This window comes from Verrucosispora sp. WMMD703 (assembly GCF_049178935.1).
GTDB classification, from domain to species: Bacteria; Actinomycetota; Actinomycetes; order Mycobacteriales; family Micromonosporaceae; genus Micromonospora; species Micromonospora sediminimaris.
The window spans coordinates 5,138,376-5,250,290 of record NZ_JBMHMM010000004.1 but is presented as its reverse complement, the minus strand read 5'-3'; the positions used below and the strand labels follow the sequence as shown (position 1 = coordinate 5,250,290).

General features: G+C 72.0%; 106 protein-coding genes, 1 tRNA gene, 1 other RNA gene and 1 riboswitch (2 of these 109 running past the window's edge). Of the genes, 48 read left to right on the top strand and 60 right to left on the bottom strand.

The annotated features are described in order from the left end of the window. Window positions 1–729: the 3' portion of an acyl-CoA thioesterase/bile acid-CoA:amino acid N-acyltransferase family protein gene (locus tag ACN26Z_RS24310; protein ID WP_421463526.1), read on the top strand. Its footprint begins 510 nt before the window's first position; only the last 729 of its 1,239 coding nucleotides appear in the window; the start codon falls outside the window, past its left edge; its stop codon occupies window positions 727–729. A gap of 9 nt (window positions 730–738) precedes the next feature. Here ACN26Z_RS24310 and ACN26Z_RS24305 read toward each other — a convergent pair whose 3' ends face one another. The 3 genes from ACN26Z_RS24305 to ACN26Z_RS24295 form a co-directional block, all read right to left on the bottom strand. After that, complete coding sequence (locus ACN26Z_RS24305) at window positions 739–1,428, bottom strand: dihydrofolate reductase family protein (protein WP_282237236.1); 690 nt, start codon at window positions 1,426–1,428, stop codon at window positions 739–741. A 76-nt stretch (window positions 1,429–1,504) separates the two neighbouring features. After that, window positions 1,505–2,755, bottom strand: a complete 1,251-nt coding sequence (locus tag ACN26Z_RS24300) for an RNA polymerase sigma factor (RefSeq protein ID WP_421464712.1) — start codon at window positions 2,753–2,755, stop codon at window positions 1,505–1,507. 23 nt (window positions 2,756–2,778) lie between these two features. Continuing rightward, complete coding sequence (locus tag ACN26Z_RS24295; RefSeq protein WP_282237238.1) at window positions 2,779–3,141, bottom strand: YciI family protein; 363 nt, start codon at window positions 3,139–3,141, stop codon at window positions 2,779–2,781. Window positions 3,142–3,413: 272 nt separating this feature from the next. Here ACN26Z_RS24295 and ACN26Z_RS24290 point away from each other — a divergent pair, with 272 nt between their 5' ends. The 5 genes from ACN26Z_RS24290 to ACN26Z_RS24270 all read left to right on the top strand — a co-directional run bounded on the left by ACN26Z_RS24290 (window position 3,414) and on the right by ACN26Z_RS24270 (window position 6,846). Next, entirely contained in the window at window positions 3,414–3,683 is a 270-nt protein-coding gene (locus ACN26Z_RS24290) for a hypothetical protein (protein ID WP_093401348.1), read from the top strand. Continuing rightward, complete coding sequence (locus tag ACN26Z_RS24285) at window positions 3,683–4,720, top strand: hypothetical protein (protein WP_282237239.1); 1,038 nt, start codon at window positions 3,683–3,685, stop codon at window positions 4,718–4,720. Before ACN26Z_RS24290 ends, ACN26Z_RS24285 begins: the two co-directional genes overlap by 1 nt. A gap of 157 nt (window positions 4,721–4,877) precedes the next feature. After that, complete coding sequence (locus ACN26Z_RS24280) at window positions 4,878–5,237, top strand: GntR family transcriptional regulator (RefSeq protein WP_093401347.1); 360 nt, start codon at window positions 4,878–4,880, stop codon at window positions 5,235–5,237. Next, window positions 5,234–6,154 carry an ABC transporter ATP-binding protein gene (locus tag ACN26Z_RS24275; protein WP_421463525.1) on the top strand — a complete coding sequence of 307 codons (921 nt, stop codon included), beginning with the start codon at window positions 5,234–5,236 and terminating at the stop codon, window positions 6,152–6,154. The genes ACN26Z_RS24280 and ACN26Z_RS24275 overlap by 4 nt, the downstream gene beginning before the upstream one ends. Beyond that, on the top strand, window positions 6,151–6,846 hold the full coding sequence (locus tag ACN26Z_RS24270; protein ID WP_282237241.1) for an ABC transporter permease: 696 nt from the start codon (window positions 6,151–6,153) through the stop codon (window positions 6,844–6,846). Before ACN26Z_RS24275 ends, ACN26Z_RS24270 begins: the two co-directional genes overlap by 4 nt. 123 nt (window positions 6,847–6,969) lie before the next feature. On the opposite strand, the gene ACN26Z_RS24265 is transcribed toward ACN26Z_RS24270, so the two are convergent. Beyond that, window positions 6,970–9,144 carry a carbohydrate-binding module family 20 domain-containing protein gene (locus ACN26Z_RS24265; protein WP_421463524.1) on the bottom strand — a complete coding sequence of 725 codons (2,175 nt, stop codon included), beginning with the start codon at window positions 9,142–9,144 and terminating at the stop codon, window positions 6,970–6,972. Window positions 9,145–9,401: 257 nt separating this feature from the next. Here ACN26Z_RS24265 and ACN26Z_RS24260 point away from each other — a divergent pair, with 257 nt between their 5' ends. Continuing rightward, window positions 9,402–10,331, top strand: coding sequence for an LLM class F420-dependent oxidoreductase (locus ACN26Z_RS24260; protein ID WP_282237243.1), 930 nt, complete (start codon window positions 9,402–9,404; stop codon window positions 10,329–10,331). A 160-nt stretch (window positions 10,332–10,491) separates the two neighbouring features. Here the strand turns inward: ACN26Z_RS24260 and ACN26Z_RS24255 are convergent, their stop codons facing one another. After that, window positions 10,492–10,920, bottom strand: coding sequence for a hypothetical protein (locus ACN26Z_RS24255; RefSeq protein ID WP_421463523.1), 429 nt, complete (start codon window positions 10,918–10,920; stop codon window positions 10,492–10,494). Between the two features lie 59 nt (window positions 10,921–10,979). Here ACN26Z_RS24255 and ACN26Z_RS24250 point away from each other — a divergent pair, with 59 nt between their 5' ends. Both ACN26Z_RS24250 and ACN26Z_RS24245 read left to right on the top strand, forming a co-directional pair. Continuing rightward, window positions 10,980–12,215, top strand: coding sequence for a D-arabinono-1,4-lactone oxidase (locus ACN26Z_RS24250; protein WP_421463522.1), 1,236 nt, complete (start codon window positions 10,980–10,982; stop codon window positions 12,213–12,215). Window positions 12,216–12,282: 67 nt separating this feature from the next. Next, entirely contained in the window at window positions 12,283–12,837 is a 555-nt protein-coding gene (locus ACN26Z_RS24245) for a Uma2 family endonuclease (RefSeq protein WP_282237245.1), read from the top strand. 17 nt (window positions 12,838–12,854) lie between these two features. On the opposite strand, the gene ACN26Z_RS24240 is transcribed toward ACN26Z_RS24245, so the two are convergent. From ACN26Z_RS24240 to ACN26Z_RS24230, 3 genes are read right to left on the bottom strand one after another with little or no spacing between them, the layout of a single operon-like run. Further along, window positions 12,855–13,994, bottom strand: a complete 1,140-nt coding sequence (locus tag ACN26Z_RS24240) for a site-2 protease family protein (RefSeq protein WP_282237246.1) — start codon at window positions 13,992–13,994, stop codon at window positions 12,855–12,857. A gap of 46 nt (window positions 13,995–14,040) precedes the next feature. After that, entirely contained in the window at window positions 14,041–15,324 is a 1,284-nt protein-coding gene (locus ACN26Z_RS24235; RefSeq protein WP_421463521.1) for a hypothetical protein, read from the bottom strand. Beyond that, on the bottom strand, window positions 15,321–16,091 hold the full coding sequence (locus tag ACN26Z_RS24230; RefSeq protein WP_282237248.1) for a hypothetical protein: 771 nt from the start codon (window positions 16,089–16,091) through the stop codon (window positions 15,321–15,323). Before ACN26Z_RS24230 ends, ACN26Z_RS24235 begins: the two co-directional genes overlap by 4 nt. Before the next feature lie 448 nt (window positions 16,092–16,539). Here ACN26Z_RS24230 and ACN26Z_RS24225 point away from each other — a divergent pair, with 448 nt between their 5' ends. Continuing rightward, entirely contained in the window at window positions 16,540–18,654 is a 2,115-nt protein-coding gene (locus tag ACN26Z_RS24225) for a prolyl oligopeptidase family serine peptidase (protein WP_421463520.1), read from the top strand. Between the two features lie 120 nt (window positions 18,655–18,774). On the opposite strand, the gene ACN26Z_RS24220 is transcribed toward ACN26Z_RS24225, so the two are convergent. Together ACN26Z_RS24220 and ACN26Z_RS24215 are read right to left on the bottom strand one after the other, a co-directional pair. Continuing rightward, window positions 18,775–19,632 carry a L,D-transpeptidase family protein gene (locus ACN26Z_RS24220; protein ID WP_421463519.1) on the bottom strand — a complete coding sequence of 286 codons (858 nt, stop codon included), beginning with the start codon at window positions 19,630–19,632 and terminating at the stop codon, window positions 18,775–18,777. A gap of 241 nt (window positions 19,633–19,873) precedes the next feature. Beyond that, window positions 19,874–21,322 (bottom strand): alpha-amylase, encoded by a 1,449-nt coding sequence (locus ACN26Z_RS24215; RefSeq protein WP_421463518.1) that lies wholly within the window; start codon window positions 21,320–21,322, stop codon window positions 19,874–19,876. 254 nt (window positions 21,323–21,576) lie between these two features. Between ACN26Z_RS24215 and ACN26Z_RS24210 the strand changes: the two genes are divergently transcribed. From ACN26Z_RS24210 to ACN26Z_RS24200, 3 genes are all read left to right on the top strand, one after another. Further along, window positions 21,577–23,373 (top strand): hypothetical protein, encoded by a 1,797-nt coding sequence (locus ACN26Z_RS24210; protein ID WP_421463517.1) that lies wholly within the window; start codon window positions 21,577–21,579, stop codon window positions 23,371–23,373. 2 nt (window positions 23,374–23,375) lie between these two features. Further along, complete coding sequence (locus tag ACN26Z_RS24205; protein WP_093401334.1) at window positions 23,376–24,836, top strand: NADH-quinone oxidoreductase subunit NuoF family protein; 1,461 nt, start codon at window positions 23,376–23,378, stop codon at window positions 24,834–24,836. 62 nt (window positions 24,837–24,898) lie between these two features. Further along, window positions 24,899–25,477, top strand: coding sequence for a TlpA family protein disulfide reductase (locus tag ACN26Z_RS24200; protein WP_282237253.1), 579 nt, complete (start codon window positions 24,899–24,901; stop codon window positions 25,475–25,477). A 39-nt stretch (window positions 25,478–25,516) separates the two neighbouring features. Here ACN26Z_RS24200 and serS read toward each other — a convergent pair whose 3' ends face one another. From serS to ACN26Z_RS24175, 5 genes are all read right to left on the bottom strand, one after another. Next, entirely contained in the window at window positions 25,517–26,797 is a 1,281-nt protein-coding gene (serS, locus tag ACN26Z_RS24195; protein ID WP_282237254.1) for a serine--tRNA ligase, read from the bottom strand. Between the two features lie 140 nt (window positions 26,798–26,937). Further along, entirely contained in the window at window positions 26,938–28,017 is a 1,080-nt protein-coding gene (locus tag ACN26Z_RS24190) for a MerR family transcriptional regulator (protein WP_421464711.1), read from the bottom strand. Between the two features lie 45 nt (window positions 28,018–28,062). Next, window positions 28,063–29,250 (bottom strand): saccharopine dehydrogenase family protein, encoded by a 1,188-nt coding sequence (locus tag ACN26Z_RS24185; RefSeq protein ID WP_421463516.1) that lies wholly within the window; start codon window positions 29,248–29,250, stop codon window positions 28,063–28,065. Between the two features lie 43 nt (window positions 29,251–29,293). After that, the gene (locus tag ACN26Z_RS24180; RefSeq protein ID WP_421463515.1) at window positions 29,294–30,448 is read right to left on the bottom strand and encodes an alcohol dehydrogenase catalytic domain-containing protein; all 1,155 of its coding nucleotides are present in this window, start codon (window positions 30,446–30,448) and stop codon (window positions 29,294–29,296) included. Continuing rightward, the gene (locus ACN26Z_RS24175; RefSeq protein WP_421463514.1) at window positions 30,445–30,909 is read right to left on the bottom strand and encodes a hypothetical protein; all 465 of its coding nucleotides are present in this window, start codon (window positions 30,907–30,909) and stop codon (window positions 30,445–30,447) included. Before ACN26Z_RS24175 ends, ACN26Z_RS24180 begins: the two co-directional genes overlap by 4 nt. 144 nt (window positions 30,910–31,053) lie before the next feature. Here ACN26Z_RS24175 and ACN26Z_RS24170 point away from each other — a divergent pair, with 144 nt between their 5' ends. Further along, window positions 31,054–33,858: a LuxR C-terminal-related transcriptional regulator gene (locus tag ACN26Z_RS24170; RefSeq protein WP_421464710.1), complete on the top strand. Its 2,805-nt coding sequence runs from the start codon at window positions 31,054–31,056 to the stop codon at window positions 33,856–33,858. A gap of 24 nt (window positions 33,859–33,882) precedes the next feature. Here the strand turns inward: ACN26Z_RS24170 and ACN26Z_RS24165 are convergent, their stop codons facing one another. From ACN26Z_RS24165 to ACN26Z_RS24150, 4 genes are all read right to left on the bottom strand, one after another. Beyond that, on the bottom strand, window positions 33,883–34,425 hold the full coding sequence (locus ACN26Z_RS24165; RefSeq protein WP_421464709.1) for a DsbA family protein: 543 nt from the start codon (window positions 34,423–34,425) through the stop codon (window positions 33,883–33,885). Between the two features lie 76 nt (window positions 34,426–34,501). Next, window positions 34,502–35,191: a BON domain-containing protein gene (locus ACN26Z_RS24160; RefSeq protein ID WP_396885750.1), complete on the bottom strand. Its 690-nt coding sequence runs from the start codon at window positions 35,189–35,191 to the stop codon at window positions 34,502–34,504. A 233-nt stretch (window positions 35,192–35,424) separates the two neighbouring features. Continuing rightward, window positions 35,425–35,838, bottom strand: a complete 414-nt coding sequence (locus ACN26Z_RS24155) for a hypothetical protein (RefSeq protein WP_421463513.1) — start codon at window positions 35,836–35,838, stop codon at window positions 35,425–35,427. Between the two features lie 177 nt (window positions 35,839–36,015). After that, window positions 36,016–36,165, bottom strand: a complete 150-nt coding sequence (locus tag ACN26Z_RS24150) for a hypothetical protein (protein ID WP_170863263.1) — start codon at window positions 36,163–36,165, stop codon at window positions 36,016–36,018. Window positions 36,166–36,503: 338 nt separating this feature from the next. On the opposite strand from ACN26Z_RS24150, the gene ACN26Z_RS24145 reads away from it, so the two are divergent. Continuing rightward, window positions 36,504–36,869, top strand: a complete 366-nt coding sequence (locus tag ACN26Z_RS24145) for an STAS domain-containing protein (protein WP_093401327.1) — start codon at window positions 36,504–36,506, stop codon at window positions 36,867–36,869. A gap of 28 nt (window positions 36,870–36,897) precedes the next feature. Here the strand turns inward: ACN26Z_RS24145 and surE are convergent, their stop codons facing one another. From surE to ACN26Z_RS24115, 6 genes are all read right to left on the bottom strand, one after another. Then, a complete protein-coding gene (gene surE, locus ACN26Z_RS24140; RefSeq protein WP_421463512.1) occupies window positions 36,898–37,722 on the bottom strand; it encodes a 5'/3'-nucleotidase SurE in 825 nt (274 codons plus the stop codon). Then, entirely contained in the window at window positions 37,719–38,699 is a 981-nt protein-coding gene (locus ACN26Z_RS24135) for a 1-phosphofructokinase family hexose kinase (RefSeq protein WP_396885752.1), read from the bottom strand. Before ACN26Z_RS24135 ends, surE begins: the two co-directional genes overlap by 4 nt. Window positions 38,700–38,914: 215 nt before the next feature. Further along, the gene (locus ACN26Z_RS24130) at window positions 38,915–40,018 is read right to left on the bottom strand and encodes a coiled-coil domain-containing protein (RefSeq protein WP_093401325.1); all 1,104 of its coding nucleotides are present in this window, start codon (window positions 40,016–40,018) and stop codon (window positions 38,915–38,917) included. A 4-nt stretch (window positions 40,019–40,022) separates the two neighbouring features. After that, window positions 40,023–40,154: riboswitch (cyclic di-AMP (ydaO/yuaA leader) on the bottom strand. 152 nt (window positions 40,155–40,306) lie between these two features. Further along, window positions 40,307–41,224, bottom strand: a complete 918-nt coding sequence (locus tag ACN26Z_RS24125; protein ID WP_421463511.1) for a cation diffusion facilitator family transporter — start codon at window positions 41,222–41,224, stop codon at window positions 40,307–40,309. A gap of 91 nt (window positions 41,225–41,315) precedes the next feature. Continuing rightward, the gene (locus tag ACN26Z_RS24120; protein ID WP_421463510.1) at window positions 41,316–43,430 is read right to left on the bottom strand and encodes a HelD family protein; all 2,115 of its coding nucleotides are present in this window, start codon (window positions 43,428–43,430) and stop codon (window positions 41,316–41,318) included. An 88-nt stretch (window positions 43,431–43,518) separates the two neighbouring features. After that, entirely contained in the window at window positions 43,519–44,442 is a 924-nt protein-coding gene (locus ACN26Z_RS24115; protein ID WP_282237265.1) for an alpha/beta fold hydrolase, read from the bottom strand. A 148-nt stretch (window positions 44,443–44,590) separates the two neighbouring features. Between ACN26Z_RS24115 and ACN26Z_RS24110 the strand changes: the two genes are divergently transcribed. Next, window positions 44,591–45,247, top strand: a complete 657-nt coding sequence (locus tag ACN26Z_RS24110; protein ID WP_421463509.1) for a carbonic anhydrase — start codon at window positions 44,591–44,593, stop codon at window positions 45,245–45,247. A 76-nt stretch (window positions 45,248–45,323) separates the two neighbouring features. On the opposite strand, the gene ACN26Z_RS24105 is transcribed toward ACN26Z_RS24110, so the two are convergent. Next, window positions 45,324–45,653, bottom strand: coding sequence for a hypothetical protein (locus tag ACN26Z_RS24105; protein ID WP_093401320.1), 330 nt, complete (start codon window positions 45,651–45,653; stop codon window positions 45,324–45,326). Between the two features lie 305 nt (window positions 45,654–45,958). Here ACN26Z_RS24105 and ACN26Z_RS24100 point away from each other — a divergent pair, with 305 nt between their 5' ends. Then, on the top strand, window positions 45,959–46,450 hold the full coding sequence (locus ACN26Z_RS24100; protein WP_210940138.1) for a DUF3145 domain-containing protein: 492 nt from the start codon (window positions 45,959–45,961) through the stop codon (window positions 46,448–46,450). A gap of 61 nt (window positions 46,451–46,511) precedes the next feature. Next, window positions 46,512–48,245: a glycoside hydrolase family 3 protein gene (locus tag ACN26Z_RS24095; protein ID WP_421463508.1), complete on the top strand. Its 1,734-nt coding sequence runs from the start codon at window positions 46,512–46,514 to the stop codon at window positions 48,243–48,245. A 32-nt stretch (window positions 48,246–48,277) separates the two neighbouring features. On the opposite strand, the gene ACN26Z_RS24090 is transcribed toward ACN26Z_RS24095, so the two are convergent. The 6 genes from ACN26Z_RS24090 to ACN26Z_RS24065 form a co-directional block, all read right to left on the bottom strand. Continuing rightward, window positions 48,278–48,907 carry a lipoprotein gene (locus tag ACN26Z_RS24090; protein WP_282237268.1) on the bottom strand — a complete coding sequence of 210 codons (630 nt, stop codon included), beginning with the start codon at window positions 48,905–48,907 and terminating at the stop codon, window positions 48,278–48,280. A gap of 148 nt (window positions 48,908–49,055) precedes the next feature. Further along, the gene (gene fabF, locus ACN26Z_RS24085; protein WP_282237269.1) at window positions 49,056–50,282 is read right to left on the bottom strand and encodes a beta-ketoacyl-ACP synthase II; all 1,227 of its coding nucleotides are present in this window, start codon (window positions 50,280–50,282) and stop codon (window positions 49,056–49,058) included. A 2-nt stretch (window positions 50,283–50,284) separates the two neighbouring features. After that, complete coding sequence (locus tag ACN26Z_RS24080) at window positions 50,285–50,524, bottom strand: acyl carrier protein (protein ID WP_007072348.1); 240 nt, start codon at window positions 50,522–50,524, stop codon at window positions 50,285–50,287. Window positions 50,525–50,607: 83 nt separating this feature from the next. Further along, entirely contained in the window at window positions 50,608–51,552 is a 945-nt protein-coding gene (locus tag ACN26Z_RS24075; protein WP_093401315.1) for a beta-ketoacyl-ACP synthase III, read from the bottom strand. Further along, the gene (locus tag ACN26Z_RS24070; protein ID WP_282237270.1) at window positions 51,549–52,538 is read right to left on the bottom strand and encodes an ACP S-malonyltransferase; all 990 of its coding nucleotides are present in this window, start codon (window positions 52,536–52,538) and stop codon (window positions 51,549–51,551) included. The genes ACN26Z_RS24075 and ACN26Z_RS24070 overlap by 4 nt, the downstream gene beginning before the upstream one ends. 78 nt (window positions 52,539–52,616) lie before the next feature. Next, a complete protein-coding gene (locus ACN26Z_RS24065; protein WP_373870685.1) occupies window positions 52,617–53,915 on the bottom strand; it encodes a PucR family transcriptional regulator in 1,299 nt (432 codons plus the stop codon). A 117-nt stretch (window positions 53,916–54,032) separates the two neighbouring features. On the opposite strand from ACN26Z_RS24065, the gene ACN26Z_RS24060 reads away from it, so the two are divergent. After that, window positions 54,033–54,398, top strand: a complete 366-nt coding sequence (locus ACN26Z_RS24060; RefSeq protein WP_093401312.1) for a hypothetical protein — start codon at window positions 54,033–54,035, stop codon at window positions 54,396–54,398. A gap of 74 nt (window positions 54,399–54,472) precedes the next feature. Here the strand turns inward: ACN26Z_RS24060 and ACN26Z_RS24055 are convergent, their stop codons facing one another. Beyond that, window positions 54,473–55,120 (bottom strand): hypothetical protein, encoded by a 648-nt coding sequence (locus tag ACN26Z_RS24055; protein ID WP_421463507.1) that lies wholly within the window; start codon window positions 55,118–55,120, stop codon window positions 54,473–54,475. Window positions 55,121–55,396: 276 nt separating this feature from the next. On the opposite strand from ACN26Z_RS24055, the gene ACN26Z_RS24050 reads away from it, so the two are divergent. Beyond that, window positions 55,397–55,957, top strand: a complete 561-nt coding sequence (locus tag ACN26Z_RS24050; protein ID WP_282237273.1) for a copper resistance CopC family protein — start codon at window positions 55,397–55,399, stop codon at window positions 55,955–55,957. Between the two features lie 38 nt (window positions 55,958–55,995). On the opposite strand, the gene gltX is transcribed toward ACN26Z_RS24050, so the two are convergent. Genes gltX through ACN26Z_RS24035 form a run of 3 tightly spaced genes read right to left on the bottom strand, consistent with a single transcriptional unit; the run spans window position 55,996 to window position 60,070 of the window. Continuing rightward, the gene (gene gltX / locus ACN26Z_RS24045) at window positions 55,996–57,405 is read right to left on the bottom strand and encodes a glutamate--tRNA ligase (RefSeq protein ID WP_421463506.1); all 1,410 of its coding nucleotides are present in this window, start codon (window positions 57,403–57,405) and stop codon (window positions 55,996–55,998) included. Window positions 57,406–57,455: 50 nt separating this feature from the next. Next, window positions 57,456–58,727 carry an MFS transporter gene (locus ACN26Z_RS24040; RefSeq protein ID WP_421463505.1) on the bottom strand — a complete coding sequence of 424 codons (1,272 nt, stop codon included), beginning with the start codon at window positions 58,725–58,727 and terminating at the stop codon, window positions 57,456–57,458. After that, window positions 58,724–60,070, bottom strand: coding sequence for a GH1 family beta-glucosidase (locus ACN26Z_RS24035; RefSeq protein ID WP_421463504.1), 1,347 nt, complete (start codon window positions 60,068–60,070; stop codon window positions 58,724–58,726). Before ACN26Z_RS24035 ends, ACN26Z_RS24040 begins: the two co-directional genes overlap by 4 nt. A 191-nt stretch (window positions 60,071–60,261) precedes the next feature. Here ACN26Z_RS24035 and ACN26Z_RS24030 point away from each other — a divergent pair, with 191 nt between their 5' ends. Further along, window positions 60,262–60,708 carry an SRPBCC family protein gene (locus ACN26Z_RS24030; RefSeq protein WP_093401307.1) on the top strand — a complete coding sequence of 149 codons (447 nt, stop codon included), beginning with the start codon at window positions 60,262–60,264 and terminating at the stop codon, window positions 60,706–60,708. 98 nt (window positions 60,709–60,806) lie between these two features. On the opposite strand, the gene ACN26Z_RS24025 is transcribed toward ACN26Z_RS24030, so the two are convergent. The 3 genes from ACN26Z_RS24025 to aceE all read right to left on the bottom strand — a co-directional run bounded on the left by ACN26Z_RS24025 (window position 60,807) and on the right by aceE (window position 66,050). Beyond that, window positions 60,807–61,733, bottom strand: coding sequence for a hypothetical protein (locus tag ACN26Z_RS24025; protein WP_421463503.1), 927 nt, complete (start codon window positions 61,731–61,733; stop codon window positions 60,807–60,809). Then, window positions 61,730–63,019, bottom strand: coding sequence for a choice-of-anchor B family protein (locus tag ACN26Z_RS24020; RefSeq protein ID WP_421463502.1), 1,290 nt, complete (start codon window positions 63,017–63,019; stop codon window positions 61,730–61,732). Before ACN26Z_RS24020 ends, ACN26Z_RS24025 begins: the two co-directional genes overlap by 4 nt. A 286-nt stretch (window positions 63,020–63,305) precedes the next feature. Continuing rightward, window positions 63,306–66,050 (bottom strand): pyruvate dehydrogenase (acetyl-transferring), homodimeric type, encoded by a 2,745-nt coding sequence (aceE, locus tag ACN26Z_RS24015; RefSeq protein ID WP_421463501.1) that lies wholly within the window; start codon window positions 66,048–66,050, stop codon window positions 63,306–63,308. 197 nt (window positions 66,051–66,247) lie between these two features. Between aceE and ACN26Z_RS24010 the strand changes: the two genes are divergently transcribed. The 6 genes from ACN26Z_RS24010 (at window position 66,248) to ACN26Z_RS23985 (ending at window position 71,342) form a co-directional block, all read left to right on the top strand. After that, window positions 66,248–66,652, top strand: coding sequence for a secondary thiamine-phosphate synthase enzyme YjbQ (locus ACN26Z_RS24010; protein ID WP_093401303.1), 405 nt, complete (start codon window positions 66,248–66,250; stop codon window positions 66,650–66,652). A gap of 105 nt (window positions 66,653–66,757) precedes the next feature. After that, window positions 66,758–67,249: a MarR family winged helix-turn-helix transcriptional regulator gene (locus ACN26Z_RS24005; protein ID WP_421463500.1), complete on the top strand. Its 492-nt coding sequence runs from the start codon at window positions 66,758–66,760 to the stop codon at window positions 67,247–67,249. A gap of 37 nt (window positions 67,250–67,286) precedes the next feature. Further along, the gene (locus tag ACN26Z_RS24000; RefSeq protein ID WP_421464708.1) at window positions 67,287–70,118 is read left to right on the top strand and encodes a thiamine pyrophosphate-dependent enzyme; all 2,832 of its coding nucleotides are present in this window, start codon (window positions 67,287–67,289) and stop codon (window positions 70,116–70,118) included. 109 nt (window positions 70,119–70,227) lie between these two features. Next, window positions 70,228–70,665, top strand: coding sequence for a DUF3052 domain-containing protein (locus ACN26Z_RS23995; RefSeq protein ID WP_093401300.1), 438 nt, complete (start codon window positions 70,228–70,230; stop codon window positions 70,663–70,665). 53 nt (window positions 70,666–70,718) lie between these two features. Continuing rightward, complete coding sequence (locus ACN26Z_RS23990; RefSeq protein WP_421463499.1) at window positions 70,719–71,183, top strand: peroxiredoxin; 465 nt, start codon at window positions 70,719–70,721, stop codon at window positions 71,181–71,183. A gap of 84 nt (window positions 71,184–71,267) precedes the next feature. Next, a tRNA-Val gene (locus ACN26Z_RS23985) sits at window positions 71,268–71,342 on the top strand. Between the two features lie 8 nt (window positions 71,343–71,350). Here ACN26Z_RS23985 and ACN26Z_RS23980 read toward each other — a convergent pair. Next, window positions 71,351–72,211 (bottom strand): hypothetical protein, encoded by an 861-nt coding sequence (locus tag ACN26Z_RS23980; protein ID WP_282237296.1) that lies wholly within the window; start codon window positions 72,209–72,211, stop codon window positions 71,351–71,353. Window positions 72,212–72,350: 139 nt separating this feature from the next. Between ACN26Z_RS23980 and ACN26Z_RS23975 the strand changes: the two genes are divergently transcribed. Both ACN26Z_RS23975 and ACN26Z_RS23970 read left to right on the top strand, forming a co-directional pair. Continuing rightward, window positions 72,351–73,148, top strand: a complete 798-nt coding sequence (locus ACN26Z_RS23975; RefSeq protein ID WP_421463498.1) for an alpha/beta fold hydrolase — start codon at window positions 72,351–72,353, stop codon at window positions 73,146–73,148. A gap of 129 nt (window positions 73,149–73,277) precedes the next feature. Continuing rightward, entirely contained in the window at window positions 73,278–74,564 is a 1,287-nt protein-coding gene (locus ACN26Z_RS23970; RefSeq protein WP_421460383.1) for an IS256 family transposase, read from the top strand. A gap of 240 nt (window positions 74,565–74,804) precedes the next feature. Here the strand turns inward: ACN26Z_RS23970 and ACN26Z_RS23965 are convergent, their stop codons facing one another. Continuing rightward, the gene (locus ACN26Z_RS23965; RefSeq protein ID WP_421463497.1) at window positions 74,805–75,743 is read right to left on the bottom strand and encodes a phosphotransferase; all 939 of its coding nucleotides are present in this window, start codon (window positions 75,741–75,743) and stop codon (window positions 74,805–74,807) included. Between the two features lie 137 nt (window positions 75,744–75,880). Here ACN26Z_RS23965 and ACN26Z_RS23960 point away from each other — a divergent pair, with 137 nt between their 5' ends. After that, window positions 75,881–77,026 (top strand): polysaccharide pyruvyl transferase family protein, encoded by a 1,146-nt coding sequence (locus ACN26Z_RS23960; protein ID WP_093401295.1) that lies wholly within the window; start codon window positions 75,881–75,883, stop codon window positions 77,024–77,026. Window positions 77,027–77,043: 17 nt separating this feature from the next. Here ACN26Z_RS23960 and ACN26Z_RS23955 read toward each other — a convergent pair whose 3' ends face one another. From ACN26Z_RS23955 to ACN26Z_RS23940, 4 genes are all read right to left on the bottom strand, one after another. Further along, complete coding sequence (locus ACN26Z_RS23955; RefSeq protein WP_093401294.1) at window positions 77,044–77,250, bottom strand: hypothetical protein; 207 nt, start codon at window positions 77,248–77,250, stop codon at window positions 77,044–77,046. Window positions 77,251–77,308: 58 nt separating this feature from the next. Next, entirely contained in the window at window positions 77,309–77,791 is a 483-nt protein-coding gene (locus tag ACN26Z_RS23950; RefSeq protein WP_282237298.1) for an SRPBCC family protein, read from the bottom strand. Continuing rightward, a complete protein-coding gene (locus ACN26Z_RS23945) occupies window positions 77,788–78,111 on the bottom strand; it encodes an ArsR/SmtB family transcription factor (protein ID WP_421463496.1) in 324 nt (107 codons plus the stop codon). The genes ACN26Z_RS23950 and ACN26Z_RS23945 overlap by 4 nt, the downstream gene beginning before the upstream one ends. Window positions 78,112–78,177: 66 nt before the next feature. Continuing rightward, the gene (locus ACN26Z_RS23940) at window positions 78,178–79,047 is read right to left on the bottom strand and encodes a carbohydrate kinase family protein (protein ID WP_093401291.1); all 870 of its coding nucleotides are present in this window, start codon (window positions 79,045–79,047) and stop codon (window positions 78,178–78,180) included. Between the two features lie 89 nt (window positions 79,048–79,136). Between ACN26Z_RS23940 and ACN26Z_RS23935 the strand changes: the two genes are divergently transcribed. Next, window positions 79,137–82,409, top strand: coding sequence for an SNF2-related protein (locus tag ACN26Z_RS23935; protein ID WP_421463495.1), 3,273 nt, complete (start codon window positions 79,137–79,139; stop codon window positions 82,407–82,409). Continuing rightward, on the top strand, window positions 82,406–83,422 hold the full coding sequence (locus tag ACN26Z_RS23930) for an SWIM zinc finger family protein (protein ID WP_421463494.1): 1,017 nt from the start codon (window positions 82,406–82,408) through the stop codon (window positions 83,420–83,422). The genes ACN26Z_RS23935 and ACN26Z_RS23930 overlap by 4 nt, the downstream gene beginning before the upstream one ends. 19 nt (window positions 83,423–83,441) lie before the next feature. On the opposite strand, the gene ACN26Z_RS23925 is transcribed toward ACN26Z_RS23930, so the two are convergent. Then, entirely contained in the window at window positions 83,442–83,699 is a 258-nt protein-coding gene (locus tag ACN26Z_RS23925; protein ID WP_093401288.1) for a DUF3040 domain-containing protein, read from the bottom strand. A gap of 483 nt (window positions 83,700–84,182) precedes the next feature. Between ACN26Z_RS23925 and ACN26Z_RS23920 the strand changes: the two genes are divergently transcribed. The 3 genes from ACN26Z_RS23920 to ACN26Z_RS23910 are packed head-to-tail and all read left to right on the top strand — an operon-like array spanning window position 84,183 to window position 86,927. Continuing rightward, window positions 84,183–85,586 carry a ferredoxin reductase family protein gene (locus ACN26Z_RS23920; RefSeq protein ID WP_093401584.1) on the top strand — a complete coding sequence of 468 codons (1,404 nt, stop codon included), beginning with the start codon at window positions 84,183–84,185 and terminating at the stop codon, window positions 85,584–85,586. 13 nt (window positions 85,587–85,599) lie between these two features. Beyond that, the gene (locus tag ACN26Z_RS23915) at window positions 85,600–86,157 is read left to right on the top strand and encodes an FMN-binding protein (protein ID WP_421463493.1); all 558 of its coding nucleotides are present in this window, start codon (window positions 85,600–85,602) and stop codon (window positions 86,155–86,157) included. Window positions 86,158–86,204: 47 nt separating this feature from the next. Then, entirely contained in the window at window positions 86,205–86,927 is a 723-nt protein-coding gene (locus ACN26Z_RS23910) for an FAD:protein FMN transferase (RefSeq protein WP_421464707.1), read from the top strand. 368 nt (window positions 86,928–87,295) lie between these two features. On the opposite strand, the gene ACN26Z_RS23905 is transcribed toward ACN26Z_RS23910, so the two are convergent. Beyond that, on the bottom strand, window positions 87,296–87,976 hold the full coding sequence (locus tag ACN26Z_RS23905; protein ID WP_170863261.1) for a bifunctional DNA primase/polymerase: 681 nt from the start codon (window positions 87,974–87,976) through the stop codon (window positions 87,296–87,298). Window positions 87,977–88,217: 241 nt separating this feature from the next. Between ACN26Z_RS23905 and ACN26Z_RS23900 the strand changes: the two genes are divergently transcribed. The 5 genes from ACN26Z_RS23900 to ACN26Z_RS23880 all read left to right on the top strand — a co-directional run bounded on the left by ACN26Z_RS23900 (window position 88,218) and on the right by ACN26Z_RS23880 (window position 93,018). Beyond that, complete coding sequence (locus tag ACN26Z_RS23900) at window positions 88,218–89,447, top strand: helix-turn-helix domain-containing protein (protein ID WP_421463492.1); 1,230 nt, start codon at window positions 88,218–88,220, stop codon at window positions 89,445–89,447. 13 nt (window positions 89,448–89,460) lie between these two features. After that, a complete protein-coding gene (locus ACN26Z_RS23895) occupies window positions 89,461–90,033 on the top strand; it encodes a flavoprotein (protein ID WP_093401284.1) in 573 nt (190 codons plus the stop codon). A gap of 144 nt (window positions 90,034–90,177) precedes the next feature. Next, the gene (locus ACN26Z_RS23890; protein WP_421463491.1) at window positions 90,178–91,080 is read left to right on the top strand and encodes a Nif3-like dinuclear metal center hexameric protein; all 903 of its coding nucleotides are present in this window, start codon (window positions 90,178–90,180) and stop codon (window positions 91,078–91,080) included. Continuing rightward, the gene (locus tag ACN26Z_RS23885; RefSeq protein WP_421463490.1) at window positions 91,070–91,807 is read left to right on the top strand and encodes a zinc ribbon domain-containing protein; all 738 of its coding nucleotides are present in this window, start codon (window positions 91,070–91,072) and stop codon (window positions 91,805–91,807) included. Before ACN26Z_RS23890 ends, ACN26Z_RS23885 begins: the two co-directional genes overlap by 11 nt. 2 nt (window positions 91,808–91,809) lie before the next feature. Beyond that, complete coding sequence (locus ACN26Z_RS23880; RefSeq protein WP_421463489.1) at window positions 91,810–93,018, top strand: bifunctional RNase H/acid phosphatase; 1,209 nt, start codon at window positions 91,810–91,812, stop codon at window positions 93,016–93,018. 86 nt (window positions 93,019–93,104) lie between these two features. Here ACN26Z_RS23880 and ACN26Z_RS23875 read toward each other — a convergent pair whose 3' ends face one another. Beyond that, window positions 93,105–93,866 carry a sulfite exporter TauE/SafE family protein gene (locus ACN26Z_RS23875; protein WP_282237307.1) on the bottom strand — a complete coding sequence of 254 codons (762 nt, stop codon included), beginning with the start codon at window positions 93,864–93,866 and terminating at the stop codon, window positions 93,105–93,107. A 48-nt stretch (window positions 93,867–93,914) separates the two neighbouring features. Further along, entirely contained in the window at window positions 93,915–94,421 is a 507-nt protein-coding gene (locus tag ACN26Z_RS23870; protein WP_421464706.1) for a DinB family protein, read from the bottom strand. A 258-nt stretch (window positions 94,422–94,679) separates the two neighbouring features. Between ACN26Z_RS23870 and rnpB the strand changes: the two genes are divergently transcribed. Both rnpB and ACN26Z_RS23860 read left to right on the top strand, forming a co-directional pair. After that, window positions 94,680–95,089: RNase P RNA component class A (gene rnpB / locus ACN26Z_RS23865), an RNA gene on the top strand. A gap of 130 nt (window positions 95,090–95,219) precedes the next feature. Continuing rightward, entirely contained in the window at window positions 95,220–95,804 is a 585-nt protein-coding gene (locus ACN26Z_RS23860) for a hypothetical protein (RefSeq protein WP_421463488.1), read from the top strand. Window positions 95,805–95,888: 84 nt separating this feature from the next. On the opposite strand, the gene ACN26Z_RS23855 is transcribed toward ACN26Z_RS23860, so the two are convergent. After that, the gene (locus tag ACN26Z_RS23855) at window positions 95,889–96,257 is read right to left on the bottom strand and encodes a hypothetical protein (protein ID WP_421463487.1); all 369 of its coding nucleotides are present in this window, start codon (window positions 96,255–96,257) and stop codon (window positions 95,889–95,891) included. Window positions 96,258–96,431: 174 nt separating this feature from the next. Between ACN26Z_RS23855 and ACN26Z_RS23850 the strand changes: the two genes are divergently transcribed. Beyond that, window positions 96,432–96,917, top strand: a complete 486-nt coding sequence (locus tag ACN26Z_RS23850) for a DinB family protein (RefSeq protein WP_282240737.1) — start codon at window positions 96,432–96,434, stop codon at window positions 96,915–96,917. Between the two features lie 24 nt (window positions 96,918–96,941). Here ACN26Z_RS23850 and ACN26Z_RS23845 read toward each other — a convergent pair whose 3' ends face one another. From ACN26Z_RS23845 to ACN26Z_RS23825, 5 genes are all read right to left on the bottom strand, one after another. Next, on the bottom strand, window positions 96,942–97,412 hold the full coding sequence (locus tag ACN26Z_RS23845; protein ID WP_282237324.1) for a roadblock/LC7 domain-containing protein: 471 nt from the start codon (window positions 97,410–97,412) through the stop codon (window positions 96,942–96,944). After that, window positions 97,409–97,780 (bottom strand): hypothetical protein, encoded by a 372-nt coding sequence (locus ACN26Z_RS23840; RefSeq protein ID WP_282237325.1) that lies wholly within the window; start codon window positions 97,778–97,780, stop codon window positions 97,409–97,411. Before ACN26Z_RS23840 ends, ACN26Z_RS23845 begins: the two co-directional genes overlap by 4 nt. A 276-nt stretch (window positions 97,781–98,056) precedes the next feature. Next, window positions 98,057–98,863 (bottom strand): nucleotidyltransferase domain-containing protein, encoded by an 807-nt coding sequence (locus ACN26Z_RS23835; RefSeq protein ID WP_421463486.1) that lies wholly within the window; start codon window positions 98,861–98,863, stop codon window positions 98,057–98,059. Next, window positions 98,844–99,353, bottom strand: a complete 510-nt coding sequence (locus tag ACN26Z_RS23830; RefSeq protein ID WP_093401271.1) for an NUDIX hydrolase — start codon at window positions 99,351–99,353, stop codon at window positions 98,844–98,846. The genes ACN26Z_RS23835 and ACN26Z_RS23830 overlap by 20 nt, the downstream gene beginning before the upstream one ends. Before the next feature lie 190 nt (window positions 99,354–99,543). Continuing rightward, window positions 99,544–100,797, bottom strand: a complete 1,254-nt coding sequence (locus ACN26Z_RS23825; protein WP_421463485.1) for a hypothetical protein — start codon at window positions 100,795–100,797, stop codon at window positions 99,544–99,546. Window positions 100,798–100,885: 88 nt separating this feature from the next. Here ACN26Z_RS23825 and ACN26Z_RS23820 point away from each other — a divergent pair, with 88 nt between their 5' ends. Both ACN26Z_RS23820 and npdG read left to right on the top strand, forming a co-directional pair. Further along, window positions 100,886–102,319, top strand: a complete 1,434-nt coding sequence (locus ACN26Z_RS23820; protein ID WP_093401269.1) for an RNB domain-containing ribonuclease — start codon at window positions 100,886–100,888, stop codon at window positions 102,317–102,319. A gap of 138 nt (window positions 102,320–102,457) precedes the next feature. Next, on the top strand, window positions 102,458–103,156 hold the full coding sequence (gene npdG / locus ACN26Z_RS23815; RefSeq protein WP_204013856.1) for an NADPH-dependent F420 reductase: 699 nt from the start codon (window positions 102,458–102,460) through the stop codon (window positions 103,154–103,156). 147 nt (window positions 103,157–103,303) lie between these two features. Here the strand turns inward: npdG and ACN26Z_RS23810 are convergent, their stop codons facing one another. Next, window positions 103,304–103,807, bottom strand: coding sequence for a hypothetical protein (locus ACN26Z_RS23810; protein ID WP_139233054.1), 504 nt, complete (start codon window positions 103,805–103,807; stop codon window positions 103,304–103,306). A 40-nt stretch (window positions 103,808–103,847) separates the two neighbouring features. After that, entirely contained in the window at window positions 103,848–104,609 is a 762-nt protein-coding gene (locus ACN26Z_RS23805) for a hypothetical protein (RefSeq protein ID WP_421463484.1), read from the bottom strand. Window positions 104,610–104,707: 98 nt separating this feature from the next. Between ACN26Z_RS23805 and ACN26Z_RS23800 the strand changes: the two genes are divergently transcribed. Continuing rightward, window positions 104,708–106,243 carry a DUF222 domain-containing protein gene (locus ACN26Z_RS23800; RefSeq protein WP_421463483.1) on the top strand — a complete coding sequence of 512 codons (1,536 nt, stop codon included), beginning with the start codon at window positions 104,708–104,710 and terminating at the stop codon, window positions 106,241–106,243. A 330-nt stretch (window positions 106,244–106,573) separates the two neighbouring features. On the opposite strand, the gene panB is transcribed toward ACN26Z_RS23800, so the two are convergent. Together panB and ACN26Z_RS23790 are read right to left on the bottom strand one after the other, a co-directional pair. After that, entirely contained in the window at window positions 106,574–107,419 is an 846-nt protein-coding gene (panB, locus tag ACN26Z_RS23795) for a 3-methyl-2-oxobutanoate hydroxymethyltransferase (RefSeq protein ID WP_282237331.1), read from the bottom strand. A gap of 141 nt (window positions 107,420–107,560) precedes the next feature. Then, on the bottom strand, window positions 107,561–109,321 hold the full coding sequence (locus tag ACN26Z_RS23790; protein WP_421463482.1) for an NAD+ synthase: 1,761 nt from the start codon (window positions 109,319–109,321) through the stop codon (window positions 107,561–107,563). Between the two features lie 203 nt (window positions 109,322–109,524). Between ACN26Z_RS23790 and glnA the strand changes: the two genes are divergently transcribed. Both glnA and ACN26Z_RS23780 read left to right on the top strand, forming a co-directional pair. Beyond that, entirely contained in the window at window positions 109,525–110,874 is a 1,350-nt protein-coding gene (gene glnA / locus ACN26Z_RS23785) for a type I glutamate--ammonia ligase (protein ID WP_093401577.1), read from the top strand. Between the two features lie 160 nt (window positions 110,875–111,034). After that, window positions 111,035–111,460 (top strand): DUF350 domain-containing protein, encoded by a 426-nt coding sequence (locus tag ACN26Z_RS23780; protein WP_093401266.1) that lies wholly within the window; start codon window positions 111,035–111,037, stop codon window positions 111,458–111,460. Between the two features lie 271 nt (window positions 111,461–111,731). On the opposite strand, the gene ACN26Z_RS23775 is transcribed toward ACN26Z_RS23780, so the two are convergent. Continuing rightward, window positions 111,732–111,915 carry the 3' end of a hypothetical protein gene (locus ACN26Z_RS23775; protein ID WP_282237333.1) on the bottom strand. 368 nt of this gene lie beyond the right edge of the window, so the window shows 184 of its 552 coding nt (coding positions 369–552); the start codon falls outside the window, past its right edge; it ends in the stop codon at window positions 111,732–111,734.

The following is a 111,915-nucleotide window of genomic DNA, read 5'->3' as shown; positions in this document are numbered from 1 at the left end:
CCGGCGGCCGACGGGGTTCGCGGGTTGCTCGTCCTTCCGCCGCCGGACGTGCCCCGACGGCGCGGGGTGCTGTGGTTCGGTGGCTCGGAGGGCGGCGTCGGCGGGCTGTACGACGCACCCCTGCTCGCCTCCCGGGGGCACCCGGTGCTGTGCCTGGGCTACTTCGGCGCTTCCGGACTGGCGGACAGCCTGCACGACATACCGCTGGAGTACTTCGTCACCGCCGCCGAACTGCTCGCCCCGTACTCCGGTGGCGAGCCGGCGGTGATCAGCTACTCACGCGGCACCGAGGCCGCGTTGCTGCTGGCGCAACAGCGTCCCGACCTGGTACGCGCCGTCGTCGCCTACGCCCCGAGCAGCGTCGTCCACCTCGGCTACCCGTACACCGGAGCGCCCGCCTGGACCTACCGTGGCCGACCCGTCCCGAGCGGCCCGATACCTGTCGACCGGATCGACGGACCGGTACTGGCCATCGCCGGGGCGGACGACCTGCTCTGGGACGCGCCGAGCTATGCCGCCGACCTGCTGCTGGCCCTCGGTGGCCCACCCCACCGGGTGCTGCTCTACCCGGACGCGGGCCACGGCGTGGGCACCTTCCCGTACCTGCCGTCGAAGACGGTGCACCAGGGGCGCACCGGCGAGCAGACGCACGGCGGCACCCGGGCGGGCGACGCCGCCGCCCGCCGGGACGGGTGGTCCGAGGTGCTCGCCTTCCTCGCCGCCCTCTGACGGCATGCCCTACGGGGTGCCGGTGCCACGGCCGCGGTCGTCGAGGACCAGCGGGGCGCGGCCGCGCACCGTGTACCGGATGTGGGTGACCTGCGGGCTGGAGACCACCCGGTCGGCGCTGAGCTCGATCGCCTCGAAATCGTCGAGGCCCAGGTCGTCGAAGAGCCGTAGCCCGCCGCCGAGAACGACCGGCACCACGTGCAACTCCAACTCGTCGAGCAGCCCGGCCCGCAGCACCTGTCGGACCAGGCTGCCACCGCCGGCCACCGCGACGTTCTTTTCACCGGCTGCGGCCCGCGCCTGTGCCACCGCGCTGGCCAGCCCGTCGGTGACGTAGGTGAAGCTGGTGCCACCCTGGCGGTGCAGGGTCGGGCGGGGCCGGTGGGTCACCACGAAGACCGGAGCACGGAACGGTGGTTCGTCGCCCCACGGCACCTCGCCGCCGTCGGCCATCCGGCGACCCATCACGTACGCGCCGGCTGCGGCGAACGACTCGGCGATGATCTCGGAGTCGGCGTCGTGCCGGCCGCCGGCGAAGCCCTGCCGCTCGCGCCACGCCATCGCCTCGGTGGCCCACCGGGTCACCCGGAAGAACCCGTGGCTCTCCGCCGACCGCAGCCAGTCGCCGTCGCCGTCGTGCTGTGGGCCGGCGTAGTAGCCGTCCAGCGACACCGACAGTTGGGCGGTCACCTTCGTCATGTCCGTTCCTCCCGAATCCGTCGGCACCCGGCGTGGGTGCCGATCCACGTGTGGATCGGAGCCGGACGGCTCGCTTCTACCGGATCCGGTGGTGACCTGGCTCACACGGATGCTGGCTCGGATCGCTCGCGGCGGCGGCGCGGCGCAGCAGGTACCGCCGTTCGGGATCGCTGCCGGCACGGTCCGCCGCCGCCCGCCACTGCGCTGCGGCGGCGGCCCGGTCGTCGGCGAGTTCCAGCAGGTGGGCGCGGACGGCGTGCAGTCGGTGGTGCCCGGTCAGCGGCCCCGACTCCACCTCGGACAGCAGGGCCAGCCCGGCGGCCGGCCCGTGGACCATGCCCACCGCCACCGCCCGGTTCAGAGTGACCACCGGATTGGGTGCGATCCGCTCCAGCAACTCGTAGAGGGCGAGCACCTGGGGCCAGTCGGTGGCCTCGGTGCTCGGCGCTTCGGCGTGCACCGCCGCGATGGCGGCCTGGATCCGGTACGGCCCGGGTGGTGTGGCGGCCAGGCTGCGTTCGACGAGCACGCGCCCTTCGTCGATCGCCGTCCGGTCCCACCGCCCGCGGTCCTGTTCCGCCAGCGGCACCAGCTCGCCGTCGGGGCCGACCCGGGCCGCCGCTCGGGCCTCGGTCAGCACCATCAACGCGAGCAGGCCGGCCGTCTCCCCGTCGCCGGGTAGTTGCTCGTGCAGCCGGCGAGTCAACCGCAGGGCCTGCCCGGTCAGGTCGGCGCGACGTAGCTGGGGGCCGCTGCTGGCGCTGTAGCCCTCGTTGAACATCAGGTACAGCACCTGGCGTACAACGGCCAGCCGGGCCTCCCGTTCCGCCGTCGGCGGCGGTGCGAACCGGGCGCCCGCCTCCCGCAGCCGCTGTTTGGCCCGGGAGATCCGCTGCCCCATGGTCCGCTCCGACACCAGGAAGGCCGCGGCGACCTCGGCGGTGGTGAGCCCACCCACCGCGCGCAGGGTCAGTGCCAGCTGCGCGGGTGCCGGCAGAGCCGGATGGCAGCAGAGCAGGAACAACTCCAGCAGGTCGTCCCGGGGCGCCTCGGCGTCGGGTGGCGGGGTGACCAACGCGTCGCGTGGGGTGAGGTCCAGCGCCGTGCGCTCGCGGCGGGCGCGGGCGGCCTCGCTGCGTACCAGGTCGACGTAGCGGCGGGCGGCGACGGTGTGCAGCCAGCCCGACGGCTGCTCGGGTACGCCGTCGAGTGGCCACCTCTCGACGGCGGCAGCCAGGGCCTCCTGCACGGCGTCCTCGGCCCGGCCGAAGTCGCCGTACCGGCGGACGAGCGCGGCCAGCAGTTGCGGCGCGAGCCGGCGCAACAGGTCGACGGTGGCCGCGTCGAGGCTCAGTGGTCCGCTCCGGTCATCAGCGGCCAGATCTCCAAGCCGCCGCCGGCGGTGCCGAACCGCAGGCCCGGATAGTCACGGGCGATCTCCAACGCCCGCTGTTCGTCGTCGACGTCGACCACGAGGTACGAGCCCACGTACTCCTTGGCCTCCAGGTACGGCCCGTCCGTGACCACCGGAACGTCGGCGCTGATCCGCACCGACCGGGGGCGGGACACCAGCCCCTGTACGTCGACCAACTCGCCCGAGGCCCGCAGCGCCTCGGTGAAGGCGTCGACCTTCCCGATCAGGGTGGCCAGGTCACCGTCCGGAAGGCTGCCCCAGATCTCCTCGTTGCCGTAAATCAACATCAGATACTTCACGTGTCGCCTCCATAATGGTCAATATGTCCGGAAACGGACAAGACGGCGGAGCGTACCCCGACGCACTGTTGTAGCAGGTAGCGAGGCTGCGGATGGCGGGCCACATCCGATCCTCCGGCCGGGGTGGGAACCGCGACGTCCCGCCGGCCGCCAGTACGGATCCCGCCGGGGCGCGCCGCTGCGCCACCCGGCTCCGGCCCGCCGCCGTAGACCAGCCGCACCGACGGTGTTGCACCCGCTGGGCACGGCGACCAAGCCAGGAAGGAGCCGCCATGGCCGCTCCCACCGCCAACGCCTCGATGAATCCCACCACCTACTCGCCGGGCGAGCAGATGCTGCTGACCGTCAACTACGGCGACCCGGACCACCAGCGGTTGACCGTGACGGTCACGGTGGCCGACGCGCAGGGCAACCGTAGCGCCCCCGTCTCGGTGACCGCGGTGATCGATCCGCTCACCGTCACCGTCGCCGACGACTCGGGGCGCACCTGGTCCCGGGTCTCCGACAACGGCGCGGTCGCCGTGTTCCGGGCGGTGGCGTGATGCCGAGGGTGACCGTCACGGTGCGCGACTCCGCCAGCCGGACCGCCAGCGCCAGCGTCGCCTACACCGTGCTGCCGCCGGTGCTGGGCGGGTACTACCTCTCCGGCGGCGCGGACCCGACGGCCGACATGGTCGGCGGCAACTTCCGGTCGCTGACCCAGTACCGCAGCTTCGCCGACGGCTACATCTTCCCCGGCTACCAACGCCCCTGGCTGATCACGCTGGGGCGCGCCGGGGTGCAGCTCAACATGGTGCTCGAACTGAAGCACTACGGCGCGCCCGACACCGGGCCGCAGACCTTCACGGTGGACGGGGTGCGATACACCGTGCCGGCGCCGGCGATGACCATCCAGCAGCGGCCCGGCGCGGTCTGGCCGAAGGCGTACGGCTACGGCCAGGTCCTCGCCGGGCAGTGCGACGGGCTGTTCGCCCGGGCGCTGTCGCAGTACCTGACAATGGGTTTCGGGGTGAACATCCAACTCGCCTCCGAGCTGGACACCGATCACGAGTTCGGCACCACGGAGGCCGGAAAGGCGTACACCTGGGCCGAGTCCGACGCCCGGGCGGTGCAGGCCGTGACGTACATCGTCAACTGGTTTCGGGCCAAGGGACTGCCCCAGGGCAGCACCTTCTCGGTCGGGGTCGGTGGCTTCAACCGGGACTGCTTCCGGCGCACCCACCCGGAGGCGTTGATGACCCGGCTGGACTACCTCCAGTGGAACGTCTACGCGACAAGTGCCAGCCACACCGCACTGGAACGGTTCCGGCGCACCAAGGACTGGGCGGTGGCCGATCTCGGCCCGGTGGCGTTGTCCCGTCCGGTGCTCATCGCCGAGTGGGGCGTACGGGTCATCGAGTTCCCCGACCAGGCGGCCTGGATCGCCACCGTGCCGCCGGCCATCGCCCGGCTCAACGCCGAGCGTGGCCCGCTGATCGCCCGGACGAACTACTTCAACTCCGGCTGGGGCACCCTCAGTCCGAAGGCGACCGGTCTGGCCGCGCTGCGGGCCGCGTACGCCCGCCCTCCGTACGGCTGAAGCTGAACCCCGTAGGGCGGCCCGGTCCGGGGTGACTTCCGGACCGGGCCGCTCTCCGTCCGTCCGCCCCTTGACAGGGGAACCACCCTGGTTGCATGGTTAGTTACATGAGTAATGAACCAGGCAACCAGGGTGGCGTCTGGGGATGGTGGGCGTGATGGAGGACGGCCGGCCGATCTTCCTCCAGATCGCGGAGCTGCTGGAGAACTCGATCCTGGACGGGACCCTCGCGGAGGAGGGTCAGGTGCCGTCGACCAACGAGCTGGCCGCCTTCCACCGGATCAACCCCGCGACCGCCGCCAAGGGGGTCAACAAGCTGGTCGACGACGGAACTCTTTACAAGAAGCGAGGAATCGGCATGTTCGTCTCTCCCGGCGCCCGCGCGAAGCTCCGCGGCCGGCGCCGCGACGAGTTCGCCCGACAGTACGTCCGGCCGCTGCTCACCGAGGCGCGCAAGCTCGGCATCGAACCGGCCGAACTCAAGAACATGATCGACACCTGGGAGGAGGGCCGATGAGCGCGGTCGTCACCGTCACCGATCTAACGAAGCGGTACCAGGGAGTCACCGCCCTGGACGGGGTCAGCTTCTCGCTTGCCGAGCATCGGATCCACGGCCTGCTGGGGCGCAACGGTGCCGGCAAGACCACCCTGATGCAGATCCTCACCGCGCAGAACTTCGCCACCAGCGGTGAGATCAGCGTCTTCGGGCAGCACCCGTACGAGAACGAACAGGTGCTCTCCCGGATCTCCTTCATCAAGGAGAGCCAGACCTACCCGTCGCACCTGCGGGTCACGCACGTCCTGCGGGCGGCCCGCCTGGTGCATCCAGGCTGGGACGAGGCGCTCGCCCAGCGACTGGTCGACGTGTTCCAACTGCCGCGCGGGCGCAACGTCCGCAAGCTCTCCCGCGGCATGCTCTCCGCGCTCGGCATCGTCGTCGGGCTCGCCTCGCGTGCCCCGCTGACCTTCTTCGACGAGCCCTACCTCGGGCTGGACGCCGTCTCCCGGCAGCTCTTCTACGATCACCTGCTGGCCGACTACACCGAACATCCCCGCACCATCGTGCTGTCGACCCACCTCATCGACGAGGTCAGCGACCTGATCGAGCACATCCTGCTGATCGACCGGGGTCGGCTCCTGCTCGACGTCGAGGCGGAGGCGCTGCGCGGCCAGGTGGTCACGGTCTCCGGCCCGGTCGCGGCGGTGGACGAGTTCGCCCGTACCGGCACCGAACTGCACCGGGCGTCGCTCGGCGGCACGGCTCGGGCCACCGTACGCGGCGACTTCGGCCCGGCCGCGCACGACCGTGCCCGGTCGCTGGGCCTCGGCCTCGAAGCGTCCTCGCTCCAGGACATCGTCGTACGCCTGACCACCTCGAACAACGGGCACGCGGCCGGTAGCGCCGCCGCGGCAGACAAGGAGGCTGTCCGATGAACCGCGCCCTGACCGTGGCCCGGCTCCAGTTCGTCGGCTGGCGCAGCGTCGTCGGCTGGCCGTGGGGGATCCTCGCGCTCAGCTTCCTCATCAACCTGGCCCTGTTCAGCGCGATGAACGAAGCCGACGACTTCGAGCCGACCACCGGTGGGCTGATGAGCATCTACGTGGTGATGTTCATCGCCAGCATCAACGCGATCACCCAGGACTTTCCGTTCGCCATCGGGCTGGGCGTCTCCCGCCGCAGCTTCTACCTCGGCAACGTGCTCAACTACCTCGGGCAGGCGGTCAGCTACGCGGCGGTGCTCTATCTGCTGGCCGTGATCGAGGAGGCCACCGACGGGTGGGGCGTCAACCTGCGCTTCTTCGGTATTCCCTTCCTGATGGTGGACAACCCGGTGCTGCGGTTCCTCAGCTTCGCGATCCCGTTCCTGCTGCTCGGCTTCATCGGCATCGCCATCGCGCTGGTCTTCAAGCGCTGGGGCGTCAACGGCCTGCTGATACTGAGCACCGTCGCGTTGGCCGGGATCGGTGGGCTCGTCGTGCTCGCCACCTGGCGGGGCTGGTGGTCGGCGATCGGTGGCTGGTTCGCCGACCAGCCGGGCTGGGCCCTGCTGGTCGGCTGGCCGGCTCTACTCACCCTGCTGCTCGCCGGCCTCAGCTATCTGACCATCCGACGCGCGACGCCCTGACCGTCGACGTGCCGGCGTCCGGAGTGGGTGGACGCCGGCCGCTCGGCGCACCGTGGGACGGGGGCGGCCCCTCCCGGTCGGGGATCGGGAGGGGCCGCACGGTGCGGGCGGTGCCAGGTGCGGTCAGCGCCAGGTGTCGGTGAGCGTCGGCGAACCGGAGGCGGTGGCGGTACGGTTCGCGCCCGACTCCCACACCACCTGCCCGGAGTCGGTCCGCTTGACGTACTTGTAGGCGAGAGTGGTGCCGGCGGGCAGGCGCACCGCACCGGTCCAGACCGGATACTCCGTCGGTGACAGCCGGATCCCTCGGGCCGGATCCCAGCCCCCGAGGGCGGGCAGGTCCCCAACCAGATACACGTGCTGCCCGTACGTGGTGTCGGCGGTGACCCGTACGGAGACCGTGGCGTCGCCCGGTGGGTCGCTCGCGGGCTGGTTCCAGGTGGCGGTCACGGCGGTACCGCCGAGGCCGGTGCGGTTGGGATCGTTCTCCCACTGCGTCGTGCCGTTGCCGACCTTCACCAGCTTCCACTCGAACGCGGTGCCGGCCGGAATGTCCACCGACCCGGTCCAGGTCGGGTAGCTGCCCGACGTGGTGGACAGCTTCACCCCGTTGGCCGGGTTCCAGGAGCCGAGCTGCGGAACCGAACCGACCACGTACACCTCCTGGCCCGGGTCGGTGGAGACGGTCGCGGCGAACCGGGTCGACCCGGCCGGCGGGGACGGGCTCGCGGTCGGCGTCGGCGTGGTGGTCGGCGTCGCGGTAGGCGTCGGGTTCGGGGTGACGCCGTCCAGCCGGGCCTCGACGTGCAGGGCGACCGCCTGGTCGGCCGGGATGGCGGCGGTGAAGCTGCCACCGGTGACGGTGACCGCACCACCCGGGCAGGCCCCGGTCGACCGGTCGTACGCGCCCCGGCCCACGTTGCAGTAGCGGCCGTCCGGCAGCGAGGTGGCGAAACTGCGGCTCCAGGTGCTGCCGGTGGCGTTGAAGGCGGCGTACCCCCGGTCGCCCCGGGCGAACGCCAGCCGACCGTTGCCCTCGGTGGTGACCGACCCGATGCCGGTGCCGGCGACCGCGTTACGGAAGCCCGGCATGCCGGCCACCCCGGGGTCGCGGTGCTCGCAGATCCACGCGTCGCTGGCGCAGTCGGTGGCCAGGGTGGTGCCGTTGGAACTGCTGGGCGGCCCCTGCCCGTGCACCGAGCCGTACGCGTAGCTCGACATCAGCTGGGGCCGGCCGTACGGGTGGGCCATCATGAACGTGTCCGCCAGGTAGTAGCGGGCGCCGCTCTTGTAGGTGAGCGTCGGGTTTTCTCGCTGCGTGTCGTGGTTGTCGATGAACACCACCGCCTGCTGCGCGGTCAGCCCGCCGTAGTTGGGCAGGTTGCCCAGCTGGGCGATGTTGCCGTCGCGGAACGCCGACGACACGGCCCGCTGGTAGTCGAAGTTGGTCACCCCGCCGTACGGGGCGTACGCGGTGTAGGGGATGGTGCCGTCGCCGTACACCTCGTGGAACAGGTCCGGCCGGCCGCCGAAGCCGGGCACGTCCCGCAGCCGGCTGATGATGTCGGCCAGGTGCGCCTCCTGTACGTGCTTGGCGGCGTCCACCCGGAACCCGGCCACCCCGAGGTCGATCACCGCGTTCATGTACTTGGCGACCTTTCGCCGTACCTCGGGGTCGGCGGTGTTGAGGTCGGCCAGGTCGAGCAGTTCGCAGTCCTGCACCTCCTGCTTGTTGCCCCAGTTGCTGATCCGCCGGTAGCAGGGCCCGAAGTCGGCGTAGCCGTAGCTGTCGCCCGAGCCGTCGTCGAACAGGTTCGGGTAGCTGTACTTGCTGTAGACGGTGCCCGCGCTGCCCGGGCCGCTGCCGGCCGAGCCGGTGCCGCTCATGTGGTTGAGCACCATGTCCACATAGATCTTGACGCCCTGGGCGCGACAGCGCTGGACCATGTCGACGAACTCGGCCTTCGTGCCCCGCCGGGTCTGATCGAGCCGGTACGACACCGGCTGGTAGTCCTGCCACCACGGGTAGGTGGCGCCCTCGGCGCTGGGCAGCACCACGTGCTCCTGCGGCGGGGAGACCTGTACGCCGCCCCAGCCGTTGGGGCCGAGGTTGCGCTCGCACTCGTCGGCGACGGAGTTCCACCGCCACTGGAACAGATGGACGATGGCGTCGCCGTTGACGCGTACGTCGGCGGCGCTGGCAGGCCCGGTGCCGGCGGCGACGGAGGTGAGACCGACCGCGACAAGTATCGCGGCCAGGGCCGCGGGGATCGCGGCGCGGGGACGGGGGATACGCACGGTGCCCTCCTCGGGGGACGGTCAGGCAGACGTCGGCGAAAGTCCGTCTTCCTGCAAGGTGTGCAAGAAGTTGCGGTGGTTGCGTGACCGTAACAGTGGCATCGATGGTTGGGAACCTATCTTTCACAACACGATGCAAGGCGAGGCTGTCCCTTGCGGCCAACTGCAAGACCTGCAAGGATTTCCGGCTATCCTTCCGGAAGCGGCCGGCGAGCGTCCCCGAGCGCCACCGCCGGTGGCTTACCTATGCTCGACCCATGGAACTGCGGATCTTCACCGAACCTCAGCAGGGCGCCAGCTACGACGACCTGCTCGCCGTGGCCCGACGTGCCGAGGAGACCGGCTTCGGCGCCTTCTTCCGCTCGGACCACTACCTGAAGATGGGGTCGGTCAGCGGCGAGCCCGGCCCCACCGACGCCTGGACGACGCTGGCCGGGCTGGCCCGGGACACCCGGTCCATCCGGCTCGGCACGCTGATGAGCGCCGCGACGTTCCGGCTGCCCGGCCCGCTCGCGATCACCGTCGCCCAGGTCGACCAGATGAGCGGCGGCCGGGTCGAGCTGGGCATCGGCACCGGCTGGTACGACGCCGAGCACCAGGCGTACGGAATTCCGTTCCCGCCGCTGGGGGAGCGGTTCGACCGGCTGGACGAGCAGCTGGCGGTGATCACCGGTCTCTGGCGCACCCCGCCGGGCGAGACGTTCGACTTCACCGGCCGGCACTACCAGGTCAGCGACTCGCCCGCGCTGCCCAAGCCGGTCCAGCGCCCGCACCCGCCGATCCTGCTCGGTGGCAAGGGCGCGAAGCGTACGCCGCAGCTAGCCGCCCGCTACGCCGACGAGTTCAACCTGCCGTTCGTCTCGATCGACGAGACGGTGGCCCAGTTCGAGCGGGTCCGTGCCGCCTGCGCCGACATCGGCCGCGACCCGGCCCAGCTGACCTGGTCCAACGCGCTGGTGCTCTGCTGCGGCAAGGACGACGCCGAGGTGGCGCGGCGGGCCGCCGCGATCGGCCGCGAACCGGACGAGCTGCGCGTCAACGGCCTCGCCGGCACCCCCGCCGAGGTCATCGACACCATCGGCCGGTACGCGGAGATCGGCAGCCAGCGCCTCTACCTCCAGGTGCTCGACCTGAGCGACCTGGATCACCTGGACCTGGTCGCCACCGAGGTGATGCGGCAGCTCTGACCGTCCCGCCCCGGGCGGCTCCCGCCGCGGGCGGCTCCGATTGCGGCAAGTCGGGGTATCAGCGGCCCTGGAACCCCGGCACGCCGCAATCGGAGTCGATCTCGCCCAGATGCCGCCCGCCTGACCGGTCGAGTCGGGCCGGGCGGGCCGGGGCGGCGCGTCAGACCCGGTGCTCCTCGCGCAGCACGGTGTCGAGTTGGCCGTCCCGGTCGCGGTCCAGGTAGGTGACGTCCGGTAGCCCGTCGCCGTCAAGGTCGAACTGCACCTGGTCCGCGACGCCGTCGCCGTCGAAATCGGTGACCACCTGCACCGAACCGTCCATGTGCCGGGTCACTATCGACCGGGCGCCGGCCTCGACCCGGGGCGGCGGGCCGGGGGCGGGCGGCGGTTCCGGCACCGGCTCCGGGGTGGGGCTGGGCTGCGGATCCGGCTGGCTCGCCCACGGCCCCGCATCGGACCAGGTGACCGGGGAGCCGTCAACGGTGCCGGTGAAACCGGTGGCGGGCTCCACACCGTTGCCGGCCGGGTCGATCTCCTCCTCGGAGGGATACACGTCGCCGCGAGGGGCGGGATCACGGTAGCTGCTCATCGGCGTAGGGTTCCCCGACGGAGCCGGCGGTAACCGCCGGCGTGCAGAGGGGGTCGGGAGTGTCGACGCACCGCAACTGGGCTGGCAACGTCGAGTACGCAGCCCGGGCGTACCGCCGGCCGTCCTCGATCGACGAGCTGCGGGAACTGGTCGCCGGCAGCGACCGGATCCGGGCAGTGGGCAGCGGACACTCGTTCAACCGACTCGGCGACACCACCGGAGACCTGGTCACGCTGGCCGGACTGCCGGCCACCCCGCGACTCGACGAGCAGCGGCGGGTGGTGCATGTGCCGGCCGCGCTGCGCTACGGCGACCTGGCCACCTGGCTGCACGAGCGCGGATACGCGCTGGCCAACCTCGCCTCGCTGCCACACATCTCGGTGGCCGGCGCGGTCACCACCGGCACCCACGGCTCCGGCGAGACCGTCGGCAACCTGGCCACCGCCGTCGCCGGCCTGGAACTGGTCACCGCCGCCGGTGACCTGCTCACCGTGGACCGTACCGACCCTGATTTCACCGGCATGGTGGTCTCCCTCGGCGCGCTGGGCATCGTCACCCGGCTCACCCTGGACGTGGTGCCGACCTTCGAGGTACGCCAGTACGTCCGCCTCGACCTGCCTCGCCAGGCGCTGGACGAGGCGCTCGCCTCGGCGTACAGCGTCAGTGTCTTCACCGACTGGCGCTCCACCCGCGGCACCCAGGTCTGGCGCAAGCAGCTCGCGGACCAGCCCGCGCCCCCGGCGGACTGGCTCGGCACCACGGCGGCCGACCGGCCCTGGCACCCGGTGCCCGGCATGCCGGTGGCCAACTGCACCGAGCAGCTCGGCGTGCCCGGCCCCTGGCACGAGCGGCTACCGCACTTCCGGCTCGGCTTCACGCCGAGCAACGGTGACGAGTTGCAGTCCGAGTACCATCTGCCCCGCGCGGTGGCCGCCGACGCACTCGCCGCGCTGGACGAGGTGGCGCACCTGATCGCCCCGGTCGCGCAGACCAGCGAGCTGCGCACGATCGCCGCCGACGAGCTGTGGCTCAGCCCGCAGTACGACCGCGACAGCCTCGCGGTGCACTTCACCTGGATCGCCGACGCGGCGGCGGTACTGCCGGTCCTCGCCGAGGTCGAGCGGGCACTGGCCCCGTTCGCGCCCCGGCCACACTGGGGCAAGGTCTTCACGATGCCGACCGGGACGATCGCCGCGACCTACAGCCGCTGGACCGACTTCGCCGCGCTGGTCAACCGCCTCGACCCCAACGGAAAATTCCGCACCGAGGAACTCGACCAGCTGTTTCCCCGCTGACCACGACCGGCGTACCGACGCGGCGCGGCCCGGTGGACATGCCCGGACATCGAACTAGGATTAGCCCATGAGCGCTGAGGCTGTCGGCATGCACATGCCCGCCGTCGTGACGCTCGACGACGTGGCGGCGATGAACGCCGCCGATGCGAACGGTCATCGTTACGAGACCAGCCCCGAGGGGGTTCTGTCGGTCATGCCGCCGCCCGACTCGGAGCACGCGACGATCGCGAGCCGACTGTTCGCCTGGCTGATCATGGCGGGCTGGCCCGCGGAACAGGTGCTCCAGGCGGTCGGCGTACGCATCCCCGGGCCGGACGGAAACGGTGGTCGGATTCCGGACCTGAGCGTCTGGCGCAAACCTCCCCGGCGCGGCGTGTGGTCGGCGGTGGCCGACATCGCGCTCGTGATCGAGATCGTGTCGCCCGGCTCCGAGGCGATGGACTCGGTGACGAAGGTGCGCGAGTACGCCCGGGCCGGCATCCCCCGGTACTGGGTCGTGGACCGGGACGGCGCGCAGACTGTCACGTTGCACGAACTCGGCGGCGACGGTCGGTACGTCGAGCAGGCCCGCATGCCGTTGGCCTGGCTGTTGCAGACCGCCCCGGCCGACCACCTCGACTGAGTCAGCGCGGTCGGCGGTCAGCGGCCGGTGGTGAGCTGGTCGCGCATGCTGCTGCGCTGCACGGCGCGGCTGATGTCGCTGGGGGAGACGATGCCGACCAGGCGACCGTCGGTGACCACCAGGGCCCGGCCGTCGGCACAGTCGCTGAGCCGGGGCAGCAGGTCGGTAAGCGGCTCGTCGGGAGAGGCGAGCACCAGGTCGTCGGCGCGACAGGCCACCGCCGCCAGGGTGGTGCTGCCCCGCTCGCCGGACGGCACGCCGCGTACCCGGTCGAGGGTGACCAGCCCGACCGGCCGGCCGTCCTCGGTCAGCGGCAGCGCCGTGTGCCGGTACGCGAAGAGGTAGTTGTCCACGAAGTCGGCCACCGTCAGCTCACCCGAGGCGGTCTGCGGCTGCGGGCTCATCACGTCGGCGACCCGGATGCCGCGCAGCGCGTCGCCCACCCGGGCCTGCCGCTCCTCCATGGTGGCCGCGCCGATCAGGAACCAGCCGATCAACGCCAGCCACAACCCGCCGACACCGGTGCCGGTGAGGAACCGCCACAGGCCGAAGCCGATAAGCGCCAGGCCGAGGATCCAGCCGGCTCGGGCCGCCACCACAGTGGCTCGGGTCCGGTCGCCGGTGGCCTTCCACACCGCCGCCCGCAGCAGCCGCCCGCCGTCCAGCGGTGCCGCCGGCAGAATGTTGAACACGGCCAGCAGCAGGTTGATGCCGCCGAGCCAGGCCATCACGCCCAGCAGCAACCCCTGGACCCCGGCCAGGGCGAGCAGCGTCGCGATGGCACCGAAGAAGACGCCGATGATCAGACTGACCAGTGGGCCGATCCCGGAGATGCGCAGCTCGGCACCGGGGGAGCGGGCCTCGCCGCGCAGCTCGGCGACCCCGCCGAACAGCCACAGGGTGATCCCCTGCACGCCCAGGCCGTTGCGCTTGGCCACCACCGCATGCGACACCTCGTGGGCGAGCAGCCCGAGAAAGAAGACCACCGCGGCGGTCAGCCCGGCCAGCAGGTACGCGACCACCGACCGGTCCGGATACGACTCCGGGAACAGGTTGGCCGACAGCCCCCACCAGATCAGCGCGAAGATGACCAGGACACTCCAGTTGACCCCGACCGGTACGCCCACGATCCTGCCGAGCCGGAAACTCGCCCTCATGTGTCGGTCATACCCCCGCAGCCCGTTCCCATGCCAGGGTCGAACGTCACCGAATCGCTGCCCTGACCAATTTGTGGTGCCGGACGAACATCCGGGTCAGCTCCGTACGGCCGCGCTGCACGACGTCAACAAGGGCGGTCAGGTCAGACCCCTCCGGTACGGGCAGGTCGGTGAACAGATCACGCACGCCGAACGGTTCGCTCAGCCAGCGCTGCAACGCCCGCCGATCATCGGTCGCAGCTAGCCGGTCCGCCATAGCCCACACGTCTTTCACGTACGGCGTGTCGTCGTCTCCGAGCGCGGTGAGCAGACCGGAGTGTCGTACCAGACAGGGGTAGCAACATCCGCAGTGTGGGTCCGGCCGATCTCTGGGCGGGCGACCACAGCTGACAGTGGCGTTGGTAAGCGTCGCGCCCTCGAGCCCTGCCCGCAACGCCCGTTGACATACCTCGCCCTTGGTGAGGTGCAGGTAGGGGTTGATGACGGTTGCCGTACCTCCGACCGTCCCGATGATTTCGTTGAGGAGGCTCAGCGTGCCGGGATGCACTGAGCGGGTCGAGCAGGCAGCCGCCCGAGCGGGGGTCAGCGCCGGGTTCAGGGCCAGCTGACCATTCTCCGGTACGGCGATGTGGGGGACGTCGTGTACCGCCGCCAGGTAGACGGCGGTCGCCATGTACAACAGCCCCCGCGTGCGTGCCGACTTCTCCAGTTCGACATTAGGGGCGCGTACCTGTTGTGACGCCTTGAACTGCTGAATTCCCCGTGAAGCTGCCGTCCGGATCGTCGCCAGTGCGACGTCCTGCTGCCTTCCCCAATGAGGTTCGTAGTAGGAGACGAGCAGGAGGTCACCCGCACCTGCCGTGGAACGCTCAACCGCGTGCGCCGTGGAATCCAGGCCACCGGAGAACAGCGCGACCTCCTGCACCTGCTGGGCCGAAAGCATTCGGCCCTGATGCGGCCACCGAACGGCCCCAGGACGAACGTTGATGGCCCAGTGGTCCGAGGACAAGGCCTCCAGCAGCCGGGACAAGAGCACGAGCGTCCGTTCAGTCCATCGATCTGGCTCCACTACCTCTACCGAGAGCTCGATGTGTCGGGTCCAGCCGTCGTCGGAGCGTGCCCGCGAGGACAGCTTGTCCGCCAGGTAGACAGCACGCGCGATCTGGACCAGGTCCTGAGCCCAGCCTGGTCGGTCGCCCGGAACTTCGGCGAGCTGCTGTAGTCGACGATCAGCAGGTAACAGCAGTTGTGGGTCAAGTCCCGTTGGTCGACCTGGACCTGAGAACCTCGTCTTGCTCGGATACTGGTAAGCGAAACTGGCGGGGCTCATGCTGCCAGCTCCAGACCGGAGTCGCCCAAGCCCAGCGCCTCCGCGACGGTTTCTGCGAGCAGGTCCCGGGCGGTATCGACGAGGTGTGGCTGTTCGGAATCGTGTGCGTTCGCCACCGCACAGGGATCAGGCAGGATCTTGACGATCTGGTCGGCGACGAAGCCGGCCACCGTGTCGGTGGGGTCGAGCGCCAGCACCGGCAGTGCGAGTTTGACGTTCTCGGCGATCAGGATGTGCACGAACTGGCCGACCAGATCTCCGAAGAAGGACTGGTAGAGGGCGCAGAACAGCTCACCGCTGATACCCCCTGGTCGCAGCGGGTCGGCGAGCGGGCCGTCGTGGTCCACCAGCCGCTCGACCACGCGGCGCGCGGCCCGGCGGGTGGCTGCGTCGACAACCAGTCGGCCGTCGCCGCCGACCTCGGCGACGAACCGACGAACGAACTCGTCCGCCGGAGCGAGGTATGGGTGGTCCGCGATGCCCCGGAGCAGGGCCGGGTCCGGCTGGCGCAGGTCGTCCAACACGGTGACGAGACGGTCTCCGCTCGCCCTGGCGGAACTCTGGATGCCGAATCGCTCCGGGTCCTCGCGGAGCGCGTCACGCAGCGCGTCTCGGAACTTCTCCGCCGTTCGCTCAGCCTTTCGGCGGTCGTCCTCGACGAGCGACCCGGGTTGGCTCTGCGGGCGCGGGGTCCAGCTGCTGAGGCTGCGCTTCGCGCTGGTCCAGCCGCCACCGGTCGGGCCGGGTAGTCGAGTCGATGTGCCCAATGCGACCTCCCGGAGGGGGCGGGAAAGCGCGTAGGTGCGAGTCTATGAAGCAGAAAGTGTTCGTTCAAGTGCGGAACGTGTTGCCGCTCTTACGTTGACGCGGGTTGTGCGCTGCGCGGACGTGTGACCGGTGAGGGGCGAAGGCTGAGCCGGGTGGTTGCCGGACGTGGTGGAGGAGTCGGCCCGGATGCCGACCCGTACCACGTGTGGGCGAACGTCGAGTTCGTCGGCACCGATGGGTTCCATCAATGAGGTTGACGCACTCGTACTCACCGCCAGCCAGCCAGACGCTCTACCTCGCGGAGGCTGGATCGAGGCGACCGACGCCTCCCGCACCCGAGTCGGCTGATCAGTCCACAGCGCCGAACGGGTGGCGCCGATCAGCCGAGTCGCCATGTCGACAGCCGGCGGGTCGGGTGCCGACACGGATGTCGGCGATAGTTCGAGGGTGGCGATCTCGACCGACGACAGCGATGACTCGTACCTCTGGTTGGAGGACCTGGACGGCCCGGAGGCTGCGACGTGGGTCCGGGAGCGCAATGCCGAGACCGTCGCGGCCCTGACCGGCGGTCCGGCGTTCGCCGCCCGGCAGGCCGAGGTCCGGCAGGTGCTCGACGCGGACGACCGCATCCCGTACCCGGCCTGGCGCGGCGACGGCTACTACTACGACCTGTGGCGCGACGCGACCCATCCACGCGGGCTGTGGCGGCGTACCACGCTCGATCAGTACCGCCGGCCGGAACCGGAGTGGGATGTCCTGCTCGACCTTGACGCGCTTGCCGAACGGGAGGGCGAGAACTGGGTCTGGGGTGGGGTGGCGACCCTGCCGCCGCAGCACCGGCGCTGCCTGGTCAGCCTCTCCCGGGGCGGTGCGGATGCGGTGGTGGTGCGCGAGTACGACCTGGGTGATCGGGCCTTCGTGGCGGACGGGTTCACCGTGGCGGAGGCCAAGACCGACGTCGGCTGGATCGACGCCGACCACATCTGGATCGGCACCGACCTCGGGCCAGGATCGCTTACCGACTCCGGGTATCCCCGGGTGGTGCGCCGGTGGCGGCGCGGCACCCCGCTGACCGAGGCCGAGATCGTCTTCGAGGCGTCCACCACCGACATCGGGGCGTACGGCTGGCATGACCTGACGCCCGGATTCGAGCGCGACTTCGTCACGCGCACCGTGGATTTCTACCGGTCGGAGAGCTACCTGCTGACCGGGGCGGGGGAGCGGATTCGGATCCCGGTGCCCGAGGACGCCGGCTGGGACGTACACCGGGAATGGTTGCTGGTCCGGCCGCGTACGCCGTGGCAGGTGGGCGAGGTCGGCCACCCGGCGGGTGCGCTGCTGGCGATCCGGTTCGCCGCCTTTCTCGCCGGTGACCGGGATTTCAACGTGCTGTTCGAGCCGGACGACCGGACCTCGCTCGACGGGTACACGTGGACCCGCAACCACCTGATCCTGACCACCCTCACCGATGTCCGCAGCCGGTTGGAACTGCTCACCCCCGGTGAGAGTGGCTGGCGGCGCGAACCGCTACCCGGGGTGCCGGTCGATCAGGAAAGTTGCGTCGTGGAGACGGATCCGGACCGGGACGACGCGTACCTGATCGCCTCGGAGGGTTTCCTCCAGCCGGCCACGCTGCGGCTCGGACGGGTCGGTGGCAGCGTCGAGACGCTCAAGCGGGCACCGGCGTTCTTCGACCCCGACGGCCTGGCGGTACGCCAGTTCTTCGCCACCTCCGCCGACGGCACCCGGGTGCCGTACTTCGTGGTCGGGGATCCGGCCGCGCCCGCCGGGCCGACGCTGCTGCACGGGTACGGCGGCTTCGAGGTGTCCCTGACCCCCGGCTACGACGGCATCGTCGGCCGGGGCTGGCTGGCCCACGGCGGCACCTACGTGGTGGCGAACATCCGCGGCGGCGGCGAGTACGGCCCGCGCTGGCACCGGGCCGCGCTGCGAGCCCATCGAACCCGCGCCTTCGAGGACTTCGCGGCCGTGGCGACCGACCTGGTGAGCCGGGGCATCACCACGCCGGCCATGCTGGGCATCGAGGGTGGCAGCAACGGCGGCCTGCTGATGGGCGCGATGCTCACCCGCTATCCGTCGCTCATTGGCGCCGTCGTCGCGAACGTCCCGCTGCTGGACATGCGTCGCTACCACCGGCTGCTGGCCGGTGCCTCCTGGATGGCCGAGTACGGCGACCCGGACGTCGCGGAGGACTGGGCCTTCCTGCGGGACTACTCGCCGTACCACAACGTGCGCAGTCACGAGCGGTATCCGCCGGTCCTGTTCATCACCTCCACCCGCGACGACCGGGTGCACCCCGGGCACGCCCGGAAGATGGCCGCCCGGCTGCGCGAGCACGGCCACGACGTGTCGTACTACGAGAACGTCGAGGGTGGACACGGCGCGGCGGCTAACAACGAGCAGCGCGCCTTCATCGAGGCGTTGTCACTGGAGTTCCTCTGGAGAAAACTGGCCCCTTCGGCCGAAGCCGTGCCCGCCCAGCGCATCCGGCCGGAGGAATGGACACCCGCCGGCGGCGAAGCTCGCGAGATCGCGTACTGATCCCAGGGAACCTGGAGCAGCCCACCGCGCCACGCTCGTACCGGCTGCCCAGCGTCACATCGCCCCGCAGCGTGACGGACGGTGTCTGCACCGCCCTGCCACCGGCGTCCGATCATCGGCTCAGGCGGTGGCGGGTGGGGCCGGCAGCTCGTCGACGACGACCACCGGCGTGCCCGGACGTAGCTTCTCCAGCAACAGGCGCTGGCCGCTGGCCGTCAACCGGATGCAGCCGTTTGTGGTCTGCTGGCCCAGCTCACCGTCGTGGTACCAGGTGTGGATGCCGATGTGGGCGCCGCGCAGCCCGGCGGGCACCGAGTCCAGGTCGTCGGGGATCGAGCCGAGGGCGTAGATGTCCACCCCGCCGTAGACCGACTCCGGCGGTGGGGTGCGGCCCAGCACGAAGGTCCGGCCGAGTGGGGTTTCCTGGCCGCGTTGGCCGAGACTGATCTGCCAGGAGCGTTGGGCGGTGCCGTCGCGGTACCAGGTGAGCCGGAACGGGGTACGTTCCACCACGATCTGGTCGCGCAGCGCGACGGTGCGGAAACCGCCGGGCGGCAGCCAGGCCAGTTTGCGGTTGGCCGAGGGGAGCAGCACCGCCGTCCAGCCGGACTCGCGGCGGGCGACCGGCACGGTCAGCTCCACCTCGCTGATCGTCGGCATCAGGAACGCCAACGGCCGGCCACCGGGCGCGTCGTACGCGGCGAGCTTGCGGGTCGGGTGCAGGCCCTGGGTCAGCGGTGTGGTGTCGAGGGTGTCCGGGTCGTCGGGGAAGCCGGCGGGGGCCGGGTCGTAGTCGATCTCCGGCAGCCCGTCCGGCGCCGGTGCGGCGGGCAGCACCCGCTCGGCGTCGGCCGACGGCGGCACCTCCGCCGTCGGAGGCGCCTCACTGGTGGGCCCGGCGACGGGAGTCGCCCCGGGCGTCGGCGTCAGCGCCCATCCCGTGTACGCGGCCCCACCCATCAGCACCGCCACGCCCACCGCGAAAGCGACCCCCCGCCGCCCCCGAGACCCCAGAACTCCCAAAACCCCCACCCACCCACCTTACCCCCCAAAACCCCCAAACAACCCCAAAACCCCAACCCCCCCCGCCCCCTGCCCCCGCCCCCCGCCCGTTGATCAAGAAGTTTGCGTCGGGGTTGAGCGGGCGGGGCGACCAAAACTTCTTGATCAACGCGGGCGGTCAAGGGGGGAGGGGGGGAGGGGGTGGGTGGGGTGGGGGTTAGGGGAGGCGGGCGTTTAGGTGGAGGGCTATGGCGTCGTGGGCGGGGACGTTGGCGGCGAACCAGCCGTTGGCGTCGACGGTGACGACCGGGCCGGAGCAGGTGCCGTTGGTGAAGGTGCCGTGGATGACGTCGCAGTAGCGGCCGGCCGGGAGGCCGGTGTAGTAGGAGCGGCCGTTGATCGCCGAGCCCTCGTCGTTGATGGTGATGAAGCCCCGGCCGGTGCGGCTGAAGGCGATGTGGTTGTTGCCGTTGTCGTACCAGTTGCTGACCCCGGCGCCCTCGGTGGCGTTGCGGAAGCCGACCATGTTCGCGATCACCGGCCAGCGGTGCTCGCACTCCCAGCCGGAGTAGCAGACCGTGTCGCGAGTCTTGTTGCTGCCGTCCGAGGGTGGGCCGGCGTCGCGACTGCTGAAGGTGTAGCTCGACATCACCGTCGGGGAGCCGTACGGCCAGGCCAGCATGAACGCGTTGGCCAGCGCGTAGATGCCCCGGTCGCGGTAGGTGAGCACCCCGCCGTCGTCGCGCTGGGTGTCGTGGTTGTCCACGAAGACCGAGGACACGGCGCTGGGCAGGTGACCCCAGCCCTCGCCGAAGTTGCGCAGGTACGCCAGCCGCTCGGAGCGGAACACCCGGGCCAGGTCCTTGCCGTAGCGGAACTCGTGCACGTCACCGTTGCCGGTGTACTCGTTCGGCGTGATCGGCTCGCCCGCGCCGTAGATGACCTCCTGCACGATGTACGCCGACCGGTTGAGCCGGCTGCGGATGTTGGCGATGTCGGCCGCCGGCATGTGCTTGCTGGCGTCCAGGCGGAAACCGTCCACCCCGAGCGACAGCAGGTCGTTGAGGTACGCGGCCAGCCGGGAGCGGACGTAGTCGGACTCCGTCTTCAGGTCGGAGAGGTTGACCAGCTCGCAGTTCTGCACCTCGTAGCGGTCGTTGTAGTTGGCGATGTCGTTGTTGCCGTTGCGCCCGCAGTAGTGGAAGTCCTGCGACTGGTAGATGCCGGGGTAGACGTGGTGCTGGTAGGTCGAGCCGGCCCAGCCGGTCCCGCCGTTGTCCTGGCCGGACATGTGGTTGATGACCGCGTCGACGATCACCTTCACGCCGGCCGCGTGGCAGGTGTCGACCATGGACTTGAACTGCGCGCGGGTGCCCTTGCGGGACTCGATCCGGTAGCTGACCGGTTGGTAGGCCACCCACCACTGGTTGCCGCGTACGTGCTCCTGCGGTGGTGACACCTGGACGTAGCCGTAGCCCTTCGGGCCGAGGGTGCTGCTGCACTCGCTGGCGACCGAGGGCCAGTTCCACTCGAAGAGGTTGGCGATGACCTTCTTGCCACCACTCGGGGCGGCGGCGGCCGGGGGTGCGGTCACCACGCCAGGGGCGAGGAGGCCGGCGATCACGGCGAGGGCGACGATCGCGGGGCGGAGTCGACGTCGATGCATCGGGTGCTCCAGGGGTGCCGGGGGACGGGGAGGTGGTGCGGTTGCCCGGATCTTGCAATCAGGGCTGAAAATTTCGGAAAGGTTACAAGCTGATTTCAACGCCTGTCAATGTGCTGGTGTGGACGGCCGGCGGCAGGGCCGTTATACGCGCCGGGTGGCGGGGCGGTTCGACAACTCGGCGAGATTTTTTCTTACGACACTGATCCGACCGGAGCCGCGCTGCGTACTGGAGTGGGGAACAGGGTCGGCCGGCGGTGCGCCGCCGCGAGACGATCGAGGAGCAGATGGTCCGGGCTACGCAGAACGAGAAGGCAGCTGCCGTACGTACCAGCAGCAGCAGTCGAGGGATCCGCGTCCGGTCCCGCGGCCAGATCATGGCGCTCTCCGCGTCCGGGCTCGCCGCCTTGTGGGCGTTGACGATGCTCACCGGCGCGGGCCAGCAGATGTACGCGATGGGCTTCTTCTTCACCGAGTTCTTCGCCGGCGTGATCGCGCTTGTCGCGCTGAGCCTCACGGTGATGATGGGGCTGCTCGCCACCGACCGGTTGGTGCTGCTCATCCGGCACCGGGTGCTGTTGCAGTCCGCGCACCGGGCCACCGGCATCCTCGGCGTGGCCGGGCTGGCCTTCCACGTCATCACGAAGATCGCCAGTGGTCGGGCGGGGGTGACCGACGCCGCCGTGCCGTTCGTCGGTGGTCGGGGCCTCTACATCGGGCTGGGCACCATCGCCGCGCTGCTCATGGTGGGTGTGCTCTGGACCGGAATCATCCGGGCGCGGTTCGCCGACGTCGGACCGAAGTGGGTGTGGCGTGCGCTGCACTCCATGGCGTACGTCTCCTGGCCGTTCGCCATCTTCCACGGCCTGCTCGCCGGCCGTCCGCCCGCCACCTGGGTGGGCCTGAGCTACTTCGCCTGCGTGCTGCTGGTCGTGATCGCCCTGATGGTCCGGCTCTCGGTCACCCTGCAACGGCGCAGCCGCGAGCAACAGCAGGCCGCCGTTCTGAACGAGGTCATGAGCGGGGCCAAGTCCACCGAGGAGACCCGGGGCAAGTCCCTGCTCGGCACGCTGACCGGCCGCCGCGACGAAGCCGACGACGGTCGCGAGAAGCGGGTCCGTCGCGACACCAGCTGGGCCGACAGCACCTCCGGGACCTGGGCCAGCCCCACCATCCGGCGCAACGACCCGGAACGGTTCACCGTGCCGGTGGTTCCCGAGCCGGGCACGCTGCGCGAACCGGTGCGGTCCGGTCGGGACCGTCGCGACGAGGAGTTCGAGCCGGTCGTCCGGCGCGCCTCGCGCCGCGAGGAGGAGGAACTGGAGCGGGTGGTGCGCCGCGAGACCGAGGTGCTGGAGCCGGTGGCGCGCCGCCGTCGCGATGCCGAGCCCCGGCGGTCCTCCCGCCGCGACGAGGAGTTGGAGACCACCGGGCGGCGTGCGGCGCGGGTCGACGAGGACCTGGAGCCGGTCGCCCGCCGGTCGCGGCGCGACGAGGAACCGACCGGCCGCCGGTCGCGGCGCGAGGAGGAGCGCGAGCCGGTGGGCCGTCGGGCGTCCCGTCGCGACGAGGACCTGATGGAGTACGAGGAGCCGGTGCGTCGCCGCCGTCGTGACTCCGACGACGAGGAGGAGTACGGCCGTTCCCGCCGGTCCCGGACCGACAGCCGGTACTCGGCTCCGCCGCAGCGCGTGGAGGACGAACCGGAGGAGCCCTGGGACAGCCCTCGCCGGTGGGAGTCGGCCGCCCCGATCTCGGCCGACCCGATCTCCGGTGCGCCCATCTCCGGCTCGCCGATCTCCGCCGCGCCGCGCAGCGGCGGGGGGCGGCACAGCGCCGAGGACGACCTGCCGGCGGCGGAGACCGACTACTGGCGCCCGCCGGCCCGGTACGCCCCGGACGACGTGGCCGACGACGACACTCCGACCCTGGTCGACCTGGCCTCCCGACGTGCCCGCCGGGCCTCGTCGACCGAGAGCCGACGTCGCCGCCGGGCCGACCCGGACTCGGTGGACGGCGCCTACTGGGCCGGACTGCGGGGTGAGGCCAAGTGACGATGCGGACCACCGTTCCCCCGGTGGCTGCCGTGGGTGAGCCGCGGCTCACTGCGGGGTTCGCCGAGTTCGGCCGGCTCGACCTGCGTGCCCACGAGCTGGTGCACGGGCCGATCAGCCCGATGGAGCCCTCCAACCTGCTGCGTCTGGCCGAGGGCATCCAGCTCAAGGGCAAGGGCGGGGCCGGCTTCCCGTTCGCCCGGAAGCTGCGGGCGGTGCTGGAGTCCTGTGAACGCCAGGATCTGCCGCCCGTGGTGGTGGTCAACGCCACCGAGGGTGAGCCGGCCAGTTGGAAGGACAAGGTCCTGCTCACCCGGGCACCGCACCTGATTCTCGACGGTGCCGCGCTGGCCGCGTTCGCGCTGGACGCCGAGGAGATCGTGCTCTGCGTGGCCGATGACCTGGTGGGCCGGGACTCCCTCATGGAGGCCCTGGACGAGCGCCGGATGCCGGCGCCGACAAGCGTCGTGACGGTGCCGCACCGGTTCATCAGTGGTGAGGGCGGCGCGCTTGTGAACGGGATCAACGGGCTGCCGCACATCCCGCCCGGCACCAAGAAGCGGTCCAGCGACTCCGGCGTGGGCGGGATGCCGACCCTGCTGTCGAACGCCGAGACGTACGCCCAGATGGCGATTGCCGCCCGACTCGGCCCGTACGAGTACGCGGCGCTCGGCACCGACGACGAACCCGGCACGGTGCTGCTCAGCATCACCGGCGCGGCGAAGCGCCACGCGGTGGTGGAGTGCGCGGCCGGTACCCCGCTGGCCGAGATCCTCGAACTGTGCGAGGTGCCGGACGGTCCCGGCATCCTCATGGGCGGCTACCACGGCAAGTGGATCACCCGGGAGGCGGCGGAGCGGGCCGAGGTCTCCCGCAAGGGGCTCGCCGCGGTCGGCGGCACGCTCGGCGCTGGCATCATCGTCCCGCTGGCCAACGACACCTGCCCGCTCGGCGAGGCGGCGCAGGTGGTCCGTTACCTGGCCGGCGAGTCGGCCGGGCAGTGCGGCCCGTGCAAGCGGGGTCTGCCCGACCTGGCCCGCGCCGTCGACCTGGCGGTTTCCGGCAGCGCGCCGGTGGAGGTCGTCCGGGCCGCCGCCGGCGACGTCAAGGGCCGCGGCGCGTGCAGCCACCCCGACGGTACGTCCCGCTTCGCGCTCTCGGCGATGGAGGTCTTCGCCGACGACCTGAAGAAGCACACCACCGGCGAGGGCTGCGGACGGCGGGTCAAGGGCATGATGGGTCTACCCGGCGCTCCCGACCCCGACCCACAGAAGCTGGTCCTGGACTGGTCCCGTTGCGACGGTCACGGCCTCTGCGCCCACGTGGTGCCGGACTTCATCCGGCTGGACCAGAACGGATACCCCGCCTTCCCGCCCACCCCCGTGCCGACCTGGTTGCGGGAGGGCGCGGTGAAGGCGGTCAAGGTCTGCCCGGCGCTGGCGCTGCGGCTGACCGAAGCCTGAGCCGGTCGACCGGGTGGCACGGCTGCCCGGGTCGACGGGCGAGCGAACCGAAGGAGACGCCGATGGGGTCGGTTCCACGAACCGGACGGGTCACCGGGGCGGTCACCGCCGCTCTGCTCGCCGCCGTGCTGGCCACCGCCGGATGCGGCACCGGTCCGGACGCCGAGGCGGCCCCGCAGGCCGGTGGTCCGGCGTCCGCCACCGCCTCGTCCCCGTCGACCGGGCCGGCCGGCCCGGTGCCGGACACCCTGCGGTTCACCGGCACCACCCTGGACGGCGCGGCCTTCGACGCCGCCACCCTGGCGGGCCGGCCGGTGGTGCTCTGGTTCTGGGCGCCCTGGTGCGCCACCTGCGCCAGCCAGGCGTGGACGATCGCCGAGATCGAGCCCGGCTTCCGGGAGACCGTGCCGATCATCGGCGTCGCGGGGCTCGGTGAACGCAAGGCGATGACCGACTTCGTCACCGAGTTCGAACTGGGCCCGATGCCGCAGATCGAGGATCGCGAAGGGGTGATCTGGCGGCGCTTCGAGGTTGTCGAGCAGAGCACCTTCGTCATCATCGACCGGGACGGCCGGGTGATCCACCAGGGTTGGCTGGACGGCGAGGACCTCACCCGCCGCGTCACCGCGCTGGCCACCTGACGCCCCTGCCCCCTCGCCGAGGCACTGGGGTGGGGGCGGTCAGTGCGGGGTTAGGCGGTCGGTGGCCAGGCGGGGGCGGAGGACTTCGGGGACCAGGACCGAGCCGTCGGGCTGCTGGAACTGCTCCAGGATGGCGGGGAGAAGGCGGCTGGTGGCCAGGGCCGAGCCGTTGAGGGTGTGCACGAAGCGGGTCTGCTTGCCGCCCGGCTCGCGGTAGCGGATCGCCGCCCGGCGGGCCTGGTAGTCACCGCCCCAGGAGACCGACGAGACCTCCTTGTACTTGCCGGTGCTGGGCATCCACACCTCGATGTCGAGGGTCTTCCGCATCGACGCGCTGGAGTCGCCGGCCGCGAGCAGGCTGCGCTGGTAGTGCAGACCCAGCCCCTCGACCAGGCTCTCCGCGTGGCTGACCATCTGTTCCAGCGCCGCGTCGGCCTGCTCGGGCAGGGTGAACTGGAAGATCTCCACCTTGTTGAACTGGTGCCCCCGCACCGTGCCCCGCTCGTCGGAGTGCGAGCCGGCCGCCTCGCGCCGGTAGCACGGGGTGTAGGCGAAGACCTTGAGCGGCAGCTTCGCGGTCTCCAGGATCTCGTCCTGGTACGCACCGAGGATCGCCGTCTCCGCCGTCGGCAGCAGGAACTGCCCACGCGGCGCGGACTGCTTGTCCAGGTGGTAGACGTCGTCGTAGAACTTGGGGAACTGACCGGCGGCGAAACCTGCGCTGTCCAGCAGCAGATGCGGCGGCAGGAGGAACTCGTACCCGGCCTCGATGTTCCGCTCGATCAGCCAGTTGATCAGCGCCCACTCCAGCCGGGCACCCAGCCCGGTGTACATCCAGAAGCCGGAGCCGCCGAGCTTGACGCCGCGTTCGTGGTCGACCAGACCCAGCATCCGGCTCAGCTCGACGTGGTCGCGGACCTTCTCGATGGCCGGTGGCGCACCGAAGGTCTTCACCACCCGGTTGGCCTCCTTGCCGCCGGGCACCACGTCCTCGGCGGGCAGGTTCGGCAGCTCGCTCATGGTGGTACGCAGCCGCGCCTGCACCTCGTCGAGTTCCGCCTCCAGCTCGGCGACCTGCTTCCGACCGTCGTCAGAGGTGACCTGCGGCTCGACACCGGCTCGCTTCGCCTGCGCGTACGCCCGGGCCTCGGCCTTGCGGCGCTGGCGTTCCCCGTCGATCTCACTGATCAGCCGGCGACGCTCCCGGTCGAGCTGCTGGATCTCCTCCAGCACCCGGTCGACCTCGGCGGCGTCCAGCCGCTTCGCCAGCGCGGCCGCCACCGCGTCGCGATCCTTCCGGATCAACTCCATGTCGAGCATGCTGCTCCGTACGCCTCCGTCCGGGCTCGGGTGGACCTCCAGATGCTACCGTCGCGCCCGAATCGCCCCGCCTCCCGCACCCGACCCACCACGGACCGGCGGTTTCCGACGTCCGGTCCGAGCCGGACAGGTCGCCGCAGTCAGAGCCGGATCGGCATCAGGATGGAGAAGGCGGCCGGATCGTCGGGCCGGCGAATGGCCAGCGGGGTGACCGGGCCGTCCAGTTCCAGCACCAGCCGCGGACCGCCCGCCGCGTGCAGCGCGTCGAGCAGGTACCCCCCGTTGACGCCGACCCGCAGCTCGGCGTCGGCCCGACCGGCCGGGTCGTCGGTCAGTTCGTCCGGGCCGAGCAGGCGTAGCGTCTCCCGGCCGCCCAGCCCCAGCACGGTCACCGGCAGCGGGCCGCCCAGATGTTCCCGGGTCACCGTCGGTGTTCCGGACCGTAGCGCGGCGACCAGCCACGGCGCGTCCACCGGCACCCGGCGGGCGGGCCCGCCGGTCGCCGCCGGCAGCAGGGCGTGATAGTCGGGGAAGTCGTACGGCAGGGTCGTCACCCGCAACCGACGCCCGGCGACGTCGGCAACGACCTGCCTCCCGACCAGGGTCAGCCGCACCTCGTCGGTGGCCGCGGCGCCGGACAGCCGGCGCAGTCGGTCGACCGCGGCCACGGGCAGCAGCGCACGCACCGCCGGACCGCGGACCGCCGCGCCGGCCGTCGCCACCGCCAGCCGGTGCCGGTCGGTCGCCACCAGCCGTATCCCCTCGTCGGTCACGTCGAGCAGCACGCCGGCCAGTCCCGGCAGCGCCGGATCGGTGCCGACCGCGAACCGGACGGCGTCCACGGCGGCGGCCAGCGCACGCCCGGTCAGGACGAGCCGGGTGGCCGGCGGGGGTTGGTCGTCGGCGAGCAGGCGACGGATCCGGGCGACCTCGTGCCGCGCCTCGGCCAGTCCGTCGGCCAGCCGCCCCAGGTGCGCGTCGAGCAGCCGGTGCACCACCGGGGGTTCCGCGCGTACCGCCCGGGCGATCTCGGCGACCGGCAGGCCGATCCGGCGTAGCCCGGCCACCAGCCGGGCCGGTGCCACCTGGTCGTCGGCGTACCAGCGGTAGCCGGTGACCGGATCGACCCGGGCCGGGACCAGCACCCCGGCGGCGTCGTAGAAGCGCAGCGCGCTCACCGTAAGCCCACTGGCCCGAGCCAGCTCACCGATGCTGCGCAGGTCACCGTCCACGGTCCGATCCTGCCCCCTCGACCTGGTCGAGGGTCAAGCGGCCGACTCGTCCTTCAGCACCCGGAAGGTGATGCCGGCGGCGGTGAGACGGTGCAGCAGCGCGTCGCCCATCGCGGTGACCGGCGTGACCTGACCGGCGGTGGCCGGCAGGTCGTCGTAGGCCAGACAGAGCGCCGACTCGGCGAGCATCTTCGCGGTCTCGTCGTAGCCGGGGTCGCCCCCGGCCACCTCCGTCACCACGCGTCGCCCGCCGCCGACGCCGACGAAACGGACAGTGAACCACGACTTCGCCCGCTGCTCGGCGCTCGGTCCCTGACCGGAGGCGAGCCGGCCGAGCAGCCAGCGTCGGGTCGGCGGCAGCTTCACCAGCCCGACCACGGCTCCGAGTCCCGCACCGGCGGCCAGCACCGTCGGCAGCCGCCGCACGGCCGCGAAGTGCCGGTAGCGGAAATCCGGACCGTACTCGGGGCGGGCCACGGCCGAGCGGCGGACCACCTGCGGGTCGATGGTCGGCAGCGGTACCGCCCAGACCGGCAGGTCCCTGGAGCGGGCCAGTCGGCCCGACACGGCCCGCACCCGGCGGTCGGTCGGGCGTGGCTCGGCGGCGCGGCGTTCGCGGGCCGCCCGCGACGCCTCACCGGTACGCGAGAAGGCGGTCAGTACCGAGTGGTACGTGCCGGCGGAGAACCGTCCGCCCGCCCGCACGTACCCGTCCACGGTGACGGCGGTGTCGGCGGGCAGTTGTTTGACCGTGAACCAGACGCCGAGGTCGTGCGGGACCGAGTCGAAGCCGCAGGCGTGCACCAGCCGCGCGCCGGTGCGCACCGCCTCGGCGTGGTGGCGCAGATACATCCGGTCGACGAACTCCGGTTCGCCGGTGATGTCGAGGTAGTCGGTGCCGGCGGCGGCGCAGGCGGCCACCAGCGGTTCACCGTGATGGACGTACGGGCCGACGGTGCTGGCCACCACCCGGGCGTCGGCGGCCACCGCGCGCAACGAGGCCGGGTCGGTGACGTCGGCGGTGAGCAGCGGCAGTCCGGCCAGCGCCGGGTCGATCGCGGCCAACTGCTCCCGGACCGCGGCCAGCTTGTCGGGGTTGCGGCCGGCGATCGCCCAGCGCAACCCCGGCGGCGCGTGCCGGGCCAGGTAGCGGGCGGTGAGACCACCGGTGAACCCGGTCGCCCCGAACAGCACCACGTCGTACGACCGTTGGGCAGCCATCCCGCGATCATGCCACCGCCACCGCCGATCCGCCCGTTGCCGGTCAGTGCGGGGTGAACACGGCGCGTAGACACTCCTCGGGCCGGTCCCGGAACAGGGCGTACCCCTCGGCGGCCCGCTCCAGTGGGAAATGGTGCGAGGCCAGGTGCTCGGTACGCAGCTCGTCGCGAGCCATCCGATCCAGCAGCATCGGGATGTGCCGCTGGCCGTGCTGGCGTCCCCCGCGCACGGTCAGTCCCTTGTGCACGACGATGCCGGCCGGGAACGCGTCGACGTGGCGGACGCCGCCGTTGAGGACGAAGACGCTGCCGCCCTTGCGGCAGGCGTACACCGCCTCCCGGACCGCCTCCGGCACCCGGGCACGGCCGGCGAACCGGTCGGCGAGCGAGCGGTGTTCCCCCGCCGGACCACCGACCGCCTCGACGCACACGTCCGGCCCCCGCCCACCGCTGAACTCCCGCAGCTGCGCCGCGACGTCGGTGTCCCGCCGGTCGATGGTCTCGGCGCCGACGTGCTGCCGTGCCATCAGCAGCCGCCCGGGGTGCCGGTCGACGACGACCACCCGCTCGGCGCCGAGCAGCCAGGCTGCCCGGGCGGCCAGCTGACCGACCGCGCCGGCTCCCCACACCGCCACCACGTCACCGGGGCGCACCTCGCCACCCTCCGCACCCAGCCAGCCGGCCGGTGCGGCGTCCGAGGCGAACAGGGCCCGGTCGTCGCCGACGGACTCCGGCACCGGAAACGCCCCGACATCGGCGTACGGCACCCGGACGTACTCGGCGTGACTGCCGGCGAAACCACCTGCGGCCCGGGGTTGGCCGAAGCAGCCCGCCACCGGGTGACCCCACTCCGCCTCACTCGCGGTCGGGTCGCTGCTGCCGTTGTCGCAGCACGACGGTAGCCCTCGCCGGCAGTACCAGCAGGCACCGCAGGCCACCGACGCGCAGACCACCACCCGGTCGCCGATCCGGTGCCGGCGTACGCCGGGGCCGACCTCGACCACGTCGCCGAGGAACTCGTGGCCGAGCACGTCACCGGCGGCCAGGCCCGGCGCCTGCCCGGTGAGCAGCGGCAGGTCGGCACCGCAGGTGGCGCTACGCCGCACCCGGACGATCACGTCGTGGTCGTTACGCAGCTCCGGATCGGGCACCTGGCGGACGGCCAACTCGCCACCGGTGGTCCAGCACAGCGCTCTCACCGTGGCGGCCCGTCCGCTCGCGGCGGGAAGCTGTGGGTCGGCGCCACCGGCCCGCGCTCGCCGGGTGCCCGGTCGACGCGCAGCACCTCGCCGGTCTCGGCGAGCTGTTTGACCTGCCACAACGCCTGCCGTACCAGCAGGCCGGGATCGTCGCCGAGCAGGTGCGCGGCGAGCCCGGGCCAGGCCGCGTGCGGCCGTGGCCGGGCCGCCAGTTCGGTACCCCGGCCACCCGGCGCGCGTGCCACCGCGACCTCGACGGCACCGTCAAGGCGGCGGAGCGGCGTCGGCCAGGCCCCGGTGGGCAGCACCTGCTCCGGCGGCCGGTCGACCGTCACCACCTGCCAACCTCCCGGGTGTCGAGCGCGCCGGGTCCGCCGCCGGATGACGGCGGTACGCGAGGCCCTGGCCGCCGCCACGCCGAGGGCGCCGGCCACCGCGACAACAGTCCCGACCTGTCCCACTCGTACCTCCGATTCCGCTTCCGCACCGTGTGGTCCGTCCCAACGAACGGCCTCGGCGGGTGACCCGGTGGGATCCGCGACGCGTCCGCCCAGCTCAGGGCCAGCGTTGCCGCTGGCGGGGTGAACCCGGTTCCCCCGGAAGGGGTGAACCGTCGCGGGTCGGGTAACCGCCCGCCGCAGGGCCGGGGGAGGAAGCACGCGTCCGTGGGGGTGGGCCGGATGCCGGATGACCGCAGCACCGTCCGGGCCGACGCAGGGGTCCGCCCACCGGGCGGCCCACCCCTGCTGGCCTCCCGGCTGGCACCCGCCGTGCCGGGCGAGACGATGGTGCTCCGGCCCCGGCTGGCCCGGTTGCTCGACGAGGCGGTGACCCGCCCGGTCACCCTGCTCCGGGCACCGGCCGGTTGGGGTAAGACGACGCTGCTGGCCACCTGGCGACGGACGCGGCAGGAGGCTGAACCGGAGGCCCCGGTTCCGGCCTGGGTGTCGGTCGAGGCGGGGGACGACCCGGACCGCCTCTGGTCGTACCTCGGTGCCGCGTTGCGCTCCGTCGCGGATCCGGCGGAGACGCCGATGCCCGACCGGGCGCCACGTCCGGACGAGTTGGAGATCATGGCCGCCGCCCTAGCCGTCCGGGAACGGCCGGTGGTGCTGGTCGTGGACGACCTGCACCTGATCACCGAACCGGCGGCGCTGGCCGGTCTGGAGTTCCTGCTCCGCCACAGCGAGCAGCGGCTACGGCTGGTGGCGGCCGGACGGACCGGTCCGCCGTTGGCGGTGCACCGGCTGCGGCTGGCCGGGGAGTTGACCGAGATCGGCCCGGACGACCTGGCTTTCACCGGCGACGAGATCGCCGATCTGCTCACCGCGCACGGGGTGGTGGTGCCGGCCGCCGCGGTGGCCCGGCTGCGGCAGCGGACCGGGGGGTGGGCGGCCGTGCTGCGAATCGCCGCCCTCGCCCTGCGGGACCAACCGGACCCGGAGCGCTGGATCAGCGAACTCGGCGCCGACCAGCCGGAGATCGCCGGCTACCTGCGGGCGGAGCCGCTGGCCGGGCTGGAGCCGACGGACCGTGAGCTGCTGCGCCGCGCGGCGATCGTCGACGCCGTCTGCGCCGGCCTCGCCGCCGCACTCAGCGGCGACGCGGACGCCGAGGAACGCCTGCGCACGCTCGCCGACGACAGCGGTCTGCTCCACCATGACGGCAGCCGGCCGGTGTGGTACCGGTGCCATCCGCTGCTGACCGACCTGCTGCACCGCGAGCTGGTCCGGCTGCCCGCAGCGGAGCTGCGCGACCTGCACCTGCGGGCGGCCGGATGGTACGCCGGCAACGGCCGACCCGCCGACGCGTTGCGCCACGCGCTCGCCGCCGGTGACTGGACCGCCGCCACCGATCTGTTCGTGATCCGCTGGCCGGAACTGGTGCCCTACGAGCGGCCGGCCGGCGTCGGGCCGGTGCCCGCGTCACCCCCGCCGGAGGCGGTGGAACGTGACCCGGAACTCGCGCTGGCCTGCGCCGCCGAACGGGCCCTCGACGGCGACACCGGGGCGGCCGAGGCTTACCTGCGGCTGGCCGGCGGGCACCTCCGGCGGCTGCCGCAACCGCGCCGGGCCCGGTTCGGTCGGCTGGTCGCCGCGGTCGAACTCACCCTGGCCCGACTCGCCGGTGACCCGCCGCCCGTACGCGCCGCCGCCGCCCGCCTGCTCGCCACCGACGGTGGACACCCGACCGGCGACCCGCGAGCCGACCATGCCATCGAGGACGCCGACGTACGGGCCGTGGCCGGCACCGCGCTCGCCCTGCTCGCGTTGGACGACGGCGACCTGACCGGGGCGGCGACCGGCTTCGCCGAAGCGCTGGCGGCCGCCCGGGAGGCGGCACGTCCGCGCACCGAACTGGTCTGCGCCAGCCGATGGTCCCTGGTGGCGGCGCTGCGTGGACAGCTGCGCGCCGCCGAGGAACTGGCCCGGGTGGCGTTGGCCCTGCCGGCCTGCCAGGGCTGGGCGGCGTTGCTCGACTGCGGGTACGCGCACCTGGCGCTGGCCGTGGTGGCGCTGCACCGGAACCAGCCGGCGGAGGCCGAGGCGCACCTGGGGCTGGCCGCGCCGGCCGGCGCGGAACCGGTGCCCGGCGCGGTGGCCGGTTGGTGCCGCGCGTACCTGCGCCTCGACGAGGGCGAGCCGAGTGTCGGTCACCGGCTGCTGGTGGAGGCCCGCACCGGGTGGGGGGCGCGCGGCGGTGAGCTGGGCACGTTGCTGCGCGCCGCCGAACTGGACCTGCACAGCGCGCGGGGCGACGTACAGACGGCCCGGGAACTGGCCGGTGAGCCGCCGGCCGAGCCGATGACCGGTGCGGCGGCGGCGCTGGCCGTCGCGGCGGCCCGGACCGAACTGCGGGCCGGTGACCCCCGTGCCGCCGACCGTCTGCTACCGGACTGGACCGCCGCACCTGCGGCCGACTGGCCGCTGCCGGTACGCCTCGACGCCGCGCTGCTGGCCACGGTGCTGGCCGTCCGGTCCGGTGACGACCGTCGGGCGGGCCGGTTGCTGGAACAGGCGCTCGACCTGGCCGCGCCGGAGGATTACCGTCGCCCGTTCCGACAGGCCGAGCCGGGACTGCGGGAACTGCTCACCGCCCACCTCGACTCCGGTACCGCCCACTGGTCGCTGGTGAGTGACCTGGTACGCGCCGTCGACGCGCCGGCCGGACAGACGGGCGGCCCAGGTGCCGCCGACGCGGCGGTGCCGTCGCTGGACGAGCCGCTCACCGAGCGGGAGCTGACGATCCTGCGGTACCTGCAGAGCATCCTGTCCAACGTGGAGATCGCCGCCGAACTGTCGGTCTCCGTCAACACGGTCAAGACCCACGTCCGCAACATCTACCGCAAGCTCGATGCAACCCGCCGTCGCGACGCCGTCCGCCGCGCCCGCCAACTCCGCCTCATCTGACTGTGAGGCCGGCCTCGTGAAAGGTCAGGCGGCGGCGTCGACGACGGTCAGGAGGCTGGCTGGGGTGAAGTCGCCGTCGTGGCGGATGTCGTTGACGAAGAGGGTGGGGGTGGCGTCCACGCCACTGCGGATGGCGCCGACGAAATCGTGCCGGATCCGGTCGCCATGGGCGTGCCGTCCGATCTCTGCCTCCACCTCGTCGACCGGCAGGCCGAGCTGTTCGACACCGAGCGTCAGGTGCACCGGATCCAGCTGGTCCTGGTGCTCGTAGAGCCAGTCGTGCATCTCCCAGAACCGACCCCGCCGTCCGGCGGCCTCGGCGGCCTCGGCGGCCCGCTCGGCGTACGGGTGCATGTTGGTGATCGGGAAGTGGCGGTAGACGTGGCGGACGGTGTCGGCGCGCTGCCGCAGCACCTCCGTGAGATTGGCGTGGGCGAGGGCGCAGAAGGGGCACTGGAAGTCGCCGTACTCGACGATCGTCACCGGTGCGTTCAGCGGACCACGGACGTGGTCGTGTTCGGTGACGGGTGTGCGGAGTCGCGCAGTGACCTGTAGGGGCGTGGTCAGCTGATCGGTCATACCCCCCAGCCTCGGGCCGGGCCGGGTGAGCGCGACTCACCCGACCCGGGTGGTTCCGGGCGACTCAGCGGAGCACCGGGGCGACCGCGATGTGGTTCTGCACCTCCCGGATGCCGGGGGCGGACCAGACGACCCGTTCCACCTCGGCGCGTTCGGGCATCGAGTGCACAAGTCCGCCGAGCAGCACCGTGTCGCCGTGTACGCGTACCGTCACCTGTTCCGCGTCGGTGGCGCGGTTGCGGGCCAGCGCGTCGACGATGCGCCGGGCCAGCAGGGCGCCGTCGGGGCGTACCGACGGCCGGACGCTCATGCCGTTGCTGACCCCGCGTACGCCCTTCAGTTGGCCGACGGCCTGCTCGGCGGCGCGGCGCTGGTACTCCCACTCGACCTCGCCGTGCAGGGTGACCCAGCCCTGGGAGACCGTCACGTCGAGCGCGTCGACCGGCACGAACGCCTGCCACTGGAGGGCGTGCTGGACCGCGGCGGCGATCTCCGGGTCGGTGCGTTCCGCGCCGGTCACCAGGCGCACCGCGAGGTCGTTGGCCACCGCCCGCACCTGCGTGACCCGGTGCGCGGCGCGCTCGGCCGCCCACTTCTTGGCGTAGCTGTCCACATGCCCGGTCAGCGTCACCACGCCCTCGGTGACGGCCACCCCGATCTCGTGCGGCCGGACCCGGGGCTCCCAGTCGAGTTCGTCCAGCACCGCGGACCGGATGTCCTGGTCGGTGCGGTTGATCGTCGAGATGCTGGCCATCGGTCGCTCCCTTCTCACCACGGTGGCGCGGGCCGGCGGACCGGCACGCCAGGTCCGCCGCGACCGAGCCTGGTGACCGTCCGGATGAATCGGCCTCACCCGGATCGGACGAGGTCGGCCGCCCCGACCTGGGCTGCTCAGAAGGTTCCGACCGGCGAAGGGCTGATGCATGACAGCACGACGGGCCCCGCCCGACCGCCTCGGTCGGTGGGGCCCGTCGTCACACAGAACCGTCAGCTGACGGGATTTGTCGGGTCGGCGGGGGAATCGGGTCGGTCCACGTCGACGAACTCGATGTCCTCCAGGGCCCGGTCCCGGCTCCCCGCGGCGCGTGCCGCGGTGCCGGCGGCCCAGCCGACCGCGGCGCCGACCAGGGCGGCGCCGATCAGCAACGTCCAGGGCAGCGCCGGGCGGCGTCCGGCAAGCGCGTCGAAGGCGCGGCTGGCGCGGTGACGGGCCTCCTCGGCGGCCGACTCGACCAGGTCGCCGGCGTCGCCGGCGAAACCGGCGGAGCTGTGGCGGGCGGTGCGGGCGGTGTCGCGGAGGCTGTCGCCGGCGTTGTTCACCGCCGAGACGAGGTGTTGCCACGCCTGGTCCGCGACCCGCTCCGGCTTGCTGCGGCGCTCCAGCAGATGTGTTCCGAACATTGTGGTTCCCTCCTCGACAGTGCCGGAGCCGGTGCACGCATCAGCTGTCGGCGGCGTTGTCCGGCCGGTGACGGTTCGCATCGGAGGCTGTGCCCACCCCGACCCGGACGCAAACCACCGAAACGCTCGTCTCGACCGGAAGGGCAGGTGCGCCCCCCCCCGGGTTCGTCGCATTGGTCAGCGGACGGCGACCGCCACCGCCGCGGCGCGGGCGAAGTCGTCGTCATCGTCATCGTCGTCGTCACCATCGCCGCCGCCGAAACCGCAGGCCAGTACGAGGGCGAGCAGGGCACTGACACCGGCGAGCGCGGCGAGTCTGCGGAGCATGATGTGGTCCTCCCGTCATAGGGGTCACTCGTGATGCTAGGCACACCGTGCCACTCCCGCGCACCCAGCGCAGGTCAGGCCGGTTGTCCGTGGGGCACGCCGGGGTGCTGGAAAACGACGGGGATGGCGTCGGCCCGCTACCCTGGTTCGGCGGCGTCGGCAGAGGCCGAACGCTGAGTGATAAGGCCAATAAAGTTCGGATATGGGTGATTTGTTGTGCCCGCATCCGTGAATTGCTCATCCCGAGGGGTGGCGACCGAGGCGGTTGAAGGAATACTGTCGGTCGCGGCCCGCGTACTGATGAGGCGCCCGTCGTACGGGCGAGTGGAGGTGCTCGCGTGAGCCTGTCGATCCTGCAGACGGTTCGGCCCGGTGGTGTCATCGAGATCGCCCCTCGGGGTGAGATCGACGTCGACACCGCGTACGAGGTGAAAGAGGCCATCGCCGAGGTGCTGGCCAAGGGGCGGCCGGCCCGGATCGAGCTCAACATGCGGCTGGTCACCTTCATCGACTCGGTGGGCATCAGCGCGATGGTCGCCGGATTCCAGACCGCCGAGGTCAGCGGGGTGAAGCTGATCGTCACCGAGCCGAGCCGGTTCGTGCACCGGCAGCTCTGGGTGACCGGCCTGCTCGGCCTCTTCGGCGCGCCGGAGCCCTACTACGCCGGGGCGGCCACGGCTCCCGAGGTGCTCCCCGGGGCCTGACCGCACCGACTACCGCAGGGGCACCTGATCACTCCCGGTCGAGGCCGGACAGGTCCACGTCGGCCACCTCGGTGACTGCCCGGACCGCGGTCACCGACGCGTAGCCGTCGGCGAGCAGAGCCAGATCCGTGCCGGGCTGTACCGCCTGTCCCGGCTCCTCCAGCGAGGTACGCACGAAGCCGTGCCCGGATTCGGCGACGGTCATCTGCACCTGGCCGAAGGTCGCCAGGGTGGCCTGGCGTACCCCACGCAGTCGAGCCAGCGGTAGATCGGGCGCATTGACGTTGAGCACGCTCTCCGTCGGCGCGGCGGTCAGCCGGGGCAGCAGATCCAGGGCGACGCGGGCGGCGGTGGCCCAGTTCCGTTCGGCGTCGCGAACCCGGGCGGCAGCCGCCACCGCGGCACCTCCGCTGGCTGCCGTCGCCTCACCCGCCGAGAGCACGTCCAGCGACACCGCCATCGCCCGGCAGCCGTTGGCCGCAGCGGTGAAGGCGGCCCCGACGGTGCCGGAGTGCAGCACCGCGCGGCCGGCGTTGGCGCCGCGGTTGATGCCCGACAGCAGCACCGACGGCGGCGGTCCGAAGGCACCGTGTACGGCGATGAGCGCGATGAACCCGGGCGAGCCACCGACGCCGAACGCCGGCACGCCGTCGAGTTCCGGTAACGGATGGTCGTGGACCACCACGTGCCCGTCCTGCTCCATGGCGCTCATCGCGGCGCTGGTGCCGCTCGCCTCCTCCAGTGGGGCAGCCACCACCACGTCCAGGCCCCGGTCGACGGCCGCCCGAGCCAGCGCCTGGATGCCCGGCGCGGCGATCCCGTCGTCGTTGGTGATCAACACCCGCAGCGTCATCGGCCACCCGCCCGTTGTGCCAGTTCGTCGGGGGTGGTCCGCTCCTGGGGACGGCTGCCCGCCGGTTCCAACCGGACCCGGTCGACGAGGCCGTTGATCGAGTCGAGGCGGCCGGTGCCGAGGCCGTGTCGGGTGACGTTGAGCGCGCCGGCCGCCGCGCCGGTACGGATCGCCGTGCGGACGTCGCCGCCCCGGGCCACCACGGCGGCCACCCCGGCGGTCATCGAGTCGCCCGCCCCGCGCGGGTCGGCGGCCTCCAGCCGCGGCATCCGCACCTCGAACACCTCGCCGTCGACAAGCGCCAACGCGGGCTTGTCGGCCCGGCTGACCACCACGTTCTCGGCGCCGGAGGCGTGCAGGTCGTACATCGCGCGGGTGAGCGCCTCCTCGTCGTCGCCGTCGGCCCGCCCGTCGGCGATCAGCTCCTCGTGGCTGACCTTGAGAAAGAAGACACCGCTTTCCAGGACGGCGGCGAGGTGCTCGCCGCAGAGATCCACCACCACCCGGCCACCGTTGGCACCGAGATCGGCCGCGAAGCGCCGGTAGAGGTCGGCGGGGACCAGGGACGGATGGTTGGGCCCGCTCAACACGCTCACCGGCGCGCGCAGGCCCTCGCCGAGTGCGAGGTTGTAGAGCTCGTCCAACTCGTGCCGGCTCAACGGCTGGCCGATGACGTCGACGATCTCCTGGCGGGTCCCCTCGCGGCGGTCGTGCACGTACCCGCCGGTGCCGCCGGAGTCGCGGGCCACCACCTTGAGGTCGACTCCCTCGCTTACCAGCAACGGTTGCAGTACCTGCCCGACCTCGCCGCCGAGCGCCGCGCAGAGCACCACGTCGACGCCGAGGGACAGCACCATCCTGGCCTGCCACACCCCCTGCCCGCCCGGGTGCAGGTGCAACTCGGGTGCGTCGCTCGGCTGGTCGATGGTCACGGTCAGCAGCGGTGTCGGTGCGAAGATCATGACGCGGCCGGTCATGACCGCTCCCCGTTGTCCGTACCGCCGCCGGGCCTGGCGATTCGCTCGTTCATGGCGTTCCTCCCGTTAGCGGACAAATACCGCTTCCTGGTACGACGGTAACCAAGGAGGCGCGTCGATGCGCGCCGAAGGGACGGTGCCCCGCCGGCCAACGGTGAAACGCAGCGCCGGGTGAACCGCTCGTGAAGAGCAGTTCACCCGGCGCGACGAGGAAGTCAGTACACCGACAGGTGGACGTGGTTGGTGTGGTCGCTGGACGGGTCACCCCGGGCGCCGCTGTACGACTTCCAGCCGCTGCTGGGCAGCCAGATCTGCCTGTACCAGATCACGTAGAGCACCGCGAGCCGGTCGGCGTTCTTGACGAAGTACGCCGCCAGGTTGTTGCCGTAGGTCCGGTCGCCTCCGGTCGCGTCCCCGCCGAAGCCGTTCTTCTGGGCGGCGAAGTCGCAGGCCCGACCCTTCGGGTGCTCGCCCGAGCCGCCGGAGCGGTAGCAGGAGACGTACCGGGTGAAGCCAGCCGACTTGGCCTGCTTCAGCGCATGCAGGGTGCGTGGGGTGATGCAGCCGTTGGCCGGGGTGGGGTCGTTGACGCTGCACGACTCCGAGGGCCACGACCCGTCGGAGTTGCGGGGAGCGGGCTTGGCGGTGGGACTCGACCCGCTGCTCCGCGACGGTGACCGGGCGGCCCGCTCGGCGGCCCTGGCCCGTTCGGCCGCCTCGTCCCGCTCGATGGCCACGGTCAACGCCCGCTCGGCCTGGTCCTTGCGCTTGGCCATCACGGCCACCTGCTTGCGCTGCTCCTGGATCTCCACGTCCAGGGCCTGCTTGGTGGCGCTGACCTCGTCCCGGGCCACCTGGAGCTCACGCAGCGCGCGATCCTCGTTGGCAGCCACCGCGTCCAGCGCTGCCGCCCGGTCCATGAAGCCGGCCGGTGAACCGCTGTTGAGCAGAGCCGACGCGGCGCCCAGCCGCCCGGTGCGGTACGCCTGTGCGGCGATCTCGGCGACCTTGGTGCCCCGCTCGGCGACCTGACTCTCGGTCGTCTTGAGCTGCTCGGCAAGCTTCTTCTGGCGCTTGACCGAGCGGTCGAGTGCGGTCTTGGCGTCGAGGTAGCCCTTGCTGGCGGCCTCCAGTTGGGCCCGCAGCGCCGGGGTGCCACCCTCGTCGTCCACGTCGCCCGGGGCAGCCGCCCGCAATGGCGGCGATGCCGCGGCGGCGGGGGTGAAGGGGGCCAGCGCGACGCCGAGAGTGAGGGCGAGCGCGGCGGCGATCAGGGCCGCCGTACGGGCGGCCGGTCTTACCGTTGCCACTGCTGGCATGCACGTTTCCTTCCGTCAGCCGCCGACCGGGTTAGCTGACGGGTTCGGGACGGAAGATCCCTACCGCTGACGCGGATACACCCCAGGAACCTGGTTCCCCGGTTCGCCCTGGCGGGCGATTAGGCGGCGGCCGCCGCCGGCACCTGTGGGTGCCGCCTGGCGGAGGCCGGGTCCGAGCCTACCGGTGCCCATGTGACCGGTGCAGCTGCTGTTACTGCTGGTGTTCAGTTGTTGACTAGTAGAACAGACCAAAAGCGGACAATGACCCCTTTTCTCTGATTCTTCCGGTCACCACTGCGCCGCCCCGCAGTGCCCGGGATCCGACCGCGGCTCGATCTGGAGGGTCGCGTGCTCGATCTGGAAGTCCTCGTGCAGCGCCGAGCGGGCCGCCGCCAGCACGGCGCCGACGTCGGCGCCCGGTCTGACGGTGAGGTGCGCCGAGGCGACCTCCATGCCGGAGGTCAACGTCCAGACGTGCAGGTCGTGGACGCCGGCCACGCCCGGCACCGCGGCCAGCCGGTCATACACCGCGGTGACCTGAAGGTGTTCCGGAGCGGCCTGGACCAGGATGCGTACCGCGGCCCGGCCCAGGCGCCACGTCCGGGGCAGGATGAACGTGGCGATCGCGGTGGCCACCAGAGGGTCGGCCCACCACCAGTCGGTCACGGCGATCAGCAGGGCGGCCGCGATCACGCCAAGCGAACCGAGCAGGTCCGCCAGCACCTCCAGATACGCCCCGCGCAGGTTGATGCTCTCCCGCGCCCCCGGACGCAGGAGGGCGAACGCGGCGACGTTGGCGAGCAGGCCGAGTGCGGCCACCACCAGGACCGGGCCGGCGAGCACCTCGGGCGGATCGCCGATTCGGCGTACCGCCTCGACCAGCACGTACACCGCGACGCCGGAGAGCAGTACGGCGTTGGCCAGGGCCGCGAGCACCTCCAGTCGGTAGAGCCCGAAGGTGCGTTGCGGGTCCGTGTCGGCCCGACGGGTGGCAGCCACGGCCGCGAGGGCCATCCCGATGCCCAACACGTCGGTGAACATGTGCCCGGCGTCGGAGAGCAGGGCCAGCGAACCGGTCCGCAGAGCGGTGCCTGCCTCGATCACCATCAGCGCGCTGAGCAGGGCGAACGCTGCCCACAGCCGGCCGGAGTGGCGGTGGGCGGCGTTCGACACCGCAGCGTGGTGGTGGTCATGGCCGGCGCCCACCCAGACACCTTGCGTCGTCCGCCGGACCGGGGACGGAGCTATGCCAACATCGCTATGTATGCAATCGTCGGGCGGGTCGCGGTGCTCGGGTTCACCCGGCCGGGTCGACGGTGGTCAACCGCTGGGTGGCCCGGGACAGGGCGACGTAGAGGGTACGGACACCGGAGCCCGGCTCCGCCCGGATCTCCGCCGGGGCGACCAGCACCACACCGTCGTACTCCATGCCCTTGGCCTCCAGGCTGGTCACCACCTGCAACCGCTGCCCGCCCAGCGCCCCCAGCCAGGCCGCGACCTGGTCCCGTCGGGGCACCGGAGTGATCACGCCGACGGTCCCCTCGACCTCGCCGAGCAGGGCGCTGGCGGCTGTCACGACTGTGGTCTCCAGCTCGGGCGCCGGCACCTCGAGCTGGAGTGGATCGATCCCGGTGGAACGGACCGCGGTGGGCAACGCGAGATCCGGGTACGCCCGCCGGATCTCGGCCGCCGCCACCGCGAAGATCTCCGCCGAGTTGCGGTAGTTCGTGGTGAGCGTGAAGCGGTGCCGGCGGCGGCGCCCCAGCGCCTGGTCGCGGGCCCGGGCCAACTCCTGTGGATCTCCCGTCCACGCGGTCTGCGCCGGATCACCCACCACCGTCCAGGACGCCAGCCGCCCGCGCCGGCCCACCATCCGCCACTGCATCGGTGAGACGTCCTGGGACTCGTCGACCACCAGGTGGGCGTAGTCGCGGTAGTCCTCAGGGCGTTCCCGGGCGGCCTGCCGGGCAGCCCGCTGCCGGTCGGCAGCGGTGCTCAGCTCACGTACCCCGCCGGCCAGCTGGAACGGGTCCCGTTTCGGGCGGGCGGGACGCATCGGCTTGCCGAGCAGCGCGTCCAACTCGTCCAGCAGCGCGACGTCGGCCACGGTCGGCCCGTCCGTGGCCAGCTCCCGGTACGCCGCACCGAGCAGCCGGATCTCGGCACCGGAGAGCAGGCCCCCGCCGTACCGGCGCAGCCGCTGCGGTTCGGCCAACCAGGCGAGCACGTGCCGCGGATGCAGCCGGGGCCACCACGCCTTGAGGAACTCGCGGAAGTCCGTCCGGTCGATCAGCTCGTCCTCGAAGGCACGCTGTTCGGGCAACCCGGCGATGCCCAGCCGGCGAGCCTGCGCCCAGAGCGCGGCGAGCACGCCGTCGAAGCCGGCCCGACGCACCTCGTTGCGGCGGGCGCCGCGGGGCAGCGCGCGGTCCCGGATGGCGTCCAGCTCGGCCCGCTCCAACCGCAGCAACGTGCCCCGGTACAGCAGGCGCAGCTCGGTCGGGGAGTCGGGGACCGCGTCCCGGGCCGCCCGTTCCAGCACCCGGCGCATTCGCAGCGAGCCCTTGATCGCCGCCACCTCGGGCGGGTCGGTGCGGGTGGCCACCACCCCGGGAAACAGGGTGCCCAGCGAGCGCAGGGTGGCGGTGTCCTCGCCCAGCGACGGCAGCACCGAGGCGATGTACTCGACGAAGACCGAGGAGGGACCGATCACCAGGATGCCGCCTCCGGCGTACCGGCTGCGGTCGGCGTAGAGCAGGTACGCCGCGCGATGCAGCGCCACCGCCGTCTTGCCGGTGCCCGGGCCGCCGGAGACGAGGGTCACTCCCGAGCCGGGGGAGCGGATCGCCTCGTCCTGCTCGCGCTGGATGGTGGCCACGATGTCCCGCATGCCCCGGCCGGTGGTCCGGGACAGGGTGGCCAGCAGCGCGCCGTCGCCGACCACCGGCATGTCCGTCGGGGCCGCGTCCGGGTCCAGCAGGTCGTCCTCGATCCGGGTGACCCGCTCCCCGCTGGACTGGATCGTCCGACGCCGGACGACGCCCAGCGGCTCGGCCGGGGTCGCCCGGTAGAAGGCGGCGGCAGCCGGGGCCCGCCAGTCCACCACAAGCGTGGTGGCGTCCTCGTCGCGGATACCGAGTCGCCCGACATACAGGGTCTGCCCGTCACGCAGGTCGAGTCGGCCGAAGACCAACCCCTCGTACTCGGCGTCGAGCACATGGCGTCGCTGCGCGGCGTGGAAGACCATCGCGTCGCGTTCGACAAGCGCACCGAAGTTGCCGACCCGGGCCAGCCGGTAGCCCTCCCGTTCCGCGCGCACTGCCGATCGGCGCAGCTCGGCCAGTCGCGCGTACACCCGGTCGAGATGCCGTTGCTCGGCGGCGATCTCCTGATCCAGGGTGCTCTGATCCACCGCTCGCTCTCCTCGTGACGCCGCCTGGCCAACCGCACGAGATTACGCCCCGCCGCCGAGCTGGGCGGAACGGCATTGGGCGGGACGGTCAGGCGTGGACGCGCCGCTGGGTCGGTAGGTCGTCCAGGACCCGGCGCAACACGCCGGCCAGGGCGGCGTTGACCTCCTCGGGACGCTCCATCATCAACATGTGTCCGGCACCGGGGCAGACGGTCAGCTCGGTGGCGGGCAGCGCGGCGGCGATGGACTGCGCACACGGCGGCGGGGTGAGCCGGTCCCGGTCGCCGACCAGCGCCGCCGCCGGCAGGTGAGCCAGCGCGGTGAGCGTGGCCAGCCGGTGCTGGGTGCCGATGGAGGCGCGGAACCCGCCGATCGACCGCAGCGAGGCGCGGGCCACCGCCGAGGTGACCAGCCGGATGTCCGTGGCGTCGCAGCTGTCCCCGAACAGCATCCACCGGATGCTCGGTCGGAGCGCGCGCAACAGGGCGCGAGGCGGTCGCCAGGCGCCGCAGCGGGCGAGAACCCCGGCGCCGGTGGTCTCGGCCAGCCGGATGATCCGGGCGATCCGGGGAGAAAGGCCGTAGACGGTGTGGGTGTGCCCTTCGGCGGTGGTGGAGACGAAGACCAGACCGGCGGTGCGTCGGGAGAAGTGGTCCGGGTGGCGGTGCGCGTACTCCATGATCGTCATGCCGCCCATCGAGTGGCCGACCAGCACCACCGGGCCGGTGGGCGCCACCGCGTCCAGCACCGCGGCCAGGTCGTCGCCCAGTTGGGCCAGGGTCGCCGTGGGCAGCGCCATGCAGCTGGACCGACCGTGCCCACGCGCGTCGTAGGTGACCACCCGGACCGAGCCGAACGTCTCGCGGAGGGCGTCCAGTTGCCGGTGCCAACTGCGCCCGTCCAGGGTCCAGCCGTGCAGCAGCACGGCTGTCACCTCGGCGTCGACCGGCCCGGCAATCTCGACGTGCAGGCGTACGTCGTCGCCCAGCCGTACCTCGGTCGGCTCCGGCATCGCCACCTCCCCACGGCGCACGGATGCGTAACACCGGGGATACCCGGTGGTAACACCGGCTACCCGTCATGACAACACGCCAACCGGGCTGTTGAGAAGATCTCGTCGATCGGCTCCGCCCGGGCAACGGCCCGGCCAGGCTGAGGACATGGCAATCACGGGGGGAGTACCCGCCGGTTCCGCGCTGGCCGGCCAGGCCCGCGGGGGCACGCCGCGCGCGGCCCTGGCCGAACTGCTCGCCGGCAACCGGCGCTTCGTCAGCGGCCAACCGGTGCACGGCCACGACGTGACCGCGGCGGCCGCGACCGCCTCCGGCGACCAGCAGCCGTACGCCGTGGTGCTGGGCTGCATCGACTCGCGGGTGCCGTTGGAGGCGATCTTCGACCAGACCTTCGGCTCGATCTGTGTCATCCGCACCGGGGCGCACGTGCTGGACCGGGCGGTGCTGGGCTCGATCGAGTACGTGGTCGAGGTGTTGGGCGTAGCGCTGGTGATGGTGTTGGGCCACGAGCGGTGCGGCGCGGTGCAGGCGACCGCCGAGTCGCTGCGTGCCGGCCGGCGTCCCGCCGGCGCGCTGGCCCATCTGGTCGACCGGATCACGCCGGCTGTCACCGAGGTGGGGTTGGACGAACCGAACCTGCTGCCCCTCGCGGTCCGCCGGCACGTGGTCCGTACCGTGGCCGCGCTGCGCGCCGACCCGAGGCTGGCGCCGCCGGTGGCCGCCGGCCGGGTCGCCGTCACCGGAGCCGTCTACGATCTCGCCACCGGTGAGGTCGCCCTGCTGGATCCGCCGGACCGGGCGTGAGACGGCGAACGCCCGCCGGGGGCGACCCGACGGGCGTTCACAGGTGGTACGCAGCGGGCGCGGCGCCCTCGGCCGATCAGGCCTCGAAGACGCCGGCCTCGACCAGGCGCTTCTCGGTGGCGTCCCAGCCGTCACCCGGGTGGGCGGCGTTGAGACCGTTGAGCTCGGCCCGGATCTTGGCGGCGTGGCCGGCGGCAGCCAGCACCCGGATCTCCTCGATGAAGGCCTCGGAGTCGGTGCGCAGGTGCGCCGTCCTGCCGTTGGTGAGGTTCCGCACGTAGGCGTGCTTGCCGCCGTTGAGCGGGATCACGTACTTGAACTCGCCCAGCACGCTGAGGGCGCCACCCTGGCCAGCCTGGCCGGCCCGGACTGACGCGCGCGCGGTCTTAGAGGTGTTGCTCGCCACGGAGGTACTCCTTGCAAGACGTACGGAGGACGGAACGTCCGGGGGCTGTTGCGGGGGCCGTCAGAGGCGAGACCCGCGGAGGCTTACGCGGCACAGGCCGCCGATGGAACTGTACACGACCCACGATGCCGGCTGGTCATCGCGGCGTCACGAGGTGGAACCGCGGTCACCTGTCCGGGTATTCCGAGCGGCGGATTTTCCGATTCCCTGGCGTACCATCCGTCACACCAGTCATCATGTGTTCCACAAGCCCGGATCGGGCGAGGTCGTAGGGGAAGACGCACCTCGCACTCCGGGAGGTCACCGTGCCAACGCGTGGCGTCGTATACGTCCACTCGACCCCGCTCGCCGTGTGCTCGCACGTCGAGTGGGCGATCGCGCGCGTCCTCGCCGCGCCGGTCAACCTGCAGTGGACGGCTCAGCCCGTCGATCCCGGCGCCCGCCGGGCCGAGTGCGGGTGGTCCGGTAGCCCGGGAACGGGCGCCGAGTTGGCCGCTGCCCTCCGGCAGTGGCCCATGATCCGTTTCGAGGTCACCGAGGAGCCCAGTCCCGGGGTCGACGGCGAGCGCTTCATGCACGTGCCAGGCCGGGGCCTGTTCCGGGCGACCGTGGGGGCGGCCGGTGACATCCAGCTCGGCGAGGACCGGCTGCGCAGCATCATGGCCGGCGCGCGGGCGCCGGAGGCCCTGGCACACGCCCTCGACAAGGCGCTCGGCACCGCGTGGGACGCCGAACTGGAGCCGTACCGCCACGCCGGGGACGGTGCGCCGGTGACCCTGCTCACCCGGGTCGGATAGGCAGGTCCGGCCGTCCACCCGGGCCCCGGTCGAGTTGCCCGGTACGCGGTGAACTGGTGGGATGGTCCGCGTGTCGACTACCCCTCGGCGCGTCGCCACCGCGCTCGTCCTGGTGACCGCGCTGCTCGTCGCCGGCTGTTCCGAGGCCGGCCAACGCCCCTCGGCGGGCCCCGCCTCGACCCCGGTCACGGAGCCCGCGCCGCCGTCGAGTGTGCCGCCCGAGGACCCGGCCACCCGGGCCGCCGCCCTCGTCGCCGAACTTGCCGACGAGGACCTGGTCGGCCAGGTGCTGATGCCGTACGCGTACGGCGACCACGCGACGAAGGTGTCTTCCGGTTCGGCGGCCGGTAACCGGGCGCTGGCCGGGGTGGACACGCCCGCCGAAATGGTCGAGAAGTACCGCCTGGGTGGGCTGATCCTGGTGGGCTTCAGCGCGGACGACCCCACCCAGGGCAACCAGGAGACGACAAACGTCGACAACCCGAAGCAGGTCCGCAGGCTCACCACCGGGCTGCGCGAGGCCGCCCGGCGGCTGCCCGCCGGCGCGGCGCCCTTCCTGATCGGCACCGACCAGGAGTACGGGGTGGTCACTCGGATCACCGATGGGGTCACCATGCTGCCCAGCGCGCTCGGTGCCGGTGCCGCCGGTGACCCGGACCTGACCGAGGCCGCCTGGCGTGCCGCCGGCACCGAACTGACCGCCATGGGCATCAACGTCGACTTCGCGCCGGTGGCCGACGTGCTGGTGAAGCGCAGCACCGTCATCGGGTCCCGCTCGTTCGGCTCGGATCCGCAGCGGGCGGCCGACCAGGTCGGCGGCGCGGTACGCGGGTTGCAGACCGCCGGGGTGGCAGCCACTCTCAAGCACTTCCCGGGGCACGGCCACAGCGCCGTCGACTCGCACAAGGACCTGCCCCGGCTCCCGCAGTCCCGGGCCAAGCTGGCGGCCGAGGCGTGGCCGCCCTTCTCCGCCGGCATCGAGGCCGGCGCGCTGGCCGTGATGTCCGCCCACCTCGACGTGCGCTCGGTCGACCCGGGCGTGGCCGCCACCTTCTCGTACAAGCTGCTCACCGAGGTGCTGCGCGGGGAACTCGGCTTCCAGGGCGTGGTGATCACCGACGGGATGAACATGCCGCCGGCCCGTCGTTTCCCGCCCGGTGAGGCGGCGGTGCGGGCGCTGAAGGCCGGCAACGACCTGATCCTGATGCCGCCGCACGTCGGCCAGGCGTACGAGGGGCTGCTGACCGCGTTGCGCGACGGCACACTGCCCCGCAGCCGGCTGGTCGAGGCGGCCACCCGCGTGCTGACCATGAAATTCACCCTGGGCGACGCACCCGCACCGGAGTTGTCCACGCTGGGCGCGACGGCACATCGCGAGGCGGCCGACGCGCTGGCGGCCGGCGCGGTGACCGTGCTGCGCGGCCGGTGCGACACCACCGGCGTCCGTGGTCCGGTGACCGTCACCTCGTCGGGCGGGCGGGCGCACACCCGGGCGGCGTTGACCGAGGCGCTGACCTCGGCCGGCGTGCAGGTGGTGCCCAGCGGTGGCACTGTCGTGCATCTGGTCGGCTACGGCGACGGCGCGAAGGACCTGCGGAGCGACGCGGCCGTCACCGTGGCCATGGACACCCCGTACGTGCTGGCCGAAGCGAAGTCGGCCACGCTGCTGGCCACCTACTCGTCAAGCCGGGCCTCGATGACCGCGCTGGCCGACGTGCTTGCCGGCGAGACCCGTCCGACGGGCCGTTCCCCGGTCAAGGTGCCCGGGCTGCCCGCCACCACCTGCGCGGACTGACCCCGCCGGGCCGGGGGCCGCGCCCCTTCGGGTCAGGGTGCCGCGACGAGGGTGTCGCGGGCCAGCCGGTACGCGGGCAGCACGTCGAGCGGCTCACCGAGGCTGGTGCTGCTCGCCTCGACCAGGACCGTCCGGTCGGCCACCGTCACGGCCAACGCCCACTCCCGCACGTCGGAGTCGGTCAGCGCCCGTCGGCTGAGCCAGGTTGCCTCCACCACGTCGAGGTCGCCGGCGCGGGTCTCGCGGTACTGCTGGCCGCTCGACTCCGGTTCGGCGGTGACGAACGCCTCCAACGCCTGCCGGGCCGGGGTGCCTGCGCCGTCGGCCGTCCAGACCCGCAGGAAGCCCGGTACCACCGCACGGCCGTCCACCTCGCAGCGCACGGTCGAACCGCCGCGTCGGGTCAGCGCCTCGGCGACCGCGTCACCCAGCTCGTCGGTGGGGTCCGGTGTCTCGATCGGCTCCGCCTCCCAGCCCTCGGCCAGCTCGAAGGTGACCGGCAGCGGGCAGGGCGCACCAGCGCCGACCGTGCCGGCGGGTGCGGCGGCGGCCACCTCGTCGTGCCACGGCTCTCCGGTCGCGCCGCCGGCACCCTCCCCGGTGCCGCCGCACCCGGCGAGCAGCCCGACGGTCAGCGCCGCCGCGATCGTCCGTCGTCCCACGTACCCAACCCCCGTCAGTGATCGACAAGGGAGCCAGCAAAGCGGTGTCCCGAGTGGAAGTCAAGTCGCCGGGGCGACCACTGCTCGCCGGTCCGGGAGTGCCGGGAAACACCGCGGTCGTGGCGGGTTTCCCGACACCCGCGTCGGCTCAGGGCCGGGTGAAGACCAGCGCCACGTTGTGACCGCCGAAGCCGAACGAGTTGTTCAGCGCGGCGGGCACGTCCATGTGCCGGGCCTTGTTGGCCGCCACCTCCAGGGTGAGGCCGTCGTCCGGGTCGTCCAGGTTGATCGTCGGCGGCACCACGCTGTCGCGGATGGTCAGGATGGTGGCGATCGACTCCAGTGCGCCGGCCGCGCCGAGCAGGTGACCGGACATGGACTTGGTGGCGGTGAGCACCGGATGGTCGCCCAGCGCTGCCCGCAACGCGGTGATCTCCGCCAGGTCGCCCACCGGGGTCGAGGTGGCGTGCGCGTTGACGTGGACGATGTCGGACTTGGCCACGTCCGCGTCGGAGATCGCCTTGGCGATCGCCCGGATCGCGCCGGCACCCTCCGGGTGCGGCTGGACGATGTCGAAGCCGTCGGAGGTGATGCCCGCGCCGGCGAGCCTCGCGTACACCCGGGCATTTCGGGCGGCGGCGTGATCGGCGCGCTCCAGCACGATGACGCCGGCCCCCTCGCCGAGTACGAAGCCGTCGCGGCCCTTGTCCCACGGGCGGGAGGCCCGCTCCGGCTCGTCGTTGCGGGTCGACATCGCCCGCATCGAGGAGAAGCCGGCGATCGGCAGCGGGTGGATGACCGCCTCGGTGCCACCGGCCACCACCACGTCGGCGCGGCCGGCACGGATCATGTCCAGACCGAGCGCGATCGCCTCCGCGCCGGTGGCGCAGGCGCTGGCCACGGAGTGCACGCCCGCGCGGGCACCCAGCTCCAGGCCGACCCAGGCGGCCGGACCGTTCGGCATCAGCATCGGGATGGTGTGCGGGGAGACCCGCCGCGGACCGGACGCCTCCAGGACGTCGTCCTGGGCGAGCAGGGTCAGCGCCCCGCCGATGCCCGAGCCGACGCTCACGCCGAGCCGCTCCGGGTCGAGCCCGGAGTCGGCCAGGCCGGAATCCGACCAGGCCTGGTGGGCGGCGATGAGCGCGATCGCCTCGGAACGGTCCAACCGGCGCAGCTTCACCCGGTCCAGCAGGCCAGCCGGATCGACCGCGAGCTGGGCGGCGATCCGGACCGGCAGTTGCGCGGCCCACTCCTGGGCGAGCGAACTCACCCCGGAGCGGCCGGCGAGCATGGCGTCCCAGGTCGACGCGACGTCCCCGCCCAGCGGGGTGGTCGCGCCGAGCCCGGTGACGACGACGTCGATGCGACTCATGATCAGGACTGCGCCTCGATGTAGCTCACGGCGTCCCCGACGGTCTTGAGGTTCTGCACCTCGTTGTCAGGGATCTTGACGCCGAACTTCTCCTCGGCGGCGACCACGACCTCCACCATGGAGAGCGAGTCGACGTCCAGGTCGTCGGTGAAGGACTTCCCCTCGGCCACGTCGTCCGGGTTCACCCCGGCAACCTCTTCGAGGATCTCGGCGAGGCCGGCGGTGATCTCGTCACGGGTCATTGCGGTGGGTTCCTCTCATCGGGTTCTCTCGACGGGGCGGCGACGCCACCCGTCGCTCCTCGGCGCTGCGCGCCGTGGGGGTATCAGGGGCAGCGGACGACCTGACCGGCGTAGGTCAGGCCGCCGCCGAAGCCGAACAGCAGCACCGGGGCGCCGGAGGGCACCTCGCGACGCTCCACCAGCTTGGACAGGGCCAGCGGAATGCTGGCCGCGGAGGTGTTGCCGGACTCGACGATGTCCTTCGCGATGATCGCCTGTGGGATGTTCAACCGCTTCGCGATGCCGTCGATGATCCGGGCGTTGGCCTGGTGCGGGACGAAGGCGGCCAGCTCCGACGGGTCGACACCGGCGCGTTCGCACGCCTGTAGGGCGAGCGGTGCCAGCGCCGTGGTGGCCCAGCGGAACACCGTCTGACCCTCCTGGGCGACGTACGGCCGCCAACCCTCGATGCGTACCGCGTCGCCGCGCTCCGGCACCGAGCCCCAGACCACCGGACCGACGCCCGCCGGCTCGTCCTCGGCGGCAGCGGTGACCACGGCCGCGCCCGCGCCGTCGCCGAAGATGATGCAGGTGGAGCGGTCGGTCCAGTCGGTGAAGTCGGACAGCTTCTCCGCGCCGATCACCAGGGCGTTGCGGGACGCGCCGGCGCGGATCGCGTGGTCGACCGTGCCCAGCGCGTACGCGAAGCCGGAGCAGGCGGTGTTCACGTCGAACGCCCCCGGGACGTTGATCCCCAGCTTGGCGGCCACCCGGCAGGCCACGTTCGGGCTGCGGTCGATCGAGGTGCAGGTGGCGACCACCACCAGGTCGATGTCGGCAGCGGTCAGGCCGGAGTTCGCCAGCGCCTTGTCGGCTGCGGCTGCGGCCATGTCGGCGACCGTCTCGTCACCGGCGATCCGGCGGGTCGCGATGCCTACCCGGTCGCGGATCCACTCGTCGCTGGTTTCCACCAGTTGAGCGATCTCGTCGTTGGTCACCACCCGGGACGGCTGGTAGTGCCCGAGGGACAGGATCCGGCTGCCCGTCATGACGAGGCCTCCCCAGCATGGTCGCGAGACGTGAGCGAAGTGTTTTCGTTTACCGGACCGCCGGCCGTCGTGCCGTGCCGGGCGATGAGCTCCCGGGCGGCGGGCAGGTCGTCCGGGGTCTTCAAGGTGACGATCTCCGGTGCACCGGCACCGGCAAGCTCGCGCTTGACCAGGCCGGCGAGCGTGCCGGCGGGCGGCAGCTCGATCACGCCGGTCACGCCGAGGGCGGCGAGGGTGGCCATGCAGAGGTCCCAGCGGACCGGGGCGGTGACCTGGCGGACCAGCCGTTCGAGCAACTCCCGGCCGTTGTCGACCGCCGTCCCGTCGAGGTTGGACAGCAGGATGCGGTCCGGATCGCTCGGGGTGATCCCGGCGGCGACGGTGGCCAGCGCCGCTTCCGCCGGAGCCATGTACGGGGTGTGGAACGCGCCGGCCACCTGCAACCGGACGACCCGGACCCGTTCCGGGGGCTCGGCGGCCAGCTTCTCCAGCCCGTCGAGCGCGCCGGCGGCGACGACCTGGCCCTTGCCGTTGCGGTTGGCGGCTGACAGTCCGTGCGCATTTATCGCGGCGGTCACCTCGTCCGGGTCGCCGCCGAGCATGGCGGCCATGCCGGTCGGTTCCAGCGCGCAGGCGGCGGCCATCTCCCGGCCGCGTACGCCGGCGAGGGTGATCGCGTCCGTCGCCGGTAGCGCCCCGGCCAGCGCCGCCGCGCCGAGTTCACCGACACTGTGCCCGGCGGTCACCGCTACCTGGCGCATCGGCAGCTGCTCGGCGGCGAGCAGCGCGGCGGCGACCAGCAGCGGCTGGGTGCGCGCGGTGTCCCGGATCTCGTCGGCGTCGGCGGTGGTGCCCAGGCGCACCAGGTCGACGCCGGCCAGCTCGGACCACGAGCGCAGTCGAGCCTCGGCGTCGGGGAGGTCGAGCCAGGGGGTCAGAAAGCCGGGTTTCTGGGAACCCTGGCCGGGGCAGAGTACGGCGAGCACGTCTATGACTCTCCTGGATACCCATGGGTTGCGCTGTGCCGGCTGGCACCAAACCGCACTAGGTCAGTTGGAGGGATCCTACAAAGACTGACGCTGGTCATCACCATGCTGTGATCTTTTACTGACTGGTGGGGCCAATGTCTGGGTAGGTACCACCGGATCCAGCCGGCCAACCGTCAGCGCGACCCGCAGCGCGAAGGCGTCCCGGGGCGCCAGGGGGCTGAAGCCGGTCACCTCGGAGATCCGCCGCAGCCGGTAACGCACCGTGTTCGGGTGCACGTACAGCGCCCGGGCGGCGCTCTCCAGCGTGCCACCGGCGGCGAAGAAGGCGTCCAACGTCTCCAGCAGCTCACCGCCCGCGCGGACCAGCACCGCGTACACGTCATGGCGCAGCCGCCGACGGGCCTCGGCGTCGCCCGCCAGGGCCCGCTCGGGCAGCAGGTCACCGGCGTGCACCGGACGTGGTGCCGCCGGCCACGCCGGGGCGGCCCGGTAACCGGCCAACGCCGCCCGGGCCGACTCGGTCGCCTCGTCCAGGCTCGGCACCGCCGGACCGACCACCACCGGTCCCTCGCCGAAGGCGGTGAGCAGCTTGCCGGTCGCCGCGACCGGGTCGGCCGCCCCGCCGAGCACGATCACCAGGCGGTCGCCGTGCACGCCGCCGATCACCTCGACCCCGATCCGTCGGGCCTGTCGGTAGACGGTGTGCAGGACCGCGGCGACCTCGCCGCCGGGGGAGGGGCCGACCGCCACCGCCACCGGTGGCGCGTCCGTCCAGCCGAGCGCGGCGGCGCGGCTGGCCAGCACGTCCGGTGAGTCGCCGCGCAGCAGCGCGTCCACCAGCAGGGCCTGCAACCGGGCATCCCAGGAACCGCGCGATTCGGCGGCCCGGGCGTAGACCCGGGCGGCGGCGAAGGCGATCTCCCGGGAGTACCGCAGCACCGCCTCCCGCAGCTGCGGCTCCTCACCGGGGGCGGCGAGGTCGCTGACCTGCTCCTCCACCACGTCGATGGTCACCTTGATCAGGGCGACGGTCTGCTGGAGGGTGATCGAGCGGGCCAGGGCCTGCGGCGCGGTGGCGAACACCTCGTCGGAAACCTCCTGGGTGCCCTCGGCGGCCCCGCCGCCGGAGCGCAACCACTGGACCAGGGAGCGGGCGCCGGCCTGGGCCACCAGCATCACCCAGGAGCGCTGGTCGGCCGGCAGTTCCCGGAACCAGGGCAGGGTCTCGTCCATCCGGACCACGCTCGCGGTGGCCAGCGCGCCGGCCGCCCGCTCGATCCGGCGCAGCGTGGCTGACAGGTCCGTGCTGCCCGACTCGCTCACCCGCCTAGCCTGACATGCGCTGACCTGGACCTTGACGGCAGGCGTCGACACCGGTGCCGCCGACGGCCGAACCGGTACGCGCTGCGCGGCGGGTCAGAACCGGCCAGTACGGTGACAGGGCACGTCGGGTGGGCGCCGGCGGGTGAGGGCGAGCGTGAGGAGACGCCGATGGCGTACGGGGAGGCCGACCACGGCTGTGCCCAGGGGGAGCCGTGCCGACCGGGCCCGCACGAGCAGCCGGCCCTCGCCAAGCCCCACCGCAGGCCGCCCGGTCTGGCGCATCCGGTCGAGCCGGGCGCCGGTCGAATGGCGGAGCGCCCTGAGGACGATCCCGCGTCCGCCCGGCAGCGCGGCGGCGAGCCACCGGTGCCCCGTCAGCGCACCGTCGAGCCGTCCACGGCAGGGCAGACCGACCCGACGGCCAGCGGGTGCCGCAGTGACCTGCCCGGCTGGGCCGGGGCGCACCGGCACGGTCCGGTCCGCCCGGCCCAACGCAGCCTGCGGCGGGAACGCCCGCCGGGTCGTTGGTGCTGAGCGGCGGTACAGCCCAGCCAGCCAGGCTGCTGCGGGGCGTGCGCGGGCCGGACGATCGAGCGCCGGAGGTGGCGTCAGTGGGTACGGCGGCGGATCAGTAGCGCGATCCCGGCGAGCCCGAGGGTGATCACCAGCACCACCGCGACGTTCAGCAGGAGCAGGCGGCGCAACTCGCTGAACGCCTCGTTGATGTCCTGCGCGGGGTTGAGCGCGTCCTCCGGGATGATGCGTTCACCACCGCCGGCACCCCCGCTGACCGCCTCGTAGGTCCGTTCCAGCGGCACACCGGCGGTGCGCAGCGTCTCGGACATGCTGACCCGTCCGAGGTACCAGGCCGCGCTGACCTTGCGGTCGGGCTGCTTCGCCGGGCGGTAGACGCGCGGCCCGCCGACCGCCTTCGGGTAGAGGTCGTAGGTCTGCTTCGGAGCGTCACCGGCCAGCACCAGGACCGTGTACTTCGGACCGAGGTCGTCCTTCTTCGGACCGCCGGACTGGCGGACCAGGCCCTTGTGATTGACCTGCTCGATGACGGCGACGACATGCGTGGGGTGGGTGTCGGCGCGCAGGCGCAACGGCTCGGCCAGCCCGTGCCCGGTGATGTCCACGCCAGCCGGTGGCGTCTTCGGCGCCGCCCCAGCCACCTCGGCAGAGGTGAGCGACAGGAGCAACGCCGCCATCGCACCCGCCGTCGCCCGGGCCAGTCGCCTCATCCGTCGGACCATGCCGCCTCCTCGCCCCGTTCGATGGGTGGCCGTGCTGCAGGGGTCACACACGTTGGAAGGCCGACGGTGGTGACCGTGCCCACAGGACAGGTACCCACTCAAAGACTCCGCGGAACGCCGATCGGTTGCAGCTGATGGAACACTAATTGGAACTATCTGCGATTGCGACCCGACCAACGACCAGCCGCGAAGCAGCGGGCGGATTTTACCTTTGCGGAGGCCATGATGGGGGGCAGGATAGCGCGTCTGACGCGTTTCGGGGCAGCGGTGTTCGGCGTGGCGTTCGGCGTGTCGTTGCTGATGCCGGCGGTGCCGGCTGCCGCACACAACCAGTTGACCGGCAGCAGCCCTCGCGACGGTGCCCGGGTGGCCGAGGCGCCGGAGCGCGTCGAGCTGCGCTTTCTGGCCCGGCTCGACGAGGACACGACGAAGGTCACGGTCACCGGGCCGGACAATGTCGACGCGGCCGGTGGAGAGCCGCGTTTCTCCGGCAACCGGGTCAGCGTGCCGTTCACTCCCGGCGCGGCGGGGCTGTACGTCGTCGGCTACCGGCTGGTGTCCGGCGACGGTCACCCGATCACCGGCGAGGTGCGGTTCACGCTGACCACCGGCACGCCCGCCGACCCGACCCCGGAACCGACCGCCGCCGATCCGACGGCGACCGGTACGGCCGCGAGTACTCCGGCACCTGTCACTCCTGAGGCAGCCACGCCCATGCCCATGTCGGACGAGTCCTCCGGCGGCGGATGGTGGTGGGCGGCCGTCGCGGTGCTGCTGTTGCTGGCCGTCCTGGCCACTGCCCGGCTGATCCGCCGCCGCGCCGCCCGCCGTGGCTGAACGCTGACAGCCCGGCCGCTCGGCCAGGGCCGGTGCAGTCAGACCAGGCGGACCCGGGCCGCGCGCATCCGGGTCAGCGCGCGCTCGCGCCCGAGCACCTCCAACGACTCGAACAGCGGCAAGCCGACGGTCCGGCCGGTGACCGCGACGCGTACCGGTGCCTGGGCCTTGCCGAGCTTGAGGCCGCGCTCCGCGCCGACCGCCTCCAGCGTTGTCTTGAGCGTCTCCGCGTCCCACGAGTCGACAGCCTCGAAGGCGGCGATGGCGGCGTCGAGCAAGTCCGCCGACCCCTCCTTCATCGCCTTCGTCCAGGCCGCTTCGTCGATCAGCGGGGAGTCGACGAAGAAGAAGTCGACGTTCGGCACGATCTCGCTGAGCACCGCGATCCGGGTCTGCGCCAACGGGGCGACCGCCGCGAACACGGCCGCGTCGAACTCGGCCGGCTGCCAGGGCGGCGGCGCGATGGTGCCGGTGCCGGTCAGCCAGGGCTGGCACGCCTCGATGAACTCGGCCACGGGCAGCGCCCGGATGTACTCGCCGTTGAACGCGCGCAGCTTCTTCTCGTCGAAGAACGCGGGGGACGGGTTGACCTCCGCCAGCCGGAACTCGTCCTCGATGACCGACCAGGGCACGATCTCCCGGTCTCCGGAGGGCGCCCAGCCGAGCAGCATCAGATAGTTGCGCATGGCCTCGGCGAGGTACCCCTCGTCGCGGTACGCCTCCAGGGCGACCTTGTCGCGGCGCTTGGAGAGCTTCTGCCGCTTCTCGTTGACCACCACCGGCACGTGCGCCCAGATCGGCGGCTTCACCCCGAGCGCGTCCCAGAGCAACTGCTGTTTCGGGGTGTTCGGCAGGTGTTCCTCGGCTCGGATCACATGCGTGATCCCCATGGTCATGTCGTCCACCACGTTGGCCAGCAGGAAGACCGGCGAGCCGTCCCCCCGGGCGATGACGAAGTCCTCGATGAGCTTGTTCTCGAAGGTCGGCTCGCCCCGGATCAGGTCAATCACCACCGTGGCACCCTCGTCTGGGGTGCGGAAGCGCAGCGCCCGGCCATCACCGGGGGGCAGCGCCCGGTCGCGGCAGTAGCCGTCGTAACCGGTGTACTGGTTGCCGGTGCGGGCCTGCACCGCCTCCCGGGTGCAGTCGCAGTAGTACGCTCGGCCCGCCTCGTACAGCCGCCGCGCGGCGGCCCGGTGCTCACCGGCGTACGAGGACTGGAAGTAGGGCCCCTCGTAGCTGCCCCGCTCGATACCGATCCAGTCCAGCGCGGAGAGGATGCCCTCGGTCCACTCCGGCTTGTTGCGGGCCGCGTCGGTGTCCTCGATGCGCAGCACGAACACCCCGCCCTGCTGCCTGGCGTAGATCCAGTTCTGAAGTGCTGAGCGGGCACCGCCGACGTGGAACATACCGGTCGGGGAAGGGGCGAAGCGCACACGTACCGTCACGACCTCCAGCCTACGGCGACATGCGACCGCACTCGGCCAAGGGGTACGCCTCAGGGCACCGAGCGGATCTTCAGGACCAGGACGCTACCGAGCAGGGTCACCGCGGCGGTGGTCGCGTAGAGCGCCGGATATCCGCCCAGGTGCACCACGATCGGGGCGGAGACGGCCGGACCGAGCACCTGGGGCGCGGAGTTGGCAATGTTGATCACGCCGAGATCCTTGGCCCGGTCGGTGGCCCTCGGCAGCACCTGGGTGATCAGCGCGGCGTCCACCGACAGGTACACGCCGTAGCCGGCGCCGAGGACCAGCGCGGCGATCACCGCCACCGGCCAGGTGGGGGCGGCGGCCAACAGCAGCGCCGCCGCGGCCATCACCACGCCCGCGGCGATCACGAAGACCTTCCGCCGGCCGGAGCGGTCCGAGAGCCGACCGGCGATGACGGTGGTGGTCATCAGACCGGCGGTGTAGAGCAGGATCAGCACCAGCAACCCGCCCTCGGGGTCGGCGACCCGGACCTCGTCGGTGAGGAAGTAGAGCAGGTAGAGCGTGCCGAAGGCGTTGCCGAGCTGGACCAGGAACCGGGTGATCCACGCCCAGCCGAAGTCCGGGTACCGGCGCGGTGAGACCCACATCCCGGCGAGCAGACCGCGCAGCGCCGGCCGGTGCGTGCGGGGTAGCGGATCGTCGGTGGTGCGCAGGGCGAACGGCAGGGCGAGCAGCAGGACGGCGGCGGCGACGGCCAGGTAGCCGGCGGTGTTGCCGGTGACCAGGACGGTGACCAGCACGACGCCGAGGACCAGCCCCAGCGCCTGCGGGATGCCGACCCAGCCGGAGACGCCGCCCCGCTGGGCGACCGGAACCCGGTCCGGCACCGCGGCGGTCAGGCTGGCCAGCATCGCGTTGAAGCAGACCTGGGCGGCCACCCAGCCGACGGTCACCCCGAGCACGGTACGGGCCTGAGCCAGCAAGGCCAGCGCCAGCGCGCCGAGCACCGCCCCGCCGAGGGTCCAGACGTGCCGACGGCCGAACTCCCACCGGCCCAGTCGCAGGCAGGTGCGGTCCGACAGGGCGCCGGCGAGCGGGTTGGCGAGCACCGCCGCGAGGGCGCCGAAGCCGGTGACCACGGCCAGCATGGTCTCCTTCTCCGTCGGTGCGATCTGCCCGATCTGCTGCGGTAGCAGCACCTGGATCGGGGTGAAGAAGGCCATCCAGACGCCGAGGTTGGCGGCGAACAGCAACGCGATCCATCCGCGCCGGACCGGCACGGTCGGCTCGGCGAGCGCGGCCGGCAGCGAGGCCGGCGTGGGGTCGACGGTGGTCACCGAGGTTCCCGCCGGGCGGTCGCGACGACCTCGCGCAGCCAGGCGTACGAGGACTTGGGCGTGCGCTGCCCGGTGCGGAAGTCCACGTGCACCAGGCCGAATCGCTTGGTGAAGCCCTCGGCCCACTCCCAGTTGTCCAGCAGCGACCAGACGAAGTAGCCGGTCACGTCGACCCCGTCGTCGATGGCGGCGCGGACGGCCCGCAGGTGACCGTCCAGGTAGGCGATCCGGTCCGGGTCGGGCACCTGTCCGTCGGCGTCGGGCGCGTCGTCGTAGGCGCAGCCACTCTCGGTGACCTGGATCGGCGGCAGCGCCCTGCCGTAGCGGTCACGCAGCCAGCCGAGCAGCTCACGCAGCCCCTCCGGGACCACCGGCCAGTCGAAGGCGGTACGCGGGTATCCGGTGAGCGGCACCAGCTCGAAAGGCAGCGGCGATCCCTCCTCCGGGGCGCGTACCGCGGTGGGGTTGTAGTAGTTGACGCCGAGCACGTCGATCGGCGCGGCGATCACGTCCAGGTCGCCGTCGCGGACCGCAGCGGTGTCGAAGTTCAGTTCCGCCGGGTACCCGCGACCGAGCAGCGGGTCGGTGAAGAGCTGGTTGTGCAGGGCGTCGTAGGCCGCCCCTGCGGCGGCGTCGGCCTGGCTGCCCCCGACGACGCGCACCGGCGAGTAGTTGTTGGCGATGGCCACCGGGCTGGTGCTGCGGGCACGCAACGCGGCGACCGCGAGCCCGTGACCGAGCAACTGGTGATGGGCGACCGGGAAGGCGTCGAAGAGCAGCATCCGGCCGGGGGCGTGGACGCCGGTGGCGTGCCCGAGGCTCATGTGGATGAAGGGTTCGTTGAGGGTGATCCAGAGCCGGACCCGGTCGCCGAGGCGCGTGGCCACCACGTCCGCGTACTCGGCGAAGCGGTGCGCGGTGTCCCGGTTCAGCCAGCCCCCGGCGTCCTCCAACGGCTGGGGCAGGTCCCAGTGGAAGAGAGTGGCGACCGGATCGATGCCGTGCGCGAGCAGCTCGTCGACCAGCCGCTCGTAGAAGTCCAGCCCCGCGGGGTTGACCTGGCCGGTGCCGCTGGGCAGCACCCGGGGCCAGGCGATCGAGAAGCGGTACGCGCTCACCCCCAGCCCGGCCATCAGGGCGACGTCCTCGGCGTACCGGTGGTAGTGGTCGCAGGCCACGTCGCCACTGCTGCCGTCGATGATCCGGCCGGGGGTGTGGGCGAAGGTGTCCCAGATGGACGGTCCCCGTCCGTCGGTGTCGGCGGCGCCTTCGATCTGGTACGCGGAGGTGGAGACGCCCCAGCGGAAGCCGGTGGGGAACTCGGGCATCGGTGCGGTCGACATACGCCCTCCCGGTCGCTCGAACGCGAAACGTGCTCGGAACTCTAGGGGGCGGCGAGGCGGTGCGCCATAGGCTCCCGAGCGGCCGAGAGCAATACCTTTCGGCGTGTCTTTTACGAACCCGTCCATATACGTCCGTTTTTGCGCATAGAGTGCCGAATATTGTGGGATGTCCTCACTGGAGGAAGACGGAAATGATCCTCGTGGAACGCAGCGCGCACGTGGCGGCGCCGGTGGAAGCGGTCTGGGACGTGGTGCAGCGGGCCGAGCAGTTGCCGGCCTGGCTGGCCGGGGTCCGTGCGGCCGAGGTCCTCTCGGGGGAGGGCTTCGGTCGGCGGCAGCTGGTCCAGGCCGGACGCGGCGCCGCGCATGAGGCCGAGGTGATCGCCTATCAGGAGCCGACCCTGATCGGCTGGCGCGAACGCGCCAAGGGCGCCGGTGCCCGAGCGGAGGCGCGCACCGAGATATACGTCCAGCTCACACCCGACGAACAGGAGGGCGGCACGGTCGTGCGGCTCATCGTCGTTCGCTGGCCGGCCGGCCCGGTCAAGGCCGCCCTGCTTCGGCTCGGCCTGCGTCGGGTCGGCGCCGACCTGGAGGACTCGCTGGCCCGGCTGACCGATCTGGCCGCCGTCGGCTGACGGGCCGCGTCCCGGCGTCACCCGCGAAGGTGGCGGCCCCGGTGTCCCCTCCAGGGGCACCCGGGCCGCCACCGCTCGTCGGTACCCGGCGCGACAGGTCACACGACCACGGTGAAGGCGGCGACGCGTACCTCGTCGAGGTGCCGGAACTCGAAGAACAGCCGGTAGGTGCCGGCCGACGGCACGGTGACGCCGAACGCCACCACCGAGCTGGGCTGGCTGGCCGCCGCCGGATGCACGTGCAGGTACGCCAGATCGCCCTGGCGCAACGCCACCAGGTGGCCGTACGCGCCCAGATGCCGTTGCAGGTCATTGACTGGCTGCCCGTCGTGCCCCAGCCACACGAGCACCTGGTTGGACTCGCCCGCCCGCAGCCCACCGTCGAGGGTGACCGTGTAGCCGTCCACCAGGATCGTCTCCTCGGGCGGAGCCAGCGGACCTGAGGCGTACCGGCCGGGAACCGGCACGTCGATGCCGAGCGTGACGCCCGCCGGTGCCCCCTGCGGCCAGAAGTCCGCGATGGCCCGGAGCGGGCCGGGCGCGGTAGGTGTGACAGTGACCCGCCAGGTGCCGTCGGCCGACATCTCCGGGTGCACGTGCTGATAGCCGGAGAGATCCCGACCGACCAGGATCAGGTGCATCCGGCGCTCATGGTTCTCCTTGAAGGTGGTGAGCGCCGCGCCGGCCGCGTCGGTGATCCGGAAGGCCAGTTCACCCGGCCGGCCGGCGGTCAGGCTCGGGGTGTCCAGGGCCAGGGTCCAGCCGTCGCGGGACACCTCCAGCCCGCCCGGGCCGTGACCGAGGTGCGCGGTGGACGCCGCCTGCGGTGTCGGACCGGAGGTCGGCGCACCCGCGCGACCGGCGAAGAAGCCGACGGTCAGGGTCAGGCCGAGCACAAGCGTGGCGGCGGCGTACCGCCACGCGGTGCCGCCCGGCGGCACCGGGTCGGGGCGGGGGCGCCCCGGCTGGGACGCCCCCTCGACCTGGCCGGCGGCCGTGCCCGGCCGATGGTCGGTGGCGGTCATGACAAGCGCGGCTGGAGTACGAACAGCCCCTGCTCGATGCCGCTGACCACCACGATGCCGCTCGGGTAGTACGGGTAGGTGCTCCACGCCCCGTTCATCGAGGCGCTGTTGCTCGACGGGTAGATGTCGAAGTACCCGGCCTCGGTGGCCTGACCGCCTGCCACGTTACGCAGGTCCAGGATGCGCAACCCGGCCCGGTAGTTGGCCTGGTAGCTGTAGCTGCCCTTGACGTACTGGTTGTGATCGGTGGCCTGGACCCCGGACGGGGCGCTGTAGGTGCCGATGTGCCGGGGCGCGTCGAGGTCGGCCAGGTCCCAGATGTAGGTCTGGGTCCGCACCCCGCGCCGGGTCTCGTCCAACTCGTCGTCGAGCAGGAAGTAACGCTGGTTGTCGGTGAACCAGCCCTGGTGGGTGTACGCCCGCCCGCTGTAGCCGATGCGGGACAGCTGCCGAGGAGCCGACTTGGTGGTCACGTCGACCACGGTCACCGTGTCCTCGTTGGAGCTGACGCAGATCTCCCGCCCGGTGTAGGTGGTGTCCGGACCGCGGTAGACCACGCACTGGGTGTCGTGGGTGTAACCGTCGTTGCTGACACAGCCGGCGTACACCGGCGACTTCGGGGTGCGGATGTCGACCATGTGCAGGCCGCCGCTACAGGTGTTCGTGCCGACCGCGTACGCGTACCCGGTCTGCTCGTTGATGGCGATGTTGTGCGAGTTGCCGAACCGGCTGTAGTGCGTGTTGGCCGTCCAGGTCTGCGGCGTGGTGACGCCACGCAACCGGGTCAGGTCGAACACCTGCATGCCGTGCCCGGAGACGTCCGCCACCACGTACGCGTGGTCCCGGTAGACCTTGATGTCCCGCCAGATCGCGGTGCGGTTCTGGTACGCGGGCAGGTTGCCCAGGTAGACCGGGGCGGTCGGGTTGGACACGTCCACGAACGAGGTGCCGTTGCGGCGACCGACCAGGGCGTACTCCTTGCCGGTCTGCGGGTCGGTCCAGCCCCAGATGTCGTTGGCCTGGCTGCCGCCGATGCTGGACAGCGGCATGAACGACAGCAGGTCCACATTGCGGCAGGGATAGCCCGCCGCCTGGCCGTTGGTGCAGGTCGCGGCGGCGGCCGCGACGAGTTGCTGAGTGGGTTCGCGCTGGGCCATGAACTCCTGCGCCGACGCACGCCCGGCCGGGGTGGCCGGGTCGTGGGCCACCGAGGGCGAACTCGCCGGGAGCATCGACACCACCAGGGCGCCGACGGCCAGGGCCAGACCGATCCGAACAGGTCGCATGTGCACTCCCTCCCGTCGCGCGCCAATGCGGCGGTGACGTCCCGGCCGGCGGTGGACGGGCGCGACGGGGTGAGTTCACCGGCCGGCCTGGTGTCCCTGGGGCAAGCTGAAACACCTATCGGCAATTGTGGATGCGTTGTGTTACACGAAAAAGATGCTCGTCGATACCGGAAGGGTCATACCTGCGGACTGGCCCGGTGGGCCCCACCGAGCCACGGCGCGGGCACCGCACGCGAAAGGGCCCGGCGCGGTGTGACACCGCGCCGGGCCCCTCGGGATGGAACTGTCAGCTGTCGCCGCCGGTTTCGCCGACCGGGGCGGCGTTCACGTCGTCGATGGCGTACTTCTTGGCCGCCTCGGCCGGCACGTGGGCCGGCACCGCCCCACGCAGCGCGAGCTGCCGCAGCGTCGCGACCGCCACCGACTCGGCGTCGACGTGGAAGTGCCGCCGCAGCGCGTGCCGGGTGTCGGAGAGCCCGAAGCCGTCGGTGCCCAGCGAGGTCCAGTCGCCCGGTACCCAGCGGGAGATCAGGTCCGGCACCGCGCGCATCCAGTCGCTGACCGCGACCTTCGGGCCGTCGGCGTCGGCCAGCTTGCGCTGGATGTACGGCACCCGCTGCTCGGCGCCCGGGTGCAGGAGGTTGTACTCCTCGCACTCCACCGCGTCGCGGCGCAGCTCCGTCCACGAGGTGACCGACCAGACGTCGGCGGCCACCCCCCAGTCCTGCGCCAGCAGCTGCTGCGCCTTGAGCGCCCACTGCATGCCGGTGCCGGAGGCCAGCAGGTTCGCCCGGGGGGCGTCCCCGTCCAGCGACGGCGCGGGGGAGTAGCGGTGGATGCCCTTGACGATGCCCTCGACGTCCACGCCGTCGGGCTCCGCCGGCTGGTGGATCGGCTCGTTGTAGACGGTGAGGTAGTAGAAGACGTTCTCCGGCTCCGCGCCGTACATCCGGTGCAGGCCGCTCTCCATGATGTGCGCGATCTCGAACGCGAACGCCGGATCGTACGCGACCACCGCCGGGTTGGTGGCGGCCAGCAGCAGGGAGTGACCGTCCTCGTGCTGGAGCCCCTCACCGTTGAGCGTGGTGCGTCCGGCGGTGGCGCCGAGCACGAAGCCCCGGGTCATCTGGTCCGCCGCGGCCCAGAAGCCGTCGCCGGTGCGCTGGAACCCGAACATCGAGTAGAAGATGTACATCGGGATCATCGGCTCGTCGTGGGTGGCGTACGACGTGCCAGCCGCGGTGAACGAGGCCACCGAGCCGGCCTCGTTGATCCCCTCGTGCAGGATCTGCCCGGCGGTCGACTCCTTGTACGACAGGAACAGCTCCCGGTCGACCGAGGTGTACCGCTGGCCGTGCGGCGAGTAGATCTTGGCGGTCGGGAAGATGGAGTCCAGACCGAAGGTGCGCGCCTCGTCGGGGATGATCGGCACCCAACGCTTGCCGAACTCCTTGTCCTTCATCAGGTCCTTGAGCAACCGGACGAAGGCCATCGTGGTGGCCACCTTCTGCTTGCCCGAACCGCGCTTGACGTCGGCGAAGCGCTCCGCGGCGGGGATGGCCAGCTGCTTGGCGCTGGTCCGGCGGGTCGGCAGGTAACCGCCGAGCTGCTTGCGCCGCTCGTGCAGGTACTGCATCTCGTCGGACTTGTCGTCCGGCCGCAGGTACGGCGGCAGGTACGGGTTCTCCTCCAGCGCCGAGTCCGGGACGTCCAGGTAGAGCCGGTCGCGGAAGGTCTTCAGGTCCTCCAGCGTCAGCTTCTTCATCTGGTGCGTGGCGTTGCGGCCCTCGAAGTGCGAGCCGAGCGTCCAGCCCTTGATCGTCTTGGCCAGGATCACTGTCGGCTGGCCGGTGTGCTCGGTCGCCGCCTTGTACGCCGCGTAGAGCTTGCGGTAGTCGTGCCCGCCCCGCTTGAGATTCCAGATCTCGTCGTCGGTAAGCCCCTCGACCATCTTGCGGGTGCGCGGGTCACGGCCGAAGAAGTGCTCCCGCACGTACGCCCCGGACTCCGCCTTGTAGGTCTGGTAGTCACCGTCGGGCGTGGTGTTCATCAGGTTGACCAGCGCGCCGTCGGTGTCGGCGGCGAGCAGCGGATCCCACTCCCGCCCCCAGACCACCTTGATGACGTTCCAGCCGGCACCCCGGAAGAACGCCTCCAGCTCCTGCATGACCTTGCCGTTGCCGCGTACCGGCCCGTCCAGGCGCTGGAGGTTGCAGTTGATCACGAAGGTGAGGTTGTCCAGCTCCTCGCGGGCGGCCACCCCGATCGCGCCAAGCGTCTCCGGCTCGTCCATCTCGCCGTCGCCGAGGAAGGCCCAGACGTGCTGGTCGGAGGTGTCCTTGATACCCCGGTGCTGCAGGTAACGGTTGAACCGGGCCTGGTAGATGGCGTTCAGGCCGCCCAGACCCATGGAGACCGTGGGGAACTCCCAGAAGTCCGGCATCAGCCGGGGGTGCGGGTACGAGGGGAGACCGCCGCCGGGGTGGGAAAGCTCCTGCCGGAAGCCGTCGAGCTGGTTCTCGCTGAGCCGGCCCTCTAGGTACGCCCGCGCGTACATGCCGGGGGAGGCGTGCCCCTGGTAGAAGATGTGGTCGCCGCCACCCGGGTGGTCCTTGCCCCGGAAAAAGTGGTTGAAGCCGACCTCGTAGAGCGACGCCGAGCTGGCGTAGGTCGAGATGTGGCCACCGACGCCGATCTCCGGCCGCTGCGCGCGGTGCACCAGCATCGCCGCGTTCCACCGCACGTACGCCCGAATCCGGCGCTCGACGTGCTCGTCACCGGGGAACCACGGTTCGCGCTCCGGCGGAATGGTGTTGATGTAGTCGGTGGTGGTCAGCGACGGCACGCCGACCTGACGCTCCCGGGCGCGCTCCAGCAGCCGCAGCATCACGTAGCGGGCTCGCTTGGTGCCACGGTCGTCGATGACACCGTCGAGCGACTCGACCCACTCGCTGGTTTCTTCGGGGTCGATGTCCGGAAGCTGGCTCGGCAGGCCGGCCGTGATCACCGGGCGCTTGCGTTCCGTAGCCACAGGCGTTCCCTCGGTTGTGTGTGGGATAGGTCTCTAGCGCCATCCTGCCCCGTCGTGGCACTCGGCGTCACGTCCACCCGGCCGAAGGGCGACGCTCGACACAGGTACCCACCAGTAACTTTGCCGGTCGGTGGCGGTCGCGGCGGGCGCACCGGTGGGTACCGGCGGGCCGTCGCCGGGTGGGGGAGAATGCGGGTGTGCGCAGTGAGCTGATCACCGTCCGGACCGGGTCCCGGCCGACCGTCCGGGACATCACGGCCGAGGCCGAACAGTTCGTCGCCGGCTCGGGCGACGGCCTGTTGCACGTCTTCGTGCCACACGCCACCGCCGGCGTGGCCATCATCGAGACCGGGGCAGGATCGGACGACGACCTGCTGACCGCGCTGGATGCCGTGCTGCCCACGGACGGGCGCTGGCGGCACCGGCACGGCTCGCCGGGGCACGGCCGCGATCACGTGCTGCCCGCCTTCGTCGCCCCGTACGCGACGCTGCCCGTGCTCGATGGGCGGCTGGCCCTGGGCACCTGGCAGTCGATCTGCCTGGTCGACACCAACGGCGACAATCCCACCCGGCAGGTCCGTTTCTCCTTCCTGTCCGGCTGATTTCCGTCCCCGCTCAGGGCCGAGCGGAACTGACCCGACGAACCTCTCGGTAGCCCGACGCCGTCAGTCAGACGAGGTCGCAGGCCGCCGCCCTAGGATGTGACCATGTCACGGCCGATCATCGCCCCGGCCGGCCCGGAACCGGCCGACCGCGCCCGGCTGGCCGGTGACGCGGTACGCCGGATCATGCACGTCGCCGCCGCCCTGCGGCACCACCAGGATCTCGACATCGCCACGCTGGGCCTGACTCCGGCCGTGGCCCGCGCCCTGTACCAGCTCGACCCGGACCGTCCGCTGCCCGCCCGCGAGCTCGCCGACCAGCTGCGCTGCGACCGGTCCAACGTCACCGCGCTGGTCGACAAGCTGGAGCAGGCCGGGCTGGTCGAGCGCTGGGTCGACCCGGCAGACCGGCGGCAGAAGACGTTGGTGGTGACCGATGCCGGCCGGCGGATGCGCGAGCGGGTCCATCTCGTACTCTCCGACTCCCGACTGCTGACCCGGCTCGACAACGAGGAACTCGCCGCACTTCGTGATCTGGTGTGGAAGGTTTCCGACGGCGGCTGCCCGGAGGACTGCGGCCCGACCGGGCAGCCGTGAGAGGCACTCGGCTGTGCGAGGCGTGCCCCGGTCGGTAATGCTGTCGGACGTGACCACCCCGCAGGATCTCGACGACCGGTTCCGGGAGTCCCTGGCCGCCCTCGCCGCGCCGCCGCACCGGAGCGACCCGGCACGGCCGGTGGCCGAGGGCAGCGCACTGACCGGTGCCCAACTGCTGGACCTCTTCGACGCCCAGGTCACCAGCCGGCAACTCGACCTGGCCGGCCGCTGGCTGCGTAGCTTCGGCGAGGGCTACTACACCATCGGCTCCGCCGGTCACGAGGGCAACGCCGCGGTGGCGGCGGCGCTGCGGCCCACGGACCCGGCCCTGTTGCACTACCGCTCCGGCGCCTTCTACTGCGTCCGCGCCGCCCAGGCGGACCCGTCCGCGCCGGCTGTGCCGCCGTCCGCGCCGGCTCTACCGTCCGCGTCGGCCGTGCCGTCGGGGGAGCCGGCCGCCGAGACCGCTCCGGCGGCCCGGGCCGGCCAGGCGACGGACGCTGCGGAGGCCGGCCATCCCACCGAGGCCGGCCCTTCCGGTCGGTCCGGCGCGCCGCCCGTTCCGGACCTGCCGGAGACCAGCGAAGAGGGAGCCGCCCCCGGCACGCCGGGCGAGCCGGCCAGCGGTCCGGTCACGGAGGGAACCGACTCGCCGAGCGGCGCGGGTTTGCCCGACGGCGTGGGCTCGCCCGGCGGCACGCCCGGCGCGGCGGCGATCGACCGGAGGGACGGTGACGCTGCCGACTCCGGCGTGAACCCGGTGGGGCAGGCGACCGCCGCCGGGGACCAACCGGCGGCCGTGCCACTGGCCGACTCCCGACCGGTCACCGTGACCGTGCCGGCCCCCGGGCCGAGCGACGGAGTCGGGCCCGACGGGATCCGGATGACGGGGGTCAAGCGGCCGTTGCCCCGGGCGTACGCCGACGCTGCCCGGGACGTCCTGCGCGGCATGGTGGCCTCCAGCCAGGAGCCGATCGCCGGTGGCCGGCACAAGGTGTTCGGCCGCGCCGACCTCGCGGTGGTCCCGACGACCTCGACCGTAGCCTCGCACCTGCCCCGCGCGGTCGGGATGGGTCTTGCCGTGGAGCGGCTGCGTCGGCTGGACGCCCGAGGCGAAGCCAACCGAGCCGGCCTGGAACCCGAACCGACGCCCTGGGCAGCCGACGCCATCGTGGTCTGTTCGTTCGGGGACGCCTCGATCAACCACGCCAGCGCCACGGCCGCATTCAACACCGCCGGCTGGTACGACCACACCGGCCTGCGCATCCCGGTGCTCTTCGTCTGCGAGGACAACGGGCTGGGCATCAGTGTCCGGTCGCCGCAGGGATGGGTGGCGACAGCCCTGCGGTCCAAGCCCGGCATCCGGTACTTCGCCGCCGACGGTGCCGACCTGGTCGGCACCTACGAGGTGGCGGTCGAGGCGGCGGCCTGGGTACGCCGGCACCGCCGCCCGGCCGTGCTGCACCTGACCACGGTCCGGCTGATGGGCCATGCCGGTGCGGACGCCGAGAGCGCGTACCGCCCCGCCTCGGAGATCACCGCCGACGTGGCCCGCGATCCGGTGGTCGCCACTGCCCGGCGGCTTGTCGAAGCGGGCCTGGCCGACGGCCCGGAACTGCTGGACCGCTACGACGAGATCGGCTGGCAGGTCCGCCGGATCGCCGAGGAGGTGCTCGACGAGCCGAAGCTGGCCGACGCCGCCGAGGTGATCGCTCCGCTGGCACCGCGCCGCCCGGTGCGGGTCGCCCTGGCGGTCGCCGACGCGGGCGCCCGCGCCGCCGGGCCTGACGCCGTGACCCGGGCCGAGGCGTTCGGCGGCAAGCCGCCGGAACTGGCCGGGCCGCTCACCCTCGCGCAGAGCATCAACGCGGCGCTCACCGACGGGCTGCTCAGCCATCCGCAGATGGCGGTCTTCGGTGAGGACGTCGCCGCCAAGGGCGGGGTCTACGGGGTGACCAAGGGACTGCGTGACCGGTTCGGTGTCGCCCGGGTGTTCGACACGCTGCTCGACGAGACCTCGATCCTCGGCCTCGGCCTCGGCGCGGGGTTGGCCGGAATGCTGCCGGTGCCGGAGATCCAGTACCTGGCGTACCTGCACAACGCCGAGGACCAGCTGCGCGGCGAGGCGGCGACGATGCGCTTCTTCTCGCAGGGAGCACTGCGCAATCCGATGGTGGTGCGGGTGGCCGGGCTGGCGTACCAGGAGGGCTTCGGCGGGCACTTCCACAACGACAACTCGGTGGCCGTACTGCGGGACGTGCCGGGCCTGGTGATCGCCGTGCCGGCACGGCCGGACGACGCGGCGGCGATGATGCGGACCTGCCTGGCGAGCGCGACGGTGGACGGCAGCGTCTGCGTGTTCCTGGAGCCGATCGCGCTCTACCACACCCGCGACCTCTACGCCGACGGTGATGGTGAGTGGCTGGCCGATTACGCCGATCCCGGCGCCTGGGCCGGCGGCCACGTGCCGGTGGGACGGGCCCGCGTGTACGGAGTCGGTTCGGCCGAGGACGTAACCATCATCACCTTCGGTAACGGCGTACGAATGTCGTTGCGGGCGGCGTCGGCGCTGGCCGACGAGGGGATCGGCACCCGGGTCGTGGACCTGCGCTGGCTTGCGCCACTGCCGGTGGCCGACCTCATCCGGGAGGCCGCCGCGACCGGCCGGGTGCTGGTGGTGGACGAGACACGCCGGTCCGGTGGGGTCGGTGAGGGGGTGATCGCCGCGCTGGTGGACGCCGGATATGTCGGCGCGGCACGCCGGGTGGCCGCAGTTGACTCTTTTGTGCCGCTGGGTCCGGCCGCCCGACAGGTCCTGGTGTCCGAGGAGGCCATCACCCAGGGTGCCCGTACGCTGCTGGCACGGTAAATTTCGTTCCACCCGGTGCGCCACTTGCGCAGGAGGGCACAACTGTGTGGACTTTGCCTGACGGCGTCGAGCAGACGCCGGCTCGGACGAGATGAGGAGGCACGCGACAGTGAGCGCGACCGCTGGTCAGGCTGCTGACGGGGTACGCAGCCTGGCGGACCGGTTCGGCATCGAGCCGGGGATGGTCGTCATGGAGATGGGCTACGACGACGACGTCGACTCCGATCTCCGAGACGCCCTGACCGACCGTTGTGGAGATCTGGTAGACGAGGACACCGACGAGGTGGTCGACGCGGTGCTGGTCTGGTACCGGGACGGCGACGGTGATCTCTTCGAGCTGCTCGTCGACGCCCTCGGCCCGCTGGCCGACAACGGGGTCGTGTGGCTGCTGACGCCCAAGGCCGGCCGCGACGGCCACGTCGAACCGAGTGAGATCGCCGAGTCGGCACCCACCGCCGGTCTTCAGCAGACTTCCACGGTCAACGCCGGCAAGGACTGGAGCGGTGCCCGACTCGTGCTACGTCGCGGCGCCAAGGGCAAGAAGTAACCCCACCCACGGCGAGTGACCGAGGCCGTCCCGAACCGATCCGAGGAGTTCGCATGCCTGTCGAGGTTGGCGTCGAGGCGCCCGACTTCGAGTTGAAGGACCAGAACAACCAGCAGGTCCGGCTCTCCGACTTCCGGGGCCGGCGCACCGTCCTGCTGGTCTTCTACCCGCTGGCGTTCACCGGGGTCTGCCAGGGTGAGCTGACCGAGGTGCGGGACAACCTCGACGAGTACGTGAACGACGAGGTCCAGGTGCTGACCGTCAGCGTCGATTCGGTGTACGCCCACAAGATCTGGGCGGAACGGGAGGGCTACCAATTCCCGCTGCTGTCCGACTTCTGGCCGCACGGCGCCGTCGCTCAGGCGTACGGCGTCTTCAACGACGTCGCCGGCATCGCCAACCGGGGCACCTTCGTCATCGACCGGTCCGGCGTGGTCCGCTTCGCCGAGATGAACATGCCCGGTGAGGCCCGCGACCAGCAGGGCTGGCGCAAGGCCCTGGCGGAGGCCGCGGCCTGACCCGGCCGCCGGTCGCGAGGCGTCCGCCGGGGCCGGCGGGTGGCAGGGTAAGCTTGCCAACCGCCGGCCCGCCGTACGGCGTCCGGGCGCGTAGCTCAGCGGGAGAGCACTCGCCTTACAAGCGAGGGGTCGCAGGTTCGAAACCTGCCGCGCCCACCACGCACCACCTACTCGTCTCGTCCGTTCAGGTTGAGCATCGCCGGCAGCAGGGTCAGCCCGAACAGGATCAGCATCACGCCCGACCCGAGGTCGAGTACGCCGATCAGGCTGCCCACCGAGTTGTGGGTGGTGAAGGGTGACTCTCCCAGGAAGGACATGCTCGACGCGGTGTGCAGGCAGGCTGCGGCAACGGCACTGGGACCGTAGCCGACCTCGTTGCCGTCGAGGTAGCGGTAGGAGCCGAAGGAGACGGCCGCCGTCAGGCAGAGCATGGAGTTGGCCAACACCATCGACGCCGCGAGGTAGATGTAGACCCGCAGTTCCGCGAGGTTCTCTCCGGTCGAGTCGACCCGGGTCCGGTGGAAGCCCGTGGTGAGGAACCGGCGGGCGTAGCCGCGTACGGTCAGATACCAGGTCAGCGCCTCGAAGAAGATCGCGATGACGATGGCGGCGGCGACAAGTGCGGCGCCGAGAGTGAGCCAGCGGGAGCCGGGTGGCCGGGGTAGGAAGAAGGCGGGACCGGCTGTGCCGAAGACGGTAAGCGCGACCAGCCCGGGCGCGGTGAAACAGACCGTGGCCCAGATCCGCAACGCGACGGCTGCCGCCCGCCACCGCCGGGACCGTCGCTGCCAACGTAGGTATCGCCGCCGGATCCGGTGATCTTTCGCGCCGAACGGGAAGAAGGTGCCGCCGCACTCGACCAGCAGGCGTAGCTTGGCCGCGTCGTCGGCGGGTGGCATCCGGTCGTACGCGAGTCGGTAGTCCCGGCCCCGTTCGCTGATCCAGCGGGTCGCGTTCGTGATGGCGGTCAGCTTCAGCAGCCCATGCAGGATGATCGTGATGTTGAGCAGGTCGACGACAACGGCCACCGCACCTCACCTCACCCGGGGCGGGTACCTACTGCGGGCATCGAGACTCGCTGATCGTATCGGTGTCGTGCTCCCGGCACCGGCGGCTCGGCATCCGGCGGGCGGCAGCGGTCCCGCGTCGGAGCAGGGAAGGAACAGCATGAGCTACGCGCAGCTCGACGGCGTTCGATTCTGGTACGAGACGGAGGGCGAAGGTCGCCCGCTGGTGCTGCTGCATGGCGGGTTCGGCACGGCGGAGACCTTCGCCGCGATCCGACCGGCGTTGGCGCGGCGTCGCCTGGTGGTCAGCGTCGATCTGCCGGGCCACGGCCGCACCGCCGACCCCGGCCGCCCGCTGCGGTACGAGTCGATGGCCGACGACGTGGCTGCGCTGATCGTTCACCTTGGTCTGGCCGAGGCCGAGGTGCTCGGCTTCTCCCTCGGCGGTGGAGTCGCCCTGCGGTTGGCGGTGCAGCACCGGCAACTGCTCCGCCGCCTGGTGGTGGTCTCCGCGCCATGTCGGCGGCAGGGCTGGTTTCCCGAGGTACTCGCCGGCATGCCCGAGCCCGACGAGGCGGCCGCCGAGCGGATGCGCGGCACCCCGCCCGAGCAGCTCTACCGGCGCGTCGCGCCCCGCCCGCAGGACTGGCCACGACTCTGGGTCCGGACCGGTGAACTGCTGCGCCGCGACTACGACTGGTCATCGGAGGTCGCGGCGATCACCACGCCGACGATGCTGGTCTTCGCCGACGCCGACTCGGTTCGCCCGGCGCACATGGTGGAGTTCTTCGGCCTGCTCGGTGGCGGCCATCGGGACGCCGGGTGGGACGGCACCGGTCGTCCGGCCGCGCGGCTGGCCGTCCTCCCGGGGCTCACGCACTACGACATCGTCGACTCACCGGCCCTGCCCACGGTGGTCCTGCCCTTCCTCACCCACGTGTCCACCCCGCCCACCTGAAACCCGGCCCCGCCACCCCCAAGGAGGTCGCCGGAGTGTCGCGGGGCTCCTCCGCCGCTGGGTCTGTGGATCTAAAGGTGTTTCCGGCCTGACCTGCCGGGCGTTGTGCCTGGTGAGGAGGGTGCCGTGATGACCGCGACACTGAACGACCAGACCGGACGGAAGAAGCGGCCCGAGCCGTCGGCGGAGGCGAAAGCCGCCGCTGAGCTGGTTCGGGCCGCGAAGGAGCAGGGCTTGTCGTTGACGGGTCCGGACGGGCTGTTGAAGCAGTTGACCAAGACGGTCCTGGAGACCGCGTTGAACGAGGAGATGACGGAGCATCTCGGTTATGCCAAACACGAACCCGACGGCGCCGGCTCGGGCAACATCCGCAACGGCACTCGGTCGAAGACGGTGTTGACCGACGCGTCGGGACCGGTGCAGATCGACGTGCCGCGGGACCGGGCGGGCACGTTCACCCCGCAGATCGTGCGCAAGCGGCAGCGTCGCCTGTCGGGCGTCGATGAGGTGGTGTTGTCGTTGTATGCCAAGGGTTTGACCACCGGGGAGATCTCGGCGCACTTCACCGAGATTTACGGGGCTTCGGTGTCCAAGGAGACGATCTCGCGGATCACCGACAAGGTGATCGAGGAGATGACCGACTGGTCCCACCGGCCCCTGGACGAGATCTACGCGGCGGTGTTCATCGACGCCATCGTGGTGAAGGTGCGGGATGGGCAGGTGGCGAACAGGCCGTTCTATGCCGCGATCGGGGTCACCCTCGACGGGGACAAGGACATCCTCGGGTTGTGGGCCGGCTCGGGTGGTGAGGGCGCGAAGTTCTGGATGAGCGTGCTCACCGACCTGCGCAACCGGGGCGTGAAGGACGTGTTCTTCCTGGTCTGCGACGGGTTGAAGGGCCTGCCCGATGTCGTCACGAACGTGTGGCCGCAGACGATCGTGCAGACGTGCGTGATCCACCTGATCCGCAACACCTTCCGGCTCACCTCGCGGCGCTACTGGGATGAGCTGAAGCGCGATATCAAGCCGATCTACACCGCCGTCAACGCCACCGCCGCGAGGGCCGCGTTCGACGACCTGGCCGAGAAATGGGGCGGCCGGTATCCGGCGGTGATCCGGCTGTGGGACAACGCGTGGGCGGAGTTCATCCCGTTCCTCGACTACGACCTGGAGATCCGCACCGTCATCTGCTCGACCAACGCGATCGAATCGTTGAACGCCCGCTACCGGCGGGCGGTCAAGGCCCGCGGCCACTTCCCCAACGAGCAGGCCGCGTTGAAGTGTCTGTACCTGGTGACCCGATCCCTGGACCCCACCGGGGCAGGCAGAACCCGATGGACGATGCGCTGGAAACCCGCCCTGAACGCCTTCGCCATCACCTTCAGCGACCGCTTCCCAGCCGCTGAAACCTACTAACCAAGATCGCCGGAAACACCCTTAGCGAGACAGGCCCCCGCCGCTGGGAGGGGAGCAACGTCGGGATTGTCGCGGGGCCACCGCTGCTCCGGGGCAGCAGTTTCGGGGATGTTGCTGGGTCGTCGCGGCTGGAGGCAGCAGTTTCGGGGATCTTGCTGCCTCCAGCGATCAGGCGCGGCGGCGGTGCGGTGGGGCGGTGTGGTGCGGCGGTGCGGTGCGGGGCGGCGCGGGCGGGGCGGGTCAGGTGGCGACGCGTTCGGCCAGCCAGGTGAGCAGGACTTCGGCCTGGGCCTGCTGGAACGCCCGGAGGGTGGGGATGCCCGGCGGCGCTGGCAGGCGCGCCCGGTCGGTGAAGAAGCCGGCTAGGCCGGCGTAGAGACCGGTCACCGCGTCCGGGTCGGCTGCGGCGGTGAGCGGAAGCCGACGGATCAGCGCCTCGGTGTCGTGCCCGCCCTGGAGGCGTACGTCGAGCAGCAGCATCGCGGTGTCCAGCCAGTTCGGGCCGCGCGCCGCCCAGGGCCAGTCGACCACTGTGACGCGGCCGGCCGGGTCGACGAGCAGGTTGTCCGCGCGGATATCCACGTGGCACAGGGTGTCGCCAGCCAGCGAGGCGAGGCCGTGGTCCGCCCAGGAGCAGAGGTCGTGGAGATGCGTCCGGGCCCAGGCGTTCAACTCCGGCGGCGGGTCGTCGACTATTCGCCGCCAGCCGGCGAATTCGTCGGCCAGCCGCTCGGCGATGGCCGGCACCTCCGCCACCGGGCTGGGCGTGAGCGCCGTCGACATCCGTTCCAGGGCGTCAAGCACCGCGTCGAGTTCCTCGGCGCGCCACGGGGTGACCGGGTGCCGCCCGTCGACGTCGGTGAGCACCAGTGCCACCCAGTGACCGTCGTCGTGGCAGCCGAGCATGCGGGGCGTCGGGGCGTATGCGGGCAGTGCGGCAGTGATCCGCGCCTCGGCCCGGTGCATGTCCGGGGTGTCCGGGTTCTGGGCCGGGCTGGCCGCCTTGACGAAGGCGCGCCGCCCGCTGGCGGTGCGTACCCGGTCGGCGGTGCCGGGGGAGTATCCGCCCGGCTGCGACACCGCTTCGATCACCCGGTCGCCGAGGATCTCCTCCACGGCGGATCGGACATCAGGGGGCAACTGGGCCCACCGTAGCCGATTCCGTGTCTGCGCCTGCATGTCGTGCACGCTGCCGGTCGGGCACCCGTACCGGCAACCCGTTTCCCGCCCGCCTGGGCACCCGGCCCACCGGCGAGGACTGTTCACCAGCGCAGCGGGGAAACGTCCGAGCGGACGCACCTGGGGAGGAGCGACGGATGACGCGTGCCGGACTGACCATCGGCGTGCTCGGCTCATACGGCGGGCGCAACCTGGGCGACGAGGCGATCCTCACCGGTCTGCTGACCGATCTGCGGCAGCAGGAGCCACACGCCCGGATCATCGTGTTCTCGCGGAATCCCGCACACACCGCGGTCGCCCATCCGGATGTGGAGGCGGTGCCGTGGGAGGGGGTCAGCCGGACCGACTCCGCTCTCGTACTGTCTCAACTCGACCTGCTCATCCTGGGCGGCGGCGGCATCCTCTACGACAAGGAGGCCCGCCGCTACCTGCGGGTGGTCCGGGTGGCGCAGGAGCGGGGTCTGCCCCTACTGACGTACGCCGTCGGCGTCGGGCCGCTCAACGAGATGGTGGACACCGGCATGGTCCGGGAGACGTTGGCCGGTGCCGTCCAGGTGACCGTACGCGACCAGGAGTCGCGGATGGTGCTGGAGGAGGCCGGCCTGCTCAATCCGATCACCGTGACCGGCGATCCGGCGTTCCTGCTGGAACCGGAGGACTTTCCCGCGCAGTTCCTCCGGGAGGAGGGCGTGCCGGCCGGCAAACGGCTGGTCGGCATGAGCGTGCGGGAGCCGGGCCGGGCAGCGGAGCGGCTGGACGTGGACGGATACCACCGGCTGCTGGCACAGATCGGTGACTTCCTGGTGCACCGGATCGACGCGCACGTGCTGTTCGTGCCGATGGAACGCGACGACATCCGGCACTCGCACGGGGTGCTGTCGCACATGATCGCCGCAGAGCGGGGGCGGATCCTGCACGGCACCTACTCACCGCAGCAGATCCTCGGGTTGATGCGTCACTTCGACCTGGCGGTCGGTATGCGCCTGCACTTCCTGATCTTCGCGGCGATGATGGGTACGCCGTTTCTGCCCCTGCCCTACGCCGGCAAGGTCTTTGACCTCGCCCAGCGACTGGGGGTGCCGGCGTTGCGGGGTGTGGAGCGTGAGGTGGAGGGCCCCCTGTTGGCCGAGGTGGACCAGTTGTGGGATGAGCGCGAGCAGCGGGCCGAGGTCACCGCCCAGCGGGTGGCGCGGGTGTGTGACGAGGCCAGAGGCACCTCCCAGGTCACCCGGGCGGTGCTGGAGAGCCTGCGTAACCGGTCGCTGGTCGAGGTCGGCGCCTGACCGGTGGCGGGGCCGGGTCAGACCGCCGGCCCCCGCCAGCAGTAGCGCCACTGCTGGCGGTCGGTGTCGACGGACTCCAACTCGTAGATCTCCGCTGCCGCCAGCCCTTGTGGCCCCAGGTGGTGGTGGGTCAGTGGGGGCCGGCCGTTCGGGTCCAGTTCGACGGTGACGTGCTCGCCGTCGGCCGTGCCGCCCACCAGTGGGATCTCAACCGTGGATGCCATGCGCCCATCCTGCCCCGGCCGTCGGTGACCCGCAGGGCGAAGCGGGATGATCCTGCCGTCAGCCGGACGCGTCGCACAGGGCGGCGTAGCGGTCAAGGTAGAGCGGCCATCCTCCGTCGTCGGCGACGCCGTCCCGGACGGACTCCCAGCCGGGGCCGTGCCGGTCGAGGTTGCGGTGTTCCAGTTCCACCCGGGTGCGGTGCGGGGTTTCGGCGACGAACCGCACCTCAACCTCGCTGGTGTTGTCGGGCTCGGTCTCGACCTGCCACTTGGGGTTGATGTCCCAGCTGAACACGACCCGATCCGGTGGGTCGTAGGCGAGCACCCGAGCCCAGCGGCACTCGGTGCCGTCGACGCCACGGTCGTAGATGTGGCCACCGACTCTCGGCTCGAACACGGTCTCGGCGATCGCGACGCCGAGCAGGTTGTGTTCCCGTGGCTTGAAGTCGCCGAAGCGTTCGGTGAACGTGGTGAACGCCCGTTCGATCGGCGCGTTCACGATGATCTGGCGGCGCACCACCACATCCGCTGCCTGGGTCATGAGTCCTCCTCGGTGGTCTGGTCGACGACGTCCTGGTAGCTGTCCAGCGCGCGGCGCCAGAACGTGTCGAGTTGGTCGCGTAGGGCGGCCACGCCGGCCGGGTTGAGCCGGTAGACCCGTCGGGTGCCGGCCTGCTGGTCGACGACCAGTCCGGCTTCCTTGAGCACCTTCAGGTGCTGGGAGACCGCGGGCCGGCTGATCGGTAGTTCCCGGGCGAGTTCGCCGACGGCACGTGGCTGTTCCGCCAGGCACGCGACGATGGCGCGACGGGTGGGGTCGCCGAGGGCGTCCCAGCCCTCGTCAGGTCGGTAAGTGGCCACGAACGGTAAGCTACGACTTACCAAAGCGCCTGTCAAGCACCACCCGGCAGCGGTACGCCCGATCGGTCAGTCGCGGGGGAGCAGCCCCGGCGGGTACTCCATGCCGTCGTGGGTGCAGGCCGCGGCGGCGACCCGGGACGCGTACCCGGCCGCCTCCAGCCAGGTCGCGCCGCGGGACCGGGCCGCGATGATCCCTGCCGCGAAGGCGTCCCCGGCGCCGTTGGTGTCGATCACCGGGCCGGGCGGGACGGCCGCCGGAACGCGATGGACGTCCCGGCCCAGGTACAGATCGGCACCGTCCGCGCCCCGGGTCACCAGCACCGGGCGCGGTGCCAGCGTGCCGGCCACGGCCGCCGCCCGGTCCCCGAGCGCCGCACCGCTGACCAGCACCAACTCGGCGACGTCGGCGAAGCGGCGGTGGTACGGGTTGTGCCCGTCCCAGTCGTGCAGGTCGGTCGAGGCGCCCACCCCCTCGCTGAGCACGTCACCGAGGTCGGGCAGCAACTCCCGCACCCATCCCATGATCGACAGATGCACGTGGGTGGCGTCCTCGATCAGCTCCGCCACCCGGGGCGCCGCGAACGGTGGCGGACCGTCCGAGGCCCGGGGGTCGTACAGCGACATCCGCCGCCCGCCGGGGTCGACCAGGTTCACCGACCGTCGGGTGCCGGCCGGGTCGTCGGCCAGGACCGCCCGCACGCCGGTACGGGCCAGCGCGGCTCGCACGACGGCACCGGCCGGATCCACGCCCACCGTGTCGACCACCGTCACCCGCAGCCCGAGCGCGTGCGCGGCGAGGACCACCCCGGCGCCGGTGTTGCCGACCCGCAACTCGATCGGATCGACGGTGACCGAGTCGACCACCGGCAACGGCAGCCGGGGCACCCGCACTCGCACATCGACGCCGAGGCCGCCGATCACCAGGAGGTCGCACATGGCGCCGACGCTAGCCGGTCGGCGCCGCCTATCCTGGCCCCGGGTCGCCGCCGGTGTGGCGCGAACCCGCCCGGTTCGAGGGGGAGTGCGTGCTGGTCGTCCATGGGATGTGGCTGCCCGGCCGGGGGCTGGCGGTCTGGGCCGAGGACAGCACCCTGCCACCGGCGGCCCCGCGCCGTCCCGGCCGGGCACCGCGAGCCCGCCCACACCCGTTCGCCGCCGGGCACGCCGAACTGGTCGCACTGCTGGCCGACGTCGCCGAACCGGACGACCTCGGCACCGCGCTGCTGCGCCTGCCCACCCGCGCCGGCTCGCCGCTGGATTCACCGGAACTGGTCCGCACCACCGTCGTGGCACCGGTCCGTGGTCCGGTCACCCTCGCCGGGTGGCAGGTTCCGGTGCTGGCGTACGCCCCGGACGCCGCGCTGTCGCTGCTGCGTACCGTCGAGAAGCTGGCCGCCGCACCCGGCGCGAGCCTGCGACACCTGGCCGAACTGGCCGATTTCGCCACCGACCTGGCCACCCGTGGCCGGGTCCTGCCCAGCCTCGCCGATCCGTTCGCGGCCACCGATCCGTTCTCGGCCACCGGGGCATCCGACGCCTGGGCGGTGTGGCGACCGCTGCTGACCGGCACGGACGCCGCCTGGGCCCGGTCGCTGGCGCTGGCCCTGCCCCCCGCCGCCCGGGCCGTGGTCGAGGCGGACCTGCCCGGGCTGGCGTCCGACGGCCGACCCGGGCCCGGCAGAGCGACCCGACCGGGTGCCGACCGTCGGCGAACGACGTCGACAGGTGGCCCTGCGGACGACCCGGGCCGACCGTCCGCGACTCAGCTGTCCGGGCGGGGGTCCGCGACCCGGGCGTCGGGCCGCGCCGACGCGTCGGCCGAGGTGCCCGGGCTGCTGGTCGCCGACGCGCTCGACGCGCTCACCGACGCGGCCGTGCGCGCCGCGCTGCCGCCGATGACGCTGTCCCGGGGGGTGCGACCGAACGGTGCCGTGACGGCCTGGCTGGGCGCGTTGACCGGACCGCAGCGCGGGTTCACCGCCGAGCCGGCGGCGCTGCGCACGCTCCGCTCCGAGCTGGACCAGTGGCAGCGCGACGCCGCCGGTGGCACGGTGCGGGCCAGCTTCCGGCTGGTCGAGCCGTCGGCCGACGAACTGACCGAACCGGTGACTGTGGTGCCGGCCGACCCCGATGCCGTGGTCGCCACCACCGGCCGCTGGCGGGTCGAGTTCGGACTGCGCGCCAACGACGAGCCGGGCCGGCACGTCGACGCCGGACAGGTGTGGCGCGGCGACGGCGAGACCGTGGCCGGTGACCATCCGCAGGAGATCCTGCTGGCCGAACTCGGCCGGGCCAGCCGACTGTGGCCGGAACTGGACGTGGCTCTGCGTACGGCCCGGCCGGAGGCGCTGGAGCTGGACACCGAGGGCGCGCACCGGTTCCTGCGCGAGGGCGCTCCGACGCTGCACGCGGCGGGCTTCACGGTGCTGCTGCCGTCGTGGTGGCGACGGCCCGCATCGCGGCTGGGCGCCCGGCTGCGGGCCAGCTCCCGCAGCGCGCCCGGCACGGTCACCGGCCCGGCCGACCGGGTGGGACTGGACGCCCTGGTCGACTACCGCTGGGAGCTGGCTCTCGGCGACGAGCCGTTGACCTCCGACGAGTTGACCCGGCTGGCGGAACTGAAGACCCCGCTGGTACGGCTGCGGGGGCGCTGGGTCGAGCTGGACCCGAAGCGACTCGCCGCCGGCCTGCGCCTGCTGCGGGCCAGCGGTGAGCTGACCGTGGCCGACCTGCTGCGGCTCGGTCTGTCCGATGCCGAGCAACCGGACGCGTTGCCGGTGCTCGAGGTGAGCGCCGACGGCGCGCTCGGTGACCTGCTCGCCGGGGCCGTGGACCGCCGGCTCGCCCCGCTGGACGAGCCGCCGTCGTTCCACGGCACGTTGCGGCCGTACCAGCGGCGAGGGCTGGCCTGGCTGGCGTTTCTCCAGTCGCTGGGGCTCGGTGGGGTGCTCGCCGACGACATGGGGCTGGGCAAGACGGTGCAGCTGCTGGCGCTGCTGGCCGCCGACCCGCCGCAGGCCGGTCCGACCCTGCTGATCTGCCCGATGTCGCTGGTGGGCAACTGGCAGCGGGAGGCCGCCCGGTTCACCCCGGACAAACGCGTACACGTGCATCACGGCGCGCAGCGGACTCGCGGCGCGGAGTTCACCGCCACCGTGCACGCCGCGGACCTGGTCCTCACCACGTATTCGGTGGCTGCCCGGGATGCCGCGGAGTTGGCCGGCGTCGACTGGCACCGGGTGGTCGTCGACGAGGCGCAGGCCATCAAGAACGCCGCCACCCGGCAGGCCGAGGCGGTACGCGCACTGCCCGCCCGGCACCGCATCGCGGTCACCGGCACCCCGGTGGAAAACCGGCTGGCGGACCTCTGGTCCATCATGCAGTTCGCCAACCCGGGCCTGCTCGGCCCGGCGGCGACGTTCCGCAAGCGGTTCGCCGAACCGATCGAACGGCACGGGGACACCGAGGCCGCCGAACGGCTGCGCCGAATCACCGGTCCGTTCGTGCTGCGCCGGCTCAAGACCGACTCGTCGATCATCACCGACCTGCCCGAGAAACTGGAGATGGAGGTCGTCTGCAACCTCACCGCCGAGCAGGCGGCGCTGTACCGGGTGGTCGTCGACGACATGCTCGCCCGGATCGCATCCAGCGACGGCATCGAGCGGCGCGGGCTGGTGCTGGCCACCATGACCCGGCTCAAGCAGGTCTGCAACCACCCCGCGCAGCTGCTCCGCGACGGCTCACCCCTGGACGGACGGTCGGGCAAGCTGGCCCGGCTGGAGGAGATCCTCGACGAGGTCCTCGCGGCGGGGGAGAAGGCCCTGCTGTTCACCCAGTACGCGGAGTTCGGCGGGATGCTGCGCGGGCACCTGTCGGCCCGGTTCGGCCGGGAGGTGCTCTTCCTGCACGGCGGGGTCGGTAAGGCCGACCGGGATGCGATGGTGACCCGCTTCCAGTCCGACGGCGGACCGGCGCTGTTCGTCCTCTCGCTCAAGGCCGGCGGCACCGGACTGACGCTTACCGCCGCCAATCACGTGGTGCACGTCGACCGGTGGTGGAACCCGGCGGTCGAGGACCAGGCCACCGACCGGGCGTTCCGGATCGGACAGCGGCGCCGGGTGCAGGTCCGTAAGTTCGTCTGCGCCGGCACGGTGGAGGAGAAGGTCGCTGCGTTGATCGCCGACAAGCGTGGCCTGGCCGCCTCGGTGGTCGGCACCGGCGAGCAGTGGGTGACCGAGCTGTCCACCGCTCAGCTACGGGAGTTGTTCACGCTGGAGGCGGGGGCGGTGGTCGAGTGAGGGCCGACGACGGCGGCAGGTTCGCCGACTACGGCCCGCCGCGCCGGGTCGACGGCGGTCTGCGGGCCCGCAGCACCCGGGGCGCGATCGGCGTCTCCTGGTGGTCCCGCCGATTTCTGGAGGTGCTGGAGTCGTTCGCGCTCGGCACCCGGCTGACCCGGGGCCGGTCGTACGCCCGCGCCGGGCAGGTGCTCCGCCTCGACGTCGCGCCAGGCGTGGTCACCGCGGTGGTGCAGGGCTCCCGGGCCCGGCCGTACCAGGTAAGCGTCGCACTGCCGCCCTTTCCGGCCCGGCTGTGGGCCCGGATCGAGGCGGAACTCGCCGCCCAGGCGTTCTTCAGCGCCCGGCTGCTCGCCGGCGACCTGCCGGCCGAGCTGGAGGAGCTGTTCGTCGCGGCCGAGGCGCCGCTGTTCCCGGCGGCGATCAGCGAACTGGACCAGCGGTGTTCGTGCCCGGACGTCGCAGTGCCCTGCAAACACCTCGCGGCGACGTTCTATCTGCTCGCCGAGGCGTTCGACGCGGACCCGTTCACCCTGCTGCACTGGCGTGGGCGCAGCCGAGCGAACCTGCTCGCGCGGCTACGGCAGCTGCGCGCCGGCGCATCGGCCACCGACGCCTCGACGAGCCGGCGGCCCGGCGGCGGCGAAGCGGCGGGGCGCGCCGACGAACCGGCGCGGCGGGACGTTCCGGCACCGACGAACCCGACCGGCCACAGTGCTACCTCGGCCCCGTCGGGCACCAGGGCGGCGGACACCGGCTGGCCCGGCGACCACGAGGTGACCATGCCCGCGGCCGGGGCCGTCCGGGCCCTGGCCGACCTGCCCGTCACGCCGCTGGCCGAGGCGGTCGACCGGTTCTGGTTGCCGCCCGTGCCGCTGCCGGACCGCCCGCCGAGCCTGACCGCCCGACCGGACCTGCTGCTGCGGCAACTGGGCGCGCCCGCGCCGGCCATCGGCGGGCCCGGACTCGTCGAACGTCTGCGCCACGCCTACCGCCAGCTCGGTGAGCAGTGAGCCACCACGACCCGCCCGGTCACAGCCAACGTTGACGGAACCGCCACATCAGCGCCGCGTTGGTCAACAGCACCACCGCGAAGATCGCCCCGGCCAGCCGGCCGGCGAGTACGGTGGTCGCCGGCAGCGCCGCCCAGAGCACGACGGTCAACAGCAGCAGCCAGCGGCCGTGACGGCCCCGGGCCCGATGGTCGAGCCGGGCGAAGAACGCCGGATCACTCTCCCGTAGGTGGCGGGTGATCTGCTCAAATCTGCGTTGATCCTCTTTGCTGAGCATGTGCCTTCCCCTCACGCGTTCAGCAACGGTGCGACGGAATACCCGCTGCGGAGAGGGCTCACGCGCTCTTCCTGTTGCTACTTTGGCGCCCACGGCTCGGGAGCGCGGCCGGGCGAGAGCTGAGCGACCCCTTATCCCAGCCTTAAATTTCTCCTGCGCGGCGGTGCGGTGCGGCGCGGGTTCCGGTTGGGGGATTGTCGCCCGCCGGGCAACGGCGGGCGAGCGAAGGCCCTGCTTGTGACGTGCGTACCCGATTGGCCGGTAACCGCCCGACGCCGGCTCGCGATGAGCGCCGCCTTAAGTGCCCCGGCCTGGGGCCGTCGACCGGCCTTGTCGTGTGTCGGCCCGGTGACTACCTTCCCGGGGCAAACCCTCAGCAGCAGGCGTCGCACCACGGCAGACCGGTCACGTCCAGGGTCCGACGCCCGGCAGGAATCGGAAACGGTGCATGGCCGATCAGCTCGACGAGTGCGGCGGCCGGGCGTGACGACCTACCCCCGCCCGTACGTCAGTCCCCGGCCGGCCCGGCCGGGGTCGGGCGCGTCCGCCCCACCGGCGGCCGTGCCACGGCGCGGCGCCAATGGCCGGCGGCTGCTGGTCGTGCTGTTCCTGGGCGGTCTGGTGGCCAGCGTGCTGCCATGGTGGCGGGACACCCCGGCCGGCTCGTTGACCGGCGCCACCGCGATGACCACCGCCGCCGGGCAGATCACCGGGCTGGTCGCCGGCTACCTGCTGCTGGTCCAGGTGCTGATGATGAGCCGCCTGCCGGTGCTCGAACGGTGGGCCGGCGGCGAGCGGATCGCCCGCTGGCACCGCGACGTCGCCGCCACGCTGCTGGTCGCGGTGCTCGCCCACACGGCGCTGATCCTGGTCGGCTACGCCGGGCTGGAAGGTCGCTCGCTGCTCGGCCAGGCCGGCGTGATGCTGCGCGAGTACCAGGACATGGTCTCCGCGTTCGCTGCTGCCGGCCTGCTGGTGCTGGTCGGGTTGGTAAGCGTACGGGCGGTACGCCGGGTGCTGCCGTACGAGCTGTGGCACGCCACCCACCTGGCCGCGTACGCCGTGCTGCTGCTCGGCTTCGCCCACCAGTTCAGCAACGGCAGCCAGCTGTTCCGGCCCGGCCCGGCGCGTACCGGATGGATCGCCCTGTACGTGCTGGTGGTCGCCGCGTGGCTGTGGGGTCGGGTGATCAACCCGCTGCGGTTCAACCTGCGGCACCGGCTACGGGTCAGTGACGTGGTCACCGAAAGCCCCGACGCCGTCTCGCTCTACCTGACCGGGTCGGGCCTCGACCGGCTGGAGCTGCTGGGTGGGCAGTTCTTCCGCTGGCGTTTCCTGACCCGGGGCTGCTGGTGGCAGTCGCACCCGTTCTCGGTCTCCGCCGCCGCGAACGACCGCTGGCTGCGGCTGACCGTCAAGGTGGTCGGTCGGCACACCCAGGATCTGCGCAACCTCGATCCAGGCGTACGGGTCTGGGCGGTCGGCCCGTCAGGCACCTGCACGGCGGCCCACCGCACCCGCGAGCGCGCGCTGCTGATCGCCGCCGGCAGCGGCATCACCCCGCTGCGGGCGATGCTGGAGGAACTGCCGCCCGGTGCCGCGCTGATCTACCGGGCCCGTACCCCGGCCGACGTGTTGTTGCAGGAAGAGTTGGACTGGCTGGTCCGTAACCGCGGTCTGCGAGTCTGGTACGTCGTCGGCTCCCGCAACGACCCGGTCCCACGGCAGGTGATGACCCCGGACGGGCTGCGCCAGCTGGTGCCGGACGTGGCTCGTCGCGACGTCTACCTGTGTGGCCCACCCGGGCTGGTCGAGCAGTATCGCCAGGTGCTTCGCCAGGCCGGCGTCCGCCGCCGTCAGATTCACCTCGCCACCTTCGAACTCTGAGAGGGCCCACCGCATGCGTCGCGCGCTCCTCGCGATCACCGGCCTGGCCGCCAGTACCACCGCGCTGGTGGTGTTCAAGGCCGCACCGGGCACCGGTCAACCCGCCCAGGAGGCACCCACCGCCGCCGAGGGGCCGGCACCAGCAGCCGGCTCGGACGAGACGACGCTGCGGGTCAGCACCGCGCCGGAATCGACGCGCAGCGCCTCCGGCGCGAGCCGGTCCGGTTCGAGCGGCGCACCGGGTACCCCCGCCGCGTCCCGGACCGGCACCGCCGCCGCGCCGCCCACCGCCAGCACGCTCGTCGGGCCGGTGGTGAGCAACGAGTTCGGCGACGTGCAGGTCCGCATCACGGTGGTCGGCGACCGGATCGTCAACGCGGCGGCGCAGCGGCTGCCGCGCGGAACGGCCCAGTCCGACCAGCGCAGCGACCAGGTCGACAGCCGGTACAGCGGCGCGGTGGGGATGGTGGTGGAACGGCAGAGCGCCGACCTGGACACCATCTCGGGCGCGACCGCGACCAGCGACGCCTACCAGCGGTCCTTGCAGGCCGCGATCGACCAGAGTCGGTGAGGGTGGACACCTTGATCCGACCCGGGCTGCGTCGGGTCGAACACGTGATGGGTACCCCGGTCAGTCTCGACATCGCCGACGACCGGTCCACGGTCGAGCTGGCCGCGCTGGCCGACGGGGTGTTCGCCTGGCTGCGCGAGGTGGACGCGAGGTTCAGCACGTACCGGCCGGACAGCGAGGTGTGCCGCTTCGACCGGGGCGAGCTGCTGCTATCCGAGGCGTCGGCCGACCTGCGCCGGGTGCTGGAACGCTGCGCCGACCTGTGGGGCGCCACCGACGGCTTCTTCGACGCGTACGCCACCGGGCGGCTGGACCCGTCCGGGTACGTCAAGGGCTGGGCGGTCCAGGTGGCCTCGGACCGGTTGCGCGCGGCGGGTGTCGACAACCACTGCCTGAACGCCGGTGGTGACGTCCGGGTGCGGGGCCGCTCCTCGACCGGGCTGCCGTGGCGGATCGGTGTGCGGCACCCGTGGAACCCGTCGGCGGTCTGTCTGGCGCTCACTGGGACAGACCTGGCGGTCGCCACCTCGGGTGTCTACGAACGTGGCCCTCACGTGCAGGATCCCCGGCGGGGCGCGCCGGCTAGGGGGCTGCGCTCGGTGACCGTGGTCGGGCACGACCTCGGACTGGCTGACGCGTACGCCACCGCGGCGGTGGCCATGGGCGTGGCCGGGATCGGATGGCTGGATCGGCTGCCCGCGCACCAGCACGTGGTGGTCACCGACGACGCGCGCTGCCTGCACTCCACCAACCTGCCCCTGTCGGCCTAGCCCGACCGACCTCCCCGCCCCGCAGCACCCGGGGGTGTAACCCGTTCCGGTCAGGGCCAGCGGGCTGGGCGGTGGGTGATAGCTGGGCGGGACCCGGTCGGCCGGGGACGGCCGGGCCGGGCGCCCGGGGGACGGGTGGCCGCCCATCGGCGGCCGGGTCGGTGTCGCCGGGGCGGCTCTGCTCCGCCCGGATGGTGTCTGGTGTCGCCGGTGGACATCGCATCCCCGCTCCCGGCGCAGGCGCGCCGTCGAAGGATCCAACGAGCGCCGGTCGGTTCGGGTCTCGCTGCCGGTGCCAGGGAGCGCGGCGAAGGTCGCGCCGGAGCCGGTCTGGCGGAGGCCGGCGACGCGTCGCACCGCGCGCCCGGTCAGCGGCTGCGGCGAGGCAGCGGCAGATGGCCGGGTACCAGTGCCGGGGTCAGCGTCACGCCGGTCGCACGCAGCGCCTCCACCAGCGTGTTCTGCACCAGGTAGGCATCCGGCAGCTGCCAGCGGGCCTGCTCCGGTGCGACTGCCCAGCGGACCTGGCCCTCGGGCAGCCGGGTCGGTGGCGCCGGAACCCAGGAGCCGCGACCGTGCAGCACCACGTCGAAACACTGCTCCAGTTCCGGTCGCAGTGGGTCGCCCGGCCGGACCAGGAACATCCAGCGCCCCGTCGGGGTGACCAGCACCGGTCCGCGTACCCCCGGACCGACCGGGTGGACGCGCACCGCATCCAGGACCAGCCGGCCCAGGTGTGCGGGAACCTCCAGCACGTCGAAGGAGCGGCCGGTGGGCAGCAGTACGCCGTGTGGCCGGGACCGCCACCAGGTGGCCACTCGCGCCGGATCGGTGCTTGCCGCGTGCTCCCAGTCCTCCAGGGCGGGATGGCAGCCGACGGTCGGGCAGCCGGCCCGACCGCAGACGAAGCGGCTCCGCGCCAGGCAGGCGCCCGGGGTGATCGCCCAGCCGTGCAGGGCGTAGCGCACGGCGATCCGGCGCAGCCGTACCCGTTCCAACGGCGACAGACGCGCCACGTGCGGTGCGACATTCCCCCACATTGGTGCCATCTCCCCTCGCCGCGCCTGACCGGCGTCAGCTCCTACGTCGAGACCCGTCACTGCCGTAGCCCGTCATCGTTTTGTTTGACAAAGTGGCCGATGCAACTTGCACGAAAGTTACGAGGCTCGGCCAGAAGGCTGACGCACCTCCTGTGCGACCAGCGGAAACCAGGGATCCGGACGGATCGCCGCGCCCACGGAACGGCCCCCGGCCCCCGGCCAGGGCTCCAGCAAAGGGAGGACTGGGGAGATGGACGAGCTACCCATCGGGCGGCGGGTGGCCTACTGGCGCGGCCGGCGAAAAATGTCGCAGCAGGTTTTCGCCGACCGGTTGGGCAAGTCGAAGAGCTGGGTCGACAAGATCGAGCGGGGCGTGCGGCGGCTGGACAAGTTCTCCGTGCTCTACGAGATCGCCGACATCCTCCAGATGGACGTGCAGCTGCTGCTCGGCAAGGATCCGGAACGCCGCACCGACGCGCTCAACTGCATCGACCAGTTCGAGGTCGAGGAGATCCGGGCCGCGCTGGAGCGGTACGACTCGATCAGCGCGTACTTCGACGCGGCGCCGAGCCCACCGCCGCTGGCCGACATGGGCAAGGCGGTCACCCACGCCTGGCTGACCTACCAGTACGGCCGCTACGGGATGCTCACCCGGGCCCTGCCGAAGCTGCTCCGCGACGCCCAGGCGGCCGACGCCGCGTACGGTGGTGACCAGGCCCAGCGTGCCGCCCACCTGCTCGGGCAGGTCTACCAGCTCGCCTCCTCGGTGCTGCGCAAACTCGGCGAGTGCGATCTCTCCTGGCTTGCCGCCGACCGTTCCATCGCCGTCGCGCAACGCGCCGACGACCAACTGCTCGCCGGGGTCGCCACCACCCGGGTCTGCAACGCGCTGGTGGCGATGGGCCGGCCCCGGCCGGCGCTTGAGCTGAACGTGCGGATCGCCAACCAACTCGCCCCGGGCGGCGGCAACGACAGTCGTCCCGAGCGCCTCTCCGTCTACGGGATGCTGCTGCTCCAGGGTGCGATGGCCGCCTCCCGCATCGGTGACAGCGCCACCGTGGAGGATCTGCTCGACGGAGCCCACGCGGCGGCCGTCGAGCTCGGCGGCGACCACAACCACTACTGGACCTCGTTCGGGCCGACAAATGTGGAGCTGCACCGGGCGGCGGCCGCCGTCGAGCTGGGCGACGGCGGGCGGGCCGTCGAGGTGCACCGCCAGAAGATCCAGCCCGCGCCGTTCGATGCGATGCTGCCCGAACGCCGGGCACATCACCTGCTCGACCTGGCCCGGGGCTTCGCGCTGATCGGCGACGTGGCCAACGCCGGGGAGATGCTGCTACGCGGCGACCGTCTGGCACCGTCCGAGATCCGCTGCCGCCCGATCGCCCACGAGGTGATGTCGGACGTCCTTCGTCGCACACGTGGTGCGCCGCCTTCTCCGATCGCAGAGTTGGCTGAGCACATGGGAGTAGGAGTATGACCTCGGAGCCGGCATGACCGGTTCGCACCGCCACGACGGGCACCGCCAGGTGCTCTACATCATCGCCTGTGGCTCGCCACTGGCCCGAGACGTGGGCCGGCTCGTCGACCTGGCCCAGCAGGACGGCTGGGACGTCTGCGTGATCACCACGCCCGACGGTGCCAAGTTCGTCGATCGCACCGCACTGGCCCGTCAGACCGGTCACCCGGTACGCACGCACTACAAGAACCCGGGCGACCCGGACGTGCTGCCCACCGCCGATGCCATGATCGTCTGCCCGGCCACGGTCAACACCGTGAACAAGTGGGTGGCCGGCATCGCGGACACCCTCGCCCTGGGGCTGCTGGTGGAGGCCCAGGGCCGGGGGATACCGCTGGTGGCCGTGCCGTACACCAACGCGGCGATGGCCGCCCACCCCGCCTTCCGGGCGGGCCTCGCCCGGCTCTCCGAATGGGGGGTGGGGGTGCTCTTCGGTGATGACGTCTACCCCCTGCATCCGCCGGGGACGGGGGAGCGGCACCAGCACGCCTTCCCGTGGGCGCTACCGCTGACCGCCGTGCGGGACCGCCTCTGCCGGACCGGTTGACCGGCAGCCCCACAGTTGACGACGCCGGTCGGGCCCGGGTGACAGCTCGCTACCGGCCACCACAGAGTTCACGGCCCGGCCGCGGCGAGGTCCGCGGCCGGGTGACGTCCGGTAGACGTGCTGACGCCGGTAAGCTCACCGGCCGTGAGCACAACCGCAGCCTTGCCGACCGTCGCCGACGTGGTGGCCGAGGTGGCGCGGCACTACCCGCCGGCCTGGGCCGAGGAGTGGGATCGGGTCGGCCTGGTGCTCGGTGAGCCGTCCGCCCCCGTACGCCGGGTCCTCTGCGTCGTGGACGTGGTTCCCGAGACGGTCGCGGAGGCGCTCGACGCGGGCGTCGACATGATCATCGCCCATCATCCGCTGCTGCTGCGCGGGGTGTCGTCGGTGGCGCCGACGACCTACAAGGGCCGCATCGTCCACCAGCTGATCAAGGCCGATGTCGCGCTGTACGTCGCACACACAAACGCCGACGTGGCCGTGCCGGGCGTGTCCGACGCGCTCGCCGCCCGGTTCGGTCTGCTCGACCTGCGTCCGCTGAAACCGGCGGGCCCGGGCACCCCCGCCGAGGGGGAGGGGCGCGGCGCCGGCCGGATCGGCCGCCTGCCGCAGCCGCTGACCCTGGCCGAGCTGGCCCGCCGGGCCGCCGCCGTACTACCGGCCACCGCCGCCGGGGTACGCGCCGCGGGCGATCCGGAGCGCCTGGTGCGTACCCTGGCGGTCTGCGGTGGTGCCGGGGACAGCTTCCTGGCCGACGCCACCGCCGCCGGGGTGGATGCCTACCTCACCTCGGACCTGCGCCACCACCCGGCCGGCGAGCACCTCGCCACCGGAGGGCCGGCGTTGCTCGACGCCACCCACTGGGCCACCGAACGGCCGTGGTTGGACGACCTCGCGGCGCTGCTACGGGCCGCGCCCGGCGTCGAGACCCTGGTGTCCGACCTGGACACCGACCCGTGGACCGTGCACGCCGCCTCACCGCACCCGGACGAACGCGCGCCGGACGAACCCGCAGCGGACGACAAGGAGCCCGACCGTGAAGGCTGACCCCCAGGTCCAGCGCCGCCTGCTCGATCTCCAGGCGATCGACACCGCCCTCGCCCAGCTCGCCCACCGGCGTCGGTCGTTGCCCGAACGGGCCGAGCTGGAGGCCCTCGCCCGGGAGTTGTCCGCCCTGGAGGACGAGCGGGTCCGCGCCCAGGTCGCCGTCAACGACCTGGACCGCGACATCGCCCGGCTGGAAAAGGACGTGGACCAGGTCCGGGCGCGCAAGACCAAGGACGAGGACCGGCTGGCCGCCGGCACCGGCCCGGCCCGTGAGTTGGAGGCGCTCCAGCACGAGCTGGCCTCCCTCAACCGCCGGCAGAGCGACCTGGAGGACGCCGAGCTGGAGCTGATGGAGCAGCGGGAGACCGCCCAGTCGGTGCTGGACGGGGTGGAACAGCGACTGACCGAGGTGCGGGAACGGCGGGCCGCCACCGAGCAGCGGCGCGACGACAGCCTCGCCGAGATCGGTCGCGAGGAGGAGTTCAAGCGCTCCGCCCGCCAGCCCCTCGCGAACGACCTGCCCGCCGACCTGGTGCAGCTCTACGACCGGATCCGCACCGACACCGGCCTCGGCGCCGCGCTGCTGACCGCCGGTCGCTGCGGCGGATGCCGGCTGGAGCTCTCCGGCGCCGACCTGGCCCGGATCCGCAAGGCCGAACCCGACGACGTGGTCCGCTGCGAAGAGTGCCGCCGGATCATGGTCCGCACCAACGAGTCCGGGCTGTAACCGTGGCCGCGCGTACGGTCCTCGTCGAGGCCGACGGCGGATCCCGGGGCAACCCCGGGCCGGCCGGGTACGGTGCGGTGCTCCGCGACCCGGCCACCGGCGAGGTGCTGGCCGAGCGGAGCGAGGCGATCGGCACCGCCACCAACAACGTCGCCGAGTACCGGGGACTGATCGCCGGCCTGGCCGCCGCCGCCGAACTCGGTGCCGACGAGGTCGAGGTCCGGATGGACTCCAAGCTGGTCGTCGAGCAGATGTGCGGCCGCTGGCAGATCAAGCACCCCGGTCTGCGCCCGTTGGCCGCCGAGGCCGCCCAACTGGTCGGCCGGTTCACCGCCGTACGGTTCAGCTGGATCCCCCGGGACCGCAACACCCACGCCGACGCCCTCGCCAACGCCGCGATGGACGCCGCAGCCGCGTCCGGCGTCGCCACGCCGACCGTCGAGCCACCCCGCGTGGTCGAGCCGCAGCGTCGCCTCGGTGGCCCGGAGCCGGCCGGCGGCGGCGCAGCCGAGGTCGCTGCCCGGGCCGAGTCACCGGGTGCCGACCTGACCAGCGCGCCGGTGTCCTGGGAGCCCCGGCCCAGCTTCACCGCCACCCGGCTCGTCCTGGTCCGGCACGGCGAGACCGAGTACACCGAGCAGGGCCGCTACTCCGGTCGCGGTGACATCCCGCTCAGCAGCAAGGGCCAGGCCCAGGTGCGGGCCACGGCCGCGCGGGTGGCCGCGCTCGCGCCGAACACCGTCGCGGTGGTCAGCTCACCGCTGTCTCGGTGCATCGCAACCGCCGAGGCGATCGCCGCCGCCGTCGGCGACCTGCCGGTACGCCGCGACGACGAACTCATCGAATGCGACTTCGGCGCCTGGGAGGGACGCACCTTCGCCGAGGTCCGCGAGGGCTGGGCCGGCGAACTCGACGCCTGGCTCGCCTCCACCCGGGTCGCCCCGCCGGACGGCGAGTCGTTCGCCGCGGTCGCTGAACGGTGCGACCGGGCGGTGCGACGGCTGCTCGACGCGTACCCCGGTCAGACCGTCGTGGTGGTCTCGCACGTCTCGCCGATCAAGCTGATGTTGCGCGACGCGCTCGCCGCCACCGACTCCTTCCTGCACCGCCTCTATCTCGACGCGGCCGGCGTCTCGGTGCTGGACCGCTGGCCCGACGGCGGCGTCGCCGTCCGCTCGGTGAACGAAACCGCCCACCTCGCTGACCTCTGACCCGCCACCCGGCCCCGTCTCGCCGCTCTCGCACTCTGGTCGCCTGACCTCCGATTCGCGGAGCCACCGTGGGCACCATCGGCGGTTCAGAAGAGGGCGCGCCAGAGCAGGTAGCCGCCGATGACGGTGCCGAAGCTGACGATGATCGTCTTCAGCACCACCGAGGGGAGCCGGCGGACCAGGCGGGCACCGAGGTACCCGCCGACAAGCGTGGCTGGGGCTACCACCGCGACCCCGGCCCAGTTCACCGGACCGGCGATGGCGAAGACGACCACCGTGGTCAGACCGATCACGGCGGACAGCAGATTCTTGATCGCGCTCACCCGGGCCAGCGTCGCGTCCAGCACCAGGGCCAGCCCGGCGACCAGCATCACCCCGACGGCGGCACCGAAGTAACCCCCGTACACCGCGGCCAGCGCCACCACCACCTGAACCGTCACGGCCCGGCGGCGGGGCGTCAGGTCACGCGGGTGGCCGACCAGGCGGCGCAGCGGATCCTGGAACGCCAGCAGCGCGGTCGCCCCCAGCACCAGGAAGGGCACGACCAGCTCGAACGCCCGCGCGGGGGTGACCAGCAGCAGCCCGGCACCGGCCAACGCGCCGACCACCGTGGTGGGCACCAACGCGGCCAGCAACCGCGACCGAGGTAGATCCACCCGGCTGCCCGCCACAGCGGCGAGATATCCGGGAGCGACCGACAGCGAGTTGGTGACGTTCGCCGGCACCGGCGGCAACCCGATCGCGAGCAACGCCGGAAACGTGATAAGCGAACCACCGCCGGCCACCGCGTTGACCGTACCCGCGGCGAGTCCGGCGGCGAGCAGTAACGCGGCTTCGGCGAGTTCCATGATCCGCAGGCTAGCGGTCCGGAACCTGCGCCGGTTGCCCCTCCCCGGCTACTCGCCGACCGGGCCGCCGGCCAGCTCGCTCACGATGTCGAGGTGACCGAGGTGGCGCGCGTACTCCTGCACCAGGTGAAACATGATCCGCTCCAGCGACGCCGGATCCGCGCCCTCCCACCGCGGCCCCGGCACCCCGCGGGCGGCCAGGTCGGTGCCCTCGACCACCGCCCGGGTGTGAGCGCCCTGAGCCCGCAGCGCGGCCGTCAGCTCCGCGAAGCTCTCCTCCGGCGCGACGTACCACCTGTCGTCTCGCTGGTCGCCCCACGGGTCCGCGACGTCGCGCCCCTGGAATCCCCACTCGATCCAGCGAAGCTCCACGTGGCGCAGGTGCTTGAGCAACTCCAGCGGGGTCCAGCCGGACGGCAGCCGGCTGCCCCGCCGCTCCTCCTCGGTCAGCCCGGCGGCCTTCGCCAGCACGCCCTCCCGGAAATAATCGAGGTAGCGCAGGAACACCTCGGCCCGCCCGTCGGCCGGCGCGGTCGGTTCAGGGAACGGCGGCATCGTCACCGCGCCATTATCCGCCCGCCTGCCCTACGCCCCCTGCCCCCACGGCGCTGCCGCCTCCGAGCCACCTCCGAGTGCCCCCGGTGATCGCGATCCGTGACAGCGAATGCGGTCGACACGCCGGCCCGGAACCACCTCCACTGCCACGGATCGCCACTTGTCCGCATGACCCGCGTGAGCCTCGTGCCCGCCGGCACCTGACACAGGGGCGCAATAGTCGCGGACCCGGTGTCGTTAGGATGGGTACGCGACGGACGAGTCGACCGGGCGGTCGCGTCGGTGGGCTGCGGCCCGCCGCCGAGGAACGTCCGGACTCCACAGGGCAGGGTGGTTGCTAACGGCAACCCGGGGTGACCCGCGGGACAGTGCCACAGAAAACAGACCGCCGGCCCCATCGGGGACGGTAAGGGTGAAACGGTGGGGTAAGAGCCCACCAGCATCCCGGGTGACCGGGATGGCTCGGTAAACCCCACCCGGAGCAAGGCCAAGAAAGGGCTGCCATCGCAGGATGACGCCCGCGCAGACGCTTGAGGGCGGCCCGCCCGATGTCTGCGGGTAGGCCGCACGAGCCTGTCGGCAACGGCAGGCCGAGATGGATGGCCGCCGCCGGCACGCACGCAGGTGCGCGCCGCGCACAGAATCCGGCGTACAGGTCGACTCGTCCGTCGCCCACCAGGTCGCAGTCTTGATCGAGGCGGCGACCTGGTTCTGTGTTCGGTCATCGATTGGCGTTGCGCTCCACAGGGGGTGTACGACCAGCGGCGCGCTGCCAGGGAACGCCCTAGGCTGGCAGCCATGCCGGCGGAGCGTGAAGTGATCGACCTGGATGAGCACGACCGGCAGTCGAAGACGACGGGCAGCGTGGTTTCCGACGGCCTCCTGACCAGACGGAAGTTGGGTGTCGGGCTCATCGCTGCCTTCGTGGTCGGCGGGGTGCTTGGTGGCTTGGGCGTGAGCGAGCTGCGGGACTCGCGGGAGGAACGGGAGCGACGCGCTTCGGTCGCGCTCGTGGCGGTCCCCGTGTCGATCACTGGCGAGGGTTCGGACGTCTCGGGTGTTCTTCAGATGGATGGGCAGCTGGCGGTGACCAACGCTGGGCAGGCGCCGATCACTGTTCGTACGGCGGCCGGGCAGGGACCGGGTGCCCAGGTCCGTGACACCGGCGAGTCTCAGGTGCTGGGCCCGGGTGATACCGGCCTGATCGATGTCGAACTGCGCTTCGAATGCGCGACCGCGTTCGAGAGCAGCATCCTGCCGATGCGATTCTCGGTCGAGACCGATGATCGCCAGGTCAGAGAGATCGACTATCCCGTGGCCCTGGTGGGCAGTGTCTGGCACGCCAGGGCTGAGCAGCCGTGCGCGCGCACATCCGTGGGCTGAAGAGGGCGCGGCTGATCCGTGACGGCATCCCGCGACCCGGAGCCAACCGGGACGCTGCGGGCGGTGGGACCGGTGCCGGGCAACTCACGTGCCGGGTGGAAACCATTGTCGAGACGATGCGGGCAGCAGCAAGCCGACAACGGCAGCGAAGGCCAGCATCCGCAACACCGACAGTGGGTGGATGTCGGGGAGTTCCACAAGGCCGTACGCGATATTGAAGGCGGCGAAGCCGGCTGTCAGGATCTGGGCACGCCCGACCTGGCGCCACAAGCCGTACGCGAAGGCCAAGGAGAGAAGGATCAGTCCCACGGCGAAGATGGTCGTCCTCGGCGCGGTGGCCCCGGGCGCGGTGCTCGTCTTGACCTGGGCGGCCTGGATGACCATGCCCAGCATAAAAATGATCGCGGCGGCGACGACCGGGACGGGAGCCCGCCGTCGATCCTGATCGATCATCGGCACATGGTAGGTGTGGTCTGCTCGGGTCGACCAGATGTGATCGACGGATCGAGCGGCGCAGGCGACGGCCGGCGGACGGGGCGCCGGTGGCGGGTCGCGGGGCAGCGGGGACGGGTGGGCTGCCGCTAGGGTCCGGGTATGGAGGCTCCGCCCGACCACGTGCTCACGGCGATGATGGCGAGCACCGGCGACGAACGCGTCGTGCTCGATGCGTTTCTCGATTTTCATCGCGCGGTGGTGCTGGGGAAGCTGCGGGGCATCTCCGACGCTGAGGCTGCCCGGCGACTGGTGCCGTCGGCGACCACCCTCGCCGGCCTGGTGAAGCACCTGACGCTTGTGGAGCGGAACTGGTTCCGCTGTCTGCTCGCGCCCGGCCCGGGGGACGTCTATCTCACCTCGGAGGAGGACGCGACGGCCAGCTTCGCGTTGGCCGAGGGTGACACCGTCGAGCGGTTGTCGGCGGCGTACGAGGCGGAGTGTGCCAGGTCGCGGGAGGTGGCGGCCCGCTTCGACCTCGACCATGTGGTGCCCCACCCGCAGCTCGGGGAGGTTTCGTTGCGCTGGATCATGGTGCACCTGATCGAGGAGACGGCCCGGCACGCCGGCCACGCCGACATTCTCCGCGAACTGACCGACGGCTCGACGGGCGCCACCTGACCGACGTTCACCGCGGCTCGCGGATCAGGCGGGTTCGAGGAGTTTGGCGAGACGTTCGGCCACCGGTGGGGCGTGCAGGTGCAGGCGGGCCACGTTTATCGCGTCGGCACCGACCACCGAGAGCAGCGCGTGTGAGCCGACGGCGTACACGGAGAAGTAGCCGGCCTGGTTGCGGACGGTGGACTGACGGAATTCGCCCTGGCCGAGGCGGAGGCTGACCTGCCGGCCGAGGCCGAAGGTCGCCGCCGCCATCGCGGCCAGGTCGTCCGGGTCCAGAGTGTCGGGCACGTCGTGCGCGATGAGCAGGCCGTCGACTCCGCCGAGGACACTTCCCTGCACCCCGGGGATCTGGAGGCGCAGCTCGTGCAGTTCGGTGCCGATCGCCGGGTACGGCAGCGACGGGTCACCCGCCAGCGACGGTGGGAGCCGCACCGGTGGCGGAAGGTCCGGCTGCTTGGCGGTACGACGGGGGAGGAGGGTGTCGCCGCTGCTCACAGTTCCAGCTGCTCCTCGATGGTGCGCAGCTGGTGCCGGGCGAGCGCCAGGTTGGACCGGGCCTTGCTGAGCATCAGGTAGAGGAACAACCCCTTGCCGTTGGGACCGTTCAGCGGCCGGATGATGTGGTACTGGCCGCCGAGGGTGATGAGCATGTCCTCGATGTCGTCGTTGAGCTTGAGCATCTCGATGGTGCGCATCTTGGCGCGTACCACGTCGGTGTTGCCAGCGGCGGCGACGGTGAGGTCGATCTCCGGAGTACCACCGGCGACGCCGAGGGTCATCCCGCTGGTGTAGTCGACGAGCGCGGCGCCGATGGCCCCGTCGATCGTCATGGCGTCCTTCAGGGCGGTGTCGAGGTTTGCCACGTGCCTCTCCAGGTTCTGCTGACGAGCTGTAGGTGCGCACCGGTACGCGGTCGTGCCGGGGTGAACAAATCTCGGATGAGACTGGCACATGCCACCTCCCATCCGCATCTTGTGCAGCGCGAACGGGCTGAGCGGGCCACGTTGGGTGACCACCGGGACGGCCGAGAATCGCCGCAGCGGCTGATGCCACACGAACGAATTCGTCTGCTACCTGCGGGGATGCTTCCCGATCCAGTTGAGGAGCCGGGCCGCGCACTGCACGAGACGACGGTCCGTTCAGGCGGGTGCGTCGGCGAGGTCGGCGAGCACACGTCGCTGGAAGGCGCGAGCGGCCGCCCCGGTCGGTGGCGGACCGCCGTCGCGAGCGGCGATCGACCGCTCGACAAGTTCGGTGGTGTCGGCGTCGACAAGCGGTCCGGCCTCCTCCAACAGCCGCCGGCCGGCAGCCACCTTGGGCAGCCACGTCCCGGTGCGCAGGCGTACCAAGGAACGGCAGGCACCGAGCACGGCGTCCTCCGCTCCGGGGGCGGGCACCTCCCCGGCGGGTATCGATCGCGCCAACCACCAGCGCAGCGCGTCCAGGACCAGTCGACGCAGATCGTCGGGGGCCAAATCGGCGAAGGCATCGGCGGCGGGCGGACCGAGCAGCGCCCGCCCGCTCTGGTGCAGGATGCTGCGGTCGAGGCCGTACCAGAAAAGGCCGTCCGCGCTCGGGCGCTCCGCCGGGCCGTACGACACCCGGAAGTCCATCCGGGCGCCGGTGTTCAGCTCGACCTCGAAACCCGGCTCCGGTGTGCCGGACCGCGCCACCTTCTGCTGGTACACGACAAGTTCCAGGCCGCGCGCCGGGCAGGGCAGCGCCTCGTGCCGCAGCCGGGCCACCAACTCCCCGGCGACCCCGTGGTCGAGCGGTCCGGCGCAGATCAGCGCCACGTCCACGTCGCTGCGTCCGGGTTGGTACGCGGCCAGACCCACCGAGCCCGCCGCGTACGCCCCGCCCAACTCGGCACCGAGCACCTCGCCGGCGACCGCGACCAGGTCGGTCAGGTACCGCCGCAGCGGTTCAGGAGTACTCCAGCTCACCGGGCTCGCCCCACTGCGTTCCGGCGGGCAGGAAGAAGGCGGAGGTCTCCCCGCCGAGGGCGTGCCGGATGACCAGCCGCGCGTGCTCGTCGAGGTCGGGCAGCCGTCCCGGCGGGAACCACCGCACGTCCAGCGACTCGTCGTCGTTGACGCGTGCCTCGCCGCCCAGGAACCGGCAGTGGAAACCGAGATTCAGGTACTCGCAACGGTCGCCGTTCGGGTACGTGTGCGGGTGCGACACGGCACTGCTCAGTCGCAGCGGTTCGACCGCCAGGCCGGTCTCCTCCAGCACCTCGCGCACGACCGCGGTGGCGGGCTGCTCACCCGGCTCGACGAAGCCGCTCACCACCGACCAGCGACCGTCGTCGGCCCGTTGGGCGAGCAGTAGCTCACTCGCGTCGTTGCGGACGATCGCGCTTACGCTGGGTAGCCAGAGTAGGTCGTGGCCGACGTGCTTGCGCATCCGCAGGATGTAGTCCGGTACGCCCATCCGGTGACCTTAGCCAATCCGCGGATCCACCCCCGCACCCGGGCTGGCGGCGACGATTTTCGCAGTTCAGGCCCGCAGGCCAGGGAGCACGTCTACTGTGGAAGGGCCCGGTGACTTGCTGTGTTCCGGTGGCGGTCGGTCGTTTCCCGGTGCACAGTGATGCCATGAGCGACAGCGGACGCGGACGTTACTACTGGTGTACGCGACACCACCGGGTCGAGTCCGGTGCCGACGTGTGCCCCGCGCGGCACGTTCTCGGCCCGTACGACTCGGCCGCCGACGCGGAGAACGCCCTGCAACAGGTGCGGGAACGCAACGAGGCGTGGGAGGCCGAGGATGCTCGCTGGACCGGGGAGGACAGGTAGACGGCGCGGGACGCCTCCCGCGCCGAGGCTCTGCGTGCGTCGCGAGGGCGGCAGCACGTCCCCATGAAGGGAACCGAGATGGCCGAAGCGCAACAGGCCACCCGCCCGGCCGCGAAGCGTACGCCCGCGAGGAAGACCGCCGCGACGGAACGCACCGCGGGCCTCGCCCGTACCCCGTCGACCCGCCGCGCGTCCGGCACCGCGCCGGCTGCCCGTAAGGCGACCGGCGGCGCAGCGCCTGCCGGCAGGTCGGCCACGCTGGCGCGGAAGACCGCCGCAGCCAAGAAGGCGGCCCCCGCGAAGAAGACGGTGTCGGCGAAGGCCGCGCCGAGCAAGGCACCCGCCGCGAGGACCAGCTCGGCGTCGACGCGGACGGCCACCGGCCCGCGCACGACCACATCCGCAGCGAAGCGGGCGGCCGCGAAGAAGGCGACCTCCACACGGAGCACGGCGGCCAAGGCACCCGCGAAGAAGGCGGCCCCGGCCCGCAAGACGGCACCCGCGAAGAAGGCCACGTCCGCGCGGGCCACGGCGACGAAGGCGCCCGCGAAGAAGGCCACCTCCGCGCGGAAAGCGGCCCCGACGCGCAAGACCGCGCCCGCGAAGAAAGCGACCTCCGCGCGGAAGGCGGCCCCGGCCCGCAAGACCGCGCCCGCGAAGAAGGCGACGGGTACGCGGAGCACGTCGGCCGCGCGCAAGGCACCGGCGAAGACCGCGACGTCGACGGTGAAGAAGGCGGCAGCGCGGAAGACGGCGGCGAAGGCTCCGGCGAGAAAGGCCGCGGCGAAGAAGGCACCCGCGAAGACGGTGGCCGCCAAGAAGGCACCGGCTCGGAAGAGTACGACGGTGGCCACCCGGACAGCGGCGAAGAAGACGTCCGCGTCGAGGGCTCCCGCGTCGACGTCGGCAGCGAAGAAGGCCCCTGCGAAGAGGACTTCCGCGAAGAAGGCGCCTGCGGCGAAGAGAGCGCCCGCGAAGAAGGCATCCACGTCGAGGGCGGCAGCGAAGAAGACGCCTGCGAAGACCGCCGCCGCCCGGAGCACCGGGCGTGCCGCGTCCGGCGGGCGGACCGGCGCCACGCGCAGGACGGCCCGCTGACCCGGCGTACGCTGACGACCCGTCGCTCGGCGGAGGGCGCGGTGCGTCCGGCGCTGTCAGGATGGGCGCATGGTCATCCGACGTGTGCTGGCACCGCGCATCGACTTCGGGGCGCTGCGCCGAGAACTGGGTCTGCCCGAGACCTACCCGGAGGCGGCGCAGCGGGAGGCCGACGAGGCAGCCGCCGCACCGCCCCGGCCGGCCGTCGACTGCACGGACGTCCCGCTGGTCACGATCGACCCGCCCGGCTCGCGGGATCTGGACCAGGCGATGCACCTCAGCCGCCGCGCCGACGGCGGCTACCGGGTGCGGTACGCGATAGCCGACGTCGCCGCCCATGTGCGTCCAGGCAGTGTGCTGGAGGACGAGACCTGGCGTCGAGGGCAGACGGTCTACCTTCCCGACGGCAACGTGCCGCTGCACCCGTACTCGCTCGGCGAAGGCGCGGCAAGCCTGCTGCCGGACGTCGACCGGGCAGCCGTGCTGTGGACCATCGACCTGGACGCCGACGGTGACACCAGCGCGGTGGTGGTGCAGCGCGCCCTGGTCCGCAGCCGGGCCCAGTTGGCGTACCCGCAGGTGCAGGCCGACGCCGACGCGGGTCGGCTCCCCGAACCGATCGCCCTGCTGCCCGAGATCGGTGCGCTGCTCACCGCCCGAGGACTGCGCCGGGGCGCGGTCAACCTGCCGATTCCCGAACAGGACGTGGAGGCCGACGGCGACGGTTGGCGACTCGTGCTGCGGGCGCCGGTACCGATGGAGGAGCACAACGCGCAGATCTCCCTGCTCACCGGGATGGCCGCCGCCGACCTGATGCTGGCTGGTGGGATCGGCCTGCTGCGGACGATGCCCGCGCCGAAGCCCGAGGCGGTGCAGCGGCTGCGGGCCGCCGCCGCCCCGCTGGGCGTGCACTGGCCGGACGACGTCGGCGTGGGTGAACTGCTGCTCCGGTTGGACCCGGCCCAGCCTCGGGCCGCCGCGTTCATCGACCAGGCCGCGGAGCTGATGCGTGCGGCCGCGTACACCCCGTTCGACGGCGAGCCGCCCGAGCAGCCGGCGCACGGCGGGGTCGCGGCCGCGTACGCCCATGTCACGGCGCCGCTGCGACGACTCGCCGATCGGTACGCCACGGAGATCTGCCTGGCGCTGCACGACGGCCGTGAGGTACCCGACTGGGCCCGCGCGGCGCTGCCCCGGCTGCCGTCGGTGATGGCGGCCACGGACCGCACCGCGTCCGCGGCGAGCCGAGGCGCGATCGACCTGGCCGAGGCGGTGCTGCTGGCCAACCGGGTCGGCGAGACCTTCGACGCCGCCGTGCTCGACGTCGACGCGCCGGCCAACGGCAAGGCCCGTGAGGGCCGCCCACCCGGCGGGACGGTAGCCCTCGACGACCCGCCGGTACGCGCCCGCTGTCTCGGCGAGCTGCCACTGGGCACCCGGGTCCGGGTCCGGCTGGTCGCCGCCGATCCGGCCACCCGTTCGGTCGCCTTCGAACTCGCCTGACGGGTCGGCGTCCGACCTGCGGTCGGTGCCGCATGGTCTTTTCGCGGCCGGTCCGGGGGCCGTCGCGCCCGCCGCAGCGGGCATTGTCACAGCGTGGGGCGCTGCTGCCGGGCCAGCTGATTTGCGAGGATGACGACCATGGCATACGACCCGAGCACCCTGCCCGACGTTTCCGGGCTCACCATCGGCATCATCGGTGGCACCGGCGACCAGGGCCGAGGGCTCGCCTACCGGTTCGCCCGGGCGGGCCTGACGGTGCTGATCGGTTCCCGCTCCGCGCAGCGGGCGGCCGAGTCGGCCGCTGAGATCGCCGCGTTGCCCGGGGTGCCGGCCGGTGGCAGCGTCACCGGTGCGGACAACGACGAGGTGGCCCGGCGCAGCGATGTCGTGATAATCGCGGTGCCGTGGGACGGGCACGCCGCCACGGTCGGCGCGCTCGCCGAACCGCTCGCCGGCAAGATCGTCGTGGACTGCGTCAACCCGCTCGGCTTCGACAAGCAGGGCCCGTACGCGCTGCCGGTGCCGGAGGGCAGCGCCGTCCAGCAGGCCGCCGCGCTGCTGCCCGACTCCCGGGTCTGCGCCGCGTTCAACCACGTCAGCGCTCCGCTGCTGGCCGACCCCGAGATCGACCGCATCGAGCTGGACGTGCTGATCTGCACCGAGGAGCGGGAACTGGTCGGCATCGTCGGCGCGCTCGCCGCCCACATCCCCGGCATGCGCGGCATCTACGCCGGACGGCTGCGCAACGCGCACCAGATCGAGGCGTTCACCGCCAACCTGATCGCCATCAACAAGCGCTACAAGGCGCACGCGGGCGTCCGCGTCACCGATCTCTGAACCCGTTTGCGGTCAACCGGGTCCTGGCCGCCCACCGCGCAGGTCACCAGGCGCAGCCGGATCCGTGGCAGTGAAGGCGTCAGCCGGTCGGCGTGTCCGCTACCGCAGCTGCCACGGATCCGGATCCTTCGTCAGAGCGTCCGGCGGTCAGAAGTTGACGCTGACGCCGGCCGACTTGCAGGCCGTGCTGAGGGCGGCGCCGGCCTTCTCGAATCCCGGGTTGTCGGCAGCCGTCGCCGGGTCCGTGGCGTTGGCGGCCTTGCCGGCCTCCGCGCCGAACTCCTCCAACGCGGCAACCACCTTGCTGTCGGTGGCGCCGGTGCCGGCCACCCGCGTCACCTCGTTCTGCAACCCGGACAGGATCTTCTGGAACAGCGCCGGCGACGGCTCGCTACCGGAACTCACCGCGGCGACGAGATCCTCCTTCATCTTGTCGCTGGCCTGCTTCGCCGACTCACAGAGCTGTTTGTCGCTCACCACGTCCGCCGCGTCGGCGGTCGGCGGCGCCGGGGCGGAGGTGGCGGTGGCGGACGGCACGGTGGCCGACGACGAGGCTCCGCCCGTCGGGGCCGCCTCCTCGCCACCGCAGGCGGCCAACGCCAGCAGTGAGGCGCAGGCCAGGACAGAGACATAAGCACGAACTCGATTCACGAGCGTGAACCGTAGCGGCTTTCGATGGATTTCGCTGGCCCTACCCGGCGTCCAGACGCGGCACCCACCAATCGCCGAGAATCCGGCCGAGTACCAGCAACAGCATGCTGCTCAGCAGCACGGCGACGAGGCCGAGAGCGAGACCGAGCGGACCACGGCTCCGCTGACGTGGGTTGGCGGGCGGGGAGCCGGCGCGCGCCCAGGGGTGCTCCCGGGCCAACCACCACAGGATTCCGAGCCCGAACGGTACGAGGCAGACCAACCAGAACCAGAACCACCGCGTACCCAGCACCGGGGCGGGCCCGGTCAGCAGGACACCGATGATGACCACGGCGGCGGCCAGGCCCGTCCCAGCAATGAGGTTCCCAAGTGGCTGGAGAGCGGCGCTGGGGCTGTCCAGGCCCGCGGCCTGCAGCTGTTCGGCGATGCCGATCGCACCTGGCCCCGCGTAGGACGCCTCGCGGACGCTACCGGCGATCGTGACCTGCTCGAAGTAGGTGGTGTCGGTCCACCAGACCCGACCGTCGGGCGTGCGCCACCCGAACAGCGGACCGAGAGTGCCGGACGATTCCAGGTCAGCGGTGCCGAACCACGGGGTTCGCCGGTCGGCGTCCCACCGGTCACCCCACTGGTAAGCCACCACCCGGCCGGCAGCCAGATCCGCTTCCACCTGGTCGTAGCTCTGCTGCCGAGGTGCCGTCCACCAAGCCGCTCCGGCCGCGACCAGCCACAGCGCGACGACGCCGAGCCGCAACACCGTCCACCAGCGCCAGCGCCGACCAGCCGGGATGCCATCGATCATAATCGCATCGTCGCAGCGCGCGTCCAGTCGCGACCGGCACCGATGACCGGCGTGGAGATCGATCGGAACTGTCGTACGTGTGTTCTATTGTCGGTGGCGTGTTGGAGGAGCTGGAGCGGGCAGAGGTGGCGACGCGTTCCTGCGTCGACGCCGCTGTCTGGGCCATGCCGGAGAGCGAGCTGATCGATGCCCTCGAAGCCGCGCACCGGCTGGAGCAGCGGCTCGCCGCGACGAAGCTGGCGCTGGTGCGTGAGTTGGACGGCCGTGGCGTGGCGGTGGCGCAGGGCGCGTCGTCCACCGCCGTCTGGCTCCGCGACCGGCTCCGGCTCGGCGTGCCGACGGCCCGCCGGTTGGTCGACCTCGCTGAGGCGCTTGGTCGCGAGTCCGACGAGATGAGCGCCGCACTCGCCGCCGGTCGGATCGATCTGGAGCAGGTCCGGGTCATCGCCGATGTCGCGGCCACCGTTCGAGGTGCGGCCGGCACCGAGGCGGCCGGGTCGGCTGTCGAACTCCTCCTCGACTGGGCCGGGCAGTTCGAGCCGTCCGCCCTGCGCCGACTCGGGAGCCGGATTCTCGAACACGTGGCACCCGAGGTCGCCGAGGCGGCCACCGGTAGAGCGTTGGAAGCGGAGGCGGCCCGCGCCGCGCGCGACCGGCAGGTAACCCTCTCCGACCTGCGGGATGGGCGCACCCGGCTGACTGGCAGCCTCGACGCGGAGACCGCCGCACTGTTGCGGGCCGCCATCGAGCCGCTCACCGCACCCGCCGGCCCGGACGATCCCCGTTCGCCCGGGCAACGGCGCCACGACGCCCTGGGCGACATCTGTCGGCTCGTCCTGGGCACCGGCGAGTTGCCCGGGCACGGCGCTGACCCCGCCCAGATCGTCGTCACCACCGGGTATGACACCTTCACCGGAAGCCTCGGGCCCGGCACGCTGGACAGCGGTGTCACCCTCACGCCCGCAACGGTGCGCCGGTTGGCCTGCGACGCGGCGGTCCTGCCCGCAGTGCTCGGCGGCGCAGGCCAGGTCCTCGACGTGGGTCGGCAACGTCGGCTCATCACCGGGCCGCTGCGGCGGGCCCTGGTGCTGCGAGATCGGGGCTGTGCCTTTCCGGGCTGCGACCGGCCGCCCCGCTGGTGTGAGGGCCATCATCTGCGGCACTGGGCCGACGGCGGCGTCACCAGCCTCGCCAACGCGGTGCTGCTCTGCCGCCACCATCATCGTCACGTGCACCAGCACGGCTGGCAGGTCCACCTAGCCACCGACGGTCATCCAGAGTTCATCCCGCCCGCCTGGCTCGACCCCGGTCAGCGTCCCCGTCGCAACCACCTACACCACTCGCCTGCGCCCGGGACGCCGTGGCCAGTAGACCCAGCGTCCGGTCGGTCGAAGCCGTTGACCTCGATGCCCGTCGGGGCGGGCTCGCCCACATCGGTGTCCACCGCACCGGCACAGATGGTCTCCGTTCCCGCCGGGTCGCGACTGCTGACGCAGGTGTCGGCCGGGCCACGAGCCCGCGCGGAGGTAACCCGTGCGGCGGCCAGCAGGGAGTCGCGACTGCCGGGCGGGGCGGAACGGCAGGCGGCGAGGCGTCCGTCCGGTCGACCCGTTCGCCGGACGCACCCGCCCTGACCGTCGAGCCATTGCTACGGCCATCCGTTGCGATACGCCGTCGCCTATGCATGCTCTGCTGTGACGCTTGTCGATGACCGGCAGCCGACGGACGATCCGGCCGCGCCGATGGGGTGCGGGTCGGTGGAAGGCAGCGGTCGGGCCGGGCGTGGCAGGGCGATGGCAGCTCTGGCCGCTACCGGTGGGCGGCGGCCAGAGCTGCCACGTTCGTCGCCCCGGCCGGCCCCGCATCGTCGCCCGGCGACTCCGACCATCAACTCACCCGGCGACCCCGACCGTCGCCCGGGTGAGTTGATGGTCGTGGCCGGGTCTGCCACAGCCCAACGGAGGTCAGAAGGTGTGTTCGGCGGCGGGGAACTGGCCGGAGCGGACCTCGTCGGCGAAGCGGCGGGTGGCCTCGTCGAGCGTGTCGGCCAGGGCGGCGTAGCGCTTCACGAAGCGTGGCGCCTTACCGGTACGCAGGCCGGCCATGTCCTGCCAGACGAGCACCTGGGCGTCGGTGTCCGGGCCGGCGCCGATGCCCACCGTCGGGATCGGCAGCTCGGCGGTGACCCGCTTGGCGACGTCGCCGGGCACCATTTCGAGCACCACCGCGAAGGCGCCCGCCGCAGCTACCGCCCGCGCGTCGGCCAGCACCTCGTCGGCGGTCTCGCCGCGGCCCTGCACCCGGTACCCGCCGATGGTGTGCTCACGCTGCGGGGTGAAGCCGATGTGCGCCATCACCGGAATGCCGGCCCCGACGATCGCCTCGATCTGCGCGGCGCAGCGCCGGCCGCCCTCCAGTTTCACCGCGTGGCAACCGCCCTCCTTCATGAACCGGACGGCCGTCCGCAGCGCCTGGGTCGGGCCCTCCTCGTACGAGCCGAAGGGCAGATCACCGACGACCAGGGTCTGCCGGGTGGCCCGGACAACCGCCCGTACCAGCGGCAGCAGCTCCTCGGCGGTCACCGGCAGGGTCGTCTCGTAGCCGAACACGTTGTTCGCCGCCGAGTCGCCCACCAGCAGCACCGGGATGCCGGCGGCATCGAAGATCGAGGCCGTGTACTGGTCGTACGAGGTGAGCATGGACCATTTCTCGCCGCGCTCCTTGGCGGCGAGCAGGTCGCGGGTACGGACGCGACGGGTGGCCGGGCCGCCGTAGAGAGCGGTCACCTCGGCCGGAGTGGACTCCACCACGATGTTCTCCTTCCTCGAGGCCGCGTACGCGGTCCCCGGGTTCTGCCGCGATCGTCCCACCGTGCGGGCGGTCGGCGGCAGGGCGCAGTGGAGGATGTCACTCCGGCCCGACGTCACGAGCCAGCCGCTCGTGACGCCCGGTCAGCCGTCCTCCCGCCACCGGTTGGTGATCGGCAGCCGCCGGTCCCGCCCGAACGCCTTCATCGAGATCTTCGTACCCGGCGCGGACTGGCGGCGCTTGTACTCGGCGGTATCCACCAACCGCAGCACCTTGTCCACCACGGCCGGATCGTGGCCGTCGGCGATCAGCCCCTCCCGGCCGAGGTCACCGTCGATGTAGCCGATCAGGATCGGGTCGAGCACGTCGTAGTCGGGCAGCGAGTCGCTGTCGAGCTGACCCGGGCTCAGCTCGGCGCTCGGCGGCTTGCCGATCGAGTTCTCCGGGATCGGTGGCGTCAGGCCCAGCCGGGTCGCCTCCGTGTTGCGCCACTTGGCCAGCCGCCAGACCAGGGTCTTCCACACGTCCTTGATCGGGTTGAAGCCACCGACCGAGTCGCCGTACAGGGTCGAGTAGCCGACCGCCAGCTCGCTCTTGTTGCCGGTGGTAAGCACCAGGTGGCCCTCCTGGTTCGACAACGCCATCAGGATGACGCCGCGTACCCGCGCCTGGAGGTTCTCCACCGCGACCCCGGACAGCGACATGTTCGCCAGGAAGGTGTCCACCATCGGCTGGATCGGCTCCACCCGGTAGTCCAGGCCGGTCCGCTTGGCCAGGTCGGCCGCGTCGGAGCGGCTGTGCTCCGAGGAGTGCTGGCTGGGCAGGGAGACACCGACCACCCGGTCGCCGCCGAGGGCGTCCACCGCGATGGCCGCCACCACCGCCGAGTCGATGCCGCCGGAGAGCCCGAGCACCACGGAGGGGAAGCGGTTCTTCTCGACGTAGTCCCGCAGGCCGAGCACCAGCGCCTGCCACACCTCGGCCTCGTCGGCCACCGGTTCGATGAGGCCGCCGGTGGCCGCCGGGCCCGTCGGCGAGGGCGGGATCCCGTCGACGGTACGACGCACCACCCGCAGCCCTTCGGCCAACTGCTCGCCGTCGTCGCCCGCATCGCCGGCCGCCGGCAGGTCGACGTCGTGCACGAGCAGGTGGGTGACGAACTGCGGTGCCCGGGTCAGCACCTTGCCGTCCGCCGCGACGATCATCGAGTCGCCCTCGAAGACCAATTCGTCCTGACCACCGATCATGTTGACGTACGCGATGGTGGCCCCGGCCTCGGCGGCCCGCCGCCGGACCAGCGGCAGCCGCAGGTCGTCCTTGTTCAGCTCGTACGGTGAGCCGTTGATGTTGACCACCAGGCCCACCCCGGCCCGGCGGGCGGCGGCGAACGGCCCGCCGGCCTGCCACAGGTCCTCGCAGATGGTCAGCGCCACGTTCACCCCACCGAGCCGGACCACGGTGAGCATGTCGCCGGGCACGAAGTAGCGGTCCTCGTCGAAGACGCCGTAGTTGGGCAGGTGGTGCTTGAAGTAGGTGGCGACCACCTCGCCGCGGTGCAGCAGCGCGGCGGCGTTGCGCGCTCCCCGGCCCGGCTCGGCGTCCGCGCTGACCTGCGGCGGACCGTCCGCGTCCAGATAACCCACCACGACCGGCAGGTCGCCCAGGCCGTCGGCGGCCAGATCGGCGGCGAGCCGGCCCAGCGCCGCCTGGGAGGCGGCCACGAAGGACCGCCGGAAGACCAGGTCCTCCACCGGGTAGCCGGTCAGCATCATCTCCGGGAACAGGACCAGTTGGGCACCGGAGGCGGCGGCCCGGCGGGTCCAGGCGCGGACGAGACCGGCGTTGCCGGTGAGGTCACCGACACTGGGGTTGACCTGGCACAGGGCGAGACGCAGGGTGGGCATGTCCTCATCTTGCCCCAGCGCCATGGGCTCGACACGTCGGCGTGGGGCAGTACGACCGGGCCGGACCGCCGGTCGGGACGGGACGGGACGCAACGGCCGCGGTTCGGTTAACGTCTGCGTAATCGGGTCGGTGGAGACTGGTCGGTCAGGTCGGGCAGAGTCCGACCCAAGGCGGACATAGCGTGTCGCGGAAGGTTGGGGAAGTGGACCGTCAGCAGGAGTTCGTCCTCCGTACGCTGGAAGAGCGGGACATCCGTTTCGTCCGGCTGTGGTTCACCGACGTGCTCGGCACGCTCAAGAGCGTGTCGGTCGCCCCCGCCGAACTGGAGGCCGCCTTCGAGGAGGGCATCGGGTTCGACGGCTCGGCCATCGAGGGATTCGCCCGGGTCTTCGAGTCGGACATGGTCGCCATGCCGGACCCGACCACCTTCCAGGTCTTCCCGTTCGAGGGCGGGGTCAGCGGCGAGAGCGCCCGGATGTTCTGCGACATCCTGCTGCCCGACGGCGGCCCGTCCTGGGCCGACCCCCGCCACGTGCTGCGTCGGGCGTTGTCCCGGGCGGCGGAGAAGGGCTTCACCTTCTACACCCACCCCGAGATCGAGTTCTTCCTGCTGGAGAACGGGCCGATGGACGGCACCGTGCCGGTGCCGGTGGACACCGGCGGGTACTTCGAGCACACCACCCACGCCGTGGCGCGGGACTTCCGCCGTCAGGCGGTGCTGTCGCTGGAGCGGATCGGCATCTCGGTGGAGTTCAGCCACCACGAGGTCGCCCCCGGCCAGCAGGAGATCGACCTGCGCTACGCCGACGCGCTGACCACCGCCGACAACATCATGACGTTCCGGCACGTGGTCAAGGAGGTGGCGCTCTCCACAGGCGTGCAGGCCACCTTCATGCCCAAGCCGTTCACCGACCAGCCGGGCAGCGGGATGCACACGCACCTGTCGCTGTTCGAGGGGGAACGCAACGCGTTCCACGACGCCAGCGACCCGATGAAGCTTTCCAAGGTGGCCCGGGCGTTCATCGCCGGGCTGCTGGCCCACGCCCGGGAGTACACCGCGGTCACCAACCAGTGGGTGAACTCGTACAAGCGGCTGTTCCCGCAGGCGCTGCCGGACCGGGTCACCGAGAGCCCCGCGTACGTCTGCTGGGGGCACCTGAACCGTTCCGCGCTGGTCCGGGTGCCGGCGTACGGCAAGCCCAACTCGGCCCGGGTTGAGATCCGTTCGCCCGACTCGGCCGCCAATCCGTACCTCGCCTTCGCGGTGCTGCTCGGCGCCGGGATGAAGGGCATCGAGGAGGGGTACGAGCTGCCGCCGGGCGCCGAGGACGACGTGTGGGCGCTGACCAGCGCCGAGCGGCGGGCGATGGGGTACGAACCGCTGCCGGAGAACCTGTCCGAGGCGATCGACGTGATGGCGGGTTCGGAACTTGTCGCCGAGGTGCTCGGCGAGCACGTCTTCGACTTCTTCCTGCGCAACAAGCGGGCCGAGTGGGAGCAGTACCGCCGCGAGGTCACTCCATACGAGCGCCAGCACTACCTGTCGCTGTAACCGCCGTTGCGGCGGGCCCGCCTGTCTTTGTAGTTGCTGCTCCGCACGGGCCCGTCGGCACGGGCCCGCCTCCGGGCTGTCGAGCGTTGCCCGGTGCCGCTATCGTCTCGATCACCGTGCCGGCGGCATTCGTCGGCCGGAGACTCGTGGGAGGCAGTCGGTGCTGGAGGATCTGCTCAGCGGAGCCTGGCAGAGCGTGGTGTTCGGGGTCGTCGGAGTTGGCCTGATGGCCGCCGGCTTCGTCCTGGTCGATCTGCTCACCCCGGGCAAACTGCGGGACCTGATCTGGGTACGTCGCAACGCCAACGCCGGACTGCTGCTCGCCGCGAACCAGCTCGGCGTCGCCGGCATCGTCTTCACCGCGATCCTGACCAGCTACAGCGACTTCGCCAAGGGGCTGGCCTCGACGGTGATCTTCGGGCTGATCGGTCTCGGCATCATGGCGCTGGCCTTCTTCGTGCTGGACCTGATCACGCCGGGCAAGCTCGGCGAGGTCGTCTGTTCCGACGAGCCGCACCCGGTGGCCCGGGTCAGCGCCGCCAGCCACTTCGGCGCCGCGCTGATCGTCTGCGCCTGCATCGCCTGACCACTCCCGGCCCGAGTCCGCCTGCCGGGTAGCGGCCGGGCTCGGGCCCGCCGGCGGCGCCTCGGCTCGGGCCTGCAGCGCCGCCGGCGGTCGGTCTGTCGGTGCCGGTCGCGGGTTGCGGGTTGCGGCGCCGTTGACGGTCGCCGGATGCGGCAAGTCGGGCCTTCCCGGGCTCCGGAGACCGCGACTTGCCGCATGTCGTGAGTCGGACTGGGCCCGGCCGGGCTGGCTGGGCCCGGCCCGCCCGGCCCAGTCCGGCCCAGCCGAGGTGTCACTTGCCGGCGGACTCGCCCTCGCCGCCCCGCGCGCCCGGGCCACCCCAGCCGCCGAAGACGCCGGCCTCGACGGCGGCGGTGATCGCGTCGGCCTGCTCCTGGGTCAGCTTGCCGTCCTCGACCGCCTGCGCGAGCCGTTCGGTCAGTGCCTCCTTGCGCTCCTCGGCCGACGGCGGCGTC

Excerpts from the sequence above, each read along its gene's own strand:
- ACN26Z_RS24160 (WP_396885750.1), bottom strand. The coding sequence starts at position 35,191 with ATGGCCAGCATCTCGACGATCAACCGCACCGACCAGGACATCCGGTCC.
- ACN26Z_RS23805 (WP_421463484.1), bottom strand. The coding sequence starts at position 104,609 with ATGATCGATGGCATCCCGGCTGGTCGGCGCTGGCGCTGGTGGACGGTG.
- ACN26Z_RS24215 (WP_421463518.1), bottom strand. The coding sequence starts at position 21,322 with ATGCATCGACGTCGACTCCGCCCCGCGATCGTCGCCCTCGCCGTGATC.
- ACN26Z_RS24035 (WP_421463504.1), bottom strand. The coding sequence starts at position 60,070 with ATGTCGACCGCACCGATGCCCGAGTTCCCCACCGGCTTCCGCTGGGGC.
- ACN26Z_RS24075 (WP_093401315.1), bottom strand. The coding sequence starts at position 51,552 with ATGACGGGCAGCCGGATCCTGTCCCTCGGGCACTACCAGCCGTCCCGG.
- ACN26Z_RS23965 (WP_421463497.1), bottom strand. The coding sequence starts at position 75,743 with ATGCAGGCGCAGACACGGAATCGGCTACGGTGGGCCCAGTTGCCCCCT.
- ACN26Z_RS23905 (WP_170863261.1), bottom strand. The coding sequence starts at position 87,976 with ATGGCACCAATGTGGGGGAATGTCGCACCGCACGTGGCGCGTCTGTCG.
- npdG (WP_204013856.1), top strand. The coding sequence starts at position 102,458 with ATGGCATACGACCCGAGCACCCTGCCCGACGTTTCCGGGCTCACCATC.
- ACN26Z_RS23950 (WP_282237298.1), bottom strand. The coding sequence starts at position 77,791 with ATGACCCAGGCAGCGGATGTGGTGGTGCGCCGCCAGATCATCGTGAAC.
- ACN26Z_RS23895 (WP_093401284.1), top strand. The coding sequence starts at position 89,461 with ATGACCGGTTCGCACCGCCACGACGGGCACCGCCAGGTGCTCTACATC.
- ACN26Z_RS23975 (WP_421463498.1), top strand. The coding sequence starts at position 72,351 with ATGAGCTACGCGCAGCTCGACGGCGTTCGATTCTGGTACGAGACGGAG.
- ACN26Z_RS24240 (WP_282237246.1), bottom strand. The coding sequence starts at position 13,994 with ATGAGGGCGAGTTTCCGGCTCGGCAGGATCGTGGGCGTACCGGTCGGG.
- ACN26Z_RS24280 (WP_093401347.1), top strand. The coding sequence starts at position 4,878 with ATGGAGGACGGCCGGCCGATCTTCCTCCAGATCGCGGAGCTGCTGGAG.
- ACN26Z_RS24285 (WP_282237239.1), top strand. The coding sequence starts at position 3,683 with ATGCCGAGGGTGACCGTCACGGTGCGCGACTCCGCCAGCCGGACCGCC.
- ACN26Z_RS24155 (WP_421463513.1), bottom strand. The coding sequence starts at position 35,838 with ATGTTCGGAACACATCTGCTGGAGCGCCGCAGCAAGCCGGAGCGGGTC.
- ACN26Z_RS24270 (WP_282237241.1), top strand. The coding sequence starts at position 6,151 with ATGAACCGCGCCCTGACCGTGGCCCGGCTCCAGTTCGTCGGCTGGCGC.
- ACN26Z_RS23955 (WP_093401294.1), bottom strand. The coding sequence starts at position 77,250 with ATGGCATCCACGGTTGAGATCCCACTGGTGGGCGGCACGGCCGACGGC.
- ACN26Z_RS23900 (WP_421463492.1), top strand. The coding sequence starts at position 88,218 with ATGGACGAGCTACCCATCGGGCGGCGGGTGGCCTACTGGCGCGGCCGG.
- ACN26Z_RS24060 (WP_093401312.1), top strand. The coding sequence starts at position 54,033 with ATGGCGTACGGGGAGGCCGACCACGGCTGTGCCCAGGGGGAGCCGTGC.
- ACN26Z_RS23790 (WP_421463482.1), bottom strand. The coding sequence starts at position 109,321 with ATGCCCACCCTGCGTCTCGCCCTGTGCCAGGTCAACCCCAGTGTCGGT.
- ACN26Z_RS24025 (WP_421463503.1), bottom strand. The coding sequence starts at position 61,733 with ATGACCGCCACCGACCATCGGCCGGGCACGGCCGCCGGCCAGGTCGAG.
- fabF (WP_282237269.1), bottom strand. The coding sequence starts at position 50,282 with ATGAGTCGCATCGACGTCGTCGTCACCGGGCTCGGCGCGACCACCCCG.
- ACN26Z_RS23855 (WP_421463487.1), bottom strand. The coding sequence starts at position 96,257 with ATGATCGATCAGGATCGACGGCGGGCTCCCGTCCCGGTCGTCGCCGCC.
- ACN26Z_RS24005 (WP_421463500.1), top strand. The coding sequence starts at position 66,758 with ATGTCACGGCCGATCATCGCCCCGGCCGGCCCGGAACCGGCCGACCGC.
- ACN26Z_RS23830 (WP_093401271.1), bottom strand. The coding sequence starts at position 99,353 with ATGGGCGTACCGGACTACATCCTGCGGATGCGCAAGCACGTCGGCCAC.
- ACN26Z_RS24305 (WP_282237236.1), bottom strand. The coding sequence starts at position 1,428 with ATGACGAAGGTGACCGCCCAACTGTCGGTGTCGCTGGACGGCTACTAC.
- ACN26Z_RS23870 (WP_421464706.1), bottom strand. The coding sequence starts at position 94,421 with ATGCCGCCGTTCCCTGAACCGACCGCGCCGGCCGACGGGCGGGCCGAG.
- ACN26Z_RS24200 (WP_282237253.1), top strand. The coding sequence starts at position 24,899 with ATGGGGTCGGTTCCACGAACCGGACGGGTCACCGGGGCGGTCACCGCC.
- ACN26Z_RS24275 (WP_421463525.1), top strand. The coding sequence starts at position 5,234 with ATGAGCGCGGTCGTCACCGTCACCGATCTAACGAAGCGGTACCAGGGA.
- ACN26Z_RS23820 (WP_093401269.1), top strand. The coding sequence starts at position 100,886 with ATGGTCATCCGACGTGTGCTGGCACCGCGCATCGACTTCGGGGCGCTG.
- ACN26Z_RS24020 (WP_421463502.1), bottom strand. The coding sequence starts at position 63,019 with ATGCGACCTGTTCGGATCGGTCTGGCCCTGGCCGTCGGCGCCCTGGTG.
- ACN26Z_RS23860 (WP_421463488.1), top strand. The coding sequence starts at position 95,220 with ATGCCGGCGGAGCGTGAAGTGATCGACCTGGATGAGCACGACCGGCAG.
- ACN26Z_RS24110 (WP_421463509.1), top strand. The coding sequence starts at position 44,591 with ATGGCAATCACGGGGGGAGTACCCGCCGGTTCCGCGCTGGCCGGCCAG.
- ACN26Z_RS24235 (WP_421463521.1), bottom strand. The coding sequence starts at position 15,324 with ATGAGCCCCGCCAGTTTCGCTTACCAGTATCCGAGCAAGACGAGGTTC.
- ACN26Z_RS24095 (WP_421463508.1), top strand. The coding sequence starts at position 46,512 with ATGGTCCGCGTGTCGACTACCCCTCGGCGCGTCGCCACCGCGCTCGTC.
- ACN26Z_RS23990 (WP_421463499.1), top strand. The coding sequence starts at position 70,719 with ATGCCTGTCGAGGTTGGCGTCGAGGCGCCCGACTTCGAGTTGAAGGAC.
- ACN26Z_RS24290 (WP_093401348.1), top strand. The coding sequence starts at position 3,414 with ATGGCCGCTCCCACCGCCAACGCCTCGATGAATCCCACCACCTACTCG.
- ACN26Z_RS23970 (WP_421460383.1), top strand. The coding sequence starts at position 73,278 with ATGACCGCGACACTGAACGACCAGACCGGACGGAAGAAGCGGCCCGAG.
- ACN26Z_RS24245 (WP_282237245.1), top strand. The coding sequence starts at position 12,283 with ATGAGCGCTGAGGCTGTCGGCATGCACATGCCCGCCGTCGTGACGCTC.
- ACN26Z_RS23875 (WP_282237307.1), bottom strand. The coding sequence starts at position 93,866 with ATGGAACTCGCCGAAGCCGCGTTACTGCTCGCCGCCGGACTCGCCGCG.
- ACN26Z_RS24260 (WP_282237243.1), top strand. The coding sequence starts at position 9,402 with ATGGAACTGCGGATCTTCACCGAACCTCAGCAGGGCGCCAGCTACGAC.
- ACN26Z_RS23940 (WP_093401291.1), bottom strand. The coding sequence starts at position 79,047 with ATGTGCGACCTCCTGGTGATCGGCGGCCTCGGCGTCGATGTGCGAGTG.
- ACN26Z_RS24130 (WP_093401325.1), bottom strand. The coding sequence starts at position 40,018 with ATGCCAGCAGTGGCAACGGTAAGACCGGCCGCCCGTACGGCGGCCCTG.
- ACN26Z_RS24030 (WP_093401307.1), top strand. The coding sequence starts at position 60,262 with ATGATCCTCGTGGAACGCAGCGCGCACGTGGCGGCGCCGGTGGAAGCG.
- ACN26Z_RS24205 (WP_093401334.1), top strand. The coding sequence starts at position 23,376 with ATGCGGACCACCGTTCCCCCGGTGGCTGCCGTGGGTGAGCCGCGGCTC.
- serS (WP_282237254.1), bottom strand. The coding sequence starts at position 26,797 with ATGCTCGACATGGAGTTGATCCGGAAGGATCGCGACGCGGTGGCGGCC.
- ACN26Z_RS23850 (WP_282240737.1), top strand. The coding sequence starts at position 96,432 with ATGATGGCGAGCACCGGCGACGAACGCGTCGTGCTCGATGCGTTTCTC.
- ACN26Z_RS24135 (WP_396885752.1), bottom strand. The coding sequence starts at position 38,699 with ATGACCGGCCGCGTCATGATCTTCGCACCGACACCGCTGCTGACCGTG.
- ACN26Z_RS24185 (WP_421463516.1), bottom strand. The coding sequence starts at position 29,250 with ATGGCTGCCCAACGGTCGTACGACGTGGTGCTGTTCGGGGCGACCGGG.
- ACN26Z_RS23960 (WP_093401295.1), top strand. The coding sequence starts at position 75,881 with ATGACGCGTGCCGGACTGACCATCGGCGTGCTCGGCTCATACGGCGGG.
- ACN26Z_RS24115 (WP_282237265.1), bottom strand. The coding sequence starts at position 44,442 with ATGCCGGAGCCGACCGAGGTACGGCTGGGCGACGACGTACGCCTGCAC.
- ACN26Z_RS23915 (WP_421463493.1), top strand. The coding sequence starts at position 85,600 with ATGCGTCGCGCGCTCCTCGCGATCACCGGCCTGGCCGCCAGTACCACC.
- ACN26Z_RS23910 (WP_421464707.1), top strand. The coding sequence starts at position 86,205 with ATGGGTACCCCGGTCAGTCTCGACATCGCCGACGACCGGTCCACGGTC.
- ACN26Z_RS24150 (WP_170863263.1), bottom strand. The coding sequence starts at position 36,165 with ATGCTCCGCAGACTCGCCGCGCTCGCCGGTGTCAGTGCCCTGCTCGCC.
- ACN26Z_RS24080 (WP_007072348.1), bottom strand. The coding sequence starts at position 50,524 with ATGACCCGTGACGAGATCACCGCCGGCCTCGCCGAGATCCTCGAAGAG.
- ACN26Z_RS24255 (WP_421463523.1), bottom strand. The coding sequence starts at position 10,920 with ATGAGCAGCTACCGTGATCCCGCCCCTCGCGGCGACGTGTATCCCTCC.
- ACN26Z_RS24055 (WP_421463507.1), bottom strand. The coding sequence starts at position 55,120 with ATGGTCCGACGGATGAGGCGACTGGCCCGGGCGACGGCGGGTGCGATG.
- ACN26Z_RS23925 (WP_093401288.1), bottom strand. The coding sequence starts at position 83,699 with ATGCTCAGCAAAGAGGATCAACGCAGATTTGAGCAGATCACCCGCCAC.
- ACN26Z_RS24000 (WP_421464708.1), top strand. The coding sequence starts at position 67,287 with ATGCTGTCGGACGTGACCACCCCGCAGGATCTCGACGACCGGTTCCGG.
- surE (WP_421463512.1), bottom strand. The coding sequence starts at position 37,722 with ATGACGCTGCGGGTGTTGATCACCAACGACGACGGGATCGCCGCGCCG.